107 protein-coding genes, 7 tRNA genes and 3 pseudogenes (2 of these 117 only partly in view) are annotated in these 115,343 nt (G+C 53.1%); 66 read left to right on the forward strand and 51 right to left on the reverse strand.

The annotated features are described in order from the left end of the window. Both nagD and asnB read left to right on the forward strand, forming a co-directional pair. On the forward strand, window positions 1–33 hold the 3' end of the coding sequence (gene nagD / locus AC6I4B_RS16235) for a ribonucleotide monophosphatase NagD (RefSeq protein ID WP_497766550.1). It extends 720 nt beyond the left edge of the window; only the last 33 of its 753 coding nucleotides appear in the window; the start codon falls outside the window, past its left edge; its stop codon occupies window positions 31–33. A gap of 278 nt (window positions 34–311) precedes the next feature. Continuing rightward, entirely contained in the window at window positions 312–1,973 is a 1,662-nt protein-coding gene (gene asnB, locus AC6I4B_RS16240; RefSeq protein ID WP_497766552.1) for an asparagine synthase B, read from the forward strand. Window positions 1,974–2,060: 87 nt separating this feature from the next. On the opposite strand, the gene AC6I4B_RS16245 is transcribed toward asnB, so the two are convergent. From AC6I4B_RS16245 to AC6I4B_RS16265, 5 genes are read right to left on the reverse strand one after another with little or no spacing between them, the layout of a single operon-like run. Beyond that, window positions 2,061–4,145 (reverse strand): heavy metal translocating P-type ATPase, encoded by a 2,085-nt coding sequence (locus AC6I4B_RS16245; protein WP_497766554.1) that lies wholly within the window; start codon window positions 4,143–4,145, stop codon window positions 2,061–2,063. Next, complete coding sequence (locus tag AC6I4B_RS16250; protein WP_497766556.1) at window positions 4,142–4,444, reverse strand: YtxH domain-containing protein; 303 nt, start codon at window positions 4,442–4,444, stop codon at window positions 4,142–4,144. Before AC6I4B_RS16250 ends, AC6I4B_RS16245 begins: the two co-directional genes overlap by 4 nt. Next, window positions 4,431–4,742, reverse strand: coding sequence for a magnetosome protein MamC family protein (locus AC6I4B_RS16255; RefSeq protein WP_497766558.1), 312 nt, complete (start codon window positions 4,740–4,742; stop codon window positions 4,431–4,433). Before AC6I4B_RS16255 ends, AC6I4B_RS16250 begins: the two co-directional genes overlap by 14 nt. Continuing rightward, entirely contained in the window at window positions 4,726–5,421 is a 696-nt protein-coding gene (locus tag AC6I4B_RS16260) for a hypothetical protein (RefSeq protein ID WP_497766559.1), read from the reverse strand. Before AC6I4B_RS16260 ends, AC6I4B_RS16255 begins: the two co-directional genes overlap by 17 nt. 18 nt (window positions 5,422–5,439) lie before the next feature. Beyond that, window positions 5,440–5,766, reverse strand: a complete 327-nt coding sequence (locus AC6I4B_RS16265; RefSeq protein ID WP_497766561.1) for an HMA2 domain-containing protein — start codon at window positions 5,764–5,766, stop codon at window positions 5,440–5,442. 207 nt (window positions 5,767–5,973) lie between these two features. On the opposite strand from AC6I4B_RS16265, the gene AC6I4B_RS16270 reads away from it, so the two are divergent. The 8 genes from AC6I4B_RS16270 to AC6I4B_RS16305 all read left to right on the forward strand — a co-directional run bounded on the left by AC6I4B_RS16270 (window position 5,974) and on the right by AC6I4B_RS16305 (window position 7,241). Then, the gene (locus AC6I4B_RS16270; protein ID WP_497766562.1) at window positions 5,974–6,339 is read left to right on the forward strand and encodes a hypothetical protein; all 366 of its coding nucleotides are present in this window, start codon (window positions 5,974–5,976) and stop codon (window positions 6,337–6,339) included. 200 nt (window positions 6,340–6,539) lie between these two features. Then, window positions 6,540–6,616 (forward strand) — tRNA-Met (locus tag AC6I4B_RS16275). A gap of 9 nt (window positions 6,617–6,625) precedes the next feature. Next, window positions 6,626–6,710: transfer RNA gene (locus AC6I4B_RS16280), tRNA-Leu, on the forward strand. 23 nt (window positions 6,711–6,733) lie between these two features. Beyond that, window positions 6,734–6,808: transfer RNA gene (locus AC6I4B_RS16285), tRNA-Gln, on the forward strand. 36 nt (window positions 6,809–6,844) lie between these two features. Further along, window positions 6,845–6,919, forward strand: a tRNA-Gln gene (locus tag AC6I4B_RS16290). 15 nt (window positions 6,920–6,934) lie between these two features. Next, window positions 6,935–7,011, forward strand: a tRNA-Met gene (locus AC6I4B_RS16295). 44 nt (window positions 7,012–7,055) lie between these two features. After that, window positions 7,056–7,130, forward strand: a tRNA-Gln gene (locus AC6I4B_RS16300). A gap of 36 nt (window positions 7,131–7,166) precedes the next feature. Beyond that, window positions 7,167–7,241, forward strand: a tRNA-Gln gene (locus AC6I4B_RS16305). Window positions 7,242–7,382: 141 nt separating this feature from the next. Here AC6I4B_RS16305 and ubiF read toward each other — a convergent pair. Beyond that, window positions 7,383–8,558, reverse strand: coding sequence for a 3-demethoxyubiquinol 3-hydroxylase (gene ubiF / locus AC6I4B_RS16310; protein ID WP_497772205.1), 1,176 nt, complete (start codon window positions 8,556–8,558; stop codon window positions 7,383–7,385). Between the two features lie 150 nt (window positions 8,559–8,708). On the opposite strand from ubiF, the gene miaB reads away from it, so the two are divergent. The 11 genes from miaB to AC6I4B_RS16365 all read left to right on the forward strand — a co-directional run bounded on the left by miaB (window position 8,709) and on the right by AC6I4B_RS16365 (window position 20,733). Continuing rightward, entirely contained in the window at window positions 8,709–10,133 is a 1,425-nt protein-coding gene (miaB, locus tag AC6I4B_RS16315; RefSeq protein ID WP_497766564.1) for a tRNA (N6-isopentenyl adenosine(37)-C2)-methylthiotransferase MiaB, read from the forward strand. 154 nt (window positions 10,134–10,287) lie between these two features. Further along, window positions 10,288–11,334, forward strand: a complete 1,047-nt coding sequence (locus tag AC6I4B_RS16320) for a PhoH family protein (RefSeq protein WP_497766565.1) — start codon at window positions 10,288–10,290, stop codon at window positions 11,332–11,334. Continuing rightward, entirely contained in the window at window positions 11,331–11,798 is a 468-nt protein-coding gene (ybeY, locus tag AC6I4B_RS16325; protein ID WP_497766566.1) for an rRNA maturation RNase YbeY, read from the forward strand. The genes AC6I4B_RS16320 and ybeY overlap by 4 nt, the downstream gene beginning before the upstream one ends. Before the next feature lie 98 nt (window positions 11,799–11,896). Continuing rightward, window positions 11,897–12,775 carry a CNNM family magnesium/cobalt transport protein CorC gene (corC, locus tag AC6I4B_RS16330; RefSeq protein WP_497772206.1) on the forward strand — a complete coding sequence of 293 codons (879 nt, stop codon included), beginning with the start codon at window positions 11,897–11,899 and terminating at the stop codon, window positions 12,773–12,775. Between the two features lie 5 nt (window positions 12,776–12,780). Continuing rightward, window positions 12,781–14,316: an apolipoprotein N-acyltransferase gene (gene lnt, locus AC6I4B_RS16335; protein WP_497766568.1), complete on the forward strand. Its 1,536-nt coding sequence runs from the start codon at window positions 12,781–12,783 to the stop codon at window positions 14,314–14,316. Window positions 14,317–14,679: 363 nt separating this feature from the next. After that, the gene (locus tag AC6I4B_RS16340; protein ID WP_497766569.1) at window positions 14,680–15,603 is read left to right on the forward strand and encodes an amino acid ABC transporter substrate-binding protein; all 924 of its coding nucleotides are present in this window, start codon (window positions 14,680–14,682) and stop codon (window positions 15,601–15,603) included. A gap of 168 nt (window positions 15,604–15,771) precedes the next feature. Next, window positions 15,772–16,512 (forward strand): amino acid ABC transporter permease, encoded by a 741-nt coding sequence (locus AC6I4B_RS16345; RefSeq protein ID WP_497766571.1) that lies wholly within the window; start codon window positions 15,772–15,774, stop codon window positions 16,510–16,512. Continuing rightward, window positions 16,512–17,186 carry a glutamate/aspartate ABC transporter permease GltK gene (gene gltK, locus AC6I4B_RS16350; protein ID WP_497766572.1) on the forward strand — a complete coding sequence of 225 codons (675 nt, stop codon included), beginning with the start codon at window positions 16,512–16,514 and terminating at the stop codon, window positions 17,184–17,186. Before AC6I4B_RS16345 ends, gltK begins: the two co-directional genes overlap by 1 nt. Then, window positions 17,186–17,911 (forward strand): amino acid ABC transporter ATP-binding protein, encoded by a 726-nt coding sequence (locus AC6I4B_RS16355; protein WP_497766574.1) that lies wholly within the window; start codon window positions 17,186–17,188, stop codon window positions 17,909–17,911. The genes gltK and AC6I4B_RS16355 overlap by 1 nt, the downstream gene beginning before the upstream one ends. 118 nt (window positions 17,912–18,029) lie before the next feature. Further along, window positions 18,030–18,965, forward strand: a complete 936-nt coding sequence (gene rihA, locus AC6I4B_RS16360; protein ID WP_497766575.1) for a pyrimidine-specific ribonucleoside hydrolase RihA — start codon at window positions 18,030–18,032, stop codon at window positions 18,963–18,965. Window positions 18,966–19,047: 82 nt separating this feature from the next. Continuing rightward, window positions 19,048–20,733, forward strand: a complete 1,686-nt coding sequence (locus AC6I4B_RS16365; protein ID WP_497766577.1) for an Hsp70 family protein — start codon at window positions 19,048–19,050, stop codon at window positions 20,731–20,733. Window positions 20,734–20,763: 30 nt separating this feature from the next. Here AC6I4B_RS16365 and AC6I4B_RS16370 read toward each other — a convergent pair whose 3' ends face one another. The 3 genes from AC6I4B_RS16370 to AC6I4B_RS16380 form a co-directional block, all read right to left on the reverse strand. Next, window positions 20,764–22,257, reverse strand: coding sequence for a J domain-containing protein (locus AC6I4B_RS16370; RefSeq protein WP_497766578.1), 1,494 nt, complete (start codon window positions 22,255–22,257; stop codon window positions 20,764–20,766). Next, window positions 22,254–22,961 (reverse strand): DUF1266 domain-containing protein, encoded by a 708-nt coding sequence (locus tag AC6I4B_RS16375; RefSeq protein WP_497766580.1) that lies wholly within the window; start codon window positions 22,959–22,961, stop codon window positions 22,254–22,256. The genes AC6I4B_RS16370 and AC6I4B_RS16375 overlap by 4 nt, the downstream gene beginning before the upstream one ends. A gap of 426 nt (window positions 22,962–23,387) precedes the next feature. After that, on the reverse strand, window positions 23,388–23,870 hold the full coding sequence (locus AC6I4B_RS16380) for a zinc ribbon-containing protein (protein ID WP_497766581.1): 483 nt from the start codon (window positions 23,868–23,870) through the stop codon (window positions 23,388–23,390). Window positions 23,871–24,095: 225 nt separating this feature from the next. Here AC6I4B_RS16380 and leuS point away from each other — a divergent pair, with 225 nt between their 5' ends. The 15 genes from leuS (at window position 24,096) to lipA (ending at window position 39,639) form a co-directional block, all read left to right on the forward strand. After that, entirely contained in the window at window positions 24,096–26,678 is a 2,583-nt protein-coding gene (gene leuS, locus AC6I4B_RS16385) for a leucine--tRNA ligase (protein WP_497766583.1), read from the forward strand. A 14-nt stretch (window positions 26,679–26,692) separates the two neighbouring features. Then, window positions 26,693–27,253 carry an LPS assembly lipoprotein LptE gene (lptE, locus tag AC6I4B_RS16390; protein WP_497766584.1) on the forward strand — a complete coding sequence of 187 codons (561 nt, stop codon included), beginning with the start codon at window positions 26,693–26,695 and terminating at the stop codon, window positions 27,251–27,253. Beyond that, on the forward strand, window positions 27,253–28,284 hold the full coding sequence (gene holA / locus AC6I4B_RS16395) for a DNA polymerase III subunit delta (protein WP_497766586.1): 1,032 nt from the start codon (window positions 27,253–27,255) through the stop codon (window positions 28,282–28,284). Before lptE ends, holA begins: the two co-directional genes overlap by 1 nt. After that, on the forward strand, window positions 28,277–28,936 hold the full coding sequence (nadD, locus tag AC6I4B_RS16400; protein ID WP_497766588.1) for a nicotinate-nucleotide adenylyltransferase: 660 nt from the start codon (window positions 28,277–28,279) through the stop codon (window positions 28,934–28,936). Before holA ends, nadD begins: the two co-directional genes overlap by 8 nt. 12 nt (window positions 28,937–28,948) lie before the next feature. Beyond that, window positions 28,949–29,560, forward strand: a complete 612-nt coding sequence (locus AC6I4B_RS16405; RefSeq protein WP_497766590.1) for an adenosylcobalamin/alpha-ribazole phosphatase — start codon at window positions 28,949–28,951, stop codon at window positions 29,558–29,560. Window positions 29,561–29,819: 259 nt separating this feature from the next. Continuing rightward, the gene (rsfS, locus tag AC6I4B_RS16410; RefSeq protein ID WP_497766591.1) at window positions 29,820–30,137 is read left to right on the forward strand and encodes a ribosome silencing factor; all 318 of its coding nucleotides are present in this window, start codon (window positions 29,820–29,822) and stop codon (window positions 30,135–30,137) included. Between the two features lie 3 nt (window positions 30,138–30,140). Continuing rightward, complete coding sequence (gene rlmH / locus AC6I4B_RS16415; protein WP_497766593.1) at window positions 30,141–30,608, forward strand: 23S rRNA (pseudouridine(1915)-N(3))-methyltransferase RlmH; 468 nt, start codon at window positions 30,141–30,143, stop codon at window positions 30,606–30,608. 27 nt (window positions 30,609–30,635) lie between these two features. Next, window positions 30,636–32,537: a peptidoglycan DD-transpeptidase MrdA gene (gene mrdA / locus AC6I4B_RS16420; protein WP_497766595.1), complete on the forward strand. Its 1,902-nt coding sequence runs from the start codon at window positions 30,636–30,638 to the stop codon at window positions 32,535–32,537. A gap of 2 nt (window positions 32,538–32,539) precedes the next feature. Beyond that, entirely contained in the window at window positions 32,540–33,652 is a 1,113-nt protein-coding gene (gene mrdB / locus AC6I4B_RS16425; RefSeq protein WP_497766597.1) for a peptidoglycan glycosyltransferase MrdB, read from the forward strand. Between the two features lie 10 nt (window positions 33,653–33,662). Further along, window positions 33,663–34,763 (forward strand): endolytic peptidoglycan transglycosylase RlpA, encoded by a 1,101-nt coding sequence (gene rlpA / locus AC6I4B_RS16430; RefSeq protein ID WP_497766599.1) that lies wholly within the window; start codon window positions 33,663–33,665, stop codon window positions 34,761–34,763. A 138-nt stretch (window positions 34,764–34,901) separates the two neighbouring features. Continuing rightward, entirely contained in the window at window positions 34,902–36,101 is a 1,200-nt protein-coding gene (gene dacA / locus AC6I4B_RS16435) for a D-alanyl-D-alanine carboxypeptidase DacA (RefSeq protein WP_497766601.1), read from the forward strand. A gap of 104 nt (window positions 36,102–36,205) precedes the next feature. After that, window positions 36,206–36,469 (forward strand): DUF493 family protein YbeD, encoded by a 264-nt coding sequence (gene ybeD, locus AC6I4B_RS16440; protein ID WP_035894333.1) that lies wholly within the window; start codon window positions 36,206–36,208, stop codon window positions 36,467–36,469. A gap of 69 nt (window positions 36,470–36,538) precedes the next feature. Further along, the gene (gene lipB, locus AC6I4B_RS16445; RefSeq protein ID WP_497766603.1) at window positions 36,539–37,210 is read left to right on the forward strand and encodes a lipoyl(octanoyl) transferase LipB; all 672 of its coding nucleotides are present in this window, start codon (window positions 36,539–36,541) and stop codon (window positions 37,208–37,210) included. Window positions 37,211–37,516: 306 nt separating this feature from the next. Continuing rightward, window positions 37,517–38,473, forward strand: coding sequence for a YbeF family transcriptional regulator (locus tag AC6I4B_RS16450; RefSeq protein WP_497772208.1), 957 nt, complete (start codon window positions 37,517–37,519; stop codon window positions 38,471–38,473). 200 nt (window positions 38,474–38,673) lie between these two features. Beyond that, entirely contained in the window at window positions 38,674–39,639 is a 966-nt protein-coding gene (gene lipA / locus AC6I4B_RS16455) for a lipoyl synthase (protein ID WP_497766604.1), read from the forward strand. A 213-nt stretch (window positions 39,640–39,852) separates the two neighbouring features. On the opposite strand, the gene tatE is transcribed toward lipA, so the two are convergent. Further along, window positions 39,853–40,053 carry a twin-arginine translocase subunit TatE gene (gene tatE, locus AC6I4B_RS16460; protein WP_234501853.1) on the reverse strand — a complete coding sequence of 67 codons (201 nt, stop codon included), beginning with the start codon at window positions 40,051–40,053 and terminating at the stop codon, window positions 39,853–39,855. Window positions 40,054–40,178: 125 nt separating this feature from the next. Continuing rightward, complete coding sequence (locus AC6I4B_RS16465) at window positions 40,179–40,967, reverse strand: deaminated glutathione amidase (protein WP_497766606.1); 789 nt, start codon at window positions 40,965–40,967, stop codon at window positions 40,179–40,181. Between the two features lie 213 nt (window positions 40,968–41,180). Here AC6I4B_RS16465 and crcB point away from each other — a divergent pair, with 213 nt between their 5' ends. Then, window positions 41,181–41,558, forward strand: a complete 378-nt coding sequence (gene crcB / locus AC6I4B_RS16470; RefSeq protein WP_497766607.1) for a fluoride efflux transporter CrcB — start codon at window positions 41,181–41,183, stop codon at window positions 41,556–41,558. Window positions 41,559–41,622: 64 nt separating this feature from the next. Here the strand turns inward: crcB and cspE are convergent, their stop codons facing one another. Beyond that, the gene (gene cspE / locus AC6I4B_RS16475) at window positions 41,623–41,832 is read right to left on the reverse strand and encodes a transcription antiterminator/RNA stability regulator CspE (RefSeq protein WP_000034825.1); all 210 of its coding nucleotides are present in this window, start codon (window positions 41,830–41,832) and stop codon (window positions 41,623–41,625) included. 163 nt (window positions 41,833–41,995) lie between these two features. Beyond that, complete coding sequence (pagP, locus tag AC6I4B_RS16480; RefSeq protein ID WP_497766701.1) at window positions 41,996–42,544, reverse strand: lipid IV(A) palmitoyltransferase PagP; 549 nt, start codon at window positions 42,542–42,544, stop codon at window positions 41,996–41,998. A gap of 700 nt (window positions 42,545–43,244) precedes the next feature. Here pagP and dcuC point away from each other — a divergent pair. Beyond that, window positions 43,245–44,615 (forward strand): anaerobic C4-dicarboxylate transporter DcuC, encoded by a 1,371-nt coding sequence (gene dcuC, locus AC6I4B_RS16485; RefSeq protein ID WP_497766703.1) that lies wholly within the window; start codon window positions 43,245–43,247, stop codon window positions 44,613–44,615. 95 nt (window positions 44,616–44,710) lie between these two features. Beyond that, entirely contained in the window at window positions 44,711–45,511 is an 801-nt protein-coding gene (rna, locus tag AC6I4B_RS16490) for a ribonuclease I (protein WP_497766705.1), read from the forward strand. Window positions 45,512–45,546: 35 nt separating this feature from the next. Here the strand turns inward: rna and AC6I4B_RS16495 are convergent, their stop codons facing one another. Beyond that, window positions 45,547–46,377 carry an alpha/beta fold hydrolase gene (locus AC6I4B_RS16495; RefSeq protein WP_497766707.1) on the reverse strand — a complete coding sequence of 277 codons (831 nt, stop codon included), beginning with the start codon at window positions 46,375–46,377 and terminating at the stop codon, window positions 45,547–45,549. Between the two features lie 233 nt (window positions 46,378–46,610). On the opposite strand from AC6I4B_RS16495, the gene rnk reads away from it, so the two are divergent. Further along, the gene (gene rnk / locus AC6I4B_RS16500) at window positions 46,611–47,021 is read left to right on the forward strand and encodes a nucleoside diphosphate kinase regulator (RefSeq protein WP_497766709.1); all 411 of its coding nucleotides are present in this window, start codon (window positions 46,611–46,613) and stop codon (window positions 47,019–47,021) included. Window positions 47,022–47,187: 166 nt separating this feature from the next. Beyond that, window positions 47,188–47,616 carry a universal stress protein UspG gene (gene uspG / locus AC6I4B_RS16505; RefSeq protein WP_497766710.1) on the forward strand — a complete coding sequence of 143 codons (429 nt, stop codon included), beginning with the start codon at window positions 47,188–47,190 and terminating at the stop codon, window positions 47,614–47,616. Window positions 47,617–47,687: 71 nt separating this feature from the next. Here the strand turns inward: uspG and ahpF are convergent, their stop codons facing one another. Together ahpF and ahpC are read right to left on the reverse strand one after the other, a co-directional pair. After that, window positions 47,688–49,253, reverse strand: coding sequence for an alkyl hydroperoxide reductase subunit F (gene ahpF / locus AC6I4B_RS16510; RefSeq protein ID WP_497766712.1), 1,566 nt, complete (start codon window positions 49,251–49,253; stop codon window positions 47,688–47,690). Window positions 49,254–49,464: 211 nt separating this feature from the next. Then, on the reverse strand, window positions 49,465–50,028 hold the full coding sequence (ahpC, locus tag AC6I4B_RS16515; protein ID WP_002894394.1) for an alkyl hydroperoxide reductase subunit C: 564 nt from the start codon (window positions 50,026–50,028) through the stop codon (window positions 49,465–49,467). Between the two features lie 669 nt (window positions 50,029–50,697). Between ahpC and citR the strand changes: the two genes are divergently transcribed. The 3 genes from citR (at window position 50,698) to AC6I4B_RS16530 (ending at window position 53,551) form a co-directional block, all read left to right on the forward strand. Next, window positions 50,698–51,588: a DNA-binding transcriptional repressor CitR gene (gene citR, locus AC6I4B_RS16520; RefSeq protein ID WP_497766714.1), complete on the forward strand. Its 891-nt coding sequence runs from the start codon at window positions 50,698–50,700 to the stop codon at window positions 51,586–51,588. 128 nt (window positions 51,589–51,716) lie between these two features. After that, window positions 51,717–52,940: a phosphoadenosine phosphosulfate reductase gene (locus AC6I4B_RS16525; RefSeq protein ID WP_497766716.1), complete on the forward strand. Its 1,224-nt coding sequence runs from the start codon at window positions 51,717–51,719 to the stop codon at window positions 52,938–52,940. Further along, window positions 52,925–53,551 carry an IbrB-like domain-containing protein gene (locus tag AC6I4B_RS16530; RefSeq protein ID WP_497766718.1) on the forward strand — a complete coding sequence of 209 codons (627 nt, stop codon included), beginning with the start codon at window positions 52,925–52,927 and terminating at the stop codon, window positions 53,549–53,551. The genes AC6I4B_RS16525 and AC6I4B_RS16530 overlap by 16 nt, the downstream gene beginning before the upstream one ends. Before the next feature lie 193 nt (window positions 53,552–53,744). Here the strand turns inward: AC6I4B_RS16530 and AC6I4B_RS16535 are convergent, their stop codons facing one another. The 7 genes from AC6I4B_RS16535 to entC form a co-directional block, all read right to left on the reverse strand. Beyond that, entirely contained in the window at window positions 53,745–53,942 is a 198-nt protein-coding gene (locus tag AC6I4B_RS16535) for a YbdD/YjiX family protein (protein ID WP_006809671.1), read from the reverse strand. Between the two features lie 51 nt (window positions 53,943–53,993). After that, a complete protein-coding gene (cstA, locus tag AC6I4B_RS16540) occupies window positions 53,994–56,099 on the reverse strand; it encodes a pyruvate/proton symporter CstA (RefSeq protein ID WP_497766724.1) in 2,106 nt (701 codons plus the stop codon). Between the two features lie 250 nt (window positions 56,100–56,349). Then, complete coding sequence (gene entH, locus AC6I4B_RS16545) at window positions 56,350–56,763, reverse strand: proofreading thioesterase EntH (RefSeq protein ID WP_497766726.1); 414 nt, start codon at window positions 56,761–56,763, stop codon at window positions 56,350–56,352. Between the two features lies 1 nt (window position 56,764). Next, window positions 56,765–57,520, reverse strand: coding sequence for a 2,3-dihydro-2,3-dihydroxybenzoate dehydrogenase EntA (gene entA / locus AC6I4B_RS16550; RefSeq protein WP_497766728.1), 756 nt, complete (start codon window positions 57,518–57,520; stop codon window positions 56,765–56,767). Continuing rightward, window positions 57,520–58,374: an isochorismatase gene (locus AC6I4B_RS16555; protein WP_497766730.1), complete on the reverse strand. Its 855-nt coding sequence runs from the start codon at window positions 58,372–58,374 to the stop codon at window positions 57,520–57,522. The genes entA and AC6I4B_RS16555 overlap by 1 nt, the downstream gene beginning before the upstream one ends. A gap of 12 nt (window positions 58,375–58,386) precedes the next feature. Beyond that, complete coding sequence (gene entE, locus AC6I4B_RS16560) at window positions 58,387–59,997, reverse strand: (2,3-dihydroxybenzoyl)adenylate synthase EntE (protein WP_497766732.1); 1,611 nt, start codon at window positions 59,995–59,997, stop codon at window positions 58,387–58,389. 9 nt (window positions 59,998–60,006) lie between these two features. Beyond that, on the reverse strand, window positions 60,007–61,182 hold the full coding sequence (gene entC / locus AC6I4B_RS16565) for an isochorismate synthase EntC (RefSeq protein ID WP_497766734.1): 1,176 nt from the start codon (window positions 61,180–61,182) through the stop codon (window positions 60,007–60,009). Between the two features lie 234 nt (window positions 61,183–61,416). Here entC and fepB point away from each other — a divergent pair, with 234 nt between their 5' ends. Then, window positions 61,417–62,376, forward strand: a complete 960-nt coding sequence (fepB, locus tag AC6I4B_RS16570) for a Fe2+-enterobactin ABC transporter substrate-binding protein (RefSeq protein WP_497766735.1) — start codon at window positions 61,417–61,419, stop codon at window positions 62,374–62,376. A 90-nt stretch (window positions 62,377–62,466) separates the two neighbouring features. On the opposite strand, the gene entS is transcribed toward fepB, so the two are convergent. Beyond that, window positions 62,467–63,705 carry an enterobactin transporter EntS gene (gene entS, locus AC6I4B_RS16575; RefSeq protein WP_497766737.1) on the reverse strand — a complete coding sequence of 413 codons (1,239 nt, stop codon included), beginning with the start codon at window positions 63,703–63,705 and terminating at the stop codon, window positions 62,467–62,469. 110 nt (window positions 63,706–63,815) lie between these two features. Between entS and fepD the strand changes: the two genes are divergently transcribed. The 4 genes and pseudogenes from fepD to AC6I4B_RS16595 form a co-directional block, all read left to right on the forward strand. Beyond that, a complete protein-coding gene (fepD, locus tag AC6I4B_RS16580; protein ID WP_497766739.1) occupies window positions 63,816–64,823 on the forward strand; it encodes a Fe(3+)-siderophore ABC transporter permease in 1,008 nt (335 codons plus the stop codon). Beyond that, window positions 64,820–65,812, forward strand: coding sequence for an iron-enterobactin ABC transporter permease (gene fepG / locus AC6I4B_RS16585; RefSeq protein WP_497766741.1), 993 nt, complete (start codon window positions 64,820–64,822; stop codon window positions 65,810–65,812). Before fepD ends, fepG begins: the two co-directional genes overlap by 4 nt. Continuing rightward, window positions 65,809–66,603: an iron-enterobactin ABC transporter ATP-binding protein gene (gene fepC, locus AC6I4B_RS16590; RefSeq protein ID WP_497766743.1), complete on the forward strand. Its 795-nt coding sequence runs from the start codon at window positions 65,809–65,811 to the stop codon at window positions 66,601–66,603. Before fepG ends, fepC begins: the two co-directional genes overlap by 4 nt. A gap of 40 nt (window positions 66,604–66,643) precedes the next feature. After that, a pseudogene (locus AC6I4B_RS16595) lies at window positions 66,644–66,751 on the forward strand (hypothetical protein); the annotation flags it as partial. On the opposite strand, the gene entF reads toward AC6I4B_RS16595, so the two are convergent. Genes entF through fes form a run of 3 tightly spaced genes read right to left on the reverse strand, consistent with a single transcriptional unit; the run spans window position 66,743 to window position 72,054 of the window. Continuing rightward, window positions 66,743–70,606, reverse strand: a complete 3,864-nt coding sequence (gene entF / locus AC6I4B_RS16600) for an enterobactin non-ribosomal peptide synthetase EntF (protein WP_497766745.1) — start codon at window positions 70,604–70,606, stop codon at window positions 66,743–66,745. The pseudogene AC6I4B_RS16595 and the gene entF overlap by 9 nt on opposite strands. Next, window positions 70,603–70,821: an MbtH family protein gene (locus AC6I4B_RS16605; protein ID WP_497766747.1), complete on the reverse strand. Its 219-nt coding sequence runs from the start codon at window positions 70,819–70,821 to the stop codon at window positions 70,603–70,605. Before AC6I4B_RS16605 ends, entF begins: the two co-directional genes overlap by 4 nt. Window positions 70,822–70,836: 15 nt before the next feature. Then, window positions 70,837–72,054, reverse strand: a complete 1,218-nt coding sequence (fes, locus tag AC6I4B_RS16610) for an enterochelin esterase (RefSeq protein WP_497766748.1) — start codon at window positions 72,052–72,054, stop codon at window positions 70,837–70,839. Between the two features lie 192 nt (window positions 72,055–72,246). Here fes and AC6I4B_RS16615 point away from each other — a divergent pair, with 192 nt between their 5' ends. The 8 genes from AC6I4B_RS16615 (at window position 72,247) to AC6I4B_RS16650 (ending at window position 80,840) form a co-directional block, all read left to right on the forward strand. Next, entirely contained in the window at window positions 72,247–74,538 is a 2,292-nt protein-coding gene (locus AC6I4B_RS16615; RefSeq protein ID WP_497766750.1) for a TonB-dependent siderophore receptor, read from the forward strand. A 53-nt stretch (window positions 74,539–74,591) separates the two neighbouring features. Next, a complete protein-coding gene (entD, locus tag AC6I4B_RS16620) occupies window positions 74,592–75,206 on the forward strand; it encodes an enterobactin synthase subunit EntD (RefSeq protein ID WP_497766752.1) in 615 nt (204 codons plus the stop codon). Window positions 75,207–75,389: 183 nt separating this feature from the next. Further along, on the forward strand, window positions 75,390–76,958 hold the full coding sequence (locus AC6I4B_RS16625) for an ABC transporter substrate-binding protein (RefSeq protein WP_497766753.1): 1,569 nt from the start codon (window positions 75,390–75,392) through the stop codon (window positions 76,956–76,958). Window positions 76,959–77,036: 78 nt separating this feature from the next. Continuing rightward, the gene (locus AC6I4B_RS16630) at window positions 77,037–78,086 is read left to right on the forward strand and encodes an ABC transporter permease (RefSeq protein WP_497766755.1); all 1,050 of its coding nucleotides are present in this window, start codon (window positions 77,037–77,039) and stop codon (window positions 78,084–78,086) included. Then, window positions 78,086–78,919 (forward strand): ABC transporter permease, encoded by an 834-nt coding sequence (locus AC6I4B_RS16635; RefSeq protein WP_497766756.1) that lies wholly within the window; start codon window positions 78,086–78,088, stop codon window positions 78,917–78,919. The genes AC6I4B_RS16630 and AC6I4B_RS16635 overlap by 1 nt, the downstream gene beginning before the upstream one ends. Further along, a complete protein-coding gene (locus tag AC6I4B_RS16640; protein ID WP_497766758.1) occupies window positions 78,912–79,748 on the forward strand; it encodes an ABC transporter ATP-binding protein in 837 nt (278 codons plus the stop codon). The genes AC6I4B_RS16635 and AC6I4B_RS16640 overlap by 8 nt, the downstream gene beginning before the upstream one ends. After that, window positions 79,735–80,448, forward strand: a complete 714-nt coding sequence (locus AC6I4B_RS16645) for an ABC transporter ATP-binding protein (protein ID WP_497766759.1) — start codon at window positions 79,735–79,737, stop codon at window positions 80,446–80,448. Before AC6I4B_RS16640 ends, AC6I4B_RS16645 begins: the two co-directional genes overlap by 14 nt. 143 nt (window positions 80,449–80,591) lie before the next feature. Next, window positions 80,592–80,840, forward strand: coding sequence for a DUF1158 domain-containing protein (locus AC6I4B_RS16650; RefSeq protein ID WP_497766761.1), 249 nt, complete (start codon window positions 80,592–80,594; stop codon window positions 80,838–80,840). Between the two features lie 73 nt (window positions 80,841–80,913). On the opposite strand, the gene AC6I4B_RS16655 is transcribed toward AC6I4B_RS16650, so the two are convergent. Together AC6I4B_RS16655 and AC6I4B_RS16660 are read right to left on the reverse strand one after the other, a co-directional pair. Then, a complete protein-coding gene (locus tag AC6I4B_RS16655; RefSeq protein ID WP_497766762.1) occupies window positions 80,914–81,261 on the reverse strand; it encodes a RamA family antibiotic efflux transcriptional regulator in 348 nt (115 codons plus the stop codon). A gap of 33 nt (window positions 81,262–81,294) precedes the next feature. Then, window positions 81,295–82,395, reverse strand: coding sequence for an MBL fold metallo-hydrolase (locus tag AC6I4B_RS16660; protein ID WP_497766764.1), 1,101 nt, complete (start codon window positions 82,393–82,395; stop codon window positions 81,295–81,297). Window positions 82,396–82,584: 189 nt separating this feature from the next. Here AC6I4B_RS16660 and AC6I4B_RS16665 point away from each other — a divergent pair, with 189 nt between their 5' ends. The 3 genes from AC6I4B_RS16665 (at window position 82,585) to nfsB (ending at window position 84,303) form a co-directional block, all read left to right on the forward strand. Further along, window positions 82,585–83,160, forward strand: coding sequence for a TetR/AcrR family transcriptional regulator (locus AC6I4B_RS16665; RefSeq protein WP_497766765.1), 576 nt, complete (start codon window positions 82,585–82,587; stop codon window positions 83,158–83,160). After that, window positions 83,160–83,528 carry an MmcQ/YjbR family DNA-binding protein gene (locus AC6I4B_RS16670; protein WP_497766767.1) on the forward strand — a complete coding sequence of 123 codons (369 nt, stop codon included), beginning with the start codon at window positions 83,160–83,162 and terminating at the stop codon, window positions 83,526–83,528. Before AC6I4B_RS16665 ends, AC6I4B_RS16670 begins: the two co-directional genes overlap by 1 nt. A gap of 121 nt (window positions 83,529–83,649) precedes the next feature. After that, the gene (nfsB, locus tag AC6I4B_RS16675; protein WP_497766768.1) at window positions 83,650–84,303 is read left to right on the forward strand and encodes an oxygen-insensitive NAD(P)H nitroreductase; all 654 of its coding nucleotides are present in this window, start codon (window positions 83,650–83,652) and stop codon (window positions 84,301–84,303) included. Between the two features lie 92 nt (window positions 84,304–84,395). Here the strand turns inward: nfsB and manZ are convergent, their stop codons facing one another. Genes manZ through AC6I4B_RS16705 form a run of 6 tightly spaced genes read right to left on the reverse strand, consistent with a single transcriptional unit; the run spans window position 84,396 to window position 88,201 of the window. Then, window positions 84,396–85,232, reverse strand: a complete 837-nt coding sequence (gene manZ, locus AC6I4B_RS16680) for a PTS mannose transporter subunit IID (RefSeq protein WP_497766770.1) — start codon at window positions 85,230–85,232, stop codon at window positions 84,396–84,398. Window positions 85,233–85,242: 10 nt separating this feature from the next. Then, the gene (locus tag AC6I4B_RS16685) at window positions 85,243–86,034 is read right to left on the reverse strand and encodes a PTS mannose/fructose/sorbose transporter subunit IIC (RefSeq protein WP_497766771.1); all 792 of its coding nucleotides are present in this window, start codon (window positions 86,032–86,034) and stop codon (window positions 85,243–85,245) included. A gap of 3 nt (window positions 86,035–86,037) precedes the next feature. Then, window positions 86,038–86,517 (reverse strand): PTS sugar transporter subunit IIB, encoded by a 480-nt coding sequence (locus tag AC6I4B_RS16690; RefSeq protein ID WP_497766773.1) that lies wholly within the window; start codon window positions 86,515–86,517, stop codon window positions 86,038–86,040. A gap of 1 nt (window position 86,518) precedes the next feature. Further along, complete coding sequence (locus AC6I4B_RS16695; RefSeq protein WP_497766774.1) at window positions 86,519–86,932, reverse strand: mannose/fructose/sorbose PTS transporter subunit IIA; 414 nt, start codon at window positions 86,930–86,932, stop codon at window positions 86,519–86,521. A 16-nt stretch (window positions 86,933–86,948) separates the two neighbouring features. Continuing rightward, the gene (hxlB, locus tag AC6I4B_RS16700) at window positions 86,949–87,506 is read right to left on the reverse strand and encodes a 6-phospho-3-hexuloisomerase (RefSeq protein ID WP_497766776.1); all 558 of its coding nucleotides are present in this window, start codon (window positions 87,504–87,506) and stop codon (window positions 86,949–86,951) included. Then, a complete protein-coding gene (locus AC6I4B_RS16705; RefSeq protein ID WP_497766777.1) occupies window positions 87,506–88,201 on the reverse strand; it encodes a ribulose-phosphate 3-epimerase in 696 nt (231 codons plus the stop codon). The genes hxlB and AC6I4B_RS16705 overlap by 1 nt, the downstream gene beginning before the upstream one ends. A 254-nt stretch (window positions 88,202–88,455) precedes the next feature. Here AC6I4B_RS16705 and AC6I4B_RS16710 point away from each other — a divergent pair, with 254 nt between their 5' ends. Beyond that, the gene (locus tag AC6I4B_RS16710) at window positions 88,456–89,226 is read left to right on the forward strand and encodes a DeoR/GlpR family DNA-binding transcription regulator (RefSeq protein ID WP_497766779.1); all 771 of its coding nucleotides are present in this window, start codon (window positions 88,456–88,458) and stop codon (window positions 89,224–89,226) included. A gap of 165 nt (window positions 89,227–89,391) precedes the next feature. Continuing rightward, window positions 89,392–90,639 carry a mechanosensitive ion channel family protein gene (locus AC6I4B_RS16715; RefSeq protein WP_497766780.1) on the forward strand — a complete coding sequence of 416 codons (1,248 nt, stop codon included), beginning with the start codon at window positions 89,392–89,394 and terminating at the stop codon, window positions 90,637–90,639. On the opposite strand, the gene AC6I4B_RS16720 is transcribed toward AC6I4B_RS16715, so the two are convergent. From AC6I4B_RS16720 to AC6I4B_RS16745, 6 genes and pseudogenes are all read right to left on the reverse strand, one after another. Further along, entirely contained in the window at window positions 90,640–91,620 is a 981-nt protein-coding gene (locus AC6I4B_RS16720) for a LacI family DNA-binding transcriptional regulator (RefSeq protein WP_497766782.1), read from the reverse strand. 113 nt (window positions 91,621–91,733) lie between these two features. Further along, on the reverse strand, window positions 91,734–93,125 hold the full coding sequence (pheP, locus tag AC6I4B_RS16725) for a phenylalanine transporter (RefSeq protein ID WP_497766783.1): 1,392 nt from the start codon (window positions 93,123–93,125) through the stop codon (window positions 91,734–91,736). A 145-nt stretch (window positions 93,126–93,270) separates the two neighbouring features. Next, window positions 93,271–95,422 (reverse strand): annotated as a pseudogene (locus tag AC6I4B_RS16730) (TonB-dependent receptor). Between the two features lie 362 nt (window positions 95,423–95,784). Further along, complete coding sequence (gene sbmC, locus AC6I4B_RS16735) at window positions 95,785–96,252, reverse strand: DNA gyrase inhibitor SbmC (protein ID WP_497766785.1); 468 nt, start codon at window positions 96,250–96,252, stop codon at window positions 95,785–95,787. 162 nt (window positions 96,253–96,414) lie between these two features. Further along, complete coding sequence (locus AC6I4B_RS16740) at window positions 96,415–103,467, reverse strand: Ig-like domain-containing protein (RefSeq protein ID WP_497766786.1); 7,053 nt, start codon at window positions 103,465–103,467, stop codon at window positions 96,415–96,417. Between the two features lie 264 nt (window positions 103,468–103,731). Next, window positions 103,732–104,478: an EAL domain-containing protein gene (locus AC6I4B_RS16745; protein WP_497766787.1), complete on the reverse strand. Its 747-nt coding sequence runs from the start codon at window positions 104,476–104,478 to the stop codon at window positions 103,732–103,734. A gap of 323 nt (window positions 104,479–104,801) precedes the next feature. Between AC6I4B_RS16745 and AC6I4B_RS16750 the strand changes: the two genes are divergently transcribed. Continuing rightward, entirely contained in the window at window positions 104,802–105,584 is a 783-nt protein-coding gene (locus tag AC6I4B_RS16750; protein WP_497766789.1) for a winged helix-turn-helix domain-containing protein, read from the forward strand. After that, the gene (locus AC6I4B_RS16755) at window positions 105,571–106,044 is read left to right on the forward strand and encodes a FidL-like protein (RefSeq protein WP_497766790.1); all 474 of its coding nucleotides are present in this window, start codon (window positions 105,571–105,573) and stop codon (window positions 106,042–106,044) included. The genes AC6I4B_RS16750 and AC6I4B_RS16755 overlap by 14 nt, the downstream gene beginning before the upstream one ends. A 451-nt stretch (window positions 106,045–106,495) precedes the next feature. On the opposite strand, the gene AC6I4B_RS16760 is transcribed toward AC6I4B_RS16755, so the two are convergent. From AC6I4B_RS16760 to AC6I4B_RS16790, 7 genes and pseudogenes are all read right to left on the reverse strand, one after another. Next, the gene (locus AC6I4B_RS16760; RefSeq protein ID WP_497766791.1) at window positions 106,496–106,741 is read right to left on the reverse strand and encodes a basic helix-loop-helix domain-containing protein; all 246 of its coding nucleotides are present in this window, start codon (window positions 106,739–106,741) and stop codon (window positions 106,496–106,498) included. A 23-nt stretch (window positions 106,742–106,764) separates the two neighbouring features. Next, window positions 106,765–107,814, reverse strand: a complete 1,050-nt coding sequence (locus AC6I4B_RS16765; protein ID WP_497766792.1) for a hypothetical protein — start codon at window positions 107,812–107,814, stop codon at window positions 106,765–106,767. Window positions 107,815–107,827: 13 nt separating this feature from the next. Then, window positions 107,828–108,792 (reverse strand): annotated as a pseudogene (locus AC6I4B_RS16770) (DUF6453 family protein). Window positions 108,793–108,796: 4 nt separating this feature from the next. After that, window positions 108,797–111,985 carry a TipJ family phage tail tip protein gene (locus tag AC6I4B_RS16775; RefSeq protein ID WP_497766794.1) on the reverse strand — a complete coding sequence of 1,063 codons (3,189 nt, stop codon included), beginning with the start codon at window positions 111,983–111,985 and terminating at the stop codon, window positions 108,797–108,799. Window positions 111,986–111,994: 9 nt separating this feature from the next. Further along, window positions 111,995–112,525, reverse strand: a complete 531-nt coding sequence (locus tag AC6I4B_RS16780; RefSeq protein ID WP_497766796.1) for a tail assembly protein — start codon at window positions 112,523–112,525, stop codon at window positions 111,995–111,997. Further along, window positions 112,468–113,187, reverse strand: coding sequence for a C40 family peptidase (locus AC6I4B_RS16785; protein WP_497766798.1), 720 nt, complete (start codon window positions 113,185–113,187; stop codon window positions 112,468–112,470). Before AC6I4B_RS16785 ends, AC6I4B_RS16780 begins: the two co-directional genes overlap by 58 nt. Next, window positions 113,187–113,891 (reverse strand): phage minor tail protein L, encoded by a 705-nt coding sequence (locus tag AC6I4B_RS16790; RefSeq protein ID WP_497766799.1) that lies wholly within the window; start codon window positions 113,889–113,891, stop codon window positions 113,187–113,189. Before AC6I4B_RS16790 ends, AC6I4B_RS16785 begins: the two co-directional genes overlap by 1 nt. Window positions 113,892–114,058: 167 nt before the next feature. Between AC6I4B_RS16790 and AC6I4B_RS16795 the strand changes: the two genes are divergently transcribed. Further along, window positions 114,059–114,271, forward strand: coding sequence for a hypothetical protein (locus AC6I4B_RS16795; RefSeq protein WP_497766801.1), 213 nt, complete (start codon window positions 114,059–114,061; stop codon window positions 114,269–114,271). Window positions 114,272–114,296: 25 nt separating this feature from the next. Here the strand turns inward: AC6I4B_RS16795 and AC6I4B_RS16800 are convergent, their stop codons facing one another. Then, window positions 114,297–114,608: a hypothetical protein gene (locus AC6I4B_RS16800; RefSeq protein WP_497766802.1), complete on the reverse strand. Its 312-nt coding sequence runs from the start codon at window positions 114,606–114,608 to the stop codon at window positions 114,297–114,299. Window positions 114,609–114,619: 11 nt separating this feature from the next. Continuing rightward, window positions 114,620–114,973 (reverse strand): phage tail protein, encoded by a 354-nt coding sequence (locus tag AC6I4B_RS16805; RefSeq protein WP_497772209.1) that lies wholly within the window; start codon window positions 114,971–114,973, stop codon window positions 114,620–114,622. Between the two features lie 44 nt (window positions 114,974–115,017). Between AC6I4B_RS16805 and AC6I4B_RS16810 the strand changes: the two genes are divergently transcribed. Then, the gene (locus AC6I4B_RS16810; protein ID WP_497766804.1) at window positions 115,018–115,230 is read left to right on the forward strand and encodes a hypothetical protein; all 213 of its coding nucleotides are present in this window, start codon (window positions 115,018–115,020) and stop codon (window positions 115,228–115,230) included. A gap of 21 nt (window positions 115,231–115,251) precedes the next feature. Here the strand turns inward: AC6I4B_RS16810 and AC6I4B_RS16815 are convergent, their stop codons facing one another. Further along, window positions 115,252–115,343: the final stretch of a tape measure protein gene (locus AC6I4B_RS16815; RefSeq protein WP_497766805.1), read on the reverse strand. It continues 2,323 nt past the right edge of the window; the window shows 92 of its 2,415 coding nt (coding positions 2,324–2,415); its start codon lies off the right edge, out of view — the gene reads right to left on this strand; it ends in the stop codon at window positions 115,252–115,254.

The following is a 115,343-nucleotide window of genomic DNA, read 5'->3' on the forward strand; positions in this document are numbered from 1 at the left end:
TACCCATCCGTTGCTGAAATCGACGTTATCTAACGGTCGGCTGTGCCTGATAGCACTTCGCTTATCAGGCACATTCTCAAAATGATATTCATCTAATAAAAACCCACTTTTATTGCACAATCCTCAAAATACATGCCATTGACCTAGCCATTTTTTATAATTCAACAACCCCCATTGCACTTTTTATTTTTACCCCGCTAAAACGCTTGCTCCCTCCCCGCCTTTACGGCATTTTTGATAACAACAACAAGGCAGCGCATGACGCATAGCCTGCATAATTTCACGACATAACAGGGTTAACGGAGAAGTCTATGTGTTCTATTTTCGGTGTACTGGATATTAAAACTGACGCGGGCGAGCTGCGTAAAAAGGCGCTTGAGCTTTCCCGCCTGATGCGCCACCGTGGCCCGGACTGGTCTGGTATCTACGCCTGTGATAAAGCGATTCTGGCGCATGAGCGCTTATCGATTGTCGATGTTAACGCCGGTGCGCAGCCGCTTTATAACGAAAAGAAAACGCATGTGCTGGCCGTTAACGGTGAAATCTACAACCATCAGGCTCTGCGCGCGGAATACGCTGGCCGTTACCCGTTCCAGACCGGTTCCGATTGCGAAGTGATCCTCGCGCTGTATCAGGAAAAAGGCCCAGAATTCCTCGACGATTTGCAGGGGATGTTTGCCTTCGCGCTGTACGACAGCGAACAAGATGCGTATCTGATTGGCCGTGACCCTATCGGCATTATTCCGCTGTATATGGGCTATGACGAATTCGGCAACTTCTACGTCGCCTCTGAAATGAAAGCGCTGACGCCGGTGTGCCGCACCATTAAAGAGTTCCCGGCGGGTAGCTATCTGTGGAGCAAAGACGGTGAAATTCGCCAATATTATCAGCGTGACTGGTTCGATTACGATGCCGTAAAAGACAACGTGACGGATAAAAATGCCCTGCGTCAGGCGTTGGAAGAGTCCGTAAAAAGCCATTTGATGTCTGATGTGCCGTACGGCGTGTTGTTGTCCGGTGGCCTGGATTCTTCCGTTATTTCCGCCATCACCAAAAAATTCGCCGCACGTCGCGTTGAAGATGATGAGCGTTCAGAAGCCTGGTGGCCACAACTGCACTCGTTTGCCGTTGGCCTGGAAGGCTCGCCAGATCTGAAAGCCGCGCAAGAAGTGGCAAACCATCTTGGCACGGTGCACCATGAAATCCACTTCACCGTGCAGGAAGGTTTAGATGCGATTCGCGACGTGATTTACCACATCGAAACCTACGATGTGACGACCATTCGCGCCTCGACGCCGATGTATTTGATGTCGCGTAAAATCAAAGCGATGGGCATTAAAATGGTTCTGTCCGGCGAAGGTTCTGATGAAGTGTTTGGCGGCTATCTTTACTTCCATAAAGCGCCGAATGCCAAAGAGTTACACGAAGAAACCGTGCGTAAATTGCAGGCGTTGCATATGTATGACTGCGCGCGCGCCAACAAAGCGATGTCAGCCTGGGGCGTGGAAGCTCGCGTGCCGTTCCTGGATAAAAAATTCCTCGATGTGGCGATGCGTATCAACCCGCAGGATAAAATGTGCGGCAACGGCAAAATGGAAAAACACGTGCTGCGCGAATGCTTTGAGTCTTATCTGCCCGCAAGCGTTGCATGGCGTCAGAAAGAGCAGTTCTCCGACGGCGTGGGCTATAGCTGGATTGATACCTTAAAAGAGGTGGCGGCAAAACAGGTTACCGACCAGCAACTGGAAACCGCGCACTTCCGCTTCCCGTACAACACGCCAACCTCGAAAGAAGGCTATCTGTACCGTGAAATTTTTGAAGAGCTGTTCCCGGTGCCAAGCGCTGCGGAATGCGTACCAGGCGGCCCGTCTGTCGCCTGTTCTTCAGCGAAGGCGATTGAGTGGGATGAAGCGTTCAAAACGATGGACGACCCGTCAGGCCGTGCGGTCGGCGTGCACCAGTCTGCATATTAATAAACGTGATGTTTAAATAGAAAAGCCCCCGATGGTGACGTCGGGGGCTTTTTTTGGCGCATTGTGCAGGTCAAGAAGAGAGAAAACTTACTCCCCGCGCCCTTTCTTCGCCGCTAGCGAACGCAGCAGCACCCCAAGCGTCGTGCCGTTATGCAGCATCGCGCTGGCGCCCGGAGAGAGCCAGCCCAGCGCTGCCGCCAGCATAATGGCGCTGTTGATCCACTCGGTGAGCTTGATATTGCTATTCACCAGTTTCATCGCCTCCGTAGACAATTGACGAGCGGTAATCACCCCGTACAGATTGTCCTGGAGCAGCACCGCGTCCGCCGCCTGTTGCGCCAGCTCGGTACTTTGGTTCATTGCCAGCCCGACGTCCGCCTGTGTGAGCACCGGCGCATCGTTGATGCCGTCACCGACAAACATCACTTTATGCCCCGCCGCCTGTAGCGCACGGACCACGTCCACTTTGCTCTCTGGCGTGGCCTGCGCCACATAACGGTCGATACCGACACGCTCCGCCAACTGATAGGCTTTTTCCGCACGATCGCCGGTCAGCAGTACCACCTGGCGAATACCGGCGTCTTTTAGCTGTTGAATAACCTCCGACGCCTCATCGCGCAGATGATCCTGTAAGCCAATCATCCCCACCAGTTGGTTGTCGAAGCCAATAAACAGCAAGTGCCGCCCCTGCGCCGCCAGTTCACTGATTTCATCCTCGTAAGGCGTGAAATCAATATCGTAGTGGCTTTCCAGGAAGTGACGGCTGCCAATCACCATTTGATGCTCGTCCAGCGCACAGAGCAAACCGTGGGCTATCACATACTCCACTTCACCGTGGGCGATATGCGGCAACTCATGGTGCTCTGCTGCGGCAACCACCGCATGGGCCAGCGGATGATTGCTGTGCTCCTCCACCGAGGCGGCAATAGCCAGCAGGCGTTTAGCCTGCACCAGTTGGTCATTGAAGCTGATGACGTCAGTCACCTGCATTTCATCATGGGTCAGCGTACCGGTTTTATCGAACACCACGGTGTCCACTTCCGCCAGCTTCTCGATGGCTCGCCCGCCTTTGAGCAGCAATCCGCTCTGCGCCGCGCGATACATGATGGATTTAAACGCAATCGGCGTGCTGAGTTTCAGCGCACAGGAGTAATCTACGAGGAATACCGATGCCAGACGCTCCCAGTTGCGCGTCATAGCAAATACCGCCGCCCCGACGCCCAGCGTGATGGCAACACGGCGATCGGCCATTTGCTGAGTCACTTGCTGCGTTTCACTGCGCTGGGTTAATGAGTCACGGATGAAGCGGCGAATATGCGCAGTCGAGGATGACTCGCCAACCTGCTCTGCCGTAATCGCCACGTTACCGTCCTGAATCTGCGTTCCGGCATACACCCAGGAACCCGGCTCGCGGCGTACCGGCACACTTTCACCGGTCATCGAGGACTGGTTAACCTGTGCCACCCCGCGCAGCACCGTGCCATCCGCCGGAATGTTATCTCCCGGCCCCAGCAGCATGACGTCGCCCGCCACCAGATCACTGCTGTTGATCTCAACGCTTTCGCCGTCACGCTCGACCCATACAGGGTGTTCACGCGGCTGCATTAAGTCTGCCAGCAGTGCATCCGAGTGGCGGCTGGTTTCCTGCTCCATGTACTCGCCCAGCGTCAGCAGTGATTGCGTCAGCATGGCGGTACGGTTGTCGCCGCGCAGCATGGAAAGGCTGAGCGCCAGCGCATCCAGCACTTCCACTTTGAGCTGCCCCTGGCTTAGGGTATGCGCCCCTTCCAGGATAGTCGGTGCCGTCAGTAAAGCCGCAGGCAGCCGCGCCCAGCGCGCTGGCAACACTTGCGTCAGCGCCAGCCCCGCAAGGTTAAGCAGGTTATCGCCGCCGCAGTATTCGGTTTCAAATTCGCTATCGTCCGCCGTTTGCCAGTCCAGCGCATCAACCGCCGCCACCAGCGCAGCAAGCGTGGTTCGTGCGCCGTCCCATTGGATAACCGCGCTACGAGCGGAAGGGCGGATCCGCACACCGCTCACGCCGGGTAGTGTGAGGATCTGCTGTTTCAGCCAACCAGCGGCATCGGGGTAATCCGCCAATGCGGCTACCCGCAAACGCACGCGCCCGGGGATCTGGTGAACGATAGCCACACGTTCGCCTGGCGCACTCACTCGATATCTTCCTTATTCTGGCTACGGTAGTAATCCACTTCAGCCTGTAAGTCAGCGATGCGCTCTTTAAGTTCTTCCATTTCACCACGCACCGTGCCCCATGCTTTGGTCGCGGTGTTGGAGATACCTTGCTGTACGTTGCAGTTAGTCAGCAGATAGGTGATAGCGGCTCCGGCTACCAATCCGGTAATCAGATGCGTGCGATTATTTGTGGGCGCTGGCATTTGTACCGGCATCGCCGCCGGGTTACGCTCCCACATGCCGGTATAAGGGTTATACAGGTACTCAGGCTGATTCATTATTTGCTCGCTTAGCTATCGCATCCATAAGATAAAGAGAAGCCGCGCCAACCCCGATAATCGTCAGCACAGACTCAAGCGGGCGGCTCTTATTGGCATCCGCTAGCGCCATTACCGTGCCGCTAATCAGGCTCGCTTTGGCGGTCTCTTTAATGACCGCGCAGGCAGCTTCATTCAGCGTTTGTTCACTTTGTTGGTAACGCTGCCATTCACGCAGGCAGGCAGCGCTGCCGCCGACAAGCGCGCCCGCAATCGCGGCGCGACCTACCGGATTATGCGGATTACGATTGCTGCTCATCCTCTACGCCCTCATTGTCAAGCTGCATGGCAGTTGGCTGGCGATGGCGTTCTACGGATTCCTGGAACCCTTCTTTCCCGGCCTTCATGGTGTCGCGAAAGATTGCCGCGCTGGAGGTGGCGGTATCTTTAATCGCTTCAGAACCGTTCTTCACGCCGTCTTTCACTTTGCTGGAACCCGTTTTCAGCATATCGCCCGCCCCTGCCAGCGTTTGCATCAACATGCCGCGTACGGAATCATTGGTCAGCAGCAATGTCACCGCCGCGCCAACCATAGCCCCTTTCCAGAACTCTTTATCATCCATACCCACGGTGCTGATGATATTTTTCAGCAGACCCGCCTGCTCGCCCATCGCGCCGTCAACGACGTGCTGAGCATGCTGGCTCCAGTCAACGCCCGGTGCTGCGGCGTGATGCTGATGGTGATGATGCGGATGCGCGAACTGTGGAGGAACACCCTGTGGCGCAGGCGGGAAGCCCATCGGTGGGAAACCCATCGCCATTTGCGGTGGCATTTGCATTTGTGGCTGCGGCGGCATTGCTGGCTGTGCAGGCATTTGCCCATTCTGTGGCCAGGCCATGCCCTGCGGCATTGGCGGGTACGGATACCACGGGTAGCCGTATGGTGGGTAGTAGCCTGCTGGTGGTACTTGCTGATTGTTGTTGTCATTGGTGCTCATGATGACAGTCCTTATTCATTAGTGAGAGGGATTAAGAATGGCCGCTAGCTGCTCCAGCGCGTGCTGGGCCTGCTCGCCGTCATGACCAAACAGTTGATTGAGGATCTGTGGACGAATTGCCGCCGCATCGTACTCAAGGACAATAGAGCCGCTGTCGCTATTGATCTGATAACGCCGGAGATACCCTTCAGGATGGCAATAAGCATCAAGTTGTTTAAGTTTGCCGTGGCTGAGGCTGGCTATCAGCTTGTTGGAAAAACGCAGGCGTAAGCGCCCAGGAATATGATGCGCCACTTCGACAAAGCGGCGTAGTGTCAATAAGTCGCCAAGGGATTCAACAGGCATATCATTTAATACCCTCATATTTATAGGTGGCATCAATACAATCACAGATGAAAAGCGCCAAAAAGCGCTAATCGCCCTTCTCTTGCGGTGTATCAAAATGAAATGAGCGATTCTTTTTTGCTCTGCGAACGGGGAAGGCTGGACATGGCGGTAATGCAAATATAAATTACTCTCATTACTACTACATAAGTAAAATATGAGGCGGCTATGACTCCTTACCTGCACCAGACTCCCAATCGCATTCGTATTCGCTCTAGCTGGATTCAGCGTCACCCTCAGGAAGTCTCGCGACTGATAGACACACTACGCAGCCGCGATGGAATTCACGAAATCGTGCACCGTTTATATGCCGGTTCGGTGGCTATCAATTTCGATTCTGCCAAAATTGCCGCAAATGACTTGCTGACGGAGCTGGAACAGGCGCAATGGCTGAGTAGCCAAAAAGATAAAAGCTATATTGAGAACACACTGCGTGTTGGCGCGGGTCATTTGCTCAAAACGCTGGCTTTTGGTGCCTTAAAGCGCACGGTGGGCGGCCCCGTCGTTTCTATTGTCAGTGTTTTAACCCGATAGACACGTATTGAGTCGGGTTATACTTATGGGCCTTTATAACGTTAAATAACCAATAATTGCCGAATAATGCGCCATGCTGTTCACAACCCAACCAAACAGTCACATTCCAGTGAATTTCATTGAAAAAGGGGTTGACGGTATTAGGCTCAATAAGCATAATGCGCCCCGCAACGCCGATAAGGTAGCGCGAAAAAAAAGATGGCTACGTAGCTCAGTTGGTTAGAGCACATCACTCATAATGATGGGGTCACAGGTTCGAATCCCGTCGTAGCCACCATCTTTTTTTGCGGGAGTGGCGAAATTGGTAGACGCACCAGATTTAGGTTCTGGCGCCGCAAGGTGTGCGAGTTCAAGTCTCGCCTCCCGCACCATTCACCCGTAAGCGTTGCACGGATGGGGTATCGCCAAGCGGTAAGGCACCGGTTTTTGATACCGGCATTCCCTGGTTCGAATCCAGGTACCCCAGCCATATTTCTTCGATATTTGCGGTTATCCGCGACGGTATTGGGGTATCGCCAAGCGGTAAGGCACCGGTTTTTGATACCGGCATTCCCTGGTTCGAATCCAGGTACCCCAGCCATCGAAGAAAAAATCTGGCTACGTAGCTCAGTTGGTTAGAGCACATCACTCATAATGATGGGGTCACAGGTTCGAATCCCGTCGTAGCCACCAAATTAGAAATTTATCGATTATTTCGGTAAACTAAAAAGAATTGTTGGGGTATCGCCAAGCGGTAAGGCTCTGGTTTCTGATACCAGCATTCCGAGGTTCGAATCCTCGTACCCCAGCCAATTTCAAAAAGTCGTTCACTGTGTGAATGCACCCGTTGGGGTATCGCCAAGCGGTAAGGCACTGGTTTCTGATACCAGCATTCCGAGGTTCGAATCCTCGTACCCCAGCCAAATTAAAAAAGCTCGCTTCGGCGGGCTTTTTTGTTTTTGTCGTTTAAGAAAATGCCTAGTGGCGCAATGCTTATCAGGCCTACGATTCTGCAACTATGTGTAGGCCGGGTAAGACATTGCCGCCACCCGGCACATCGCGCGCTACAGCCCTAAAGCATATTTCAACGCCTGACGTTTCAACACGCCAGCACGTTGCGCAGCCATCAAGCCAATATTTCGCAAAATCTTCAACGGTTTGAGATCGTTACTGAAACCGGCATAGAACAGATCCATGCCGGATTGCATCAGCAAATTGTCGCTACGGCGGCGGGTTTGATAACGTTTGAGCACTCGCTCACTGGCCCAGTCCTCACCATAGCTACGGGCGTTGGCTAATACATCGATCAGCGCATCCACATCGCGATAACCCAGGTTTACCCCCTGCCCCGCCAACGGATGGATAGTGTGCGCCGCATCGCCCACCAGCGCTAAACCCGGCTGGATATAATGCTGGGCGTGGCGTCGGGTTAGCGGAAATGCCCCAGCGGCAACCGGGGTCACATGGCCTAAACGCTGCGGGAAATGGGTGGCGATTTCACGCTGAAGCTGCGGCATCGGTAGCGACTGTAGCTGGCGAATACGCGCTGGCGTGTCGTACCACACCAGCGACGCCCAATGATCGAACAGCGGTAAAAATGCGCGCGGCCCCGTAGGTGAAAATTGTTGCCAGGTGCTGTCACCAGGTTCGTTTTCGCACTGTACCGTAATCAACATACATGACTGTGGATACTGCCAGCCATGAATGCCAATCCCCGCCAGTTGACGAACCTGAGAGAGCGCACCGTCAGCGCCCACCACCAAACGGGCCTCGATTTCCACATCATCCGACAAACCTAACCGATGGCGGTCGCCTTCAACCCGCATGGCGTGAAGTGAAGCGCCATGATGCAGCGTCACCTGCGGATGCGCCTCTAACGCCTGCCACAGCGCTAATTGCAGGACGTTATTCTCCACCATATAACCCAGATTCGGCAGCTTAAGCTCTTGGGCATCAAACACCACGTGCGCCGATTGCCACTCCCAGGTTTCCAGGCAGCGCCAGGGATGAGCGCGCATCGCCAGCACCGCGTCCCAAACGCCAAGGCTTCGCAACAGCGATACGGAGGAAGCACTAATAGCTGAAATCCGCACATCCGGCTGAGAAGCCGCATCAAACGCAGGCGGCGCGGCCTTTTCCAGCACGCTGACCATAAAGCCGTTCTGTGCCAGCGCTAATGCCAGCGCCCCGCCGACCATTCCACCGCCAACGACGGCAACATCTGTGTGTAGAATTGTCATCATTTATTATCCTTAAACCCGAATTCCCTCAGTTTACCGGACTTTTTCGGACTTTAGGCTAATAACCGTCACGCTGGTCACAACCGCGCCAAAGCATTACAATACGCGCCCTGCAATGTTGGCGATTCACAATTGAGCAAGAGCAAGTCGATGACAAAAAAACTCCACATTAAAACCTGGGGCTGTCAGATGAACGAGTACGATTCATCCAAGATGGCCGATCTGCTGGATGCCACACATGGGTATCAACTGACCGACGTGGCAGAAGAAGCGGATGTCCTGCTGCTGAATACCTGCTCAATTCGCGAGAAAGCGCAGGAAAAAGTGTTCCACCAATTAGGCCGCTGGAAATTACTCAAAGAAAAAAAACCAGGTCTGATTATTGGTGTCGGCGGTTGTGTGGCTTCTCAGGAAGGCAAACTCATCCGTCAGCGCGCGCACTACGTAGATATTATTTTTGGCCCACAAACACTGCACCGTCTGCCGGAGATGATCAACGCCGTGCGCGGTAACCATAAGCCGGTTATCGACGTCAGCTTCCCGGAAATCGAAAAATTTGACCGTTTGCCGGAACCTCGCGCCGACGGCCCAACTGCGTTTGTCTCCATCATGGAAGGCTGCAACAAATACTGCACTTACTGCGTAGTACCGTATACGCGCGGTGAAGAAGTGAGCCGCCCATGCGATGACATCCTGTTTGAAATCGCCCAGTTAGCGGCTCAAGGCGTGCGTGAAGTTAACCTGCTGGGGCAGAACGTTAACGCCTGGCGCGGTGAGAACTACGACGGCACTACCGGTTCGTTCGCAGAGTTGCTGCGTCTGGTGGCGGCTATCGACGGCATTGACCGCGTTCGCTTCACCACCAGCCATCCTATCGAATTTACCGACGACATCATCGAGGTGTATCGCGACACGCCGGAGCTGGTTAGCTTCCTGCATCTGCCGATTCAAAGCGGTTCCGACCGTGTATTAAACCTGATGGGCCGCACACACACCGCGCTGGAATATAAATCGATTATCCGCAAACTGCGCGCGGCGCGACCGGATATTCAGATTAGCTCAGACTTTATCGTCGGCTTCCCTGGCGAAACCACGCAAGACTTTGAACAGACCATGAAACTGATTGCTGAGGTTAACTTCGACGTCAGCTATAGCTTTGTGTTCTCTGCACGTCCTGGTACGCCAGCCGCCGATATGGTTGACGATGTACCAGAAGAGGAGAAAAAACAGCGCCTGTACATTCTCCAGGATCGCATCAACCAACAGGCGATGGCGTGGAGCCGCCGGATGTTGGGCACTGTTCAGCGTATCCTGGTCGAAGGCACTTCGCGTAAGAGCATTATGGAACTGACAGGCCGTACCGAGAATAACCGTGTGGTGAATTTCGAAGGCACGCCAGACATGATTGGTAAATTTGTCGATGTTGAAATCGTTGACGTCTACACCAACTCACTGCGCGGTAAACTTGTACGTACCGAGGAAGAAATGGGGCTGCGCGTCGTAGAATCGCCGGAGTCCGTTATTGCTCGTACCCGTAAAGAAAACGATTTGGGCGTGGGGATTTACCAGCCTTAATCGTGCTGGCCCGTCTGTCCTGGCGGGCCTTGTATTTCCTCTCGCCATCCCCATATTTATTGCAATGCTTGCGCCTTTTAACTGTGGCGTGAATAATTCCTTTACAGGCCGGTGAACGCTCGTCTTCCGGCTATACATAAATAAGAGGAACAGTTTGAACATAGATACTCGCGAAATTACCCTGGAGCCGGCAGACAATGCCCGTCTGCTGAGCCTGTGCGGCCCGTTTGATGACAATATCAAACAGCTAGAGCGACGACTGGGCATCGAAATAAACCGCCGCGATAACCATTTCAAACTGACGGGACGCGCGATTTGCGTGACCGCCGCTGCCGATATTCTGCGTAGCCTGTATGTCGATACCGCCCCGATGCGCGGTCAGACACAAGATATTGAGCCAGAACAGATTCATCTGGCGATTAAAGAAGCGCGAGTGCTGGAACAGAGCGCCGAGAGCGTGCCGGAATACGGCAAAGCTATCAATATCAAAACCAAGCGTGGGGTCATTAAGCCGCGCACGCCAAACCAGGCGCAGTACATTGCCCATATTCTTGACCACGACATCACCTTTGGCGTCGGCCCTGCGGGTACGGGTAAAACGTATCTGGCGGTTGCGGCAGCGGTTGATGCCCTGGAGCGCCAGGAAATTCGCCGTATTCTGCTGACCCGTCCGGCGGTAGAAGCCGGTGAAAAACTGGGCTTCCTGCCGGGTGACCTGAGCCAAAAAGTTGACCCGTATCTGCGCCCGCTGTATGACGCGCTGTTCGAGATGCTTGGCTTTGAGAAAGTCGAAAAGCTGATGGAGCGCAACGTGATTGAAGTCGCTCCGCTGGCCTACATGCGCGGTCGTACGCTGAACGATGCGTTTATTATTCTCGATGAGAGCCAGAACACCACCATCGAACAGATGAAAATGTTCCTGACGCGTATCGGCTTTAACTCTAAAGCAGTGATTACCGGCGACGTCACCCAGATTGACCTGCCGCGCAGCACCAAATCTGGCCTGCGTCACGCCATTGAAGTGCTGGCAGATGTCGATGAAATCAGCTTTAACTTCTTCCACAGCGAAGATGTCGTGCGCCACCCTGTGGTTGCCCGCATCGTTAACGCTTATGAAGCCTGGGAAGAAGCCGAACAAAAACGTAAAGCCGAGCTGGCAGCAGAGCGTAAACGCGAAGCTCAAGAGCAGGAGCAGAAATGAGTCAGGTGATCCTCGATCTCCAGTTGGCCTGTGAAGATAACACCGGTCTGCCAGACGAAAGTCAGTTTCAGACATGGCTGGATGCCGTTATCCCGCAATTTCAGGAAGAATCAGAAGTCACGGTTCGCCTGGTTGATGAAGCGGAAAGCCACGAGCTGAACCTCACCTACCGTGGCAAGGACAAATCCACTAACGTGCTCTCTTTCCCGTTTGAAGCACCGCCGGGAATTGAGCTACCGTTGCTGGGCGATTTAATCATCTGCCGCCAGGTGGTTGAGCGAGAAGCCAAAGAGCAGGAAGTGCCGCTGGATGCTCACTGGGCGCACATGGTAGTACACGGCAGCCTGCATTTGCTGGGCTACGACCATATCGAAGATGAAGAAGCAGAAGAAATGGAAGGCATCGAGACAGAGATAATGCTTGCTCTGGGCTATGAGGATCCGTACATTTCCGAGAAAGAATAAGATGTCGGGCTGCGGCCCGACGCTTTTACATGCCGTCCAGCGCTGAATATCCGCGTGACGCGCGACAGTTCAATCAACATGAGAACCCAAACGACGCCATGAGCGACGACAATTCACACAGTAGTGACACAGTAAACAGCAAAAAGGGATTTTTCTCCCTCTTACTCAGCCAGCTCTTTCACGGTGAACCCAAAAACCGTGACGACCTCCTGGCGCTGATCCGTGATTCCGGGCAGAACGAGCTTATCGATGAAGATACGCGCGACATGCTCGAAGGGGTAATGGATATCGCTGACCAACGCGTCCGCGACATCATGATCCCTCGCTCCCAGATGATTACCCTGAAACGCAACCAAACGTTGGACGAATGTCTTGATGTCATCATCGAGTCCGCCCACTCTCGTTTCCCGGTTATCAGCGAGGACAAAGATCACATTGAAGGGATTCTGATGGCTAAGGATTTGCTGCCGTTTATGCGCAGCGATGCCGAAGCATTCAGCATGGATAAAGTGTTACGCACCGCAGTTGTTGTCCCTGAAAGCAAGCGGGTTGACCGTATGCTGAAGGAGTTCCGCTCTCAGCGTTACCATATGGCCATCGTGATTGATGAGTTTGGTGGTGTCTCCGGTTTGGTCACCATCGAAGATATTCTTGAGCTTATCGTCGGCGAAATTGAAGATGAGTATGACGAAGAAGATGATATCGACTTCCGCCAGCTCAGCCGCCACACCTGGACCGTTCGTGCTCTGGCCTCAATAGAGGACTTCAACGACGCGTTCAGCACTCACTTCAGCGATGAAGAAGTGGACACCATCGGCGGCCTGGTCATGCAGGCGTTTGGCCACCTGCCAGCACGTGGCGAAACCATTGACATCGATGGTTACCAGTTCAAAGTGGCAATGGCCGATAGCCGTCGTATTATTCAGGTTCATGTTAAAATCCCGGACGATTCCCCTCAACCGAAAGTGGATGAATAATCTCCATGGCATTTGCCTCATTGCTTGAACGCCAGCGCATTCGTCTGCTGCTGGCGCTGTTACTCGGAGCCAGCGGAACGCTGGCTTTTTCTCCTTATGACTTCTGGCCGGCGGCGATTATCTCGCTGATGGGCCTGCAAGGATTGACGCTAAACCGTCGTCCGGTGCAAGCAGCGGCAATTGGTTATGCCTGGGGTTGTGGCCTGTTTGGCAGCGGTATTAACTGGGTCTACGTCAGTATCGCGCAATTTGGCGGTATGCCTGGCCCGGTCAACGTCTTCTTAGTGGTGCTGCTGGCAGCCTACCTCTCACTGTATACCGGCTTGTTCGCGGGAATTTTGTCACGCCTGTGGCCTAAAACCACCTGGCTGCGCGTGGCGATTGCCGCTCCGGTCGTCTGGCAGTTGACCGAGTTCCTGCGCGGCTGGGTGCTGACGGGCTTCCCGTGGCTACAGTTTGGCTATAGCCAGATTGACGGCCCGCTGAAAGGGCTGGCGCCGGTAATGGGCGTCGAGGCAATTAACTTCCTGCTGATGGTCGTTAGCGGTCTGCTGGTATTGGCGTTAGCCACCCGCAACTGGCGTCCACTGGTGGTCGCTATCGTGCTGTTCGCCCTGCCTTTCCCGCTGCGTTACATTCAGTGGTACTCGCTCCAGACGGATAAAACGACGCGCGTTTCCTTAGTGCAGGGCGACATTCCACAGGCGCTGAAGTGGGATGAAAATCAGTTACTGAACACGCTGAAAGTTTATCTCGATGCCACCGAGAAAGAGATGGGTAAATCGCAGCTCATTATCTGGCCGGAGTCGGCGATTCCCGATCTGGAAATCAATCAGCAGCGTTTTCTCAGCATGATGGATGATTTACTGCGGGCGAAAAACAGCACGCTGATTACCGGTATCGTCGATTCGCGCCTCAATAAGCAGAACCGCTACGACACCTACAACACCATCATCACGCTGGGCAAAGACAGCCCGTATAGCTATGAGTCAAGCAACCGCTATAACAAAAACCATCTGGTACCGTTTGGCGAGTTTGTCCCGCTGGAGGCGATTCTGCGCCCGCTCGCGCCGTTCTTCGACCTGCCGATGTCATCATTTAGCCGTGGGCCGTATATTCAGCCACAGCTCCAGGCACATAACCTGAAACTGACGGCGGCTATCTGCTACGAGATTATTCTTGGCGAGCAGGTGCGTGACAACTTCCGCCCGGACACCAACTTCCTGCTGACTATCTCTAACGATGCCTGGTTTGGTAAATCCATCGGCCCGTGGCAGCACTTCCAGATGGCCAGGATGCGGGCGCTGGAGCTGGCACGTCCACTGTTGCGTAGCACCAATAACGGGATTACCGCCGTCATTGGCCCACGTGGTGAAATTCAGGCGATGATCCCGCAGTTTACTCGCCAGGTCTTAACCACTGACGTGACGCCAACCACCGGCTTAACGCCTTATGCCCGCACCGGAAACTGGCCACTGTGGCTGATTACGGCGCTGTTTGGCTTTGGGGCGCTGGTGATGAGCTTGCGTCAGCGCCGTTGATAATTTTTCCCCCTCACCCTCACCCCTTTAGGGGTGAGGGAAGCATCCAGCCTCATCGCCAATCTGGCACACCAATTGCTTTATAAAATCAGGCAACTGCGAACAACGCATTAGCGCAACCCAGTTGCACCACAACGAATCATCGGTAGCACCATAATTGTGCAATCAGTGATTCTTGCTTCAGAGTGGTGCGGCGCGCTTCGCAAAAATAAACAATATCGCAGCAAAATCTTTACATTAAGCCAAACTAAATGCTAACAAACACACATAACGCTGCGCGGTAAAGTTGCAGACAATAACAACACAACATTCACAATGGGTATCACTGCATCTTTGCCGATGCAGAAGATAAAGGAGTGGGATATGCAATTACGTAAACTGGCTACGGCTATGTTGGTCATGGGAATGACTGCGGGTCTGGCTCATGCAGAAGACGCCAAACCGGCAACAGAAGCCGCGCCAGCAGGGCAAACCCTGGAAAAAATTGCCAAAAATGGCGTTATCGTCGTCGGTCACCGCGAATCTTCCGTGCCATTCTCCTATTACGATAACCAGCAAAAAGTGGTCGGTTACTCCCAGGACTACTCCAATGCCATCGTTGAAGCGATAAAGAAAAAGCTCAACAACCCGAAACTGGATGTGAAGCTGATTCCTATCACCTCTCAGAACCGTATCCCACTGCTGCAAAACGGCACTTTCGATTTTGAATGTGGTTCCACCACTAACAACGTTGAACGCCAGAAACAGGCCGCATTCTCTGACACCATTTTTGTCGTCGGCACGCGTCTGCTGGCGAAAAAAGGTGGTGATATTAAAGACTTCCCAGACTTAAAAGATAAAGCGGTTGTCGTGACCTCCGGTACAACCTCTGAAATTCTGCTGCATAAGCTGAACGACGAGCAAAAAATGAATATGCGCATCATCAGCGCGAAAGATCACGGTGACTCTTTCCGTACTCTGGAAAGCGGCCGCGCAGTGGCCTTTATGATGGATGACGCCCTGCTGGCAGGTGAGCGTGCAAAAGCTAAAAAACCGGATAACTGGGAGATTGTCGGCAAGCCACAGTCCCAGGAAGCCTACGGCTGTATGCTGCGTAAAAACGATCCTGAGTTTAAAAAGCTGATGGATGACACCATCGCACAGGCGCAGACTTCCGGCGAAGCGGCAAAATGGTTTGATAAGTGGTTCAAAAACCCAATTCCACCGAAAAACCTGAACATGAACTTTGAGCTGTCAGATGAAATGAAAGCCTTGTTCAAAACACCAAACGACAAAGCACTTAACTAATTAGAAAAATATGGGGCGGAATAATCTGCCCTCTCGATTGTGTTCAGCACGGACAGACTATAAGTCAGGTGGTCGTTCCCCACCTGGCCTGAATACCGCAAAACGCTGTTCAACAATCTTCGAGGGTAGCAGGGATCCTGCTACCCTTTTTTTTTCGGGAGTCCATTTATGTCAATAGACTGGAACTGGGGAATATTTTTACAACAGGCCCCTTTCGGCAACACCACCTATCTTGGCTGGCTCTGGAGCGGTTTCCAGGTCACCGTCGCGCTCTCCATTACCGCATGGATTATTGCCTTCTTCGTCGGCTCGCTGTTTGGCATTCTGCGTACCGTACCTAACCGTGGGTTATCCGCTATCGGGACTTGCTACGTTGAGCTGTTTCGTAACGTACCGCTGATTGTGCAGTTCTTTACCTGGTATCTCGTCGTGCCAGAGCTGCTGCCGGAAAACCTCGGTATGTGGTTTAAGTCTGAACTGGACCCAAATATTCAGTTCTTCCTTTCATCGATGATTTGCCTGGGCCTGTTCACCGCTGCCCGCGTGTGCGAACAGGTGCGAGCGGCAATTCAGTCACTGCCGCGCGGGCAGAAAAACGCCGCGCTGGCGATGGGGCTGACGCTACCGCAAACCTACCGCTACGTGCTGCTGCCGAACGCTTACCGCGTTATCGTGCCGCCAATGACCTCTGAGATGATGAACCTGGTGAAAAACTCAGCCATCGCCTCAACCATTGGCCTGGTCGATATGGCGGCACAGGCAGGTAAACTGCTGGACTACTCCGCGCACGCTTGGGAATCCTTTACGGCTATCACCCTCGCCTATGTATTTATTAATGCCGTGATCATGCTGGTGATGGCGCTGGTGGAACGAAAAATCCGCCTGCCGGGCAATTTGGGGGGTAAATAATGTACGAGTTTGACTGGAGTTCTATTGCCCCGTCGATGCCCTACCTGCTGTCAGGTTTGGTTATCACCCTCAAAATTACCGTCACCGCGATCGTTATCGGGATTGTGTGGGGCACATTGCTGGCGGTAATGCGTTTATCGGCATTCAAACCGGTCGCCTGGTTTGCCAAAGCCTACGTCAACGTCTTCCGCTCCGTTCCGCTGGTGATGGTGCTGCTGTGGTTCTACCTGATTGTGCCAGGCTTCCTGCAAAACGTGCTGGGGTTATCGCCGAAGAGCGATATCCGCCTGATTTCCGCAATGGTGGCATTTTCAATGTTTGAAGCGGCCTACTATTCGGAAATTATCCGCGCCGGTATTCAGAGCATTTCTCGTGGTCAATCCAGCGCGGCACTGGCACTGGGGATGACACACTGGCAGTCGATGAAACTGATAATCCTGCCGCAAGCCTTCCGCGCGATGGTTCCACTGCTGCTGACCCAGGGCATTGTCTTGTTCCAGGATACCTCTCTGGTATACGTCCTGAGTCTGGCCGACTTTTTCCGCACCGCCTCAACAATTGGCGAACGTGATGGTACGCAGGTCGAAATGGTCCTGTTTGCTGGTTTTGTCTATTTTATCATCAGCCTTAGCGCCTCGCTGCTGGTTAGCTACTTGAAGAAAAGGACCGTGTAATGATTACCCTGAAAAATGTTTCTAAATGGTATGGTCACTTTCAGGTGCTGACCGACTGCTCCACGGAAGTGAAAAAAGGCGAAGTAGTGGTGGTATGCGGGCCATCTGGCTCGGGTAAATCCACACTGATTAAAACCGTCAACGGCCTGGAGCCGGTGCAACAAGGGGAGATCCTCGTTAACGGCACTAAGGTAAATGACAAAAAAACGGATCTCGCCAGGCTGCGCTCGCACGTCGGTATGGTGTTTCAGCACTTCGAACTGTTCCCGCATTTGTCGATTATCGACAATCTAACGCTGGCACAGGTGAAAGTGTTGAAGCGTGATAAAGCCGCATCACGCGACAAAGGCTTAAAGCTGCTGGAGCGTGTGGGGCTTTCGGCACATGCCAATAAATTCCCGGCGCAGCTTTCTGGTGGCCAGCAGCAGCGTGTGGCCATTGCGCGCGCACTGTGTATGGATCCGGTAGCGATGCTGTTTGACGAACCCACTTCCGCGCTCGATCCTGAGATGATCAACGAAGTGCTGGACGTCATGGTTGAGCTGGCGCACGAAGGGATGACCATGATGGTCGTCACTCACGAAATGGGCTTTGCGCGCAAAGTAGCGAACCGCGTTATCTTTATGGATGAAGGGAAAATTGTTGAAGACTCGGAAAAAGAGGCCTTCTTCGCCAACCCGAAATCAGACCGCGCCAAAGACTTCCTCGCTAAAATTCTGCATTAATCCTCACAGCGCGCACTCAACAGAGTGCGCGCTGTATCACGCTTTAGAATTTTCATTCTCGTTCATTCCAGCCGTACGCCGTACCCTTGTCACAAAATCACGTAAACAAGGAATTGCTATGGCACTGCCGATCATTCTTGATTGCGATCCGGGTCATGACGACGCGATCGCCATTGTTCTCGCCCTCGCCTCCCCCGAACTGGATGTAAAAGCCATTACCTCCTCTGCTGGCAACCAGACGCCAGAAAAAACGCTGCGTAATGTATTGCGAATGCTTACCTTGCTAAAGCGCCCGGATATCCCAGTCGCAGGCGGCGCGGTTAAACCCCTGATGCGTGAGCTGATTATTGCCGACAACGTGCACGGCGAAAGCGGCCTCGACGGCCCCGCGCTGCCAGAGCCTTCGTTCGCACCACTGAATTGCACCGCCGTAGAGTTGATGGCTAAAACGCTGCGCGAAAGCCACGAGCCGGTGACGATTGTCTCCACCGGGCCGCAAACTAACGTTGCCCTGCTGCTTAACAGCCACCCAGAGCTGCATACAAAAATTGCACGCATCGTGATTATGGGCGGCGCCATGACACTCGGTAACTGGACGCCTGCCGCCGAGTTCAATATTTATGTTGACCCGGAAGCGGCGGAAATCGTCTTCCAGTCCGGTATACCAGTGGTGATGGCAGGCCTGGATGTGACGCACAAAGCGCAGATTCATCGCGAAGATACCGAGCGCTTCCGCGCTATCGGCAACCCGATTTCGACTATCGTCGCTGAATTGTTGGATTTCTTTCTCGAATACCATAAAGACGAGAAATGGGGCTTTGTCGGCGCACCGTTGCACGACCCTTGCACCATCGCCTGGCTGCTAAAACCAGAGCTGTTTACCACCATTGAGCGCTGGGTCGGCGTTGAAACGCAGGGGAAATACACTCAGGGTATGACGGTGGTGGATTATTATTTCCTGACCGGTAATAAACCGAATGCCACGGTAATGGTCGATATCGATCGCCAGGGATTTGTTGATTTACTGGCAGAACGGCTGAAGTTTTACGCTTAACGAAATACATTGATTAAGATCACCACCTATTTATTGTGGTGACCTTAATCTACCCGCTCATTCCCTATTAGATAGAAATGCAATGGATAATGCAGAGCTCGCGATCGGTATTGATCTTGGCACCACCAATAGTTTAATTGCAGTCTGGAGATCAGGTCAGGCTGAACTAATACCTAATAAATTTGGTGATTATTTAACGCCATCTATAATTAGTATTGATGAGAATAAACATATTTTGGTCGGCAAACCGGCCAAATCCCGGCGAATCTCCCACCCCGATAAAACCGCTGCCTTATTTAAACGTTCGATGGGCAGTAATATGAGCTGGACGCTCGGTGATGAGTCGTTTAATGCCCCAGAATTATCATCGTTAGTATTACGTTCATTAAAAGAGGATGCGGAAGAATATCTCCATTGCCAGATAAAAGATGTGGTTATTTCCGTTCCAGCCTATTTCAGCGATGAACAACGTAAACATACCCGTCTTGCCGCCGAGCTCGCGGGGCTGAACGCGGTGCGGTTAATCAATGAGCCAACGGCGGCAGCCATGGCTTATGGCCTGCACTCGCAGCAAAACACCCGCTCGCTGGTTTTCGATCTTGGTGGCGGAACCTTTGACGTGACGGTGCTGGAATATGCCACTCCCATTATCGAAGTCCACGCCTCGGCGGGTGACAACTATTTGGGCGGCGAAGACTTTACTCATATGCTAGTCGAGGAAGCGCTGAAGCAATGGAAACTCGACAAATCGACACTACCAGAGGCCGCACTGGCCGAATTATACGCTCTTGCTGAAACAGCAAAATGCAGCGGTGATATTCCTTTAACACTATCATGGTGTTCCATTTATGGTAGCAGCCCAACAACATGTGAATTTTATGAAGATGAGTTGGAAGCGCTATGGCTGCCTTTGCTCAATCGCCTGCGCGTACCGATTGAACAAGCGTTAAGAGATGCCCGTCTGAAACCCAGCCAAATCGACAGCCTGGTACTGGTAGGCGGCGCATCACAGATGCCATTAGTGCAGCGTATCGCCGTACGTCTGTTCGGTAAATTGCCATATAAAAGCTATGACCCAAGTACTATTGTCGCGCTTGGCGCCGCCATTCAGGGGGCCTGCCGATTACGCAGCAAAGATATTGAAGAAGTGATCCTGACAGATGTGTGCCCTTATTCTTTGGGAGTCGAAGTGTGCCAGCAAGGTGTACCTGGGATCTTCTCACCGATTATTGAGCGTAATACCACGGTTCCAGTATCGAAAGTGGAAACCTATTCCACGATGTATTCAGACCAGGATTCTATCTTCATCAAGGTGTATCAGGGTGAAAGCCACAAGGTGAAAAATAACGTACTGGTCGATTCTTTTCATATCGCCCTAAAACCTAACGGGCAACTCCAGTCGGTTGATATCCGTTTTAGCTACGACATTAACGGTCTGTTAGAGGTCGATGTTCTGCTGGAAGATGGCAAAATCGAATCGAGAGTTATCAATCACAATTCGACCGAACTAACACCACAGCAGCTTGAAACCAGCCGTGCACGGCTATTAGCGCTGAAAATTTATCCCCGTGACTTACTGGTTAACAGGACATTTAAGGCGCAACTGGAAGAGCTGTGGTCGCGAGCATTGGGGGATGAGCGTGAAATGCTTGGCAATATCATTACTGACTTCGATGCCGCGCTGTCCTCCAATGATCAAGAACGCGTTGATGAAGCTCGTCATTTCGCCCGTAAGTATCTTGGTATTGAAGAACCGGAAGCGCCATAACAGGCGCGACCGGTCATCGGGATATGGCCGTTAGAAGAAATGAAAAAACCGGTTGAATGCGCAGACAATTAATGCAATGAAAGCGATGATTTTCATTATCTTCATCGCTTTGCCCGTCGGGGCACGATTAGAAGATTCTTTCACTTTAGGCGGAGCGGTTTCAGCTTCTTTGAGTTCCTCCGCAAGCTCCTCTTTTTCTCGAATGTCACCCGGTTTAAGGGGGATTCGGGTTAATAATGTCTGGGTTATCAATGCTTCCAACGGGCAGCCATCGCCGGAGTCCAGGCGTAACAGCAAGCGATAGAACGCTTTTTGTTTTGGAAATGCTTCGAGTACGACTTGCTCTGCAGTTCGATAAAGATCGAGCAATGGTGTTTCCGGCTCGCCCTTCTCCTTCAGCCTTGTTGATGACCACGACATCGCTTTCCGTTTGTAGAACAACGACTCCACAAAAGATTGCCCCAGCGGTGATAGCCGACCACTTTGCAAAATCTCAGCCCACAGTAAACGCGTACGGGCGCTCTCCCCGGGGATATATTTCATCGCGTCGCCGTTGGTATCCACCAGACAGCGCGCTTCAATCACCATCACCAGTAATGGGAAAAAATCTGGCCGATGCTCTCGGCTCCAGCGCAGCAACAATTCATCCGCCTGCGTTGAAGGGTACTGCTGCCAGAAATCACAAAGCTCCGGTAACAGGCTCTCTCCTTCCCCACAAAAAACGCGCTGTGCGCAGAAATAATAGTACGCGTCCTCGCTATCAGGTTCCGCCTTCCGCCATTGGCGGGCAACGTCAACCCACTCCGCTATCCCCCAATGCAGCGAGCTATACCAGCGCAGTAATTTACGCTGTAACGGTGCATAATCTGGGATAAGCCAAGTCCCCTGCATCTGTAAAGCATCCATAAGATATTCGGGATGAAAATGCCAAAGACGCTCAAGCTCGAAAAAATAGAGAATGGTTTGCTCTTGAACAGCAACAGGCCATTTCGCCACGCACTGAAAATCGAAAACATCGCCACGTTTTATGGCATCCAGAAATCCTTCCAGCATTTCGACATCGACATCCTCACTGGTTTCCAGTGGCTGCCAACCTAGACGGCCAGCCAGCAATGACAAACAAGAAAGTGAAATGCTCCCTGCTGGCGCATCCATCGCTATCGCACAGAGCGGCCAGCGTAACTTATCGACCTCATCCACTGAACACAGATTCAATTGCTGGATAAATCTCTGCCAGCAAGAAGGCTGGAAACGCTCACTGTCCGACGCGAGCAGTGCTTTGAAAGCGGTCAAAATATCATGTTCGCTCTCCGACTCCCCTTTATCATCATTATTAATATTATCAGGAGATTCATCTGGCATTTTCGCCGCGCGCTGCGCCTGTTCATAGGCCTGGCGTAGCTGTTGAAAACCTTGCGGATCGCTTTCCGGGTGAAATGAAGGCAACAGAGCAAGATAAGCCTGACGGATAGCATCAAGGTTGAGGGTTTGCTCAATCCCCAGAATTTCCCAACAACTTTTCATAAATCGCTCACATCCTTAAGCGTTTCTGGGCACTCCGGCTGCACGGCAAGTGGCCGCCAGGGTAACTGTGCATAATAGCTCTCCGTGCTGGATGCTAATTCATTGAACATCCGCGCTCCTGAGCTATCGTATTTCAGCCTGGTGAAATATTCCTTCATTAAGGAGCCCCCCTCTTCTGCATCGAATTGCCAGTACAGACGCCCCAACGAATAAGCGGCAAAATATTGCATCCAGTCATTATAAAAATAGTGCGCCCGGATATAGACCCGTGACTGAAGCCACAGGCTCTCCTCTTCCGTCAACCATTGGTTAAGTACTCCCATCCGGCATAAAAACCCGACTCGCACGTAATCCCATGCTTTAATGCCCGCTTCACCGCAACACACTGCAGTTTCAGCGACAAACTGCGCGTAGATCTGTCCTCGCTCACTGATTGTTGCAATTGATGTACGCCATTCAGATGGCGTCAAACGAAACCAGGCGGAATATAAACTTTCAAGCCCTGTCGCATGTCCATCATCTGTCATTTGATAAATAGTTTGAATTAACCCCTCGCGATCCTCAATTCCCCATGACTCAGAGAGGTCAAAATGATCGATTCCGGTGTACATTACCGGCGAGGAATGCGAAGACTCATTACCGTTATTCAGCACCTCCATAGGGGTGGAGAGTGCAAAAAGTAAATGTTTTGACTCCATGTCCATTACAATTAACTCCTAATAATTCATTTTGTTTATATATAATCTACACTTCTTTATTAACACCTAAATATTTACAACGCGTAATAAATATAATCCGCCTCCATAAATAATATCCACCACGGAAATATAAATAAACCTTCACTCATTTGTTGTATATCGACTGCCGCTATCGAGATATTCATAAAGGTGATCGCAGAGATAATACTCAGCAAAGCCATCACCATTAGGTATCTGACATGGAAATAAAATCACGCCTACCTTTATAGGTACTCTGCATACGCAGCGCAATATAAATAAAGGGATACTTCTGGAGAATTTCATCCAACTGGCGGGTTTAGTTCGATAATGACTGCTAACCTGATAATGCCTTAAATCATTTTTTCTCACCGCAACGGCCCGAAATATCTCGGGCCGTTGGTTTTTGCTGTATTACGGCTCAAATGGCCTGCGCTGGAATTGATCGTGCCCACACTTCGGGCAACGCGGCAGTACGTCCGGCGTGTATACCGCCAGATGATAATGGCATTTCTCACACACCAGGTTCCCCAGCCCAACCACTTCACCGCTGTGATATACGCCGTGGTGGCTTAAATCCTGGAAGACTTCGCGCCATTCCAACTGGGTTTTATCAGTAATATCCACCAGCTCTTGCCAGATGCTCTCTTTAATCACCCGCAGGAAAACGCTGTCTGACTCATCTTCCTGACTTTCGCTATAGCTTATCGCAAACTCTTCCAGGTCACGCCGTACCGCGTGTAAAAGCTCATCAATTTCGTTGCGCGTTAACTCGCTGGTTTGCGCTACCTTCTCCCGCGCCTGCGCCACCAGCGCGTCGATATCACGTTCGCCGTTACGTAAACGCTCGGTCAGCGTGCTGACCAGTTCACGGTAAATTTGAGCAACCTTGTTCATCGTTTCCTCTCCCAGCCAGTTAACCTCTTCTAATAGTAGCCGTTATTTCCTTTTCGCTTTGCCAGCTTTCGCACAGAGTTCATAAATTACCCCCTGAGCTTTTCACCGCCTTAATGTGCGAAAGGCTGTTTTGACGTGGGCGTTTGGGCTATGCTATGCCGATCTCAATTATCACAACCATTGGCTACATTAGTAGCTGTATTGAAAACAGGACCACTGGCTGCCATGCAAGAGCAATACCGCCCGGAAGAGATAGAATCAAAAGTCCAGCAACACTGGGACGAGAAGCGCACATTTGAAGTAACCGAAGACGAGAGCAAAGAGAAGTATTACTGCCTGTCGATGCTTCCCTATCCTTCTGGTCGACTACACATGGGCCACGTGCGTAACTACACCATCGGCGACGTTATTGCCCGCTACCAGCGTATGCTGGGCAAAAACGTCCTGCAACCGATCGGTTGGGATGCGTTCGGTCTGCCGGCTGAAGGCGCTGCGGTAAAAAACAACACCGCGCCCGCTCCGTGGACGTACGACAACATCGAATACATGAAAAACCAGCTCAAAATGCTGGGCTTTGGCTATGACTGGAGCCGCGAGCTGGCGACCTGCACCCCAGAATACTACCGCTGGGAACAGAAATTCTTCACCGAGCTGTATAAAAAAGGCCTGGTGTATAAGAAAACGTCTGCGGTCAACTGGTGCCCGAATGACCAAACCGTTCTGGCGAACGAACAGGTTATCGACGGTTGCTGCTGGCGCTGCGATACCAAAGTTGAGCGTAAAGAGATCCCACAGTGGTTTATTAAAATCACCGCTTACGCTGACGAACTGCTGAATGATCTGGATAACCTCGATCACTGGCCTGACACCGTCAAAACCATGCAGCGCAACTGGATTGGGCGTTCTGAAGGTGTAGAAATTTCCTTCGACGTTAACGACTACGCTGACAAGCTGACCGTTTACACCACGCGTCCAGATACCTTCATGGGTTGTACCTATCTTGCCGTTGCTGCCGGTCATCCGCTGGCGCAGCAGGCTGCGGCGAACAACCCAGCGTTGGCCGATTTCCTCGACGAATGCCGTAACACCAAAGTTGCCGAAGCCGATATGGCAACTATGGAGAAAAAAGGCGTCGATACCGGCTTTAAAGCCATTCACCCACTGACTGGCGAAGCGATTCCAGTCTGGGCGGCGAACTTCGTACTGATGGAATACGGTACTGGCGCGGTAATGGCCGTTCCTGGTCACGATCAGCGCGACTATGAGTTTGCCTCTAAATACGGTCTGAACATCAAACCAGTAATCCTGGCGGCTGATGGTTCTGAACCGGATCTCTCTGCACAGGCACTGACCGAAAAAGGCACTCTGTTCAACTCTGGCGAGTTCGACGGTCTGGACTTTGAAGCCGGCTTCAACGCCGTTGCCGACAAACTGGTCGCTATGGGCGTCGGCCAGCGTAAAGTCAACTATCGTCTGCGCGACTGGGGCGTTTCCCGTCAGCGTTACTGGGGCGCACCAATTCCAATGGTGACTCTGGAAGATGGTACGGTTATGCCAACCCCTGAAGATCAACTGCCGGTTATCCTGCCGGAAGATGTGGTCATGGACGGCATCACCAGCCCGATCAAAGCGGATCCAGAGTGGGCAAAAACCACCGTTAACGGGATGCCTGCACTGCGTGAAACCGACACCTTCGACACCTTTATGGAGTCCTCCTGGTACTATGCGCGCTACACTTGCCCACAGTATCAAGAAGGTATGCTGGATTCAGATGCGGCGAACTACTGGCTGCCGGTAGATATCTACATTGGTGGTATCGAACACGCCATCATGCACCTGCTCTACTTCCGCTTCTTCCACAAACTGATGCGCGATGCAGGCCTGGTGAATTCTGATGAGCCAGCAAAACAGCTGCTGTGCCAGGGCATGGTATTGGCAGACGCCTTCTACTATGTTGGCGCAAACGGCGAGCGTAACTGGGTTTCTCCGGTAGATGCTATCGTTGAGCGTGACGAGAAAGGCCGTATCGTGAAAGCGAAGGACGCGGCTGGCCATGAGCTGGTGTATACCGGCATGAGCAAAATGTCCAAGTCCAAAAACAACGGTATCGACCCGCAGGTGATGGTTGAACGTTACGGCGCCGACACCGTGCGTCTGTTCATGATGTTTGCCTCCCCAGCGGATATGACTCTGGAGTGGCAGGAATCCGGCGTTGAAGGGGCTAACCGCTTCCTGAAACGTGTCTGGAAACTGGTTTACGAACACACGTCTAAAGGCCCGGTTGCTGCACTGAACGTCGAAAGCTTAAGTGAAGATCAACAAGCGCTGCGTCGTGATGTCCACAAAACTATCGCGAAAGTGACCGATGATATCGGTCGTCGTCAGACCTTCAACACCGCTATCGCAGCCGTGATGGAGCTGATGAACAAGCTGACAAAAGCACCGATGGAAAGCGAGCAGGACAGAGCGTTAATGCAAGAAGCGCTGCTGGCTGTTGTTCGTATGCTCAACCCGTTCACCCCACACGCCTGTTTCACACTGTGGCAGGAGCTGGGCGGCGAAGGCGACATCGATAACGCACCGTGGCCAGTTGCCGACGAAAAAGCGATGGTGGAAAACACCACGCTGGTCGTTGTGCAGGTCAATGGTAAAGTTCGTGGTAAAATCACCGTTGCGGTTGATGCTACCGAAGAACAGGTGCGTGAACGCGCAGGCCAGGAACATCTGGTTGCGAAATACCTTGAAGGCGTAACCGTGCGTAAAGTGATTTACGTACCGGGCAAGCTGCTTAACCTGGTCGTTGGCTAAGCGCGGGAGGAAGCGTGCGATATCTGACAACATTGTTGTTATCTTTGGCGGTGCTGGTCACCGCCGGATGCGGTTGGCATCTGCGTAGTACCACGCAAGTGCCGGACGAAATGAAAACATTGATCCTTCAGTCTGGCGATCCGAACGGCCCGTTAAGCCGCGCGGTGCGTGAGCAACTGAGAAGTAATGACATTACGGTGCTGGATCAGAGCACGCTGCGCCAGGATGTTCCGTCCCTGCGTCTCGGTGCGATCGGCATTCAAAAGGATACGGCCTCCGTATTCCAGAACGGCCAGACCGCAGAATACCAGATGGTGATGACGGTAGATGCGACAGTACTGATCCCGGGTCAGGATATCTTCCCGATCAGCACCAAAGTGTATCGTTCGTTCTTTGACAACCCGCAAAAGGCGCTGGCAAAAGATAACGAAGAAGGCATGATCATCCTGGAAATGTACCAGAAAGCGGCTGAACAGTTGATTCGTAAGCTGCCAAGCGTACATGTTGCGGATGTTAAAGAGAACGCGGCAACCCCAGCCAAAAGTTCTCGTGTATCAACGACTCTGGGCAACTGATGATTCGGTTGTACCCAGAACAACTCCGCGCGCAGCTCTCTGAAGGGCTGCGCGCGGCGTATCTCCTGCTCGGTAATGACCCCCTCTTTCTTCAGGAAAGCCAGGACGCTATACGGCACGCTGCCGTAGGTGAAGGCTTTATCGAGCACCATACTTTTACGCTTGATGCCAGCACTGACTGGAGCGAGCTTTTTTCACTGTGTCAGGCCATGAGCCTATTCGCCAGCCGTCAGACCTTGCTGCTGTTACTACCCGAAAACGGCCCTAACGCCGCTATCAACGAACAGTTAGCAACGCTGGTCAGCCTGTTGCATGACGATCTCTTGCTGATAGTGCGTGGCAATAAGCTCACCAAAGCGCAGGAAAATGCGCCGTGGTTAACTGCGCTGGCTGCATGTGCCGTGCAAATTAGCTGCCAAACGCCAGAACCGGCACAGCTGCCGCGCTGGCTGGCAAACCGCGCCAAACAGCACAACCTTCAGCTTGATGATGCCGCCAGCCAACTGCTGTGTTACTGCTATGAAGGTAATCTGCTGGCATTGGCACAGGCATTAGAACGCCTGTCGCTGCTGTGGCCGGACGGCAAGCTAACGCTGCCTCGCGTTGAACAGGCGGTTAACGATGCCGCGCACTTTACCCCATACCACTGGGTTGATGCCCTGCTGGCAGGGAAAAGCAAACGCGCGCTGCATATTCTGCAACAGCTACGGCTGGAAGGCAGCGAGCCGGTCATTTTGCTGCGTACGCTGCAACGTGAACTGCTGCTATTGGTGACGCTGAAACGCCAGAGCGCGCATACACCGCTACGTTCACTGTTTGACAAGCACCGCGTCTGGCAAAACCGCCGGGCGATGGTTGGTGAAGCCGTGAATCGTCTCAGCGGCCCGCAGTTGCGCCAGGCGGTGACGCTACTTTGCAACGCGGAACTCACCCTGAAACAAGATTACGGCCAGTCTATCTGGGCTGAGCTGGAAAGTTTGTCGCTGCTGCTTTGTCATAAAGCGCTAGCCGACGTATTTATTGATGGATGATATGGCAAAACTACAGGCGCTTTTCGGCGGGACGTTCGATCCCATCCATTATGGTCATCTGAAGCCGGTAGAAATTCTGGCGAATCAAATTGGCCTGTCGCGGGTCATTATTATGCCCAACAACGTGCCGCCGCATCGTCCGCAGCCGGAAGCCAGCAGTGAACAGCGTAAGCTGATGGTGGAACTGGCGATTGCCGACAAACCGCTGTTTGTGCTCGACGAACGCGAACTGCGCCGCGATACGCCCTCTTTTACGGCAGACACCTTACAAGAATGGCGTCAGGAAGAAGGCCCGGAGAAACCGCTGGCCTTTATTATCGGCCAGGACTCATTGCTGACCTTCCCAAGCTGGCACCGTTACGAAACTATCCTCAATAATGCCCACTTGCTGGTCACTCGCCGCCCGGGTTATCCGCTGACGATGGTGCAAGAAGAGCACCAGCACTGGCTGGATCGCCACCTTACCAGCGACATCGAAGAGTTGCATAACCAGCCTGCGGGGAAAATTTATCTCGCAGAAACACCGTGGTTTGATGTCTCTGCTACGCTCATTCGCGAACGCTTAGAGCGGGGTGAATCCTGCGAGGAGATGATGCCGGAGGCGGTGCTCTCATACATCATGCAGCAAGGGCTGTACCACCACGGCGCATAAGGGAAGCACAGCATGAAAATCTGGCTAGTGCGCCACGGTGAAACCGAAGCCAATGTGGCAGGGCTGTACAGCGGCCACACGCCGACACCGCTGACGGAAAAAGGCCAGCGTCAGGCGCTGAGCCTGGGTGAGATGCTGCGTCAGGTTCCCTTCGACCACGTATTATGCAGTGAACTTGAGCGCACCGAACGCACGGCGCGCCTGCTGCTTGGTGAACGCGATATCCCGCTAACTCCCCATCCGTTACTTAATGAGATGTTTTTTGGCGATTGGGAAATGCGCCATCACCGCGAGCTAGAGGTCGAAGACAAAGACAATTACGCCGCCTGGTGTGCCGACTGGCAACATGCCGCGCCGACCAACGGTGAAAGTTTCCCCGCATTTTCACAGCGCGTCGCCGATTTTGCCACCGAGCTTGCCCGCTACCGCTATCAGAATTTGCTGATCGTCAGCCACCAGGGCGTACTCAGCCTGCTTACCGCCCTGCTGTTAGGAATGCCCACCGCCAGCATGTGGCATTTTCGCATCGACCACGGCGCATGGAGCGTGATTGATTTCACACCGCAGTTTGTCACCCTACGAGTGCTCAATAGTCGAGCTATCTGGCAGCCAAACCAGGGATAAAACGGATTTCTACGCCTCTGAAAGGCCAGGCCATTGACACCAGTTAATAGACTGTTATTCTCCGCTGCCTGAATCATCCCCCTTTATCCTTTGTAAACAGAAATTGTTTTACAAAAATGGCGATGCAATCGACATGAAGGAATGGGATGATAGCCCGCCAGAACGCCTGTTAGGTGTTTTTTGTCCCGACAATACTTTCAGTTCGGGTATACTGTCAGGCTGTTTCATATCGTTTATCTTTACACCCCAGGGGGAAAACTTGCAGGGTAAAGCACTCCAGGATTTTGTTGTCGACAAAATTGATGATTTAAAAGGTCAGGATATCGTCACTATTGATGTTCAGGGTAAATCCAGCATCACTGATTGCATGATTATCTGCACCGGTACTTCTAGCCGCCACGTTATGTCTATCGCCGATCACGTCGTTCAGGAATCTCGCGCTGCCGGTTTACTGCCGATGGGCGTTGAAGGCGAAAACATTGGTGACTGGATCGTCGTCGATTTAGGCGATGTCATTGTCCACGTCATGCAGGAAGATAGCCGTCGCCTGTATGAACTGGAAAAACTCTGGGGTTAAGTTGTGAAGTTGCAGTTGGTCGCCGTCGGCACCAAAATGCCGGATTGGGTACAAACCGGATTTACCGAATACCTTCGCCGTTTTCCGAAAGATATGCCGTTTGAGCTGGTGGAAATTCCCGCCGGTAAACGCGGTAAAAATGCGGACATCAAGCGTATTCTGGATAAAGAAGGCGAGATGATGCTCGCCGCCGCAGGAAAAAACCGTATCGTGACGCTGGATATCCCTGGCAAACCCTGGGATACGCCTCAGCTTGCACGTGAGCTGGAACGCTGGAAGCAAGACGGGCGCGATGTCAGCTTGCTGATCGGCGGCCCCGAAGGTCTTTCTCCGACATGCAAAGCCGCAGCAGAACAAAGTTGGTCGCTCTCCACATTGACGCTCCCTCACCCGCTTGTGCGTGTGCTGGTGGCTGAAAGCCTGTATCGGGCGTGGAGCATTACCACCAACCACCCTTACCACCGCGAGTAATGATGACCAGGGTAGATTAAGCAGCGAATGAAACTACAGAATTCTTTTCGCGACTATACGGCAGAGTCCGCGCTCTTTGTGCGCCGGGCAGTGGTCGCTTTTTTGGGGATTTTGCTGCTTACCGGTGTGCTGATCGCCAATCTCTATAATTTGCAGATCGTTCGTTTTACCGACTATCAAACGCGTTCTAATGAAAACCGCATCAAGCTGGTGCCTATCGCGCCAAGTCGCGGCATTATTTACGATCGCAACGGTACACCGCTGGCGCTTAACCGCACCATCTACCAGCTGGAAATCATGCCGGAAAAAGTTGACAGCGTGCAGCAGACCATCGACGGTCTGCGCGGCGTTGTTGACTTAACCGACGACGACGTCGCCGCCTTTAAAAAAGAGCGCGCGCGTTCACACCGCTTTACTTCTATTCCGCTTAAAACCAACCTCACGGAAGTGCAGGTGGCGCGCTTTGCCGTCAACCAGTACCGCTTCCCTGGCGTTGAGGTTAAAGGCTATAAGCGCCGCTTCTACCCGTATGGCTCCGCGCTGACCCACGTTATCGGCTACGTCTCAAAAATTAACGATAAAGATGTCGAGAGGCTGGACAAAGACGGCAAGCTGGCTAACTACGCGGCAACGCATGATATCGGCAAGCTGGGTATCGAGCGCTACTACGAAGATATGCTGCACGGGCAGACCGGCTACGAAGAAGTTGAAGTTAACAACCGTGGCCGCGTCATTCGTCAACTGAAAGAAGTGCCGCCACAGGCTGGGCATGATATTTATCTGACGCTCGACCTGAAGCTGCAACAGTACATTGAAACGCTGCTCGCGGGCAGCCGTGCCGCCGTGGTGGTTACCGACCCACGCACTGGCAGTATTTTGGCGCTGGTTTCAACGCCAAGCTATGACCCGAACCTGTTTGTTGATGGCATCTCCAGTAAAGATTACAGCGGCCTGTTGAACGACCCGAACACGCCGCTGGTTAACCGCGCGACCCAGGGGCTTTACCCACCAGCATCAACGGTGAAACCGTATGTTTCTGTCTCTGCACTGAGCGCGGGCGTCATCACCCGCAACACCAGCCTGTTTGACCCAGGTTGGTGGCAGTTACCGGGTTCTGAAAAACGCTATCGTGACTGGAAAAAATGGGGCCACGGCCACCTTAATGTCACCAAAGCGCTGGAAGAATCCGCAGATACCTTCTTCTACCAAGTCGCTTACGACATGGGTATCGACCGTCTTTCCGAATGGATGAGCAAGTTTGGCTACGGTGATTACACCGGTATCGACCTTGCGGAAGAGCGCTCCGGTAATATGCCAACCCGCGAATGGAAGCAAAAACGCTTTAAAAAACCGTGGTATCAGGGTGACACCATTCCGGTCGGGATCGGCCAAGGGTACTGGACAGCGACCCCCATTCAGATGAACAAAGCGCTGATGATTCTGATTAACGACGGGGTTATTAAGATTCCGCATCTGTTAGCCAGCACCGTGGAAGACGGCAAAAAAGTGCCGTGGGTACAGCCGCAAGAACCACCAATTGGCGATATTCATTCCGGCTATTGGGAAATAGCTAAAGACGGGATGTACGGCGTCGCCAACCGTGCAAACGGGACTGCGCATAAATACTTTGCTGGTGCACCGTATAAAATTGCCGCGAAATCCGGTACTGCGCAGGTCTTTGGTCTGAAAGCCAACGAGACGTATAACGCGCATCGCATCGCCGAGCGCCTGCGTGACCACAAATTAATGACCGCTTTCGCTCCGTATAACGACCCACAGGTTGCTGTCGCGATCATTTTAGAGAACGGCGGTGCTGGCCCTGCGGTCGGTACTATCATGCGCCAGATTCTTGACCACATCATGCTGGGCGACAACAACACCACGCTCCCGGCAGAGAACCCCGCGGCATCCGCGTCGGAGGACCAGTAATCATGACGGATAATCCGAACAAAAAATCGTTCTGGGATAAAATCCACATCGACCCAGCCATGCTGCTGATTCTACTGGCGTTGCTGACCTACAGCGCGCTGGTTATCTGGAGCGCCAGCGGCCAGGATATGGGGATGACGGAACGTAAAATCGGCCAAATCGCCATGGGCCTGGTTATCATGGTGGTGATGGCGCAAATCCCGCCTCGCGTCTACGAAGGCTGGGCTCCCTGGCTGTATATCATCTGTATTATTTTGCTGGTGGCGGTTGACGCCTTCGGGGCGATATCAAAAGGCGCGCAGCGCTGGCTGGATCTTGGCGTTGTTCGTTTTCAGCCGTCGGAGATAGCGAAAATTGCCGTGCCACTGATGGTCGCGCGCTTTATTAACCGCGATGTGTGCCCACCGACGCTTAAAAACACCGCTATCGCGCTGGTGCTGATTTTCATGCCCACCCTGCTGGTTGCCGCACAGCCTGACCTCGGCACATCCATTCTGGTCGCCCTTTCCGGCCTGTTTGTACTGTTCCTTGCCGGTTTGAGCTGGCGCTTGATTCTGGTCGCTGTGTTGCTGGTCGCTTGCTTCATCCCGATTCTATGGTTCTTCTTGATGCATGATTATCAGCGCCAGCGTGTGATGATGCTGATGGATCCAGAATCCGACCCACTCGGCGCGGGTTACCATATTATTCAGTCGAAAATCGCTATCGGCTCCGGTGGGCTGCGCGGTAAAGGCTGGCTACACGGCACTCAGTCGCAGCTAGAATTTTTACCTGAACGCCATACTGACTTTATCTTCGCGGTACTCGCCGAGGAGTTGGGCTTAATCGGCATTCTGGTGCTGCTGGCGCTCTATGTCCTACTAATTATGCGCGGCCTCTGGATTGCCGCCCAGGCGCAAACCACCTTTGGCCGTGTCATGGCGGGCGGTTTGATGCTGATTTTATTCGTTTATGTGTTCGTAAATATTGGTATGGTAAGTGGCATCTTGCCGGTGGTGGGCGTTCCGCTGCCGCTGGTCAGCTACGGGGGGTCTGCCCTGATCGTACTGATGGCCGGGTTTGGTATCGTAATGTCGATACATACTCACAGAAAAATGTTGTCAAAAAGCGTCTAAGGGGTGCTCAATGCGTAAGCAATGGCTTGGGATCTGCATAGCGGCAGGGCTGCTGGCGGCTTGTTCGAGTGATGATGTTCAGCAACAGACCGTGACCGCCCCACAACCGGCGGTATGTAATGGCCCAACGGTAGAAATCAGTGGCGCCGATCCGCGCTTCGAACCACTGAATGCCACTGCTAATCAGGACTACGAACGCGACGGTAAGAAGTACAAAATCGTCCAGAACCCGGCAAACTTCAGCCAGGCTGGGCTCGCCGCTATTTATGATGCCGAACCAGGTAGCAACCTGACGGCAAGCGGTGAAGCGTTTGATCCAAACCAACTGACCGCCGCGCACCCCACGCTGCCTATTCCAAGCTACGCCCGTATTACCAACCTCGCCAATGGTCGGATGATCGTGGTGCGCATTAACGATCGCGGCCCGTATGGCAACGATCGTGTGATTTCACTCTCCCGCGCCTCGGCAGACCGTTTGAACACCTCGAACAATACCAAAGTGCGTATTGACCCGATTATTGTCGCTCAGGACGGTACACTCTCCGGCCCAGGTATGGCGTGTACTACCGTCGCCAAACAGACTTATGCGCTGCCAAGCCGCCCAGACCTCAGCGGCGGTATGGGCAGCGCCTCGTCTGCGCCACAGCCCGTTGCCCCGCAAGGTGACGTGCGCGCTATCAGCAATGACACGCTGACCGCGACCGGCAGCAGCGAAGGTGCGCCAGTCAAAAGCGGCGGGTTCCTCGGCGCACCAACGCCGTTGAATAGCGGCGTGTTAGAAGAGCCAACGCAGCCAGCGCCAGCACAAACCGCTGCCCCAGCCGCAGCCACCACTGCTCCAGCAGCCGTCGCAGCGCCAGCGACGGCAAGCACCACTGCTGCCAGTGGTGATTATGTGGTTCAGGTCGGCGCAGTTAGCGACCAATCACGCGCACAGCAGTATCAACAACGCCTGAGCCAACAGTTCTCCGTTCCGGGCCGCGTTACGCAAAACGGCGCGGTCTGGCGTATTCAGCTTGGCCCATTCAGCAATAAAGGCGAAGCTAGCGCCATACAGCAACGCTTGCAGAGCGAAGCACAGCTGCAATCATTTATCACACACGCCAACTAAAACACTCCGGGGCGTCCGAATTTTTGTATATGTAAAAATCATTAACAAAGTCATATACGATGTCGGATGCCTGTCTGTGGGGCATTTGTTATAGTAAGGTACTTTTTTAACTCCATCACGGATGTCGTTGTTCTGACCATGAAGACCTCTTTTCTCGCTCGCTTACTCATTCCGGCGCTTTCTGTCGCAGCACTGACCTCCGCTGCCCACGCCGATGACCTGAATATTAAAACGATGATTCCAGGCGTTCCGCAGATTGATGCTGAAGCCTATATTCTTATCGATTACAACTCCGGCAAGGTGCTGGCAGAGCAAAACGCTGATGTCCGCCGCGACCCGGCAAGCCTCACCAAAATGATGACCAGTTACGTCATCGGCCAGGCAATGAAAGCGGGTAAATTCAAAGAATCTGACCTGGTCACCATCGGTAATGACGCATGGGCAACCGGCAACCCAGTGTTCAAAGGTTCTTCCCTGATGTTCCTGAAACCAGGGATGCAAGTTCCGGTATCGCAACTGATTCGCGGGATTAACCTGCAATCTGGTAACGATGCGTGTGTGGCGATGGCAGACTATGTTGCCGGAAGCCAGGATGCATTCGTTGGCCTGATGAACAGTTACGTTAACGCCCTGGGCCTGAAAAACACCCACTTCCAGACCGTTCACGGCCTCGATGCCGACGGCCAGTACAGCTCCGCACGTGACATGGCGCTGATTGGTCAGTCACTGATTCGCGACGTCCCGAACGAATACTCTATCTATCGGGAAAAAGAGTTCACCTTCAACGGTATTCGTCAGTTAAACCGTAACGGCCTGCTGTGGGACAACAGCCTGAACGTTGACGGTATCAAAACCGGTCATACCGACAAAGCGGGCTACAACCTGGTCGCTTCCGCAACTGAAGGCCAGATGCGCCTGATTTCCGCCGTGATGGGCGGTCGCACCTACAAAGGCCGCGAAACCGAAAGTAAAAAATTGCTGACCTGGGGCTTCCGTTTCTTTGAAACCGTTAACCCAATCAAAGCCGGGAAAGAGTTTGCTTCTGAGCCAGCCTGGTTCGGTAATACCGACCGCGCATCGCTGGGCGTTGATAAAGATGTGTATCTGACCATCCCACGTGGCCGCATGAAAGATCTGAAAGCCAGCTACGTGCTGACCACCACTGAGCTGCACGCGCCGCTTCAGAAAAACCAGGTGGTTGGGACAATTAACTTCCAACTGGACGGCAAAATCATCGACCAACGTCCATTGGTCGTGCTGCAAGAAATTCCTGAAGGCAACTTCTTCGGCAAAATCATTGATTACATTAAATTAATGTTCCATCACTGGTTTGGTTAAAAATCATCCACTTGAAAGTGTGATTTTGATCCCCATATACTATGTAACGTTAAACAACTCCCGCCCTCATGCGGGAGTTGTTCTTTTTTACCACTGGAGCTGACATGAAAACCAAACTGAACGAACTGCTTGAATTCCCTACACCGTTTACTTACAAAGTAATGGGTCTGGCGAAACCTGAGCTGGTTGACCTGGTGGTTGAAGTGGTACAGCGCCATGCGCCAGGTGACTACTCTCCGCAGATAAAACCGAGCAGCAAAGGCAATTACCACTCGGTGTCCATTACCATCAATGCAACCCACATTGAGCAGGTTGAAACGCTGTATGAAGAGCTGGGCAATATCGAAATTGTCCGTATGGTGCTGTAATCGCATCTCCGTTACCCGGCAGTGCCGGGTAACGCCTCTGCCCTCCCCGCTGTGATATACTCTCCGTCCATGATTTCCCTTCTCCGTGGAGACGTTGTTTTGGACTTAAATACCCTCCTCATCCGTCAACTAGGTCTGCAACCCTACGAGCCAGTCTCACAAGCGATGCACGATTTCACTGATACTCGAGATGAAAATACGCTGGATGAAATTTGGCTGGTTGAGCATCAGCCCGTCTTTACTCAGGGTCAGGCGGGTAAAGCTGAGCACGTGCTAGTACCCGGTGATATCCCTGTGATTCAAAGCGACCGTGGCGGCCAGGTGACTTATCACGGCCCCGGACAACAGGTCATGTATGTGCTGTTGAACCTGAAACGTCGCAAGCTGGGCGTACGCGAATTGGTTACGCTGCTGGAGCAAACGGTCGTCAATACGTTGGCGGATTTAGGCATTGAAGCGCACCCACGCGCCGATGCGCCGGGCGTGTATGTTGGCGAGAAAAAAATCTGTTCGTTGGGGCTGCGCATCCGTAAAGGCTGCTCGTTCCACGGCCTGGCGCTGAATATCGCCATGGACTTATCCCCCTTCTTACGCATCAACCCTTGTGGTTATGCGGGCATGGAGATGGCGCAGGTTTCACAGTGGGTTGCTAGCGCAAAACCGGAAAATATATCCCCACAACTTGTACACCATTTTTTAGCGCTGCTAAACAATCCACCACATAAATATATTTCTGAATAATATATTATACATTCTGGCCTAATATTTTTTTAGGCCATTGTCTTTATTTCCCTGATAACCTTTACAACCGCAAAAAATTCTCCTATTTTTTATACGTATTTATCTTAAAAATGCCCATCAGCTCTCATTTTCGTAGAAAATCGCCTGAATTGATAACGCTTGAATGAATACATCAGCTTCACTAATACATTGACCAGTAAAGTAAATCCCCCGATTTTACCTTGCAGAATTCCGTTCACAGGAATAATAATAAGAATGAAATCATCAACTATCATTCATGGAACGAATGAATATGGAGTGAGTAGTGTGGATTATAACGAGAAGTCAGATAATAAAATAAACCTCAATGTCGATAACGATACACCACAAATTTTTCGTACCCTGCGTAATATAGACCTCAATTTATTAACCATCTTCGAAGCAGTATATGTACATAAAGGTATCGTCAATGCGGCCAAGATCCTCAATTTGACGCCTTCCGCTATCAGCCAATCGATCCAGAAACTACGCCTTCTATTCCCCGACCCGCTGTTTATTCGTAAAGGCCAGGGCGTGACGCCGACAGCTTATGCCACGCATCTGCATGAATATATCAGCCAGGGCCTGGAGTCGATTCTTGGCGCGTTAGACCTCAACGGTAATTACGACAAACAGCGCGTCATTACTATCGGCACTGCCGCCTCAGTGGGCGCGATTGTGATGCCGGTTATCTATCAGATTGTGAAAAAAACCTACCCACAGGTGCTGCTACGTAATGTTGTCGTGACCGACGCCAACACCCAACTGAGCCAATTCCAGACCGATTTAATCATCGATAACCACGAGCACAATAATCCTCGCACATTGGGCAAGCACTCGTTGTTCAGCGATAATCTGGTGCTGGTATGCCGGAATGACCACCCCGCGCTGGACGCGGAGCCATCCGTCGATACCCTAATGCAATATGAACATACGCTATTAACCATGGATGGCGCGGGACAAAACGACCAGTACAAGCGTATTCGAGACATGCTGCCCGATCGCCAGGTCAGCGTCAGCAGTTACAACCTATTTACCATCGCGTCACTGATCGCCTCCAGCAACCTGATAGGCATTATGCCGCTGCGCTTTTACCACATTTTCAAACAGTGCTGGCCGCTGCGAACGCTGGACTTTGCTCCGCTTCAGCAAGAACGTATCGATTTTTCATTGCATTACAACAAACTGAGTCTGCGTGACCCCGTAATGCAAAACATTATCAACGTGATTCATCAGGCTTTCTGAGCCTCATACCTTCGTCTTACGACTGCCGGCAAAAAAGCATTTTTCAACAAATATTTCACAATTTGCCGGCCTGTTAGGCTGCTTTATACCCCGTTTCAATGATATACTGCGTGGCATTAATTCAAAAATAGTTGATAAATACAACATTCCCTTGAATTGAAACGCTTTCCCTCGATACTCGGAACTGGAACACGTACGCTATGAGTAAACCCATTGTGATGGAACGTGGTGTTAAATACCGCGACGCCGATAAAATGGCCCTTATCCCGGTTAAAAACGTGGCAACAGAGCGCGAAGCGCTGCTGCGAAAACCGGAGTGGATGAAAATTAAACTTCCGGCAGACTCTTCCCGTATCCAGGGTATCAAAGCAGCCATGCGCAAAAATGGTCTGCACTCGGTGTGTGAAGAAGCGTCCTGCCCTAACCTGGCCGAATGCTTCAACCACGGCACGGCGACCTTTATGATTCTGGGCGCTATTTGCACCCGTCGCTGCCCGTTCTGCGATGTGGCGCATGGTCGCCCAGTCGCGCCGGATGCTAACGAGCCGCTGAAACTGGCACAAACGATTGCCGATATGGCGCTGCGCTATGTGGTTATCACCTCGGTGGATCGCGACGATCTGCGTGATGGCGGTGCTCAGCACTTTGCTGACTGTATCTCTGCTATTCGCGAGAAAAGCCCGACCATTAAGATTGAAACGCTAGTGCCGGACTTCCGTGGCCGTATGGATCGCGCCTTAGAGATCCTTACCGAAACGCCGCCGGACGTCTTTAACCACAACCTGGAAAACGTACCGCGTATTTATCGCCAGGTGCGCCCAGGTGCAGATTACAACTGGTCGCTAAAACTGCTGGAGCGCTTTAAAGAAGCGCACCCGGAAATTCCAACCAAATCTGGCCTGATGGTTGGCTTGGGTGAAACTAACGCGGAAATCATCGAAGTAATGCGTGACCTGCGCCGCCACGGCGTCACCATGCTGACGCTGGGACAATACCTCCAGCCAAGCCGTCACCACTTACCGGTACAGCGTTACGTCAGCCCGGATGAGTTTGAAGAGATGAAAGCCGAAGCGCTGGCAATGGGCTTTACCCATGCTGCCTGCGGCCCGTTCGTCCGCTCGTCCTACCATGCGGATCTCCAGGCAAAAGGCATGGAAGTGAAATAAAGTCTGCCTTCAGGTACAAAAAAGCCGCTCTCTTTTGACAGCGGCTTTTTTATCGCGCGAACAAGATACAAATTGTTTCAATTAGATAACCTCTGCAATCTTATTTGCATGAAAAAGGGCCACGGCGCATTGCACTGTGGCCCTTTTCGCTGGCAATTAAGCCTGCGTATGATGCGCCTGACTGCTGGCGCGTCATCTTAAACGCTGTCCTGCTTACTCTTTATGAGAGAGCTTTTCTGCTGGAGTTTCATCGGCGCTTTTTTGCGCACTGGTTTCATCGTCATTCATGGCTTTCTTGAAGCCTTTGATCGCTGAACCCAGATCTCCACCCAGAGTCCGTAATTTTTTGGTACCAAACACCAGAACAATCAGTGCTGCCACTACCAGCAGTTTGGTAATACTAATCTCACCCATAGATACCTTCTTCTTAAAAACAGGCTGCAAAATGCGCCACATCATTGTGGTTATTAACGATGATTTGGCGCGCCGACACAATAGCAATCTGTAACAAGGTGAATCAAGCGTTGTTTAAAAAAACGTCATGTTAATTGCGGTAGCGCAAAACGTCGGTTTTTTAATACCGGAAGCTGTTGGCGAACGTTGAGTAAGTGCTCACGTCGCACATCCGCAATAATCAACTGCGGCTGATAGGTCGCTCCGGCAAGCGTCACCCCCAGCGGATCGACAATTCGGCTTTGCCCTATGTTACGGCTTCCGCACTCCCCGCTCGCTACCAGATAACAGGTAGTATCCAACGCACGAGCCGCCAGCAGCATCGACCAATGCTGCTCTTTCAACGGCCCACGCACCCACGCGGCAGGCAACGCCAATATTTCCGCCCCTTGCAACGCCAGGGCTAGCGCCAGCTCAGGAAAGCGCAAATCGTAGCAGGTCATTAAGCCAACCTGAAAATCCTCAACGTCAATCAACGGTGGTAACGCTTGCCCCGCATCAACACGTTTAGACTCCTGAATAGCAAACGCGTCATACAGATGCAGCTTATGATAGTGGGCAATCACCTCACCCGCGCGGATCGCCACCAGCGTATTCATCGCCCGGCCTGGCGCAGAAGGCGTGTGGATGGTCAGAATGGTGGTCAACGTATCACTGCGGCTTTGTATCAGCAGGCGCTGCATAAAGCCACCGTCGAGCGGCTGCGCCGATTTAACGGACAGATCCGGGTCACAGTCATCGCGCGCTAAGAGCGCTTCTGGCAGCACCAGCAGCGCCGCCCCTTGCTCTGCGGCAGACTGCATCAGCGTCACACACGTTTGCGCGTTCCCCTGCCACTCTGGCGTCACAATAAACTGCCCTGCTGCAACCCGCATAGCGTCTCTCCGGCTGAAATAGTCGCGACCTGTATGTATCAACGATATGAATAACTATAAGTATACACACGCAGAATCATTCACACGGTGGTAAGCGCTTTTGCTAAACGAGCGATTACCACGCAAAAACCGCTTGAGGGATAAGGCGTATAGGCAGATTCCCCCTCGCCGCGTTAAACTAGGGGCATCATCCAAAAATGACAGGAAACACGCTTGATGCAACTCTTATTGGCGGTTTTTATTGGCGGTGGTACTGGTAGCGTCGCCCGCTGGCTGCTAAGCCTGAAATTTAACCCGATGCACCACACTATTCCGCTAGGAACGCTCGCCGCAAACCTCACTGGCGCATTTATTATTGGCGCAGGGCTGGCATGGTTTAACCGCTTGCCACAGGTTGACCCGATGTGGAAGCTACTGATCACTACCGGCTTTTGTGGTGGGCTAACCACGTTCTCAACCTTTTCATCCGAAGTGGTGTTTTTGCTACAGGCGGGAAAATTCAGTTGGGCGCTACTCAATGTGGCAGTCAACCTGCTGGGGTCATTCGCGATGACGGCCATCGCATTCTGGCTGTTCAGCAGTAGCCGTTAAGGCAAAAAAAGGATAAAAAAAACCCGCACTTAAGCGGGTTTTGAATTCTGACTACTAATTTCGCTTACAGAGCGATTACGTTAGCAGCAGAAGGGCCTTTGGCACCGTTAGTGATTTCGAACTCTACACGCTGACCTTCAGCCAGAGTTTTGAAACCGTTGGTCTGGATTGCAGAGAAGTGTACGAATACGTCTTTGCTGCCATCTTCCGGAGTAATGAAACCGAATCCTTTGGATTCATTAAACCACTTAACGTTACCTTTAATCTTAGACATCAAAATTACCTTTATATGAAAAAACGACACAAATGCTGTGTCAGTTAACAGTACAACAATTGTGGTGCGTTTTGTCCAGCCCAAGTTAGCCAAAAAGTGATAAATGTCGCTAACTTTTATTCGTAGGTTGACTTTATCGTTAGCTTACTTCCTATGCCTTGTTTTAGAACTGGAATCGTAGCCAGGCGAAGTAGACATTACCGTTATTGTAAGTCCCTGGAATATAAGTCATCTGGAAGGTCGCAGGGCCATAGCCGACAGAGGCCAACGGCAGCAATACCGGAATCGGGATGTACTTCCAGTTATCACGCGCAGTCACCCCCACGGTATACCCCAACCCCATATGGAAGTTGTCATCCGCCAGCGGTCGCCAGGTTTTTTCCCAGCCATAACCCCCAATCGGCTCCCATTTATTAAAGGAGTCTTTGAACGCCATCAGATACAGGCCGTGCCAGTTCCCTTTGTCATCCCAGCGCGACACACCAAAACCAGCCCCCCAGGGGCGCTCGTTATACTCGTCGGTTTTATCTTTATCGTAGGCAAAACGCGCGTGCCAGGTAATCGCTGGCACATACAGGTCGTAACTCTGCGGCGCATCCCAGGTCTGCACCACGTTATTGCTCAGCGTGTCATAGCCATCTTTTATCGTCTGCGTAAAAGAGGCATAAGCTGGAAGAGCGGCACCAGACAGCCCAACCAGAACGATCAACATTGAAATAATTCTATGTATTTTTAACACGATACTCTCGCAGAAATAACTTCTCATAAGAATAGTCTATCAATGCTAATCTTAATCAAAACTTAACAACACTGCGGCTTCTCTTTTTTTCTGTCTCCTGCATTAAAAATTAGAATATTCCTAATCGATTCGTCAAGTCAGCCAGATGGCGGGGGAATGAATAATTTTTCACTATCCTGTCAAATAGCTTACAGGATAATTATGCATCAAAATAAATGGCGTGCAGACCTCAAGGTTTATTATTTTTTAAATTAACCCCCTCATGATTATTAAATTACATCTGCACAAGTGAATTATTAATATTTAAATATCATTTTGCCCAGCTCAATTTATAAGCAATATCCAGTTCAATCTAATACAGAGAAAAGAGACACACACATGTAGAGGATAGCGCCTCCCACGCCTTGCGACATCAGCGCGTAGCAAGCGATTTTTTAGCGCTACCACGTTTTATTTACCGCTGCGGTTTATTCATCCACCACCATGCGATGTTTCCGATACCACAATGTGCTGCTTTGTGAGTACGTCTAGCAAATTACAATATCATTCTCTTTAATTCGGCTGTTTTTTGATTTCCATCAGCTAAATCTGCCGCTTTTTTCGGCACATTTCACCACTGACTTTTTGATGCAGCACTGCGTCAATTTTTACAACTGGGCGATAGGTGTTAATAATGTTAACGTTCTTTGAACTCCTGATTGGTGTTGTGGTTATTGTGGGCGTAGCCCGCTACATCATCAAAGGATATTCCGCGACGGGGGTCCTTTTCGTCGGCGGTCTACTGTTACTGATTGCCAGCGCATTGATGGGGCACAAGGTTTTACCTGGTAGCGAAAGCAGTACCGGTTATTCTGCTACCGACATCATTGAATACATCAAAATCTTGCTGATGAGCCGTGGTGGCGACCTCGGTATGATGATCATGATGCTGTGCGGTTTTGCCGCTTATATGACACATATCGGCGCAAACGATATGGTCGTTAAGCTGGCCTCCAAGCCGTTACGCTTTATCAACTCGCCTTATTTACTGATGATTGCCGCCTATTTCGTGGCATGTCTGATGTCACTGGCGGTGTCTTCGGCTACCGGCCTTGGCGTACTGTTAATGGCAACGTTATTCCCGGTTATGGTTAACGTCGGAATTAGCCGTGGTGCTGCCGCCGCTATTTGCGCCTCACCTGCGGCCATTATTCTGTCGCCAACTTCCGGTGACGTGGTATTAGCGGCTAAAGCGGCTGAAATGCCATTAATTGATTTTGCCTTCAAAACAACACTGCCTATTTCTATCGTCGCGATTATCGCGATGGCTATCGCCCATTTCTTCTGGCAGCGTTACCTGGACAAAAAAGAGAATATTTCTCACGAAATGCTGGATGTGAATGAAATTACCACTACCGCACCCAGCTTCTACGCCATTCTGCCGTTTACGCCAATTATTGGTGTGCTGATCTTCGACGGTAAATGGGGCCCAGAACTGCATATTATTTCAATTCTGGTTATCTGCATGTTGCTGTCGGCAGTGCTGGAATTCCTACGCGGCTTTAATACCCAAAACGTCTTTGCGGGCCTGGAAGTGGCCTATCGCGGAATGGCAGATGCCTTTGCGGGCGTGGTCATGCTGCTGGTCGCGGCGGGCGTGTTCGCACAGGGTCTTAGCACCATCGGCTTTATCAATAGCCTAATCTCTATCGCCACCTCGTTTGGTTCAGCAAGCATTATTCTGATGCTGGTTTTGGTCGTGCTGACCATGTTGGCGGCAATGACTACCGGCTCAGGTAACGCGCCGTTCTACGCCTTTGTGGAGATGATCCCGAAACTGGCGCACTCCTCTGGCATCAACCCAGCGTATCTTTCCATTCCGATGCTGCAAGCCTCTAACCTTGGCCGTACGATTTCCCCGGTTTCCGGCGTGGTCGTCGCCGTGGCGGGGATGGCAAAAATTTCACCGTTCGAAGTGGTAAAACGCACCTCCGTGCCGGTTATCGTTGGCCTGATTGTCGTCATCATCGCGACAGAAATTCTGGTTCCTGGCGCAACTGCGTAACTAAATTCATTTAATGAATAAATAAGGCACCTTAGGGTGCCTTATTTTATGATTTAATAACGCTGTTAAACCATTAAAAATGTGGAGTCAGGAATATGCTCAGGAAGAATATTGTGTTTGGATGCGCACTGCTGCTCTGCGCTGGCAGCCTTCATGCCGCCCCGCTTGCACCGACACAATATGGCGACTTTGACCGCTATGTTCTGGCGCTGTCATGGCAAACTGGTTTTTGCCAAAGCCAGCACGACAGAAATCGTAAACAGCCGCTGGAATGCAAGCCGCAAAAAGAGATGGCGAATAAAGCCGACTATTTAACCGTTCACGGATTATGGCCAAGCCTACCCGGTTCTATCGCCTCGCGCGGCGTAGATAATAACCGCTGGATGCGTTTCGGTTGCGCTACACGTCCGATTCCGAATATGCCGGAAGCAAAAGCCAGCCGCAAATGTGCCGCTGAAGAAACCGCCTTATCGCTGGAAGTGGCCAATAAACTCAATCAGGTGATGCCTGGAAGCGGCGGTAAAACCTGCCTTGAACGCTATGAATACGCCAAGCATGGCGTGTGTTTCGGCTTTGACCCAGACGCCTATTTCGACACCATGGTACGGCTAAATACCGAAGTGAAACAGAGCGCTCTGGGCGAATTCCTTGCCGCTAACTACGGTAAAACCGTCACCCGCGCCAGCTTTGATAACGCCGTTGCTCGCGCTTTTGGCAAACAAAACGTCAAAGCCGTTAAGCTCACCTGCGACGGCAATCCAGCATATTTAACCGAAATGCAAATTGCCATTAAATCCAGCAGCATTAACGACCCGCTATCCGCCACGTCTTTGCTTCCACAGCCGCATCCCGGCAACTGTGGCAAACAGTTCATACTCGACAAAATCGGTTATTAATCCCCTCCTCCGCCCACCGTGGGGGCAGAACGCCACTAGCGCTGAATAAACGCCAGCAGATCGTCATTGATCTGCTGTTTGTGTGTGGTACAGATCCCGTGCGATCCACCGTGGTACACCTTCAACTCCGCATCCGGCAAGATTGCCGCCGCCGCTTTACCGCAGGTTTCAAACGGTACAATCTGGTCATCATCACCATGAATCACCAACGTTGGGATAGTCATCTTACGCAAATCTTCACGCAAGTCCGTTTGGGAAAAGGCTTTAACGCAGTCATACAGCGCCTTAATTGAACCCTGTAATCCCTGGGCGACAAAGCTCTCTCGCACCGCTTTCGACTCTTTCGCCCCTGCGCGGTTATAACCATAAAAGGCCGCCGTCAGCTCATAGAAAAAAGCCGCGCGATCGTTCACCACACCGTCACGGATATCGTCAAACACCGACATCGGCACGCCGTTAGGATTGAAGTCCGTTTTCAACATAATCGGCGTTACCGCGCCAATCAGCACCGCTTTTGCCACTCGGCTTGTACCGTGACGGCCAATATAGCGCGCTACCTCGCCCCCACCGGTAGAGTGCCCAACGTGCACCGCCTCTTTTAAATTAAGATGCGCGGTCAGCTCGGCTAAATCATCGGCATACTGATCCATCGTGTGCCCCTCCCACGGCTGGGCCGAGCGCCCGTGCCCACGTCGGTCATGGGCGATAACGCGGTAACCTTTTGAGCCCAGATATAACATCTGATCTTCAAACGCATCAGACGTTAATGGCCAGCCGTGGCTGAAAACTATCGGTTGACCGCTCCCCCAATCTTTAAACCACAGATAGCTGCCATCTTTCAGGGTCAGTTTATCAAAACCGCTCATACGCTCTCCTGTGCTGGAAGGACGCTGCCAGGCGCAGCCTAAAAAGGATAATCCAGATTTATCGGTTGCGACGGCATTCGCACAAAATTCACACGATGAATAAATTGCCATCAACGAATGTGCGCTGCATCACTTCAAACCTGGCCTCGGGATCAGTATGATGGAATCAGATGAACCCTTGCCGCTGGCGGTGAGGGTTTTCTTTTGGATAAATGAAAGACATGGAGTAAATCATGACCAGACCTGCCATCATTATTAATGAGTTCGATGCCGAGCGTATCGACCGCCTGCTTGAGCAACCTGCTTATGCAAATTCACCGGTGGCGAACGCGCTAAACGACGAACTGGATCGTGCGCAGATGTGTGCCCCAGAGGCCATGCCACACGATGTAGTGAGTATGAATAGCCAGGTCAGATTCCGCGACCTCACCACCGGCGAGGAACGCGTGCGTACGCTCGTTTTCCCAACGCAGATGACCGACAGCAACAGCCAACTTTCGGTACTAGCACCGGTTGGCGCGGCGCTGCTCGGCCTGCGCGCCGGTAGCACTATCCACTGGGAATTACCGGGCGGTGCGTCTACCCATCTGGAAGTGCTTGAGCTGTTATATCAACCGGAAGCCGCTGGCGATTTCCGCCGCTAATCCCCGCTGTTATTGCTTAAGAGGATGCCAGGCATCCTCTTTCTGCCTCCCTGCTTAACGAAACTTTACAACTTCCTTGCCCGCGTTAAACTGTTTTGCGAACTAAATGACATATTAAAAACGCATAATATGTTTTGATAGTTCTAACATGACAAGGAGGATCCATATGTACAAAACAATCATTATGCCAGTTGATGTTTTTGAGATGGAATTAAGTGATAAAGCGGTGCGTCACGCAGAGTTTCAGGCACAACAGGATGGTATTATTCACCTGCTGCATGTCCTGCCCGCCTCGGCCAGTTACACCATGAGCCGTTTTGCTGCCGACTTACGTCGTTTTGAAGAACACCTTGAACACGAAGCTGAAAGCCGCCTGCAAACCATGGTGAGCCATTTCAGCATCGACCCATCGCGCATTAAGACTCACGTTCGTTTAGGTAGCGTTCGCGATGCCGTGAATGATCTGGCGGAGGAACTAAACGCCGACATGATAGTCATTGGCTCTCGCAACCCGTCAATCAGCACCCACCTTCTGGGTTCCAACGCCTCTAGCGTGATTCGCCATGCACATATTCCGGTGCTGGTTGTCCGCTAAAATAGCAGGGTAAAAAAAGGCCACCTTATCGGTGGCCTTTTACATTGCAGGTTTTGTCTGGCTTCTTTTTTTTATGCGGTTTTGGTGCGAATCAGATAATCGAATGCGCTCAGAGAGGCTTTCGCACCTTCGCCCGCAGCGATAATAATTTGTTTGTATGGCACAGTGGTGCAGTCGCCTGCGGCGAATACGCCCTTGACGTTAGTCTCGCATTTGGCATCGATGATAATCTCACCCATACGGTTACGTTCAATCGCGCCTTCCAGCCAGTTAGTATTCGGCAACAGACCAATCTGTACAAAAATACCCGCCAGCTCAACGTGATGCTCGTCGCCGCTGACACGGTCACGATATTGCAGGCCAGTCACTTTACTGCCGTCGCCCTTCACTTCCGTGGTCTGCGCGTTGAGAATAATATCAACGTTCTTCAGGCTGCGTACTTTATCCTGCAATACCTGATCGGCTTTCATTTCTGGGGCAAATTCCAGCAGCGTAACGTGCTCAACCACACCGGCCAGATCGATTGCCGCTTCTACGCCGGAGTTACCGCCGCCGATAACAGCCACGCGCTTGCCTTTAAACAGTGGGCCATCGCAGTGTGGGCAATAGGTTACGCCTTTGGTGCGATATTGATCTTCACCCGGCACGTTCATATTGCGCCACTTAGCACCGGTCGCGATGATAATGCTACGCGCTTTCAGCACCGCGCCAGACGCGGTTTCAATCTGATGCAGGCCACCTTCAACGGAGGCAGGCACGAGCTTAGACGCGCTCTGGGAGTCAATCACGTCCACTGCGTACTCGCTCACGTGTGCTTTTAAAGCCCCGGCCAGTTTCTGACCTTCGGTTTTCGGCACAGAGATGTAGTTTTCGATATCCACGGTATCCAGCACCTGGCCGCCAAAACGTTCGCCCATCAGGCCAGTGCGAATCCCTTTACGCGCCGAGTAAACCGCCGCTGCCGCACCGGACGGGCCGGAACCGACAATCAGCACATCGTACGCGTCACGTTTGTTCAGCTCTTCCGCCGCGCGTTTTTCCGCACCGGTGTCCACTTTGGCAACAATCTCCGCCAGCGTCATACGACCCTGACCAAATTCCTGACCGTTGACGAACACCGCCGGAACGCCCATCACGTTACGATCGGTAATTTCATTCTGGAACGTACCACCGTCGATTGCCGTATGTTTGATGCGTGGGTTCAGCACCGTCATCAGGTTCAACGCCTGCACCACGTCCGGGCAGTTGTGGCAAGAGAGCGAATAATAGGTTTCGAACTCAAAATCACCGTCGATATCACGAATCTGCTCCAGCAGAGACTGCGCTTCTTTTGACGGATGACCACCTGTCCACAGCAGTGCCAGTACCAGCGAGGTGAACTCGTGGCCCAGCGGGGAACCTGCAAAACGCGGGCCCTGGTGGGAACCTGGGTTAGTGATCAGGAATGACGGCTTACGAACCGCCAGCGAGTTATCGACTTTGAAGGTGACGTTCTCTGACAGTTCAGCAATTTCAGCCAGCAGTTCCTTGATTTCTGCCGATTTGGCGCTGTCATCCAGCGTGGCAATCAGCTCAACAGGTTTGGTCAGCTTTTCAAGATACGCTTTGAGCTGGGTTTTCATGTTGGTGTCGAGCATGTTTATCTCCTGGGCTTAAATACATCATCATGCAAGCTGCCTCATTCGGGCGGCCTGGATGCAACTTGCATCATAGTGCGGGGAAGAAAAACGGGTGCTATGCACCCGTTGATAGCCGGGTGGCACTTCGCTTACCCAGCCTACGTTTTAGCAAGCTTGGATTATAGGCCGGATAAGCGTAGCGCCATCCGGCTTTGAAGCGCCTAAAGGCTTAGATTTTGCCGACCAGATCCAGAGATGGAGCCAGAGTGGCTTCGCCTTCTTTCCATTTAGCCGGGCAAACTTCACCTGGGTGAGAAGCGACATACTGAGCGGCTTTGATTTTACGCAGCAGGTCAGACGCGTCACGGCCGATACCTTCAGCGGTAACTTCGATAGCCTGGATGATGCCCTGTGGGTCAACAACGAAGGTTGCACGGTCAGCCAGACCTTCATCTTCACGCATGTTGTCGAAGTTACGGGTCAGCGCGCCAGTTGGGTCGCCGATCATCGCGTATTTGATTTTCGCGATGGTTTCAGAGCTGCTGTGCCACGCTTTGTGGGTAAAGTGGGTGTCGGTAGAAACGGAGTACACGTCTACGCCCAGCTTTTGCAGTTCTTCATAATGGTCTGCAACATCACCCAGTTCGGTCGGGCATACAAAGGTGAAGTCAGCTGGGTAGAAGAAGAACACACTCCAGCGACCTTCGGTATCTTTCTCGGTGACTTCGATGAACTCACCATTTTTGAACGCCTGGTTTTTGAAAGGTTTGATTTTGGTATTAATTAAGGACATCTGTACTTCCTCCGTGTTTTCGTTGAGGTCTACATTAACCAACTATTCCTGATTCGACCAATGCGTTTACATTATCAAATCAATAAGCGATATCTAACAACCACAACGAGACAACTTTGTGAACCGATGAACGAGGACAGGCTAAAGCGCACATCCCCAGACGTAAAAAGGCCGCAACAAAGGCGGCCCGATTACCTGAATCTCCCGCAGGCGAATTCAGCGCCAGCCAGGCTGGCAAATTGTTGCGCTCCACAGACCTTTAACAAAGGCTGTTACAGCACGCGGATTACATCACCCCCTATCCTGCAGGGCAATCCGCTGGGCGTTGGTCTTACCGATGATTGTGATAGGCTATACCGTCAACACCATACTACCTACTGATTTTACAGAGATTTTCTATGCTACACCCTTCTTTACCTCGTAAAGAATTTTTCAAGACGGAAATTAACGACATCAATAAAGAGAAATTAATGATAATTAATACGTTAATTATTTATAATTTGAATTACATTTATTTCACGCATGTGCTGTCCTATTTTCCTACCAGTATAGATAATCGTGAACTTCTGATATATATTTAGAGAATATTCAAAGATAATTAAGTTTTTCGAACACATGGAATGTGGCGAAGAAAAGGCATCTCTATGCCCTCTTTAAAAAGGATAGGTTATGGCAAATCTTTATGATCTTAAGCGTTTCGATCTCAATCTACTCGTCATTTTTGAATGCATATATCAGCATCTTAGCATCAGCAAAGCCGCAGAAACCTTGTTTATCACCCCCTCGGCGGTCAGTCAGTCTCTGCAACGTTTACGAGTACAATTAAACGATCCTTTATTTATTCGTGCAGGGAAAGGCATCTCCCCGACGACAGCTGCCGTTAACCTGCATACACACCTGGCGGAAAACCTTAATCAGCTAGAGCAAACCATCAACATCATGGGCAATACGGATTTAGACAAAAAATTCATAGTCTATGGTTTACAGCTCAACTTCCTGGATGAAATCGTCCGTTTAATGAACATGTTATTAGCGGAACCTAACCTACAGGTGGAATATAACGATTATCTCAGTACGGCAGACAGCGTTGAAGAGTTGATGCACTACCGCAAGGCAGACATCGTTTTTTCCGCCACGCCAGTCAACAACCGGGCGCTGATTTGCGAGCCTTTTCTTGTCGTTCCCACACTGCTGGTATGCCGGAAAACGCATCCGCGCCTGGGCGAAAGCGCAACGGACGAACAGCTTGCGCAAGAACGCTTCACCCGCTACGAAACCACCGAACCCAGCATTAAACAATATCAGGCCGAAAACGAAAAACGGTTCCCATGGCAAAAATTTGCTTACCATTCGTCATCAATTTTCGCCATCGTTAACACAATTCACGATACGGATTTAATCGGCTTTATACCTAAACCTCTTTTCGACCGATTCAAAGAACCCCTGGCGTTGAGAGAAATAAAAACAAATCACCCGACGAGTAGCATCACTATTTACATGATATATAACCGCTCATCGTTAAATAATAAAATATTCACTAAAGTTATAAACGAAATGTAAATTATAAATATAATAAATCCCCATCGAGGGATTTAAAAAAATATCTAATTATTATCGTAACCGAATGAAACATTACTGTATGCTATTACGTATTCTAAGCAGAATATATGATTAAGGATAGCCGGTAGATGTCTGTGGTCAAACTCCCTCTCGACCAATCGGTGCAGGAAGCCGCCCAGGAGCGTATCACCTGGACATTAGAAACATTTCCCCGAGTCTGCGTCTCTTTTTCTGGCGGCAAAGACTCGACGGTAATGTTGCATTTAACTGCGAAAATTGCCCGCTCGCTGGGTAAAAAATTCAGTGTCCTGTTTATCGACTGGGAAGCACAGTTTTCTTATACCATTACCCATTGTGAAAAGTTACGCGACTTATATCAGGACGTCATTGAACAGTTTTATTGGGTTGCACTACCGCTTACCACGCAAAATTCGCTAACACAATTTAATCCAGAATGGCAATGCTGGGAGCCGGGTGCTCAATGGGTTAGACAACCGCCGGAAGGGGCTATTACCGACCCCGCGTATTTCTCTTTTTATCATATCGGTATCACCTTCGAGCTATTCGTCCAGAAATTTGCTGAATGGTTTTCCCAGCAGCGCCCTGCGGCGGTAATGATTGGCATACGCGCCGACGAGTCTTACAACCGCTTTCTGACCATCTCCTCGCAGCGTAAACGTCGTTTTGCCGACGACAAACCCTGGACAACGATCGCCCCCGGTAATCACGCCTGGTATGTCTACCCTATCTACGACTGGAAAACCGCCGACATCTGGACTTGGTTTGCTAAAACGCAGTTGCCCTATAACCCACTTTACAACCTGATGTATCAGGCGGGCGTACCGCTGCGCTATATGCGCATTTGCGAACCCTTCGGCCCGGAACAACGTCAGGGATTATGGCTATATCACGTACTGGAGCCTGATCGCTGGGCCGACATGTGCCAACGCGTAAGCGGTGTGCACAGCGGCGGCGTTTATGCCGGACAGGACAATCAATTTTACGGCCACCGAAAAATAGAAAAACCAGCGAGTTATACCTGGCGCAGCTATGCCCACTTCTTATTGCAAAGTATGCCCGAAAGCACCGCCGATCATTACCGCAATAAAATTGCCGTCTATATTCACTGGTACCAAAAACAGGGCTGGGAGGATATCCCCGACTGCCAGGAAAAAGATCTGGGTGCAAAGGATATTCCGTCATGGCGGAGAATCTGCAAGGTATTGTTAAACAACGACTATTGGTGCCGAATGCTCTCTTTTAGCCCCACTAAGTCGAAGCACTATCAACGTTACCGCTCACGCATGGAGCAAAAGCGCCAGCAATGGGGGATTTTATGCGACAAAAACTAATCGAGCAGTTGCATGAGTACCTGCAAACACTCAGCCTTGAAGACAAAATCGACACCATTAATCAGTTTCGACAGGCTCTCCACGAGGACAGCCCGTTTAAAGATCAACCTATCGACTGTGTTTTGTGGGTCAAAGAGGCGCAGGTATCGCCTAACGATTACAACCCGAACAATATGGCGCCACAGGAAAAACGGCTACTCACCAGGTCGCTGGAGGCCGATGGTTTCACGCAGCCTATCGTCGTCATCGAGAAAAAAGACCATCTTTACGAAATCGTCGATGGCTTTCACCGCCACCTGTTGGCCCATACGAAAACGACGCTCAAAAAACAGTTTCGCGGTTATCTACCGGTTACCCAACTCACCAATCACGACGATTCTCTGTCGGCAAGAATGGCGGCAACCATCCGCCACAACCGCGCGCGCGGTCGTCACCAGATTAGCGCCATGTCCGATATTGTGCGCGAACTGAGCCTGCTTGGCTGGAGTGATGAAAAAATGGGGCAAGAGTTGGGTATGGACACCGACGAAGTGCTGCGTCTGAAGCAGATTAACGGCCTGTGCGAAATGTTTGGTCATCGCCAATTCTCACAGGCCTGGACGGTAAAATAACGACATCGGGGCGTATTGAATAGCCTGTCATCTGCGTGAATAGGGTTGTGCCGAGCCGAGGTTGGGTGCTGACGTTGAGGGATGAGTCGCATCGTTGTCATTCTGCGTCTGCCGTTCGTGAAGCTAACTTTCACATCGCCGTAACACGGCAAAGCCGTTTGGCAATTAAGACGTTTGGATATCTAAACAAACCTTAGCAGCACTTCGCACCGCCCTTGCCGCCGTAACGCGCGTCCTGACGATCGCGGAAAAACTCTTCGTAGGTCATCGGTGTTTGATCCGGGTGATTGACGCGCATATGCTCAACATAATTGTCGTAATCCGGCACGCCAATCATCATTTTTGCCGCCTGGCCTAAGTATTTCCCGGCTTTCGATAAAGTATCAAACATCGTCTTGTCCTTTCGTTAAGCCCGACGTCGCAACGCCGGGCTACGGTAAGATTAATGCGCGCGTTTAGCCTGCGTCACCAGGTTATCAACATCCGCTGGCATTGGTTCATACGGCGTTTCCTTCGCCGTTGGGCGGCTCTCTTTCAGCGCCGCCAGCGCAGTTTTGAGAGAGAACAGCGCCAGCACCACAACCACCACCATAAAGAAGATGGTTAGTCCCGCATCCAGGCGGTTGTTGAACACCAGTTGCGCCAACTGCGATTGCGTATACTGCGCAGGAATCGCCCCACTATCAATCATCGCCTGGAACTTATTGGCAATCGCCAGGAAGCCCACTTTAGTATCCGGGCTAAAGGCTTTCTGCCAACCCGCCACCAGGGTACAAACCAGCAGCCACGCCGTCGGTAACAGTGCCACCCACGCATAGCGCTGGCGTTTCATCTTGAACAGTACCACCGCACACAGCATCAGCGCCATACCGGCCAGCATCTGGTTGGCGATACCAAACAGCGGCCACAGGGTATTGATACCGCCAAGCGGGTCAACCACCCCTTGATGCAGGAAGTAACCCCACGCCAGCACACATAACGCGGTCGCCAGCAGGTTAGCGGGCAGAGAGTCAGTGCGTTTCAGCCCAGGGCTTACCACCCCCAACAAATCTTGCAGCATAAAGCGCGCCGCGCGCGTCCCGGCATCAACCGCCGTCAGGATAAACAGTGCCTCAAACAGAATGGCAAAGTGATACCAAAACGCCACATCCATCAGGCCGCCAAGCGCCCCGTGGAGAATATAAGCCATCCCTACCGCCAGCGTTGGCGCACCACCAGCGCGTGAAATGATCGACTGCTCGCCCACTTCATTAGCAATTTGGTGCAGCAGATCCGGCGTGACCGTAAAGCCCCAGCCGCTCACCACCTGCGCCGCCGACGCCACCACATCCACCGTGCCCGCAGGCGCCAGCACCGCCATTGGGCTGTTCATTGCGAAGTAAACGCCCGGGTCAATAATACAGGCGGAAACCAGCGCCATAATTGCCACGAAGGATTCCATCAGCATCCCGCCGTAGCCGATAAAACAAGCCTGGCCTTCGTTCGCCAACATTTTCGGCGTCGTCCCCGAAGCAATCAGCGCATGGAAACCAGACACCGCGCCACAGGCGATGGTAATAAACAGGAACGGGAACAGGTTACCCGTCCACACCGGCCCCGTACCATCGACAAATTTCGTCAACGCGGGCATGGTCAGCGTCGGGCGCATAATCAGAATGCCGACCGCCAGCCCAACAATAGTGCCGATTTTAAGGAACGTAGACAGGTAATCACGCGGGGCCAGCAGCAGCCACACCGGCAGCACCGAGGCCACAAAACCATAGCCCACCAGCATCCAGGTAAGCTGTACGCCGGTAAAATCAAACCACGGTGCCCACGTTTCGCTAGCGGCAACCCAGCCACCGGAAACAATCGCAAACACCAGCAGCACAAGGCCAATCACCGACACTTCACCAATGCGCCCGGGGCGGATATAGCGGATATAAATCCCCATAAACAGCGCCAGCGGAATGGTAAAGGCCACGGTGTAGGTTCCCCACGGGCTATGCGTCAGCGCTTTCACCACAATCATCGCCAGCACCGCGAGGATAATCACCATAATCATAAAGGTGGCGATAAGCGCGATAACCCCAGCGGTTGCGCCCATCTCCTCTTTGACCAGTTCGCCCAGCGAGCGCCCGTCGCGGCGCGTGGAGACAAACAGCACCATGAAGTCCTGCACGGCCCCCGCCAGCACCACCCCAGCAAGGATCCAAATCATCCCCGGCAGATAGCCCATCTGCGCCGCCAGCACCGGGCCGACCAATGGGCCTGCGCCCGCAATCGCCGCAAAGTGGTGACCGAACAGCACTTTTTTATCCGTCGGAACATAGTCCAGGCCATCGTTATGCCGCACCGCAGGCGTCATACGCGTCGGGTCAACCTGCAACACCTTTTTCGCGATATACAGGCCGTAAAAACGATAAGCAATCAAATAAATACAGACCGCCGCGACCACAATCCACAGCGCGTTGATCTGTTCACCCCGATTGAGGGCGATATAGCCCAGAGCAAACGCGCCGACAACGGAGAGTAATGCCCATATAAGGTATTTCCCTGAATTATTCATAGTTATTGTCCGTATCAGTGGCAGAAAATGTTACATTTTATGTCCGTAGCAATCCCTTTTGATTTAACATCTTTGAAACCAATATGAACAGGAACAAAACATGACATTTACATCACATTGCTAGCGAGATCACTTAACGCAGGGAAATGGTTGGGGCGAGGGAGTGAAAAATGGCAGGTCTTTGCCGAATGGAAATGGTTTGTCGGCCCGATGGGCGCAGCGCCATCGGGCAATACCACACAATATTACATTAACCGAGTACCGCCGTGCTCAGACGGCAGGTGCAGCAGCGCCGCCCTTGCTCATCGAACACCACAATTTCCCAGCTCTGACTTTGCCGCCCTAAATGTAGCGGCTGACACACCGCGCGCACCTGCCCCTGCGACACCGGGCGATGGTGCGACGCATTCAGCTCCGTTCCCACCACGCACTGTCCTTCACGGGTCATCAGAAAACCGGCCATCGAACCGAGCGTTTCTGCCAGCGCCGCCGACGCGCCACCGTGCAGCAGGCCAAACGGCTGATGCGTCCGGTTATCCACCGGCATCACCGCTTCCAGGCTGTCGTCACCAATGTGGCTATACACAATGCCCAAATGCGCCACCATCGTGTTGGCGCTGGTGGCGTTGAGTTCCTCAAGGCTTAAATGACGTTTCCAAATCATCTTACGCTCCCAGCGTGGAGCCGCCGTCCACCACGATATCCTGCAACGTTATGTGGCTGGCGCAACTGGATGCCAGGAACAGGATAGTGTTGGCAATCTCCTGCGGGCGGGCGATTTTGCCCAGCGGGATCCCCAGCTTAAACTGCTCGGCAAAGCCGCGAATACGCTGTTGCTCGGCGTCATCGTTCAGCCACAGCACACGCTGCATATCGGTATCGGTTGAACCCGGCGACACAATATTACAGCGCACACCGGCGCTCGAAAGCTCCAGCCCGACGGTCAGCGCCAGGCTTTTCAGCGCGGCTTTCGATGCGCCATAAGCGCTCATGCCAATGCGCGGCGTGTGTGCGGCGTCTGATGCCACCGTCACAATCGCCCCGCCCTGCTGGCGACGAAATTGCGCCATCGTGTGCTGGAACAGGTTAAACGCACCGCCCACGTTGACCGCAAAAGTCTGCTGCCAGTCGGCCTGACTAAGCGCATCCGTCGCCCCCATGCGTAAAATGCCCGCCGCATTAACCAGCACGTCCAGACGATCGGTGTTGTCTAACAGGCGCTCACACGTCTGCGCCACCTGACCGGCGTTAGCAACGTCCAGCACTTCGGTGGCAAACGGATAATCGCCACCATCAAAGGCTAAATCAAAACCCGTGACACGCGCCCCCGCTTCGGCAAAGGCCAGCGCGGTGGCGTAACCAATGCCTTTTCCCGCGCCAGTCACCCAGACGTTTTGTCCGCTAAAATCCCATCCGGCCATTATTTCACCTCGCGGGAAAGCAGCGCCCACCAGGCGTCAATGCTAGGGTTTTTCGCCAACATCACGAAATCAATATCGCCATGCACTTTCCGCCAACGCGCCGCCAGCGCCATCATCTGTACCGAATCCAGGCCGTAATCAATCAGATTTTCGTCGTCTAAAGGCTCGTCAGACTCATCCAACAACGGCAGCACCAGCGCACGCAGCGCCGCTTTACTGTGAGGTACGCCAGGCAACAGCTCATCCGTCATGACCACGCGCCCGCTACGTCCGGCAACATATTTCAGCGACATTAAATGCTCGTCACGGCTGAAATCCGCCAGCGCATCGGCGACAAAGAACGGCTGAATATCGCGCATAAATGCGTCGGTTGCGGTCGTCATACAACCGATGTGTGCATACACACCGGTGATAATCAGTTGGTCACGCCCGCTCTCTTTGAGCATCGTTTCCAGCGGCGAACGGTGGAATGCGCTGTAGCGCCATTTCACCAGCACGGTGTCGTTTTCATCCGGCGCCAGCGCGGCAATCACCTGCTGTTGCTCTGGCGAACGGGTCAGCCCAGGCCCCCACATATCGTTAAGCAGCGCGCGGTCTTCATCGCTCTGCTCTTTGGGCTGCGCGGTGTAATACACCGGAATACCGCTCTTTTTGCAGAAGTCGCGCAGGGCGGCGATGTTCGCCACCACGGTCGCCATCATCTCGCTGTTTTCGCCCCAAAAATTGAGGAAATACTCCTGCATATCGTGAATCAGCAGCGCCGCGCGCTTCGGTTCAAACGCCCAGTTAACTTTATTCTCAGGCAGATCCAGCGCCGTCGGCAGCGCATAAGCCTGTAATTTTGGAATCGCCATTTATTCTCTCCTTCAGGCCAGCGAGCGGGTAGCCAGCCACTGACGTAATTGTTTTTTATCGACTTTACCAACGTGAGTCAGCGGCAATTGCTCTACGCATTCGACGCGATCCGGCAGCTTAAACTCCGCCACGCCCTGTTCACGCAGGAAACGGCGCACCTGCACGGCACGCAATGGCTCTTTCACTACCAGATAGGCGCAACTTTTCTCGCCCAGCAGGCTGTCTTCCATGCTGACCAACGCCGCATGAACCACCGCCTCGTGGCGCAACAGCAGGTTTTCAATCTCTTCGGCGGCGATTTTTTCACCCCCACGGTTAATCTGATCTTTCTCGCGCCCCTGCACGGTGATATAGCCTTCGGCATCGATAGCAATCAGATCGCCGGAACAATAAAAACCGTTTTGATCAAAGGCGCTGGCATTGTGCTGCGGGCTTTTGTAGTAACCACGGAAGGTGTACGGGCCACGCGTCATCAAACGCCCAACCTCGCCGCGCGGCAGTGGATTACCGTTTTCATCCGCGACCCACACTTCATCGTCCGGGCACATGGGGTAGCCCTGGGTATTGAGAATTTTCTCCAGCGGATCATCAAGGCGGGTGTAGTTCACCAGCCCTTCAGCCATGCCAAACACCTGCTGCAACTGGCAGCCAATTTCCGCCGGAATTCGCGCCGCCAGCGTCGCCGAAAGCCGCGCGCCGCCCACTTGCAGTAGCGTCAAAGACTGTAACTGCGCATTGCTGCCCCACTCCTGAATCGCCTGAAGCCACAGGCTCACCGCCGGTGGCACGAGCGCCGCCACGTTGACCTGATGCTTTTCGATTAACGGGAAACAGAGCGTCGCGCTAGGGTCAGCCGCCAACACGACCGTACCTTGCGCCAGAAAAACGCCCAGCGCCCCCGGTGAACTCATGGCGTAGTTATGCGCCGACGGAATCGCACACAGGTAGCGCGTGTGACTATCAAAACGGCAAATCTCATTACTGCGGCGAATGCTGTAGTAATAATCATTGTGGGTTCGTGGGATCAGTTTCGGCGTGCCGGTACTGCCGCCAGAAAGCTGAAAAAAGGCCACTTCATCTGCCGCCGTTGGCGTCGCCACAAACCCTTCTGCCGGGCGAGCGATAGCCGCCTCCAGCGCGTGGTCGCCCTCGCCTTTGCGCAGTAACACCACCCGCAGCGAGCGGTACTGATCGCAAAACGTATTGAGGAAAGCGTCGTCGCCAAACAGCGCATGGCTACGGTCGGCAATCAGTGCGGCGGGAGCAATTTGGTCAGCATAGGCATTAAGCTCGCTACGCTGATGGCTGAACAACGCATTCACCGGCGCAACGCCGATTTTCAGCAGCGCAAACAGGGTAATATAAAATTCAACAACATTGCCCAACTGCACCAGCGCCGTTTCGCCGGGCTTTAGCCCCTGGCGTTGCAGCACAGCGGCGAGGTTATCGACGGACTGGTTCAACTGGCGATAGCTCACCTGCTGTTCGCCATCAATCACGGCAATCGCCTCGCTCTGCGCGTGGCGAGTTAGCATGTCAGTGAGCGGCAAATCCTGCCAGTAGCCCTTTTCTCGATAGCGAGCCGCCAGCGCATCCGGCCAGCGGGTAAATTCCACGGTCATGATGATTCCTTAATGCAGGCCGAATACATTCAGCATGGTGGAGAGTTTGACGCCGGTTTCACGCCATTCAGACTCCGGCGACGACGCAGGCACAATGCCCGCTCCGGCAAACAGGCGAACGCGGTTAGCGTTCACCCGCGCACAGCGAATCGTCACCACCCACTCACCGTTACCTTCCGCATCACACCAGCCGACAATACCGCCGAACAGGTCACGCTCGAACGGTTCCAGCTCCGCAATCAACTGCTTTGCCACCTGATGCGGGAAACCGCTCAGCGCAGGGGTTGGGTGCAGCAAACAGGCCAGCGTCAGCGCGTTTTCAGTCGCTTTCGCCTGCCCTTCGATTGGGGTCGCCAGATGCCATAACGTTGGCGTCGTAATTAATTGCGGGGTTTCCGGCAGCGACAGCGAAAGGCTTCGCGGCGCTAACGTACGCTGCATCGATTGGGTGACCAGTTCATGTTCGTGGCGGTCTTTTTCCGAGGCCAGCAGACGGTTGCCCGCTTCTCTGTCCAGCACATCGTCAGGCTGACGGCGCGCAGAACCGGCAAGCGGCAGCGAGCTAAAATGCTCGCCCTCTTTGCGCAACAGCAGCTCCGGGCTTGCGCCAAGCAGCACACTGCCATCGGGCAGCGGAACGTGGAAGTTAAAGCTTGCCGGGTTTTGCGCCACCAGACGCTCCAGCAATGCGCCGCTGTCCAGCGGGCGGTCGGCATCGATATCAACCAGCCGGGACAGCACGACTTTATCGACCTCCGGCGTTGCCGTCAGCGCCGCCGCACGGGCAACCATATCGAGGAACACCGGATATTCAGGGATCTCCTGACGTGCGGTCACCGCCAGCGGCTCACGCGAGGCGTGATAGCGCGATGACTGTTGTTTGGCGGTGCGAGAAAACGTTTCACAGCGCTCAGGGATAAATAGCGCCGAAGGCTGCTGGGTGTCGAATGGGATAGCCCCCACCATCACCGGATTAGCAATGCCTGCCGCTTTCGCCGCAGCAAAAGCCGCCGCCAACTGCTGTTGAAAAGCGCTGTCTGCGGCCTCTCCCCCTTCAGCGGGACAGGTGAAGCGTTGGAAGCAGCCCGAAGTAGTAAAGCTGCGGAACGGCGACATAAAGAAAAAGCTGTCTGCCGAGAGCGTAGCCTGATGCTGATGTGCATCTGCGGCCAGTGACGTTTCCATATCATCCTCCACAAAAACAATAAAGGTATTACGAATAATTATCATTTATATTTTGGTTCGGTAAGCTAAAAGCAAATGCGGTGCATGTCAACCGCGCAAAGCAGCATCTTGTGCTTAATAGAAACGCCATCGCCCTGAGGTTGTTTTGCCGCGCGCCCGTTGGGGGCTTGCATCGATCGCAAACAATAGCTGAAAATGAGAAGCATTAACCAACCATAACCAGGACACTTATCTGTGAATCTCTCCACCTTGTGGCGCACTGCGGCACTGATCGCCGGCTTCAGCGTTTTAGGATTATCCTCAGCCCAGGCCGCCGAATGGCCGCGCCAGATAACCGACAGCCACGGCGTACACACGCTGGAGCACAAACCTACCCGCATCGTCTCCACCAGCGTGACGCTAACCGGTTCCCTGCTAGCGATTGACGCGCCGGTTATCGCCAGCGGCGCCACCACGCCCAACAACCGTGTCGCCGACGCGCAGGGCTTTTTGCGCCAATGGGGCGACGTTGCCAAAGCGCGCAAACTGGCTCGCCTGTATATCGGTGAACCCAGCGCCGAGGCCGTTGCCGCACAAATGCCAGACCTGATTTTGATAAGCGCAACCGGCGGCGATTCAGCGCTGGCGCTGTACGACCAGCTCTCAACTATCGCCCCGACGCTTATCATCAACTACGACGATAAAAGCTGGCAGGCACTGCTGACTCAGTTGGGCGAAATCACCGGTCAGGAAGCGCAGGCGAGCGCGCGTATTGCCGAGTTTGATAAGCAACTGGCGGCGGTGAAACAGCAGATTAAACTGCCACCACAGCCGGTAAGCGCGCTGGTGTACACCGCTGCCGCGCACAGCGCCAACCTGTGGACGAACGAGTCTGCCCAGGGGCAATTTCTTGAGCAGTTAGGCTTTGTGCTAGCCACGCTACCAGCCAACCTTCAGGCCAGCCAAAGCCAGGGTAAACGCCACGACATCATCCAGCTTGGTGGTGAAAACCTGGCGACCGGCCTCAACGGCGAGAGCCTGTTCCTGTTTGCCGGTGACCAAAAAGATGTCGATGCGATTTACGCCAACCCACTGCTGGCGCATCTTCCGGCGGTAAAAAATCGCCATGTCTATGCGCTGGGTACGGAAACCTTCCGTCTTGACTACTACAGCGCGACCCGCGTATTACAACGCCTCGCCGAGCTTTTTGGTTAAATCCGCGTATTGCCGGATGGCGGCTAACGCCTTATCCGGCCTACGGGGTTTGGGTAGGCCGGATAAGACGCTTTGCGTCGCCATCCGGCATCAGGCCGCATCGGGTGGCGTCTGACGAAAACGGCGTAACGTCACCAACAACATCAGCAGCAGCAAACCGATAATCACCAACCCCAACCCACTCACGCTCGCCGAAGCCACCGGCGTCAACATCGCCCCAAGCCCACCTAACAGCGCCGCGCCAATGGCATCGCCGGTGACGTTCTGCGCCGTCCACAGGCCATTGATTCGCCCCAACATCGCCTCTGGCGTCTGGGTTTGAATCAAGGTGTACTGCAACAGCGAACTCACCGCACTCAACCAACCGAACAGCGCCAGACACACCATCCCCAGCGCCCAATGTGGCATTAACGCAAACAGACCAATGGCGACAAACGCTCCCACCGTCGCCAGCAGCATCAACAAACCAGGCCGCTCGTGGTGCGCCAGACGCCCGCTGGTTAGCGCCCCCAACGCCGCGCCGAGCGGAATAGCCGCATACAGCAGGCCGATTTGCGCCGCCGACATCTGCCAGTTTTGCGCCAGCGCCGGATACAACACGCGCACTGCGCTGGCCATCGTCACCAGCCCGCCCAATAGCGCAATGCCGCCAATCAACGGACTACTAAGCAGAAAACGGAACCCCGCCACCAGCGATGTAAACGGATGCTCGCGCGGTTGTGGCGGCGGTGGCAGTTGCGGCAAACGCAACAGTGTCAGGGTCGTAATAAACGTCCCCGCCGCCGCCAGCAGGTAGTTCCACGACACTCCACCGGAAGCCAGCAACAGCCCGCCGACCATCGGCGAAATCACCGAGCCTAAACGCACCGTTAACATGGTGATCGCCCCGGCTTGCATCAGGTTTTCACGCCCGACGAGCGCCGGAGTAGCCGCCAGCAGCGCCGTCACGCCCAGCGAGGCAAAAAAGCCGTCCCATAATCCCAGCAGATAAATCGCTAACAACGACGGCTCCGGCAGCAGCGCGTTCAGCCACAGCCCGACAAAACCGATGCCGCAAGTACCACGTGCCAGCAAAATCAATTTGCGCCGTTCGTAGCGATCAGCCAGCACACCGCCGACCATTAACCCGACAAACATCGCCCCGCCGGTCAAAGTAACCGACAGCCCGACTTGCCAGGTGGAGTGCGTCATCATCTGGATTTGTACCGGCACGGCAACGCCGAGCAGGCCAAGCGAAAGAATGGAGATAAAACGGGCGATAAAGACGGCGCGGAAGGCCGGATGCGTTTTTAGCAGGCTCAGATTTAGCAGCCAGGATTGTCGGTTCATTACAAGACCTTGTGACTTTTTTCATACCCTTTCCGAGGGCGCTCATGCTAACATAAACGAATAAGATAGATAACGATAATCACTATCATTATCACATCAGGGATGTCACCATGTCGTTTTCCACCTCCGCGCTGCGCGCCGTTGCGCTGCCCGGTTTACTGATACTGCTGTCTCTCGCCGTCACACTCAGCTTATTGATTGGCGCAAAACCGCTGCCGATATCCGTCGTCGTTGATGCCCTCAGCGGTACTTGCCGCAGTGCGGATTGCACTATCGTGCTCGACGCGCGGCTCCCCCGAACGCTCGCTGGCCTACTGGCGGGTGGCGCACTCGGCCTTGCCGGAGCGCTGATGCAAACCCTCACCCGCAACCCACTGGCTGATCCCGGTATCTTGGGCGTTAACGCCGGAGCCAGCTTCGCCATTGTGCTTGGCGCGGCGCTGTTGGGTATCTCTTCTCCTGAAGAGCAACTGGCGATGGCTTTTTGCGGCGCGCTGGTGGCCTCATTAGTGGTGGCGTTTACCGGCAGCCAGGGCGGCGGTCAACTCAGTCCGGTGCGTTTAACGCTGGCGGGCGTGGCGCTCGCCGCCGTGCTGGAAGGGTTGTCGAACGGCATCGCCCTGCTCAACCCCGACGTATACGACCAACTGCGCTTCTGGCAAGCCGGTTCGTTGGATATTCGTACTCTGCAAACCCTCAAAACGGTGCTGATACCGGTGCTGATTGCCGCCGTCGTCGCCCTGATGATGAGCCGCTCGCTCAACAGTCTGAGCCTCGGCACCGATACCGCCACCGCGCTGGGCAGCAAAGTGGCGCGCACGCAAATAACCGGGCTGTTGGTCATCACCATTTTGTGCGCCAGCGCCACGTCGGTGGTCGGGCCAATTGCATTTATCGGCCTGATGATGCCGCATATTGCCCGCTGGCTGGTGGGGGCGGATCATCGCTGGTCGCTGCCGGTGACACTGCTCGCCACGCCGTCGCTGCTGCTGTTTGCCGATATTATTGGCCGTCTGTTAGTGCCGGGCGAGCTGCGCGTTTCGGTGGTCAGCGCCTTTATTGGCGCGCCGGTGCTGATTTTCCTCGTTCGCCGCCAGCGTAGCGGAGGTGGCCGATGACCACGCCTTCTCGCCGTTTAATCGCCAGTTGTCTGCTGCTGATCACCGCTTGCCTGTTGCTGGCGTTGTGGAGCCTGCGCAGCGGCGCGGTCACGCTGGAACTTTCTCAGGTGGTTGCCGCCCTGTTCGGCGACGCCCCGCGCGCTATCTCCATGATAGTCACCGAATGGCGCTTGCCACGCGTGCTGATGGCGTTGCTGATTGGCGCGGCGCTTGGCGTCAGCGGCGCTATTTTCCAGTCATTAATGCGTAACCCGCTCGGCAGCCCGGATGTCATGGGCTTTAACACCGGCGCGTGGAGCGGCGTGTTAGTGGCAATGGTGTTCTTCGGCCAGCATTTAACCGCGATCACCCTGGCGTCGATGGCGGGCGGCATTCTTACCTCGCTATTGGTCTGGGCACTGGCGTGGCGCAACGGTATCGACACCTTCCGGCTGATCATTATCGGCATTGGCATCCGCGCGATGCTGATGGCGTTTAACACCTGGCTGCTGCTGCGCGCCTCGCTGGAAACCGCTGTCTCTGCCGGGCTGTGGTTTGCCGGTTCACTCAATGGCCTGACGTGGGCCAAAATCTGGCCCGCCGCCCCGTTGATGGGCGTTGCGCTGGTTTGTTCCGCGCTGCTGGTGCGTCGTCTGCGCCTGCTGGAAATGGGCGATGACAGCGCCTGCGCGCTGGGCGTGCGTGTCGAGTTTTCCCGCCTGCTGCTGATGCTGATTGCGGTGGTATTAACCGCTGCCGCCACCGCGCTGGCGGGGCCGATTTCGTTTATCGCGCTGGTCGCGCCGCACATCGCCCGTCGCCTCAGCGGCACTGCGCGCTGGGGTCTGACGCAAGCCGCACTGTGCGGCGCGCTATTGCTCAGCGCCGCCGATTTCTGCGCCCAGCAGTTATTCTTACCGTATCAACTCCCGGTGGGTGTGGTGACCGTCAGTCTCGGCGGTATCTACCTCATCGTGTTGCTTATTCAGGAGTCTCGCAAAAAATGACCGACACCGTAGCCCGTTTGCGCGGCGACCAGTTAACCCTTGCCTACGGTAAAAAAACCATTGCCGAGTCGCTGAATGTCACCATCCCGGATGGCCATTTCACCGCGATCATCGGCCCCAACGGCTGTGGTAAATCGACACTTTTGCGCACTCTAAGCCGTTTGATGACGCCGGTTCACGGTCATGTGTATCTCGATGGCGAAGAAATTCAGCAGTACGCCAGTAAAGAGGTGGCGCGGCGCATTGGTCTGTTGGCGCAAAACGCCACCACACCGGGCGATATTTCGGTGCAAGAGCTTGTCGCGCGCGGGCGTTACCCACACCAACCGCTGTTTAGCCGCTGGCGGCAGGAAGATGAAGACGCGGTGCAGGGCTCCATGCAGGCGACCGGTATTGTGAATCTGGCTAACCAGAGCGTGGATACCCTTTCCGGCGGTCAACGCCAGCGGGCATGGATTGCGATGGTGCTGGCGCAAGACACTTCGATTATGTTGCTCGACGAGCCGACGACCTGGCTGGATATCAGCCATCAGATAGACTTGCTGGAATTGTTGAGCGAGCTAAACCGCGAGCGCGGTTTTACACTCGCCGCAGTGCTGCATGATTTAAACCAGGCCTGCCGCTACGCAACACATCTGATTGCGCTGCGCGATGGCAAAATTGTTGCGGAAGGTGCGCCAAAAGAGATTGTCACCCCGGAATTGATTGAAGCGGTTTATGGTTTGCGCTGCATGATTATTGATGATCCTGTCGCCCATACCCCGCTCGTTGTGCCGCTTGGGCGGCGTTAAGCATTAAGCACCGTAACATGCCATCCGGCACGGTTGCCTCTTATTGCCGGATGGCGCTGCGCTTATCCGGCCTACACGGGTTTCACCATTTTGTAGGCCGGATAAGGCGTTTACGCCGCCATCCGGCAATCCGCCTCTATTACCCTAATATCTCCCGAATCACCGGCCCGATGGCTTCAAACGCCGACGGGGTGATGATATCGATGTGCGCGCAATCCTGGCTGTACACCTCAAGCTCACCCACCCACGGCTCCCACGCCTGGTGCGGGTCGGCCTGGCGGGTTTTCTCAGCGACAAACAGCGTCGCTTTGCCGTCAAAACTAGAGCTGCGGGAGGTGCTTAACAGACGCACCGCGTCGGCATAGTTGCCTTCGATAGCGTTAAACAACGCGCTGGATGCCTGCCCTTGCTGTGCGGCAAGAAACGCTTCACGCTCTCGGCTAATCTCTACTAATACCGCAGGATCAAGCCCGTTAGCCCTTTTTTTCACCCAGTTTTGTGTTTCCGGCGGCCAGGTATCCAATAGGCCGAGGAACGCCACCTCTTCCCCACGTTGACGCAAACGCGCGGCAACGCCCTGCGCCAGCGTGCCTCCGAGCGAATAACCTAACAGGTAATAAGGCCCCTGCGGCTGCTGTGCGAGCAGGGTAGCCAGATGGTGATCGCACACCTCGTCCAGCGTTCGCGCCATCTGCATTGGCCCATCCGGGCGTGGAGACTGAATGCCCGTAATCGACCAACGCGGTGATAAATACCGCGACAGCACGCTGAACTGCCAGGCAAAACCAGACGCCGGATGGAAGCAATACAGCGTCGGCCCGCTCCCCGTACGCAGCGGTAACAGCGGTTCATAACCTAAACGCTGTGCCTGTTCGTCATCGGTGGACGCCAGCAGTGCGCTCAGGCTGCCGACGGTAGAAGAAACCATCACCTGCCCCGGCGTCACCTGACGGCCAGTACACTGGCTAAGCAGCGCGGCAAGGCGCATCGCCAGCAGCGAGTGGCCGCCGAGAGCGAAGAAATCGGCATCGACATCATTAATCTCGCAGCCCAGCAGTTGGCTGAAAGCCTCAGCCACCTGCATTTCAATGGCGCTCTGTGGCGCTCGACCCGCCGTTTTTTGCTCCAGCGATGGCAGCGGCAGCGCTTTGCGATCAAGTTTGCCATTCGCGCTCAGCGGCAACGCGTCTAGCTGAAGCAGCACCACCGGAACCATGTGCGGCGGTAACTGTTCGCGCAGCCGTGACAACAGCGCATCCAACGCCAGCGGTAGCCCGGAGGTTGACACCACATAGCCCACTAATTGCCGCGCGTCGCCGCCGGTCGCCGCCGCCTGGTTGATCACACAAGCATGAGCCACCGCCTGTTCGACGTCCGGCAGCGTTTGCATCACGCGGTCGATTTCCCCCAGCTCAATGCGCTGGCCGCGAATTTTCAGCTGATCGTCGCTGCGCCCGAGGTATTCCACGGCGCCATTTTCCAGCCACCGCGCCACATCACCGGTGCGGTACATCCGTTCGCCTGGCGCAAATGGGTCGGCGATAAAGCGGCTGGCGGTGAGATCCGGGCGACCTAAATAGCCCTGCGCCAACTGAATGCCGGTGAGGTATAAATCCCCCGCGACACCGAATGGTACTGGGCGCATCATCGCATCGAGGATCCGCAGGCCGGTATTCCACACCGGATAGCCAATAGGCACGCTGTTGCCGCTCACTGCCGCCAGCGCTACGCCATAGGCCGGATACCAACTGACATCCACCGCCGCTTCCGTTGGGCCATACAGGTTGTGTAACGGCACGTGGGTCAGCACTTCCCATTCGCGACACAGCGCGGTTGGCAACGCTTCACCACTGCAAAATACCTGGCGTAACGAGCAGCAGTTCGCTGCCGTTTCTGGCGTGAGCGAGGCGACAAACGCCGCCAGCATTGAGGGCACAAAGTGGGTGGTCGTCACGCCATATTCCGCGAAGAAACGCTGCATGGCTAACGGGTCGCGATGCGCTTCAGGCTCCGCCATCACCAGGCTTGCTCCGGTGATAAACGGCCACCAAAATTCCCACACCGACACGTCAAAACTGCACGGCGTTTTTTGCGCCACCACGTCCCGCTCGCTTAGCGGATAGCGATCCTGCATCCACAGCAGGCGGTTAACGATCGCTTCATGACCCACCATCACCCCTTTTGGCCTGCCGGTCGAGCCGGAGGTAAAGATGATGTATGCCGTCTGCTCTGGCAGCATTAACCCCAGCGGCTGAGCGTCTCCCGCCGCGAGCGGGGCGTTCAGACACAGGCTTTCGCACTGTGGGAAACGGTGCTGTTGGTCGTCGGAGGTTATCAGCAGCGACGGGCGCGCGTCCTCCAGCATCATGTGCAGACGGTCGTCCGGGTAGCCGGTATCCAGCGGCAGCCAGGCGGCTCCCGCTTCGACAATCGCATGGAGCGCCAGCGTCAGAAATACCGAGCGCGGCAACGCAACGGCGACGCTATCGCCGGGCTGTACGCCACGCTGGCGTAACAATTGCGCCAGCGCGACGACCTGCTGGCGCATTTCGCGGTAGGTAAAGCGGTACTGCGCGTCCACCAGCGCGATGGCATTGGGGGTTTTCGCCGCCTGCTCGGCCACCAGTGAGCTTAACGTCGCGTGCGGTAATTCGTGCTGGGTGGCATTGATTTGCGCCAAACGCTGATATTCATCGGCAGACAATAGCTCGGCATCGGCACAGCTTAGCGCCGGATTATCGGCGAACTGCTGCAATAATGCGGTTAAACGGGCGATATGCTGGCGTAAGGACACTTCATCGTAACGTTGCTGATTCGCCAGAATTTCCAGCGACAGGCCGCCGTCTTCATCCGGGAATAGCGCCAGTTCAAGGTCGTTCACCGGCCCGGTCGCCAGCGTGTGCGTTACCGCAACAACGTCGTCGAACGCGAGGCGATAATCAAACATTTTGACGTTAAATACGGGGCCAAACAGCGCTTCATCACCCGCCGCTTTCCCCGCATCACGCACGATTTGTTCGGCATCGTAACGCTGATGGCGGCGCATTTTTTTCAACTGCCCCGACAACCGTAACGCCAGCTCAGCCAGCGTTTCCTGGCCGTTAAGCGTCACCGCCAGCGGCAACACGTTCAACACCGGCCCAGTGGCGGTCAGCGCCGCAGAACCCATTCGGCGCATAAAAATAAAGCCAGCGGCATAATCACTGCGTCCACACAAACGCCCCAGCCATAGCGCGGCGAGCGCCAGCGCTAAATCCGCAGGCTGGCATTGCGGCGCTGCCGCCGTGATGCGCGCGAACGTCCGACGGTCGGCGCTCAGTTTCAGCCGCCAAATGGCAGTGCTTGTCGCCCGCCCCGGTAACGGCGCGGATGATAACGAGGCCGGAGACGGCAAGGCCTTGCGCTGCTCGGCCCAGAAGGTTTTATCGCGCTGGCAGGTTTCGCTTTCGCGATAACGCAGATACTCCTCCACAACGTCGGCAAACGGCGTAAAGGCCGATTCCGGCGTCGCTTCACCGCGCTGCCAGGCCTGGTAAATCAGGCTTATCTGGCGGGTAATCGCCGGGAAGCTAAAGCCGTCCACCAGCAGGTGGTGATAGCGCTGATACCAGAACCAATGGTTATCGCCCACCTGGAAAAGTTGATGACAAAACAGCGGGTTGCCGCTATCAACGCGCGAGTTTTTCGCCAGGTCGGCATTCATTAAGGCTAACGCGGCCTGCTGCGGGTCTGCCTCAGTGCGCAGGTCATGGCAGGCTGGCGGCGCAATCACCATGCTCTCGTCCACCCACTGCCACACTTCGCCATGCTCTTCGCTAAAGCGCATTCGCAGCGTGTCGGCTTGCATCATGCCGGTGGCGATGGCGCGCGCCAGCAGTGCGCCGTCGATGTTGCCTTTCAGTTCAACATAGTGCGCCACGCTCCAGGCGTTCGGCAGGGTTGAGAGCGTCTCCGCCATCCAGATCCCCGGTTGAGCGGCTATCAGCGGTAAACGGTTGCTCATGCGCGGCCTCCCGTGGCGACAAACGCGCTGGGAGTCAGCGTCGTCCAGTGGGCAGACAGCCAGGCGTTACACGCCTCCAGCGGCTGTGGCTCGCAGACGACCGTCCAGCCCGCAGGCAGCGAACAGTGCTGAGGCCAGAGGCTAAATTGGTGTTGAGGATTTTGCAGAAGATAAAACAGCCCTTGCGCCGCATCGAAGGGGTTACTGACTTGCATACCAAACTCCTGTCATTAGTCGCGCGTTGCCGCCTGGGAACCCCAAAGCGTGATAAGCCCGGCGGTCAAGCCGCCGCGCCAGCAAAGCGCATCGTGTCCGCCGTCAACCTGACGCCAGAAAACCGGCTGCTGTGTGGCAGATAACTGGGCAAAAAGCGCCTGATTGGCGCGAAATATAATCGGCTCGCGCAGGCCAGCTTCCAGCACAATGCGCAGCCCGTTGGCGGTCAGTTCACCGCGCTGTAGTTGTTCTTGCAGTACACCCGTTTGCCGCCCGCCGCGATGCGGCCACCAGTACGATCCCGACTGGCTCAGCACACAACCAAAACGCGTCGGCCAGTGCAGCCCCGCGTACAGCGCGGAAAGGCCACCAAAGCTCTGCCCTGCCACCACGGTGCGATCGCCGCGCGGGCTGAATGGCGCAACGGCCTGTACCTGCGGCAACAACTCTTGCTGCACCGCCAGCCAGAAATCAGGGTTGCAGGGCAGCTCAACGCTGCGATGGACGTTGTCGATAACGTCAATCAGCAGGTACACCGCAGGAGGGAGTTTCCCCGCGTCGGTCAGCGCGGTGAGCGCAGGCCACACCGGCATACTTTGCGCCCAGAACTGGCCGTCCAGCAGCACCGCTAACGGGCGCTCATCCTCGCTCTCACGACCGGTAGTGAAAACCCAAACGCGCCGCGTATTCCCCAGCCGTTGGCTGTGCCAGGTGAGGCGCTGCGGCGTATTCCAGGTTTCGGCAGGCGCAGACCAACCGGGTTGTTCGGGGGCCTGGGGCATTTCCAGCGCCGAAACAGCATGACCGCGCCCGCCCATCCAGCTTTGTGGGTTGAGTGGGTCGGCAATGGCCTGTGGCAGTAGCTTGCGCCAGCCTTCGCGCAGCAACATTCGGTCGGGGTGGTCAGCGGTAAAAATCTCAGGGGCGAAATCATCTTCCCGCGTTGAAGGGGCAAAACAGTAGCTGCCGCGCCATGTCGCCGGAAGCGTGGTAGTCCAGTACCAGGCGTCCGTATTTGGCAGGCGTCGCAGGGTTTGCGGCGCTGAGTTGTGGTGGTGATCGGTCACGCCGGTAATGTAAATCCACACCCGACGAATCGCCGAAGTACGCTCCGTTCCCGCCGGGTCACGCCACCAAAAAGTGACCTGATAACCGTCGTTAACCTGTTCATATTGTGGGCCTTTTAGGGCTGCCCACCATGCGTCACTTCCTGTCGCTAACTGCTCCGCCACGTTAACCCCATGTTTATTGTGGAATTTGTTCTTACACTTTAAAAAATATTGATAATATTATTGATAACTATTTGCATTTGCAATAGCGTATTGGCGCGCAACTTTCCCATGCTTATGCATATAACCTGCCGACTCTTTTCCCATTGGGAATGGAACTACCTCAGAGCGCGGCGATGAAAAGCAGGACTCACAATGAATAATAAAATCAAATCCCTAGCCTTATTGGTCAACCTGGGTATTTATGGCGTCGCATCTTCAGCCTTCGCCGCAGAGACTACCAACACCAACGATAGCAACGGCGAAACTATGGTCGTTACCGCCGCCGAGCAGAACCTGCAAGCACCCGGCGTGTCAACCATCACCGCTGATGAAATTCGTAAGAATCCTCCCGCTCGCGATGTGTCGGAAATCATCCGTACCATGCCGGGCGTTAACCTGACCGGTAACTCCACCAGCGGCCAGCGCGGTAACAATCGCCAGATTGATATTCGTGGTATGGGCCCGGAAAACACCCTGATTTTGATTGACGGTAAACCGGTAACCAGCCGTAACGCCGTGCGTCAGGGCTGGCGCGGCGAGCGTGATACGCGTGGCGATACCGGTTGGGTTCCGCCTGAAATGATTGAACGCATTGAAGTGCTGCGTGGCCCTGCGGCGGCACGCTACGGCAACGGCGCAGCGGGCGGCGTGGTGAACATTATCACCAAAAAAGGCGGCGACGAGTGGCACGGTTCCTGGAACACCTACTTCAACGCACCAGAGCATAAAGAAGAAGGCTCTACCAAGCGGACGAACTTCAGCCTGAATGGCCCAATGGGCGGCGATTTCAGCTTCCGTCTGTACGGCAACCTCGATAAAACCCAGGCCGATGCGTGGGACATCAACCAGGGGCATCAGTCCGAGCGTACCGGTGCGTATGCCGACACCATGCCAGCCGGTCGTGAAGGTGTTATCAATAAAGACATTAATGGCCAGGTGCGCTGGGACTTCGCGCCAATGCAATCACTGGAGTTAGAAGCGGGCTATAGCCGTCAGGGCAACCTGTACGCTGGGGACACCCAGAACACGAACAACGACAATAAAACCAATGGGCTGGTGAAAAAATACTACGGCAAAGAAACTAACCGTATGTATCGCCAGAACTATGCGCTGACCTGGAACGGCGGTTGGGATAACGGGATCACCACCAGCAACTGGGTGCAGTACGAACATACCCGCAACTCCCGTCTGGGCGAAGGGTTAGCGGGCGGCCTCGAAGGGCTGTTTAGCAGCAATCAGTTTAACGATACCGACCTGTCTGACGTGATGCTGCACAGTGAAATCAGCGTTCCGTTTGAGCTGTGGGTGAATCAGAACCTGACGCTCGGAACCGAATGGAATCAGCAGCGGATGAAAGATTCCTCATCCAATACCCAAACCTTTATGGGCGGTAACATTCCGGGCCAAAACAGCACTGGCCGTAGCCCTTACTCTCAGGCCGAAATCTTCTCGTTGTTCGCTGAAAACAACATGGAGATTACCGACAGCACCATGCTGACCCCGGCGCTGCGCTTCGATCACCACAGCATCGTTGGTGATAACTGGAGCCCATCTCTGAACCTGTCACAAGGCCTGGGCGATGACTTCACCCTGAAAATGGGCATCGCCCGCGCCTATAAAGCGCCAAGCCTGTACCAGACCAACCCGAACTATATTCTGTACAGTAAAGGCCAGGGCTGCTACGCCACCGGCGCGGCGACCGGTATCGGCTGCTACATGATGGGTAACGAAGATCTGAAAGCAGAAACCAGCATCAACAAAGAGATTGGTCTGGAGTTCAAACGCGACGGCTGGTTGGCTGGCGTTACGTGGTTCCGTAACGATTATCGTAACAAGATTGAAGCGGGCATGACGCCGCTGGATCGCACGTCAATTACCCAGAAAAACCCAACTACGGGCAAAACTGCCACTACCTACACCGATATTTACCAGTGGGAAAACATTCCTAAAGCGGTGGTCGAAGGGCTGGAAGGGACGTTGAATATTCCGGTAAGCGAAACCGTTAACTGGACTAACAACATCACCTACATGCTGCAAAGTAAGAATAAAGAGACCGGCGAACGTCTGTCGATTATTCCAGAGTACACGCTGAACTCAACGCTGAGCTGGCAGGTACAGCAGGACGTTTCTGTACAATCGACCTTCACATGGTACGGTAAACAGCAGCCGAAGAAATACGATTATCAGGGTAAACCGGTCACCGGGACATCCACTAAGGAAATCAGCCCGTACAGCATTCTCGGCCTGAGCGCGACCTGGGACGTGAACAAAAACGTCAGCCTGACCGGCGGCGTGGATAACGTCTTTGATAAGCGTCTGTGGCGTGAAGGTAATGCCCAAACGGTTAGCGATACCAAAACCGGTGATTATATGGCGGGCGCTGGCGCGTACACCTATAACGAACCAGGCCGCACCTGGTATATGAGCATTAACACTCACTTCTGATTGTTCACTGTTCGCCCCTCTCCCGCCAGGGAGAGGGGGTTCTCAGGAGCCTTATGCTTATTCATCACCACCGGTTTCACGGCCTCCAGCGTATCGATTTCCAACCCGAGACATTTACCACCAGCGATTTACTGTGGTTGCCCCATCATGCCCAGCTTGCGCCATGCGTGAAAAAGCGCCAGACCGAGCATCTGGCCGGACGTATTGCCGCCGTTTACGCGCTGCGCGAATGGGGTGAGAAAACCGTGCCGGGCATAGGTGAAAACCGCCAACCGCTGTGGCCTGCGGGTCTTTACGGTAGCATCAGCCATAGCGGGCATTCGGCGGTGGCGATCGTTGCCCGTACGCCAGTAGGCGTTGATATTGAAGCCATATTCAGCGCAGCGCTGGCAGAAGAACTCGCCGAGTCTATTACCACGGCGCAAGAGTGCGCGCGGCTTCGCCATACTTCCCTGCCCTTCCCGCTGGCGTTAACGCTGGCTTTTTCAGCCAAAGAGAGCCTGTATAAAGCGTTTTCTGCACGCTACCCGCAGCTACAAAACTTTCATGACGCCGAGGTTTGCGCCATCGATGCTCAGCAGATAACGCTCCAGATCCCAACGCTTGCCTTAACCGTTTCGGTGCAATGGTTCGCCGTGGAGCCGCAGAGCGTCATCACGCGGGTATGAATGATGCCGCCGCCTTCTTTGCGGGTGTGCTGACGCTGGGCGTCGCGCACGCCCCTTTTTTCGCCCTGCCTTTATTACGTCATATTTTTATAAGATAAGTGAAATTATGACTTTACGACCCTTCTCGCCTGGCGCTAACGTAACGACACAAAAACAAATAACCAGCGAAACAGGGATAAAATCATGATCAAAAAACTGCTGCCATTACTGGTGGTTAGCGCATTAACGGCCACAGCTCACGCCGCCACGCCGCCCAATACACTGGTGGTGGCGCAAGGGTTAGATGACATTGTCAGCCTTGATCCTGCCGAAGCCAACGAACTCTCCAGTATTCAAACCGTTCCCAGCCTTTACCAACGCCTTGTCCAACCAGACCGCGATAATCCTGAAAAAATCGTCCCTGTTCTCGCCGAAAGCTGGCAGGCCGACCCCGCCGCCAAAACGCTGACCGTGAAGCTCAAAAGCGACGCCAAATTTGCCTCCGGCAACCCCGTTCGCCCGGAAGACATTATTTTCTCCTACACCCGCGCGGTGACGCTGAACAAATCACCGGCATTTATTCTCAACGTGCTGGGCTGGCAGGCAGACAACGTGGCCAGCTTGCTGAAAAAAGTGGATGACCACACGCTGCAACTGCACTGGACGGCGGATGTCAGCCCGTCGGTGGCACTGAACATTCTCTCGACGCCAATTGCCTCTATCGTCGATGAAAAACAGGTGACGCCAAACATCAAAGGCGATGATCTCGGCAACGCCTGGCTGAAAATGCACTCTGCGGGCAGCGGCGCGTTTAAAATGCGCGTCTACCAGCCACATCAAGCGATTGTGCTGGAGGCCAACGCCAACTCACCGACCGGTGCGCCAAAACTGGCGAGCATTATTATTAAAAACGTGCCAGATCCGGCGTCTCGCCGCCTGCTGATTCAACAAGGCGATGCGGATTTAGTCCGTGACCTCGGCGCTGACAACATCAACGCCTTGCAGGGTAAACCGGGGATTACGGTGTTAAGTATCCCGTCTGCCGAGCAAAATTATCTGGCCTTCAACGCCGGTAATAGCGCCAACCCACTGTTGAGCAACCCCGCATTCTGGGAAGCCTCGCGCTGGCTGGTGGATTACAACGGCATCACCAAAGACCTGCTGAAAGGGCAGTATTTCGTCCATCAAAGTTTTATTCCGGTTGGAATGCCAGGCGCGCTGGAAAATAACCCGTTCACCTTCGACCCGGCAAAAGCAAAAGCGATTCTGGCGAAAGCGGGGATCAAAGACGCGCACTTCACGCTGGATGTAGAAAACAAACCGCCGTTTATCACCATTGCCCAGTCAATGCAGGCGAGCTTTGCCCAGGGCGGCGTGAAGATTGATCTTCTGCCTGCGGCAGGTAGCCAGGTGTACGCCCGCGTTCGCGCCAGACAGCACCAGGCGGCGATTCGCATGTGGCTGCCGGATTACTTCGACGCCCATTCCAACGCCAGCTCTTTTGCCTTTAACGATGGTAAGTCCAGCACGGTTGCGGGGCTGAACGGCTGGAAAATTCCAGAGCTGAACAAAGAGACGCTGGCGGCCGTCGCTGAGCCAAATCCGGCAAAACGCCTCGACATGTATAAGAAAATGCAAGAGGAGTTGCAGCACAACGCGCCTTACGTCTTTGTTGACCAGGGCAAAACGCAAATCGTGGTGCGCGACAACGTTAAGGGGTATCAGCAAGGGCTGAACGCCGATATGGTCTGGTACGATCGCATCACCAAATAATCGCTGCCGCTATTTGTTCCCGGCAGCGCAGGCTGCCGGGTGTGTAGCCCGTTGGGTTCTCTGATATTCGGAATCAGCATGTCTGTTATTGCCCCTCTCAAAGTTGAACGGCACGCAAAACGCCCGCTGTTCGCCCTGCTTCAAGGGCTGTTCACGCTCGCCCTGACGCTGCTTGGCTTGCTCGTTGTCACCTTTGCCCTGTCGGCGCTTTCTCCGGTCGATCGGGTATTACAAATCGTTGGCGACCACGCCAGCCAATCCACTTACGATCAGGTTCGCCATCAGCTTGGCCTTGACCGCTCTTTGCCGGTGCAGTTCTGGCACTATCTGCAAAACCTGGCGCACGGTGATTTAGGCATCGCCAGTTCAACCGGCCAGCCGGTGCTTTCTGACCTGCTTGCCGTCTTCCCCGCCACCCTCGAACTGGCGACACTGGCCTTAATCATCGGCGCGGTTATCGGGGTTATCGCCGGCGTGCTCTGCGCCCGCTATGCCGGTTCACCCGGAGATCTCGCGGTGCGTACCTTTACCCTGCTGGGCAATTCCGTACCTATTTTCTGGCTGGGTTTACTGATGTTGGCGCTATTTTACGCCCGCTTGCAGTGGAGCGCGGGGCCTGGGCGATTGGATGATATTTACCAGTACACGGTAGAACCGCGAACCGGTTTTGCACTGATCGATACTGCGTTATCCGGTGATTTTTTGGCGTTTAAAAATGCGCTAAGTCACCTGGTATTACCCGTGCTGCTGCTGGCCTACTATGCGCTGGCAAGCATTACCCGCCTGACCCGCTCCGCCTGCCTGAGCGAAATGAATAAAGAGTACATCCTGCTGGCGCGCGCCAAAGGGACTAGCGAGATGGCGATTCTGTGGCGACACGTGCTGCCAAATATTCGCGGCACGCTGCTCACCGTTATCGCGCTGGCCTATACCGGAATGCTGGAAGGCGCGGTGCTGACCGAAACCGTGTTCTCCTGGCCTGGCATTGGTCGTTATCTGACGACCGCTCTGTTCGCAGGGGATGCCACGGCGATTATGGGCGGTACGCTCTTGATTGGCGTCTGTTTTGTGCTTATCAACAATCTTACCGACCTGCTGGTGCGGTTGACTGACCCGAGGGTTCACTGATGCCGTCCTCTGTTTTCTTACGTCGCCTGCGCCGCTCGCCCGCCGCATTTTGTGGTCTGTTCATCATTACGCTGTTGCTGCTGGTCGCGTTGTTTGCGCCCTGGCTGGCGCCGCTCGACCCAAACTGGCAGGATGCCGCTTCACGCCTGCAAGCGCCGTCCTGGCAGCACTGGCTGGGAACCGACAGCTACGGTCGCGACCTGCTTTCCCGATTGATTTACGGCAGCCGTCCGGCGCTGGGGCTGGTCGCGCTGGTGACGCTCATCACGCTGCCGCTAGGCCTGCTGATAGGGATTTTGTCCGGCTACTACGGCGGCTGGCTGGAGCGCGTCTTAATGCGCTTTACCGATGTGGTGATGTCGATGCCACGGCTGATTCTGGCGTTTGCTTTCGTCGCCATGTTAGGCCCGGGGCTGGTGAATGGCGCATTAGCGCTGGCGCTTACTACCTGGCCGGCCTATGCCCGCCAGGCGCGCAGTGAAATTCAACGCCTGCGTCATAGCGACTATCTCGCTGCCGCTGAAATGATGGGGATTCGCGGCGGGCGTTTGCTGTTTGGTCATATTCTGCCGCTATGTCTGCCGTCAGCCATTGTGCGGCTGGCGCTGGATCTCGCGGGCATTATTCTCGCCGCCGCAGGGCTGGGTTTTCTTGGGTTGGGCGCTCGCCCGCCGATGTCCGAATGGGGGGCGATGATTGCCGACGGGATGCAGGTCATTTTCGATCAATGGTGGGTCGCCGCCGCGCCGGGTGCGGCTATTTTGCTGGCAAGCCTGGCGTTTAACCTGTTAGGCGATGGCCTGCGCGATGTTCTGGAGCCACAACATGACTGATCAACGTCTTTGCGTCAAAGGTTTATCTATTGATTACCCCAGCGCGCGAGTGGTGAATAACGTCAGTTTTTCACTGGGCAATGAACGGCTCGCGCTGGTCGGGGAGTCAGGTTCTGGAAAATCGATGACCGCCCGTGCGCTGATGGGGCTGGTGCGCCGCCCCGGCCGCGTTAGCGCCGATACGCTCAACGTTTTGGGGCACGACGTATTAAACCTTAACGCGCGTGGCTGGCGACAACTGCGCGGTAACGATATCGCGATGGTGTTACAAGACCCGCGCTATGCGCTGAATCCGGTGAAAAACGTCTACGCCCAGCTTGAAGAAGCGCTCACGTTGCATCAGTCGCTAAGCCGTAAAATGCGTGCGGAGAAAATCCGCGAAGCCGTCAATACCGTGGGGCTAGAGGCAAGCGTGCTGGCGCGTTATCCCGGTGAGCTTTCCGGCGGTATGGGGCAGCGCGTGATGATTGCGCTGGCGCTAATTAACGACCCGCGCGTGTTGATTGCCGATGAACCCACTTCCGCGCTGGATGCCCGTCTGCGCCATCAAATTCTCCACCTGTTGGTGGAACAGTGCGAACAGCGACAAATGGCAATGCTGCTGATTAGCCACGATTTACCGTTGGTTGCCGAGCATTGTCATCGGGTGCTGGTGATGTATCAGGGGGAAAATATTGATGAGATGGCGGCGTGTGATCTGCCGAACGCCACGCATCCGTACACCCGCACTTTGTGGACCTGCCGCCCGAACGCTGGGACTTACGGGCAGGATCTCCCGACCCTGGATCGCAGCCGTTTAGCACAGGAGAAAAATCATGGCGGTCGTTGATATTCGTGACCTGCAAGTGCAGTTCGCCGCGAAAACGGCGGTATCTGCCGCCACTTTTGCCGTGGAGGCCGGAGAAACATTCAGCCTGATCGGTGAGTCCGGTTGTGGTAAGTCAACGTTGTTGCGGGTGTTAGCCGGTTTGCAGCGTGAATGGCGCGGTCATGTGGCGCTTTTTGATCAGCCGATCGCCTCGGGAAGGCGGTTTCAGGGGGCGTTGCGGCGCAATGTGCAGATGGTTTTTCAAGACCCTTACGCCTCGTTGCATCCGAATCATACGCTTTACCGCACGCTGGCGGAGCCATTGAAAATCCACGGCGAAACGCAGATTACAGAGCGTGTGGCGACGGCGTTAGAACAGGTAGGGTTAGCCGCTGATGCCGCGCAACGCTATCCACATCAGCTTTCCGGCGGGCAACGTCAGCGTGTCGCCATCGCGCGGGCGCTGCTGTTGCGCCCGCAGTTGTTGTTGCTGGATGAACCCACTTCGGCGCTGGATATGTCGGTGCAGGCGGAGATTCTTAACTTGCTTAACCGCCTGAAGCACGAGCACGGTATGACCTATCTGTTGGTCAGCCATGATGCCGATGTGGTGGCTCATATGTCCGATCGCGCGGCGTTTATGGCGCAGGGCGTTATTCAGCGTTTTTACGACCGCCCCGCGCTGGAAAACGGCGAGCACCGAATGTCACCTCTCGCCTGATGGCGCTACCCCGTTTGTAGGCCGGGTAAGGCGTTTACGCCGCCATCCGGCAAAACACCGCACAGCCCGTCCATCGGGCTATTTCTTTGCGTTTCGTGAAAAATTACCGGACAATAAAATCTTTAACCAAAGATTAACATCATATGAAACATCCGCTTGAATCACTGATGGCCGCCGCTGGCATTTTATTGATGGCGTTCCTCTCCTGCCTGCTGCTCCCTGCGCCGTCGTTGGGGTTAACTCTGGCACAAAAATTAGTCAACATTTTTCATTTGATGGATCTCAGCCAGTTGTATACGTTGCTGTTCTGTCTGTGGTTTTTGCTGCTGGGAACGCTGGAGTATTTGCTGCTGCGCTTTGTCTGGCGACGCTGGTTTTCACCAGCGGATTAACCTACACCGATTGCCAAATGTTGGCGTACAAACCCATGTAGGCCGGATAAGCGCAGCGCCATCAGGCAATTAATCAGTGCGTCCTTGGGCGGTGATGCACTTTGCGGTACGCGCCCGGCGACTGGTTAAACGTGCGGGTAAAAATGCGGGTAAACGTCTGCTGCGAATCAAAACCGTACTTCAGGCAAATGTCATAAACCTTTTGGTCGGTCGTGCACAGCTCATCCGCCGCTAAATTTAGCTTCCGCTGGCGGATGTAGCGCCCCAGACTCTCGCCTTTATGTTGTAAAAACAGACGCTGTAAATGCCATTTCGAGTACCCCGCCCGACGGGCGATTTCATCAATACGCAATGGTTGATGCAGATTGTCGTCAATCCATTCGACCAACGTGTCAATTACCTGAGTGGCTAATTCGGTCATACACTCCTCCCCTCGTTTGCCCTCAACCGGTGGTTATTCCCACCAGGCATGAAATGTTTGCGTTGGATCAGCCAACTTCACCGGCTCGCCCAGCATCGGCGTTAACAGCCGATACGCTTTGTCTTTACTGGCCTGCGCCAGCCGCTTGTACGGATCATCCCAGGTGTGTTTTGCCAGCACAAACCGCCCTGCATGCCCCGGCAACACCGCCTTAGCGTTGAGATCAACCGCCGCCTGCGCGGTTTGTTCCGGCATCATGTGGATGTAACGCCAGTCCATGTCATATTGCCCGTCCTCCAGAATGGCGACATCAACACCGCCAAACTGCTTACCAATGTCTTTAAAGTGCGGCCCATAGCCAGTGTCGCCGCTGTAGAACACTTTTTGCTCCGGCGTCACAAACATAAAGCTGGCCCACAGCGTCTGGTTACGTTTAAGACCACGGCCTGAGAAGTGGCGCGCGGGCAACACATGTACGCTCAGCTTATCGCTAATCGCCACGCGTTCTTGCCAGTCGGCTTCGCTAATAATGTCGTCTGCCATGCCCCAATAACGCAGATGCGAGCCTACGCCCAGTGGGACAACGGCACGTTTAATCTTCGGCATTAAGCCTTTGATAGTCGCGTAGTCCAGGTGATCGTAATGGTCATGCGAGATAATCAACAGGTCGATAGCGGGCAGGTTTTCTGCGCGCCACGGGTAGCTGCCGTCAAACGCCTTGTTCAAAAATGAGAACGGTGCGGCGTAGTTGCTAAATACCGGGTCAATCAAGATGCGCTTGCCTGCCAGTTGCAGATACCACGATGAATGGCCCAGCCAAATCATGGTGTCCTGCTCCAGCGGCAGGCTGGCGAGATCGGTCGAAACCAACGGCAGCGGCTGCTTTGGGCGCGCATTCTCACGCTTCGCGGTTAAAAACTCCCACCACGCCATAAGCATGTTTTTATCGCCAGTAAACCCAGGCGTCGGCAGGGTGTTTTGAAACTCCCCGTCGCGGTAGTTCGGCGAACGCTCAATCCGGCTCTTTTCCGCGCCCTGCGGAACCTGACCAAAACCGGCGTTCAGAACAAAAGATAAACTTGCAGCACTGGCAATAAGCATGACGACAACCACACTGATGATGAAAGGTTTCATATCCTGACCTAAGACCGGCTTCATCCAGGAAGCCACACTAAAAAGATTGATTATGAGTGAGTAGGCACTCATTATAGAAAGGAGAGGAAAAAATCGTCAAGCAATTTTCAAATTTTGACCGCCGCCGTTGAAGTCTCAGGGGTCGGCATGTTTCAATCACCGCTTTTACAGTCAGAGAGGTAAAGTGTAGTGGCTCGTCCGAAGAGTGAAGATAAAAAACAAGCGTTACTGGAAGCCGCAACCTGCGCGATTGCACAGTCCGGCATTGCTGCATCGACTGCGCTGATTGCGCGCAGTGCAGGCGTAGCAGAAGGCACCCTGTTTCGCTATTTCGCCACTAAAGACGATCTGCTCAATGCGCTTTATCTGCATTTGAAAAGTGACCTGTGCCAGGCGATGCAAACAGGGCTTATCAAAACCGACTCACCAAAAGAGTTTACCCATAGCATCTGGAACAGCTATATCGACTGGGGCGTGCGTAACCCAACCGGCCATCACGCGATTCGCCGTATGGCGGTGAGTGAAAAAATTACCGCCGAGACAACCGAACAGGCCAGAGCCATGTTCCCGGAGCTGCAAAAACTTTGCCACCGTTCGGTGCGCGCGGTGTTTATGTCTGATGATTTCCGCGCCTTTGGCGACGCGCTGTTCTTATCGCTTGCCGAAACCACCATTGAGTTTGCCAGCCGCGAGCCACAGCGCGCCGATGCGCTAAAAGCGCTGGGGTTTGAAGCGATGTGGAAAGCGCTCGCCGAGGAAGAGTAATGGACGGTAAAACGTTGCATGAGCAGGCGCATGAGTTTGCACTAACGCTGCCTTTTTCCGAACTCTGCTGGCCGTTTGGCCCGCAGTACGATGTCTTCACCGTGGAAGGGAAGATCTTTATGATCAAGACCTTCCTGCGCGGTGAGCCGATCGTCAACCTCAAGGTTGATCCTGAGCAGTCGCTGCTGCATCAGGCGATTTATCCTCACATTAAACCTGGCTATCACATGAATAAAAAGCACTGGATCTCGGTTTATCCTGGCGATGAAATTGACACCGGTTTGCTCAATAGCCTGATCGATGATTCTTGGAATCTGGTGGTGAATAAGCTGCCCAAACGCGTCCAGCAACGAGTACGCCCGCGCTGATTTTGCGTTAAATGCGATAAGTGTTATCGCATTTCTACCCTTCTCATTTGTTAAACCGCGCGTTACCCTGCTGTGATTCAACGCACCGATAGGCGGTGCGTTTCATCATTCAGGAGTGTTTATGGATATCGTTTCCGTTGCCTTAGCGCGTTATTCCACCAAAGCCTTTGACGCCAGCAAAAAACTGACCGCTGAGCAGGCTGCCAATCTGAAAACGCTGCTGCGCTATAGCCCGTCGAGCACCAACTCGCAGCCCTGGCACTTTATCGTCGCCAGCACCGACGAAGGTAAAGCGCGCGTTGCTAAATCAGCATCAGGCAACTACGTGTTCAACGAACGCAAAATACTGGATGCTTCTCACGTGGTGGTGTTCTGCGCTAAAACGGCAATCGACGATGCCTGGCTGGAAAAAGTGGTCGATCAGGAAGATGCCGATGGCCGTTTCGCCACCCCAGAAGCCAAAGCCGCTAACCATAAAGGCCGTACTTTCTTCGCTGACCTGCACCGTAAAGGCAGCCACGACGACGATCAGTGGGCCGCGCGTCAGGTGTATCTGAACGTGGGTAACTTCCTGCTGGGCGTAGCCGCAATGGGCCTTGACGCCGTGCCGATTGAAGGTTTCGATGCTGAGATTCTCGACGCTGAATTTGGCCTGAAAGAGAAAGGTTTCACCAGCCTGGTGGTGGTTCCTGTGGGCCATCACAGCGTGGAAGATTTCAACAAAGCGCTGCCAAAATCCCGCCTGCCGGAAGAAACGGTAATCACGGAAATCTAGCAGAAACATCATATCCGTTGATGATAAAAACGGTGCCGCAACATGGCGAACCCGACCGGTTAAAAGGTTCACCACGGCGGCACCTAAACGCATTATCCTAAAATCCCCGCCGCATATCCGCCGATACCCAACACAAAAATTGCCAAAATCATCAGCAGTGCGTTCACCTTTTTACGCAGTAACGAGGCGACAAACAGCGTCAGAATCAGCGGCAACACGCCGGGAAGCAGTTGGTCGAAGATATTTTGTAGCGTTGTAGTCACCACATTGCCGTCGGCATTGGTAATGGTCGATACCACAATGGGCACGTTAATCGTCGTCCATTTACACACCAGCGCGCCCATAACAAACAGCCCCAAAATCGACGCGCCTTCGGTCAGTTTTTGCAGGCGGTTGCCCCCCAACTCACTGAGGATTTCTCGCCCCTTCAGGTAGCCATAATTCAGGCCGTAGTATTTCAGCGAAAGGCGAATCAGGTTAAAGAGGACGAAGAACAGAATCGGCCCCAGCACGTTTCCGGTAAGGGCAATTGATGCCCCAAGCGCCGCCAGCACCGGGCGTACGGTTCCCCAGAAAATGGGGTCGCCAACGCCTGCAAATGGCCCCATCAGGCCAATTTTCACCCCACTAATGCCAGGGCCGGTAATCGCAGCACCCCGCGATTTTTCTTCTTCCATCGCCGCCGTGACGCCAAGAATAGGCGAGGCAACATACGGCTGAGTGTTAAACCACTCCAGATGACGTTTTAGCGCCTCGGCACGTTCAGGGCCAGGGCCATACAGACGTTTAATGGCGGGAATCATGATAAAGCAGATCCCCAGCGCCTGGGCGCGCTCAAAGTTAAACGATCCCAACAGGATGTTGGAACGCCAGAACATACTGCGCAGGTCGCCACGGGTCAGCGTTTTTTGGCTTTCTTCAGTTTGCATTTTTTTCACCTCAGGCATCGAGATCGTCTTCGTCGAGCGTCGCGGCTGGCCCTGACGGTGCGGCCGTTTTGCTCTGGTATTTCGGATGAATTTGCATCCACAACAGGGCAATCACTAACCCCATGCCGCCAAATCCGACGAGGTTAAAATTCGTGAACGCCGCCAGCAGGAAGCCGCCGAAAAAGAAAGGCATCAGGTATTTCACATTCATCATATTGATGACCATGGCATAACCGACCACCACCACAATCCCGCCGCCAATTTGCAAGCCACGCGTTACCACGTGCGGTATATTAGCCAGGATCGCCTGCACGCTCTCCACGCTCATCATCAGCACGGCAAGGGTTGGTAACGCTACGCGTAGCCCTTGCAGCAGCAGCGCGCTGACATGCATTAGCTCAATGCCTCGGGTACTGCCCTGCTCCGCATATTTGTCGGCTCGATGAATAAAAAAGACGGTAATGGTGCGAATAAAGATGGTCAGCACCTGCCCTGCGGCGGCTAAAGCTACCGCTATGGCGATCCCTTCCCCAACGCCTTGCCCGGTAGTAATCACCAGAATCGTGGCAATCACCGAGGCAATGGCGGTATCCGGTGCCATCGCCAGGCCAACGTTCATCCAGCCCAGCGCCATCATTTCCAGCGTACCGCCGAGAATCACGCCGGTGGTCATATCGCCTAATACCAGGCCCACCAATGAGCAGGCGATGAGCGGACGGTGAGTCTGTCCTTCATCCAACACGCTGCCCATTCCCGCAACGGCGGCAATCAGCACCAGCGCAATAATTTGCATTGTATCCATAACTCACCCCTCTATTTTTTCCATAAAGTTGACGGGCGTATCCGAAGGAAGCTGGCGTAATTCAAGCGCAACACCGCGAGTGTTCAGTTCACGAAAGGCAGAAATATCCTCCGCCGATGCACTGACCGACCGCGTAATCTGCTGCCTGCCGTCCTCAAATATCATGCCGCCGACGTTTACGCTGTCGATGTTGACTCCCCCCTCCACTAAACGCAGCACATCCCCTGGCCGAGCGAACAGTAAAATAGCCGTAACACCGCGATATTTATCGCTATGCCATGCGCGAATCATTTTATCGACCGTTACCACGCTGGCTTTCATTTCTGGCGGCGCAACGGAAATTAATAACCCTTTGCGCATTTCATCAGCGGCAACGCTATCGGAAACCACAATAATGCGCTCTGCCGGAAACGATTTAACCCAGCGAGTAACCACCTGGCCGTGAATAAAACGGTCGTCAATTCTTGCCAACACAATATCCATTTTAAAGTTCCTCTTCGGCTGCCAACGTTATATCGAGACTCAAACAACTGATGCCTTCGCAACCCGATTGTTTTGCTAGCAGCGCAAGCTGTGAAATGTCGCTGACTTCGTCCCTTTCCATTAATACATTCAATAGCATTGGTATATTGACGCCGCTCACCACATCACCGCTTGCGGTGCGCTGGCAATATAATGCTGCGGCGTTAAATGGGCTGCCGCCGAGAAAATCCACCAGCATCAACCCTGGTTTTTCGAGTGATAGCGCATTTATTTTATGGAGAATGGATTCCACGTTTTCGCCCGGTAAAAAATCCAGCGAGAATAATTTCTGCTGCTCGCCAATAATCATTTGTACGGTGTCGCACAATGCCGCACCGCTGCAACCATGGGTAATAACAATGACCGGAATACTCATATTGCCCCCATATGGGTTATTCAAGATTGGCATGAAATTGCCACAGGCTCGGCATATCGAGCTGCTTGTGGTCAATCATCATTAGGGCGATGGTATCGCCCAGTAGCAGTAGCGACTGTTCAAAAAGGCTGGTCATCGGTTGTTGAGAGGCGATAGCGTCAGGCAGCGACTGTTTGCCGGACACCGGCAGGCGAATAAACAGGTCACTGTATTCACGCATCGAACTGTCAGGATTCGCGCCAATATGAATCACTTTCGCTGAATACTGTTTCGCTTTTTTGGCAATCCCTAATGGGTAAAGCGTTTCACCACTGCCGGAACCAACAATTAAAAGGTCATTAGCGGTGATCGCAGGTTCCGTAATTTGCCCCACCACGACAGTATTAATGCCAAGATGTGCTAATCGTTTTGCCACCGATTGCAACGAAAGCAACACTCGCCCAACGCCGACAAAAAATACTTTATCGGCAGCATTAATAGCCGAAATAAGCTGCGCAATTTTTTCTTGATCGACGTTATCAAGCGTTTGGCTAACTTCATTGATAATCATGCGTTCTGCGGATAAATAATTCATTATTCTGCTCCCACCGCATGGAAAATAATATCAGTCAATGCCTGGCGGTTTTCCGCCAGCGTATATCCCTCGCGGAATAAACTGGTGCTGCCGAGCACAAGATCATTCGCCCCGGCATTAACCAATTGTGCAATGGTGGCAAAAGAGACTCGTCCATCAACCTGAATCGTGGGTTTATGTTCCAGTGGACTAATAAGCGCCGCCAGTTGCCGAACTTTATCGACGGCATAACTCACCTGCTGTTCATGCTTATTATCGGCATAACCTGGGTTAATCAGCATTAATAAGACATTATCCAACTGCGGTAACACGTATTCGAGAACCGACAACGGCGTAGCCGGATTAAGCGCCAGCCCAGCCTTGACGCCACGACTTTGAATCAGGCTGACTAATCGCTCTATATGGCGGCTGGATTCGCAGTGAAAAGAGATTTGCTGCACCCCAATATCGAGAATTTTCTGTACAAAAAACTCGTTATTTAACGCCATGATATGAACATCAAAATCTAACGTCGTCACTTCTCGCAGTCGTTTAACAGTATCTAGCCCCAGCGGCATGGCAGGGCTGAACGCGCCATCAATAATATCAATGTGCAGCGCATCAACCTGCGCAGACTCCAGCTCACGGACGGATGCCTTCAGATCGACCAGGTCCGCACACATTATCGAAGGTGAAAGCCGTACTTTTTGTTTCATGACTCATCTCTCCATGTTAAATTCGCAATTCAACGCAACCAATCACAAGATTTAATCGCAATATCATCGCAAACAAACGCAACATCAAGCGCGAAGATCGCAAAACAAACGGTCGATCACAATTTAAAAATTGCGATCCATTGTGAATATGACCGTGAAAACGTACAACCGCAGCCATTCGCAGATTGTCGTGGTAAGATGGCGGTACAGCGTTGGGTTTCATTGGGCTTTAACAGCAGAGTCAAAGGGATGAAATGGCAAGTTCATTAACCATCGAGCGACGAAATAAACTGGCACAGATCCTGATCGCAGAAGGCAGCGTGAAGGTCGGCAAGATTGCAGAAATGTTTGGGGTTTCGACAGAGACTATCCGCAAGGATCTGATTTACCTCGATAAGAAAGGCATTGCGACCAAAGGGCACGGCGGGGCTATCGCCTCTGGTAATATTCTGGCCATTGAGCAGCCTTTAGCACAAAAAAACACCGAGCATTTGCAGATTAAAGATCAGATTGCACAGCTCGCGATTCAGCTAATTCCTGAGCGTGGCGTAGTGATCCTTGATACCGGTAGCACCGTGCAGTGCATCGCGAAAGCGCTGACGGCGAAAAGCAAGCTGACTATTATTTCCAATGCTATCAACATTATCCAGCCACTCAGCGGCACAGATAACGATGTGTTTTTAGTGGGGGGAAAAGTGCGAGCCAACAGCCTGGCGTTGGTCGGCATGTGGGGGATTCATGCTTATCAGTCAATTAATGCGGATATCGTTTTTCTTGGCACTGATGGTTTGAAAAATCGCGGCGGCCCGTGCACGGCATCCTATGAGGAAGCCGAAGTGAAGGCCACGATGGTCAAAAGCGCGCGGCTTAAAGTTGTCGTAAGCGACAGCACAAAGTTCACCAGCTCCGGGCTTTTCCAGTTCTGCGACTGGTCGGAAATTGATTATTTTATTACCGATGCAGGGATCCCTGAAGACGAGTTGAGCCATCTGTCAAAACTGACCGAAGTGATTGTGCTGGATTAACCGTTTATCGGCGGTAACAAAACGAAGCCCCGGCGCTGACTCACGTCAGTGACCAGGGTGAGTGGAGGCAGCCAACCCCCAGGCAACTGAAGTACGACAGGTAAAGCCGTTTGCATAATATAGCTAAGCCAGCCATTATTAACGGCTGGCTATATAGGAGACGTTATGCAGGAACTGATATCGCAGATAGAAGAGATGGGCATTGAAATAAATCATACCAATTCACTAGTGATCATCTTTGGTATTATTTTTCTCACTGCCATCATTGTCCATCTGATTTTACATCGGCTGGTATTGCGCACTTTTGAAAAACGCGCACAGGCAAGCAGTCATTTATGGCTGCAAATTATCACGCAGAATAAACTGTTTCATCGGCTGGCGTTTACCCTCCAGGGGATTATCGTCAATGTGCAGGCGGTGCTGTGGCTGCAAAAAGGCAGTGATGCGGCGCAAATATTAACCACAGTGGCACAACTGTGGGTCATGCTGTATGCCCTGCTGTCGTTTTTCTCCCTGCTGGACGTTATTTTTAATCTGTCGCAGAAACTCTCTTTTTCCTCACACTTACCGTTAAAAGGGATATTCCAGGGCGTTAAATTGGTCAGTGCCATTCTGGTTGGCATTCTGATGATTTCGCTGCTGCTGGGGCAGTCGCCGGCCATTTTAATCAGCGGTCTTGGCGCAATGGCCGCCGTATTAATGTTGGTGTTTAAAGACCCGATTCTCGGCCTGGTGGCAGGGATTCAGCTTTCTGCCAACGATATGCTCAAGCTGGGCGACTGGCTGGAGATGCCGAAATATGGCGCAGACGGCGCGGTAACCGATATTGGGTTAACCACCGTTAAAGTCCGTAACTGGGATAATACCATCACCACCATTCCAACCTGGTCGCTGGTTTCCGACTCCTTTAAAAACTGGAGCGGAATGTCAGCCTCCGGTGGCCGACGGATTAAGCGCAGCATTAATATCGATACGACGAGCGTCCATTTTTTGGATGATCATGAGCAGCAGCGGTTAATTCAGGCGCGATTGCTGAAACCTTATATGGACTCCCGCTATCAGGAAATTAACCAGTGGAACCAGCAGCACGGCAGCGGAGAGTCGGTGCTTAACCAGCGGCGGATGACCAATGTGGGGACTTTCCGCGCATATCTTAATGAATATCTGCGTAATCATCCGCAGATTCGCAAAGATATGACATTAATGGTTCGCCAGCTTGCGCCGGATAATAACGGTCTGCCGATTGAGATATACGCCTTTACCAACACCGTGGTATGGGCAGAATATGAAAGTATTCAGGCCGATATTTTTGACCATATATTTGCGGTGGTTGATGAGTTTGGTTTGCGTATTCATCAGTCGCCAACCGGTAATGATATTCGCGCCCTTGCAGGCGCTATTCAGCCGCAATAATCAAGCACTGGCGCGTGAAATAAAGCGCCAGTCCAACATCACCCGCTCTGGCGGAACATCGGGATTATCGATTTTATTCAGCAGTAGTTGTACCGCTTTAGCGCCAATTTCTCGCGACGGTTGCTGTACGGTGGTGAGCTGCGGCGAAACCATTTCCGCCAGTTCCGTGCCATCAAAACCAACCACGGCGATATCCTGCGGCACGCGCAGCCCAGCCTGTTCAATGGCGCGCATCGCTCCCGCCGCCAGCGAGTCCGACACCGCAAACACCGCATCCGGTCGCGGGGTCATCGCCAGCAAATTTTTCATCGCCACTTTCCCCGCCGCCGCGCTCAGGTCACAGGCATACTCCACCGCCTGAAAACCCAAAGCCTGCTGTTGCAACACGGCTTTATAACCTTGCTCACGCAGCCGCGCATATTTGTAGCTTAGATCGTGGTTAATCAGCGCGATACGCTGCCGCCCCAGTGCAGACAGGTAACCCACCGCATGTTCAGCGGCGTCAATATCGTTGATTCCCACACAAGAAATCGCCCCGGCATCGGCATATTCGGCACACTGTACCCACGGCGCATCGCCAATAATGGTGGTCAGTTCCGGTAATGTGGTGAAAGCGTCCATGGTGATAATACCATCGACCATTTTGCCGGTGAGCAGGCGTAGACCCGATTTGGAACGCTCGATATCCGAGCCAGAGTGGCACAACAGGATCCGGTAGCCATTTTTCTCGGCGGCCTCTTCAATGCCCTTGACCACTTCGGCGCAAAACGGGTTGGCAATATTCGACACCATCACCAGTATCATGGAGCTACGCGCCGTTCGAAGCTGGCGAGCCAGCAAATTAGGCTGATAGTTGCTCTCTTTGATGGCTTTAAGCACCCGCTCGCGATTTTTCGCTTTTACCGTTTCGCTGTTATTCAACACCCGCGAGACAGTCGCCACTGAGACACCCGCCAACTGGGCGATTTTCTGAATTGACATAGCTACGCTATTCCCTGCAATTAACGCTTTGCGTGCAGGCTACCATAAACATCAGCGGGGAAAATAATAAAGGAGCCAAATGGGCTCCTTTATTGGTTTACGACTCGACGCGATTACGCTTTGCGGCGCAGCACTTTGAAGGCGGCGAACAGGAACAGCACCCACACTGGCAGCAAAATCGCCGACAGACGCATCCCGTCCATTGTGCACATCAGCACCAGAACCATCAGCAGGAACGCAATGCACAGATAGTTACTGGCCGGCGACAGCAGCGCTTTGAATTTCGGCTCACGCCCTTTGTGGCGCATCGCTTTGCGGAACTTGAGGTGCGCCATGCAGATCATCACCCAGTTCAGCAGCAGCGTTGCCACCACCAGCGCCATCAACAGGCCAAAGGCTTTTTGCGGCAGCAGGTAGTTCACCAGTACCACCAGCGAGGTGATGGCGCCGGAAAGTATCAGTGAATTAACCGGTACGCCGCGACGGCTGACTTTGGTCAGGAAGCGCGGCGCGTTACCCTGCACCGACAGGCCAAACAGCATACGGCTATTGGAATAAACGCCGCTGTTATAGACCGACAGCGAAGCCACCAGAATCACGAAGTTCAGCGCAGAAGCGACGACATTGCTATCCAGATTATGGAAGATCATCACAAATGGGCTGCTGTCTGACTTAATGCCCTGCCACGGATAGAGCGCCAGCAGAACAATCAGAGAACCGATGTAAAACAGCAGGATACGATAAACCACTTGGTTTACCGCTTTCGGGATTGAGGTTTCCGGGTTGCGCGCCTCGGCGGCGGTAATACCGATAAGTTCGAGGCCGCCGAAGGAGAACATGATAACCGCCAGCGACAGAATCAGCCCTTTCCAGCCGGTAGCCAGGAAGCCGTCGAAACGCCAGAGGTTGTCGATGCTGGCGTTTTCACCGCCGTGACCGGAGACTAGCATCCAGATGCCGAAGCCAATCATGCCGATAATCGCCAGGACTTTGATCAGCGCAAACCAGAATTCGGTTTCGCCATACAGGCGCACGTTGACCAGGTTGACGGCGTTAATCAGCACGAAGAAACCGGCAGCCCATACCCAGGTTGGGACATCTGGCAGCCAATACTGCATGTAGATCCCGGCGGCGGTCAGTTCCGCCATGCCGACCAGAACGAACATCACCCAGTAGTTCCAGCCGGAGAGGAAACCAGCGAATGGCCCCCAGTATTTATAGGCAAAGTGGGCAAAGGAGCCAGATACCGGCTCCTCGACCACCATTTCACCCAGTTGGCGCATGATCAGAAAGGCAATAACCCCAGCAATGGCGTAGCCCAAAACGACCGCCGGGCCTGCCATTTGAATGGCTGGGCCGATACCAAGAAACAGGCCAGTGCCGATAGCACCGCCGAGCGCGATTAATTGAATATGGCGGTTTTGTAACCCGCGATGAAGCGTCGGGATATTTTCCGACGAAGCATCCTGTGAATTCTGGCTGGATGCTGAGGACGCGTTGCTCACGTCTAACCCCTGTTGCTTTTTTATGAAGGGGCATCTTTTAACACTTAGCGCCGCTTGCCGCAAGGCTATCAGTACCCGTTATCCGTAGCGCAAAAGCCCCAAGCAGCACACGCTGTCGGGGCAATAGCCTTATTTTAACAAGGATTTAGAAGTCGTAGCTGACGGAGACTTTCAGCGTGCGCGGTTCCCCCTGGAACAGGTAAACACCGGAGTCATCAACGCCAGACCAAATCGTTTTGTTCCTGATTAAGGTGCATACGGTAGCGCATCCCTAAATCCAGAGTGGTGTAGCTGTCAATTTTCTTGGTGTTGGCAGAGTCTGCATATTGTGAACCGGTGTGGTTCACTTTCGCCGTCGCCGTCAGGCCGTCGATAGGTTTGATGTCATACTCCGCGCCCAACGTCATATAGAAGCGCGAAACGCCGATAGCCTCTTTGCCATCGTACACGCCGCCGTTGGTTTTGGTCATTTCCGGGTCAATCCACATCGTGCTGCCGTTCAGGCGCAGACCCAACGTCGGTTCACCGAAGACGTTAAGTTCTACGCCACGGTTGCGCTGCTCGCCGTCCAGGCCATAGTAGCCGTTGCTGTTCAGCACACCGGTGGGTTTCTTAATCTGGAATAACGCCAGCGAGCCGCCAACGCGCTGGTAGTCAATCTTCACGCCCACTTCATCCTGTTTAGAATGGGCGATCCCAATACTCTCACCGTAGTTTTTTGTATCCTTAGGCGCATTGCCGCCCGGCTGTAGCGCTTCGGTATGGTTGGCGTACAGCGCCAGCGTTTGCCACGGTTTATAGACCACGCCAAAAGTTGGCATCCAGCGGCTTTCGCTAAAGCTTGAAGTGGTGTTTTCCAGCCCGGTGGTGTTGCTGTAGTTACGGATCACAACCTTCTGGTTACGCGCCGCAGCGGTGAACAGCAGGCTGTCGTCAAAGAAGCCCAGCGTGTCGCTGAACAGCCAGCCCTGAGTGCGAGTGCGCGCGGTGGTGAGCGGGTCAAAATAGTCACCGCCAAACGAGGTGTTAGCGGGCTTGTTGACTTCGTGGTTATCATAAATATTGACCACGGGGTTGGTCTTGCTGTTCGACATGCGCCAGGCGGTTGCGTCACGGTGGATCTGCGCGGAATAACCGATATTGACGTTGTGAGACACTACGCCGGTATCAAAGTTACCGCGAATGCCGCCCATGCCGCTGAACGCGTCAATAATACGGTTAGTATCCAGACGCCCCACTTTAGCGTCACCGTTGATGTTGGTGAGCTTCGGTGCGCTGTAAGTGCCGATTTCATGCGCGTGCTGTGCGCCCAGCGCGGCGTAGGTTGTCCAGTTGTCGGTCAGGTCATACTCAGCCTTCGCCATGCCAAATTCGTTTTCAATATCGCTGTAGCCCCACTTCTGGCTGTAGCTTTTGGTGGAATCAGGTACGGCAGGCAACGCCGGAATAGATTTGATATCACCGATACCAATGCCCAACCGGCTACCGTGGAAGGTCTTTTTCTGATAACCGAAATCCAGCGAGGAGCGGAAGCGATCGCCACGGTAATCAAGGCCGATGGAGGCCATTGTGGTGCGGCGTTTGTCGTCATCGACACTCCCTTCCCCTTCGCGGTGCAGCAGGTTAACGCGCGCACCAAACTGGTTGTCATCGCCAAAGCGACGCCCAACGTCCAGCGAGCCACCAACCTGTGAGTCGCTGGTGTAATCCACGCCCACGCGGGTCGTCGGGATATCTTCGGCGCGTTTGGGTTCCAGGTTGATCATCCCGCCAACGCCGGAGCTGGCAGCACCGTTGACCAGCGCATTCGCACCTTTAAAAACTTCAATGCGTTCGAGCATTTGGGTGTCCATCACCTGACGCGGGACGACGCCAGAAAGACCGCCCATGGTCATGTCGTCCCCATCGAGTTTAAAGCCACGAATGCGGTAAGTTTCCGCGAAGTTCCCGTACCCCTGCACGGCCTGCACACCGGCATCGTTGCTGACAACATCGGCAATCGTTTTTGCCTGTTGGTCCTGCACCAGTTTAGAGGTGTAGCCGATAACGTTGAACGGAACGTCCATCGCGTTTTGCTCGCCGAGCATCCCCATCCGCCCACCGTGGGCAATCTGCCCATCCAGGTAAGCAGGCACGAGCTGTTCGCCACCGGGTTTAAAGTCGCTGCCGTCAACGCCCTGCACCACCATCGTTTCAGTTTGATTTTTTTTGGGGGCGGTATTGAGGGTCGTTGCCGCATAGGCGGCAGGCACGGCGGCGCTAATCGCCAGTGCCAGCACGGAGAGCTTCAGATTCATAACAGGAGTCCTTGGTCGCAAAATAAATTCACCGTCGGTGCAGCGGTTTAGCGCGATTCGCCACCCAGCATCCCCCTGTGAAATATCCTCACCGATGACTGAGCCTGCCGTACCATACCAATGAATAAAAAAGAGAGTGAGAACTATACTCATTATCTTTACGCAATCAAGCGTAAATCCATGACCGTGGCTCTAAAAGCCATTCTTTTTACATGGAATTATTGTCTGAGGGACGCCTGCCGTTGACCGGTATCTATATTGACGCTGTATCAGGGGCTACACAGGGGATTGCCGTGAATAACGGCGCCAGGGAAGTGAGTTCTGATGCCTCGCCGGGCTGGCGAGGCTCAGTGTTCAAGGGATTATTTCGGCGCGACGGCCACAAACATTTCGATATCCCAGTAGCCATCTACCATCCCGTTGTTATGGTAGATTTCGAAGCATGGTTTCTCCGTGAGCTGGTGCGTTTCATCCTGTAGTACGCTTTCAAAAAACTGATACCAGGGCGTTGAGAAGTCGTGATTTTCTACGCGCGCACGCGCCACGGCATACAGCCCGCCCGCCACCTCGGCCACCATCACCCCGCGACTATTTTCCGGCAGTGCAAAATCGTCAGCGACCGACACCACCGTATCGCAGCGCAGCTTTTCTGCGGGCACTTCGTCGGGGTTATCGTAATAAACCGCCAGCCACTCCCGCGCGGGAATTTGCTGGCCATCCACCCACTGGGCGAGTTGCTCAAAGCCCTGCTTTACCGTGTGCTCCCACGGCCCAACCATATGAAAACCGGCGATCTTACGTTGCTCAACCTGCTTGATTTCGTAGTTCATATTGCCCTCGTCACAACACTGTAATTACAGGAGGATTCCCTTAGTTATAGTGGCTGAGGTGATAATAAGAGGAGAAATAAGCTGACATCACGAATTTTTAGCCTTCAGCCAAAATAAAACCGCCCAGAATGTTAACTGGGCGGTTTTCGTTAGCCGATTCGATTAATGAATCGTGAGATTAACGTTTGACTGATTAGACGATCCTGAATCACCCGACCAGCTCATATCTTCGCTTGAGGTCAGCGTAAATTTCTTGCCGCCATACTCGATATCAACAATAACGCCAACGATGCCTTTGTCATCCATACCGCCCACATGGTTACCCCAGCAGTCTGAAACCAGCTTGGTTTGATCATGCATACCGCTGCCGCTGCTGGCGAAGCGAACTGTGCCGCTGTTGCCAGCGCTGGCGACTTCATGAGTCCAGGTGTAACTGCCGCCCCCATTGGTGCGCGTATAGTTATCAATATTCAGACGAATGTTATGCCCGAAAATGGTGGTTTCCGCTGGATACAGCGGCACGATATTGACGTTGAAATCCAGATACACGTCACGCTGCGTCCTGAGATAGGACGTGCGGCAGGTGTTATCATTATCTTTAACACCATCGGCAGCGATATAAACATCGTGCTTTAATACCGCCGTCGCCGACGCAATCACGTTTTTAATATCGACCACGCTGGTCTGCACCGTTTTTTCAGGCGTTGCCGCCGTGATACCACCATAGCCATAGCCATTTACGCTGATGGTTAACTTCTTACCCACCCAGCCGGACTTCGCTTTTAACGTCGTCTTACCCGAAGCGGTTTCTCCTTTCTGATATTCCTGCTGCATCAAGACAAAAGTGCCATCGGTAATTCTTACCGTCACTTTTTCAGGCAAGTAGTAAGGATCAACGTTCGAACTCCAGTCAATTTGCAGCTCATCGCTGGCAAAGTAAGGCTGCCAGTCACGGCTTGTCACATCAAACATTTTCCCTAATGACGATCCCTGGAGGCTGTTCACTTTCACCGCCGGAGCGCCATAGATATTCAGATCATAATCACCTTCCGATGATTCATAACGATCGTCACCCACGACCGCCAGCTTGATGCGCGCCGCACCCGGCGAGTACAGCTTAACGCTGCCATCGCGGTCAATTTTCAGTACCGCATCATCACTGGAGGTCAGTTGCACCTGTACGTCAGCCGGTAGTGGGACGATCGGCTGCTGTTGATAGGCCTGACGATCGTTTGCCATCTGATCCATATTGACCTTTTTCAAGGTATCGGCAAACGCGATGTCCAGCTTCGCTTTAGCAATCACCAGCACGTACTCGGCGCTAGAGGCGTTGTACTGGTCACTTTCCGGCGACTGCGCAATAAACTTAATGCTGCCCGACTTCAGAATGGCCACTTTGCCACTGCTGTTGATAGTTGCCACGCTGGCGTCTGAACTGCTGTACTGCACCGCCAACTCGTTGATATCAATATTGCTATTGCCGGATGACAGCGCCGGTAAGGTAAACCCGCCACCGTAAACGGTCTGGTGACTCCCCTGGCCAAACTGTAGCTGAGGCTGCGCCTTATCAACGACCAGGCGGTAGGTTGCCATCGCTGGGTTATATTGCGCATTGCCCGGCGTGTAGACCGTAATGCGGGTTTCACCCGATTTCAGCAACGTCACCACCCCTTTGTTATCAACCGATGCCACCGCAGAGTCGGCGCTTGACCATTGCTGCGACACCCCGCCAGGCATCCCTTTCACACTTTGCGAACCGGTGTAGTTTTTGGTGTACACCACGGTTTGCTCGGCGTTATCAAATCGCAGGTCTGGCGTCATCGCCCCCACGGTAATCTGCACCGTGGACCCCACTTTCTGCTTGTCTACCGTCGCGGTCAGGGTTACCTGCCCTTTGTCGGTTGAGGTTGCCGTGGCATGGTATGAGCCGTCTTTGTTGTCCACCATTGTCGAGACTTTAAAGCCCGGCAGCGCGGCTGCCCCGTCAATACTGATGCGTTTGCCGACAATCGCGTTGTCATAACGGTCTTTGAGCTGAACCGTCAGGGTCGCCGCTTCTTTACCATCCGCGCCAATCAGATGCTTATCCGCGCTAAACGATGATTTCGCGGGATCAACGGCTGCCGCCACCACAGTGACCGGCGCTGCCTGGGCATGATTTTTATCATCCAGATAGGCGGTCATCACCAGCGTCCCTGCGGTTTCGCTCAGAAGCGTGGTGGTGGCAACGCCGTGAGCGTCAGTGCGTGAAGTTGGCTCAAAGCTTTGCGCCACGCCGTTTAACTGCCACGAAACAACCGCGCCAGACAGTGGGTTGCCGTAGCTGTCGGCAACGGTCGCGGAGTAAACCACACCACTGCTGTCGCCTGCGGTCAGAGTACTTTTGTTGGCTTTAATCTCGGTGATATGCCAGCTATCGGCATCACCTTTAATGGTTAACGTTTTGGTATTCGTGAACGCAGTGCCATTCACCTGCACCGACAACACCGTGGTCACAACCTTATTGCCGCTAATTTTCATGCGGTAATAGCCCGGTTTTGCGCTGTCTTCAACGCTATTACCGGTCATTACAGAGGCGTCATCGCTGTGCGCACTCACGCTCTGTCCGGTCAGTAAGTTGCCGTTTTTATCCCGCAGGATTAGCGTCAACGTCGCGTCTTCTTTTCCGGCGACAATCACCGATGGCGACAATAGCAGCGTAGAGCGGCTTTCATCGGCGTTACCGGCACTGAACATGACATCCGGTGCGGCTACCGTGCCCGATGGCAAAATAGCATTCACTTTCGCCACGCCCACTTGCTGGCGAGTTAATGCGACCTGCGTCAAGCCAGTGCTGTCCGTATGGCTAACCTGCGAGGCCAGTTCGCTGCCCGCATTGGCGCTCCAGGTCACCGGAATGCCAGCCCCCAGAGGGTTGCCGTTTTTGTCCACCAGTTGCGCGGTATAGGTTACCGAGTCCCCGACGGTCGCCGTGGTCGGTGAGGCGACAATCTGCCCCAACACGCTGGCGGTATTGTTGTCAGCCGTAATCGCCAGGCTCGCAAACACCCTCACGTCAGAGCCTTTAACCCACACGCCGACCTGTGTAGAACCGGCTTTTTTGCCACTCAACTGCGTGGTGTAAACACCGCTCGAACTTTCCTGGAACGCGCTGTAGGTGATGGACAAGTCAGTATCAAATTGCAGTTTAATCTCACCGGCGAGACCCGACAGCAGGTTACCTTCGCCATCGCGCAGCGTGACTTGCGCCGTGGCGTGTTCGGCTTCTGCCACAATACTGCCCGGCGTAACCCGTATAGAGGATTTCGCCGATGAAATTGCCCCAGTGGTAAAGGTGGCGCTTTTATCGGCTTTCACCGGTTGCCCGCCGCCCAGAACGGCAGAGATATCCGCCCGGCCTGCCTGAGTACTGCTGAGCTTAATTTCTGCCATCCCGTTTTCATCCGTTTTACTCAACGGTGAAGACAGGGTTCCCAGCGTCGTCTGCCAGCCAACGGCTACGCCTTTCATCTGGCTGTTGCCATTTTTATCCTTCACCCTGGCGCGGATCGTGATTTCATCAATGCCATTGGCCTCCACCGTGTCTGTGCCATAAATCGACACGCTGTCGATCAACGCCGAGGTGTCGTTCGCGAGGAAGCCAAGCGCAACCTGTTTGTTAACCGAACCACTGGTCGCCTGGATATTCCACGTACCCTCTTTCGTCCCGCTGATCTGCGCCTGATAAAGGCCGCTGCCTTTTTCCGATGCCGTTAGCTGAATAGTGCTTTCGTTTGCGCTCCAGTTCACCGCCTGTGCGGATACGGGGTTGTTCCAGCGGTCGAGCAATTGTAATGACGCCACAGCCATCGCGACGCCATCGGCGGTGATCGACTGCGGGGCAATGGTTAAAACACTGTGCTGGTCGTCCGGTTGACCGGCGGTAAAGGTCACTTTTTTGCTATCGCTGTTGCCGTTGAACAACTGCGCAGTCACCGTGGTTTCCAGCGCTTGTGTGCTGGTCAGCGTGGTTTGCGCCTCGCCTTGAGCATTGGTGACAGACACCGTCGAGCCAACGGTATTGATGTCGCTACTCCACGCGATGCTGGTTCCATTCACCGGATTACCCTGGCCATCGCTCACGCGCGCCGTTACGGTTATGCCCGCGCTGCCCACTTCCGCCGTCGCCGCCGAGGTGCTCAGGCTAACGTTCGCACTCTGGCTATCGGCAACCGCTTTCAGCGGCAACGTTTGTTCCTGACCATTTTTCAAGCGCGCATGAACGGAGATATCCCCCGCGCGGCGGCTGGTTAGGATGGCCTGGAGATACCCCTGGCTGTCGGTGGACTGTTGTGCAGCGGTGATGGTGGTGTCGTTACCGGCACTGAACGCCACTTCGACATCTTTCAGCGGGTTGCCGTACTGATCCTGCACTTTGACATTGAGCATCGCGGCATCAGTGTCGTTGGCGGTGATCGTTTGGCGATCGCTGTAAAACTCGCTGATAACCCCTTTGGTGCTGTCGGCGACAAACGTTATCGGCGCGGCCTCTTTCGAGGAGCCGTGAGTAGAAGCCGTCGCAACGACCGCATAGGCGCGGGTACTGGTCATGCCGACATCAGCCTGCCCGGCATCGTTAGTGATGCTTTGTGCGTGGGTAAACTTCACTTCGCCACTGTCGCGGTCAGATTTCCAGTCCACCGCTATACCCGGTAATGGGTTGCCGTTCTGGTCGGTAACCAGCGCTTTATAAGCCACGACGCTTGCCCCATCGGCGAGGTATGGGCCAGAAGCCGCCGTCACAGACGTGACCTGAGCCGTTGAGGTGTTGCCGGTAAAGGTGGTTTCGCGTGTAGCGCTAGACGTATTCACCCTGGCGGTCACTTTCGACACGCCGGCCACAGTGCTAGTCAGAGTGGTGATGGCAAAACCTTGTTGGTCTGTTTTCACCGTTGATACCGCCACGGTTGCGCTGTTACCCGCAGAAATGCCCACATCAATGTTCGGAACCGGATTGTTGCTGGCATCGGTGACTAACACTTTCACCGTTTTTTGCGTGTGGCCATCAGCAACAGATTTTTCAGGCAAAACAGAGAGATTGCTGTCGGTTACCTGTGCGGTGTTGCCATCTGGCAAAAAGGTGACGGTGACATTTTTGCTGCTGTTACCGTTCACAGAGGCGGTGATCACTGCATCCCCAGCGGTCTGGCTGGTCAGCGGGATAATCGCCTCACCGTTCTCGTTCGTCGTTGCCGTTTGGTCAATCGTCGCCTGATTCGTTGCCGTCAGAGCGATACTCTGGTTAGGGACGCGGTTATTTTGCGCATCAATCACAACCACTTTGACGTTGTTATTTTTTTTGCCATCGGCAAGGGCGTTGTTGTCCACCACCTCAAAAGTATCAATCATCGATGTGGCGGTATTCGCCGTAATCTCAACCGTTGCCGACGACAACGGCATATTACGCGCGGAGGCAGTCACGGTGAACGATTCTGGCAATGTGCCTGCGGTCAGCGTCGCGATATATTCCCCCGGCGCGCGGCGGCTAAACGGAGCCAGCGTTGCCGCACCGACTCCACGGGTTTTAACCTGCTTTTGAATGCTGATTTCATCTTCCGCGATATCCACCGGTTTGCCGTTCTTATCAAGTACCTTCAGCACAAACGGCTGCTGCGATTGCCCATCGGCAGGCAGCGCGGCGCTTGCAGGGCTAATAGTGCTGCTGCCAGCACCAATCGCCGCCTGAGTCACCGTAATCTGGGTGGCGGTTTTTTGCGAGGTGTTGCCTTTCTTATCCACTGCGACGCCGCTTAGCGTATAAGTGTTGTTGCTACCCGGTTCAGTTTGCAAATCTGGAAGCACCACACTGTAGCTCGATGGGCTTTCCTGGACGATTTTGCCGCCCGCCGTCAGAAATGCTGGGGCAGACCAGTCGATACGATCGAGGCCATATTTGCTGTTGACCGAGACATCAAGTGATTTTTTCTCACCGGCATAACCCGCGATAAGCCCAGCGGCACGAAGGCGGATAACCTCCTTCTTACGGTATTCGAGAACGATATTATTGTTTCGATCCACCAGGTCATAACGGCTGCCCATCAAGCTGCGCATTGCAGCGACGCTGGCAGGGTTCAGTTGATCTTGCAACGACGTGCCCGGCTGGTAGTTAAATTGCAGACCAAAACGGGTATCGTGCTCGCCCGCTTTACCCTGGCGCTGCTCGGCGCTGAGCGTCATCAGCGGGAATGGCGTGTAGGTGACGCCTGCGGTGATCGCGTGCGGGTTGCTCTGGCGATTGTCTTTACCGAATAGCCCCACTTCGCGGCCATAATACTGCTCGTAGGTCAGTTTGCCGCCCAGTTGAGGCAAGCTCGGCAGCCATCCTTCGGCGCGAATATCCCAACCGTTAGCAGGCCGTTCTTCGTAATCTTCAACATCCGGCGAGTCTTTCCAGTTGGTTAACCGCAGATAGCTGTTAACACCCAGCTTTAAAAAATCTCGCCAGTATTCAATGCCGGTCCCCATTCGCGCATGATCGCGCGACAGGTCGTAATCCATAAACAGGTTGCCACCCAGCATCCAGTCATCGCTAAAGTGGCGCAACCCCAGCCCCAGGTTGGCCTGTGTACGATCATCAGTACGATGAATACTTCCCTGGGTAAAGAGCAGTTGCTCTTTTTGGTCATACAGCGGGACGAGCAAATCGAGCTGCGAGTTTTTAAGCGATAAATGTTCGTTCGCATCAATCTGCACTCGCGCAGTACCAAACTGGCTCAGCCAGCGCTGAATTTGCCCACTGGCTTCGCCGGTGGCAATGCCGCGCGCGGCGGAAGAAAACGCATCGCCGTTAGGGTTGTTATTAAAAAAAGATCCGGTGCGGTTCGCCAGGCTTGCGAGCTTACTCTCCTCGCTATTGTTTTCATCTGGGACGCTCTTTTTCGCTGACTTTTCCCAAACGACGGCGGGAAATGGCGACAGTGGGATATCTATCTCATCGCCAGACGTCAGGTTTTCAAACCCTTTGGCGAAGGTGCGAAACTGATTCAACTTCTTTAACGCGTTGACCGTCATATTATTGCGTTTAGCAACCGATGCGACCGTCTCCCCCTGCAATAACACGTAGGGTTTCGTTTTGATGAAGGGCGACTCTGAGTTTTTCTGCAAGAAGCGGGATTCACTGCCCGCGCCTGCCACAGAGGGGGTGAAAGCAACAGAAAGAGGGAATGCGAATTGCACGCCGATATTTATCCAGGCAAGCAATTTTAAACGCAAAGGAAAAGACCTCTTCGTTATAGTCATTGAAAAAGAACTCCGTTATATTGCGCCACAAAAACAGAGCAACCGCCGTGTTAACGGTGAGTTGGTATGTGTTTGATGATTGCTCTGCAGGGCAGATAGAGACTGATATTTGTCTGTAATTTATATTGATGCTTACGACATTATTATTTATATACTCTTGTATTAATTTGCTAGCTATATAGGCCAGACTTAATAAGGCTTTTAGTTAACCCCCTCCTTTTCGGTAAAATACTCTTTGATGTGGCATGGTCTGGCATAAAAGAAGCCCTGAAAGTTTTGTACGCCACAGCGTTGTAGCAGCGTTAACTGCCTCTGTGTTTCAACCCCCTCAACGACTAACTTAACGCCCAGTTTATTCGTGATGGTAACCATCGATTTTATGGCTTTTTCAAAATCGAGTTTCCCCTGGCTCATCGCGGCTAAAGATTTATCCAGCTTTAATAAGGAGAACTGCGGTTGTTTTATGTAGCGCAACGCTAGCGATTTATTGCCAAAATCATCGATAGCGAAAAAGACATTATGCTCTGAGAGCCGGTTCATGGATCTGCGGATGTTAACGTCCAAATGCACGCCATAGCCTTCAATCACCTCAAGAATGAGGTTTACGCCCGATGGCATCAACTGCTTAAACATCGCAACCTCGTTAACGAAATCATCGCAGACCAGTTGCTGTGGAATGATATTAAAGGTAAGAAACGATATACTACTATTTTTGATAGCTTGCATATGGGGGATAACCAATCTAAACAAACAAATGGTCACAGAATTGAACTCTTTTACCGTATTTAATTCCTTCAGAGCAGAAACGGGAGAGACATAGTGACACTGGTCATTATTTTCGCACCGATAGCGTAAAAGAACTTCCAACCCAATAGTCTGCTCCGAATAGGTATTCACAATCGGCTGAACAAATGCTGACAGACTTTTCTTTTTGTTTGCGTAATCCATGCTATCGCCATTAATTAGAGTGTTTATCGCAAAAATCGCCACTATCTCGATTTCTCAATAATCCCGTCCGAAATCAAAAAAATGAACAATAAAATCACCCTACATCATTATTATAAAATAAAATCCTGCCAGTTATTGTCTTTTCATTTTTTTATGCTGATATTCAATGTTGCACTCATGTTGTTAATTAACAAATAAATAACCATCATCAAAGTACGCTAAAAAATACTTTCCTATTCTTTGAATATGTGAGATTAAATATTTACAAGCCCGCTGATATATGATTTAAATCTAAATGAATACATCTTTGCTGCTTTTAAACCATGAAATACATAATTAATGATGAAGTGGTGTATGAGAGTGATGGACGAATTCTGTCACGCTTATCCCCACCCCATGAGAGTCTTTTTATATCGGAAACAACTGGGAGGCTGTTAATGCGTTTGCTTGAGGAGTCTCCCGGAAACGTACTTCAACGAGATGTTATTATCCATGACGTTTGGGATCGCTATGGATATACAGGAACGGGAAATAGCTTAAATCAGTACATTTCTTTACTCAGAAAGAACTTCGCTGCTTTAGGATTAAGCAATGTCATTGAAACCATTCCTAAAAAGGGTTTTGCGTTACATAACAGTTTGATCGTCAGCGCGCCTACCGATAATACTCAAACGCAGCCTGAAATCGACACTCAAAGTGTCCCATTAACCCTATTTTATGGGCACAAGAAAAACAGCTTGATTAAGTTGGCGCTGTATATTATCACCCCCGCAATGATTGTTGGCTGCTTTTCAATTTTTGTGTATTTGAAATTCACATCAAGCAATATGGATAGCGTAAAGCTGTATTACATCGGCAATATCAACAATTGTCGGCTGTATACCGTAACGCCCTTTTCGAGTGAATTTCAAAACAAAAGAATAGAAATTGCCAACGCCCTCAGCAGCCAAAAATCGCCCTGCATTGGTAATTCATTTTACATACTGGACATTGAAGACTTATACCTCTTCAGTGCCCAAGGTCGGGTATTCATCACTCGCTGCACCTTTGAGAAATACTCCACCGAAAAAATATCAGGATGTAAAGATGTGTATGTTAAGAAGTAACAAGTACAAAATTCTGCTTTTGATTGTCGGCCTCACTTTCGGTATCAGCATTCTCTATTTTAACTATTTCAGGAATCAGTACCTGAGAGTCAACTGTACCGCCAGCCAATACCGTATGGATTTAGTCGATGGTCAAGAGTTCAGAACCACCATCGTGATGATCCTGCACCCTGAAGGTGAAGGGGAAATAAACTACCTCGGCGCGTTTAACGACGCTGAAAAGCGCGAGTTCGCCGTTTCAAGAACCGTTCACTTCAACTATACGTTGCGCAATGACAACGAGCTGTTGATGAACTCCATGAGGGTGGTGAAAACCATCACCGATAACACCCCAGATGAGATGTTCAACCGTAAGGTGATGGATCTCTCGGCAAGCGAGCACCGGTTATTCGTAAGGAAAATATATAACGCTTATATGATTAGCACTCCCTACTCAGCCGTCGGCATCTGCGTAGAGTGAGGAAAGGGAAAATCGATGTAAAACCAGGGAATTATCATTTAACGATGGGGTTGAGCGGTGAACTTATCACCAGGCACCTGAAACAGTGATGGATATCATAACGCGGGATGCGGAGAGTAAATGGTGCGCCCTGCAGGATTCGAACCTGCGGCCCACGACTTAGAAGTTCCTAGAACTACTATCAAGTACAGCAACTTACCGCATCATCACTGCGCTCACACGTCACATGATGATAAAAGTTAGCAACCCATGATAATCAGTAGAAATGCCTGATTGTCCCGTATTGGTCCCAATCACCACAAAGCATTAGCGCAAGACGAATCACCACCTTCACCGGTTTTGAGTTGTTTTGCGCTAATTTTTTGCCCCATGGATGCCCCGTCAACTTCCCCTTACGTCAGATCCGGCCAGCAGCCTGCGCTTGCATACGACAGACCGCTGCCATCTCACATTAACTACCAGATGCCACCTTATTCCCCACCAGTGTTTCCAGGTCTGTGACTTTCTTCTGTAGCTCCTGAATGACGATAATCATATCCGCCATCACAGCACGGTCATTGACATTCAGAATGTTGAATGCGTTACCGTCCGCGTCTTTCGCGGTAGAGACAGATGATTCGAACACATACATCTCATCAACTTCACCCATCTGTTGCGCCAGAAAACCGCGCTGCGGGATGGTGCTTCCGTTATACATATATTCGCAGATGCCGATTGCTTCTACGCGTTTCCATGCGCCGATTTTGGCGGGGTGAAATTATATTTGATACGAACGTCAGACCCCTGAACCGCGAGAGCCCAAGGGGGAGAAGGTTTCCCCGTAGAAGCATTCATACTCCAGAATTTGTTATCAGAAAAAGCGCTAATATTGAATGTTAAAGCAACATAAGTACCTACTTTCTCCTGGATGAATATATCGCCAACTTCGCCCAGGGCATCACCATTAGCACCGCGTCCGTTAACACGCATTCTCAACACAGAGCTATTAATAAGCTGCCCTGATACCGGGCTGGCGGGTCCATCGGCAGCGACCACCATTGGCGATTTTATAGTTTGAGTCGCGCCCCATGTATTCGCTGTATTCAGAAGCGGAAGTTTTGCACCACTGGTCCCTATTTCAGTTGTGGCCGCTGATGTCAGCTTTAAGGCTTCCCTCGCCCCCGCTTCTGTCGTCGCCCCGGTTCCTCCGTGCGCAATATCTATTTTCTTATTATCAACATATCCCTTTGTCGCCGCGTCACCCTCACTCACAGGAGCCGCCGCCAGCGGTGTCGGGCCTGTAGGGCGAACATTCATCCAGGCTTTATCGCGGTCTTCCAGGTCGGACAGGTTTTTGCTTTTCGCCAGCGCCCAGGTCGGATTGTTCATGGCATCAATCATCTTGAGCCAGGATGGCCCTGTGTAGGTCGAGCCGTCTGCCATCTTAATGGTTACGTCACCGTTGACTTCCAGCAGTTGATACCAGTTATCGATTTCCAGAACTCGCTGGCGGATAGCGTAGGACGTATCCGCTGCCATTTGTCCGCTGATGCGGTTTAGCGTATCACGCGGCATCGCTGTCCATGCGCCGTCTGTTACCGACGGGCCGTTGTAGTTTCGGGCTAGAGTCAGTGCGGTATCGCTCTCGATAGATTTCACCGGAAGCGTATAGGTAACCCCGCCAGTGGTAATAACAATAAAATCACCTGCGGAGAGTTCAGTGGTGAATGCCGTTCCATCACCGGCCACCGCCGCTGTATTATTTTGAATGGAAATAGTTCCAGCAGACATTGCCTACTCCTGATTAATAAAAGTTCGGTATGACGGGGAGTTTTACGCCCGACACGCCCTCAGACTGAATATCGAAATTTTGGCGTGAAACTTGCCTGACAATCCTGCCAAATCCGGCCCTGACATTACCGCCGCTCATCATCAACCCTTTCATCCTGACGATGTTCCAGCTTGCTGAATTGGTGGCAGGTCGCACCGACCAGCCACAAGTGCCGAGCGGAACCATGCCGCCAGTGCCCTGCCAGCTGGTCGATGGGTAGAAAAAGCTCTGAATCACAAATGGTTTGCGGGTGGTTGAGAAAGTACACTGCCCTGCGGCGTTGAAATAATTAAGCCCGGTGCCAGGATATGGGGCAACATTCGCAAATATCGCGATACGCACCCAGATATTCCCGCTGGTTTCTTCGTAAATATTCTGGTCGAGAGTGCAATAAATGGTATTCCCCATTCTCGACAGCACTGCGTCGGGATTATCCCAGTATGCGAATACCATGCCGTCAACAGGTATATCCCATGCGCCGTTTATATTAACGTCGCCATACCACACACAGCTTCCAAGATTGGCATTTGTGGGTATTGCGGTGAAGTCAGTTGAATTTTCAATGAGCAGGCCTGAGTTGCCAGATTGATAGGCCGGGTGATAAACCAGACCTGACCGCCCCACAGATTGCGCCTGCGCGGGCGTCCACTGGTTGAACCGGAGGTAAGGCGTAAGCGCCCTGACTCCTGCGTTACACTGGTCAGGTAGGCAACCGTTGGGTACAAGTCCTGTCCGACTTCATAGGCGGCGACCGTTTCTACGGGGATATAGACCGATTCATAACCATTTCCCCATCCAGGTGTATCAACATATGAAACCTCATCGCCATCACCATAAAAGCCACCAGAAACCCCCGTACTAAATACCGGGGCACGAAGCCCCGCAGTAATAGCCATCGGTCGGCCATCATTTAAATCAATCAATAATCCTCTTGGCATCCCATTACCATTCCCCGAGCACAATACGCCCGCCGTTTGAAAGATTTACGGTCACACCATTACCATTCAGCACAACGGTATTATTCACACCGTTAAAACTGAATGCGCCGGATGATGCATAAAGAGCACCACGAAATGTGCCATTGTTAAATTCAGGTGAGCCGTCTTTTGGAATATTCCATCCTGTAGCGCCAGCAACATAATTATTCGAGCGAATGTAATTACCAATTTTTGCATTGGTAATTGAACCATCCTGAATGAAAGCACTATTGATGAAAACTTGCCCATTAAATACCAAAAATGCCGCCTGATAATTTCCGGGGTCACTACCAGAATAAATACCGAACTGGTCAGCAGCAAACACTGCCGTAGATTTATAACCGCCACTGCCATCTGGCTCAATGGACATCCCAAAGCCGGTGTTGTATTTAACATTATCTCTTATAATGCCGAGATTCAGGGTATACGAAGCTTTCGCTGTGCCGTCGCTATTCACTTCTGCCGTTAATTTCTCATTAACGGCTGCGGTCAATTCACCATCAGGCCCGATTTGCGCCTGTACGTAAGTAGACAGGTCTGCAAGTCCTTTCTCAGCCGTTGCCACCGTGGTTTTCACAACTATGATGTCTGCTTTAACCTCGCCGTATTGAGCCCACTGATGGTCAATCACTGCATTATTGGTCAATGCATTTTGCAGAATACCCTCAACGTTGGTGTCAACACCCTCTTGCAGATTTTTGAATGCATCAGAATCGCGAATGCCTTCATCAATCAGATCAATCATTCCCGGAATATCTGCCGAGGCCTGGCCGGAAGCCTCAACAAAATCGGATGTACCAAACGCATTGCGAGTACGAACATAGACATAATAGGTTTTATCAGCCTGCAATCCGTGCAGTGTCCATTGCGTTGACCTCCCAAGGAATTGAGCCTGGTCTTCAACATTCGATGGATTGGGGATTTGAGTCTCACCGGAATACCAAAACTCAAACGATGTGTCTGATGTGGCGGTTATCTTCATGACCGGGACAAGGTCTGCGGAGAACAGCCCCGGCGTCCAGACGACACTGGACGGCGCTGGCGGAGCACCAATTACCATACTGATTTGGGTCTCTGCACCCTTCATGCCGTTTTCGTTACGCCCACGGACACCAAGCGTGTAACTGCCAGCATTCATACCGTAAAACTCATACCTGAACTGATCCGTTTCGTATTGAGCGACAACCTTCCCATCATCCGTATAGACGTACAGTTCAAACGCCAGCTTTTTGGTCGTGGTTGCGGTTTCCCAGGTAGCAGTGGCCTGGACCGTCTCTGAGTTCGTGTTGATGATTCGCAGGTTTTCAATGTTCGGGACTCGATATCCGTTCAGCGTATCGTTCGGGACTTCGAATACGGCGCCCTCATCAACGACTGCCTGTTTGTTCGGGTCGTGTTGGGAAGCTGTGATACTGTAAGTAGAATTATTATCTGTTTCCGCAATGCTCAGAATGCGGAAAAGGCGCACAGACAGATTGCTGGTAGAGATCGCAAAAACGGTCCCGTCACGCACCCAAACTGGCGCACTCTTCAGTGTCACCACGCTCCCACTTACCCGGGATATTTCGTGCTTAATAAACTTACCATCGCTGCCCATTATCGACATTGTGTCGCCGTCAGAGATAAGGGTCGAGTCAACGGCATCAACGGTAATATCTGCCCCTGAATGCGACATGATACGCCCACCCATTCGTGCGCCAGCGTAATCATTGTCCATAATTTCGACAATATCACCCGGCGTGAAATGGATGGCATCACGCGCCATCTGAAATGATAAACGGCTACTTTCTCGTTTTGCTGTCTCCAGCAACCATTTACCTGCTCGCCAGGCCTGCCCACGAGACGTGCAACCGAACGCTTCAAGCGTGGTTTCGTTGTAGTTCCCGCGTGCGATCATTTCATCGTCAGATACGTACTCTTTAACCTGCTCCCAGCCGTTATCCGGGTCCGTCCACGAGACCACAACAGCGTTATATTTCTCTGAGCGTTTCACCGAACTGCGGCTGAATTTGCCATCAACTACACTGGCGTTGGTAATAGTCGCTATCGGATCTTGCGGTGCATCAAGCATGACTGTCAGGCGCATGCCATCCCAAAGCGCTACCCCACGAAACATTCCGGCGATCTTGTCCAGAATATCACGCGCGGTTTCCTGCCCTGTGATATAGGCATTCAGCGTCATGCGGGGTTCTTTACCACCATAACCATCATCCACAAGCTGGTCGCAATACTGGGACAGAACGTAGAGCGCACCGTCATCAACATCGATATACCCAGCCCTGCGAGCCAGTCCGAAGCGTTCATTCTTTGCCATTTCACGAAACAGCCAGGCCGGGTTGTTAGTCCAGGCCTTCTTGAATCCCCCCGTCCACAATCCACTGTATGTGCGCATAATTGGATCGTAGTTATCTGGCACATTCACGATTAATCCGCGCAGATGATAGGTACGGCTTGGCGTGTCGGTGTACTGGTCACGGTCTATGACCGCGCCGGCAATCGCTGAGAACGGATAGCTGAGATTGTCGTCGGTGATCTCGGTGTAGCTGTTCCATACCGTACCGTTAGTCAGCAAGTCACTGGTGCTGTCCGGAGTAATGCGGCGAACACGAATATCAAATGGTTTGGTATCAGGAGCATCGATAACATGCGCCTCGAGATACTCACCAGAGATCTTCCCGCTAATCGTGACCGTTTTGGCAATGGCCCACCCTGAGGCGCTGGTGCGTGTTTCCAGCACCATTGTTACGGATGTATTATTCTGGTTGCCTTTCGAGTCCTGAGAAACAAGGCTAGAAACCCCCACGTTAAAACGTACTCGCGTAACATCCTGGTCAGTTACAGTCCGCACCAGCGGGGTGTCAAAAGTGACTTCCGTATTAACGATCGCCGTTGCTTCTACCGCCGAAAAACCATTAATCGGAGCCTGTGTTTCGGAGCCTGGTCGCCACGCAACACTCACACCGTTAACACTCACATTGCCAACAGAATCCGTTACCGGCGTTTTGTTCAACATGAAAGAGGACAGATGAGCCTGGTCAACTGGCCCGTAGATTGGGCCTTCGCTGATGAGGTCTAGAACACGGTAAAACTGTTTTGATTTGAGGTTATCATCGAGGAGTTTTGGTGTTGATGCTTTACCACCGCCAGAAGACATAGTTGCCCCTTAACTAATTGATTCTGTCCAGTCCATGTTGTTGGACGTGTCGATACCAAGACTGATTACGTTGCTACCCACCTGCATTTCACCCAACAGAATTGGCACAGGGTTTCCCTGCCCAACACGGTTTTCCGCACTGGTGAACGAGTTATTCGTGATGGAGTTCGTTTCCGCAGCCTCAGCCGATGTTTTCATTTTCATGTTTCTGGCTGAATAGACTGAGTACGCCACGGACGCAGCGGCAAGACCGATAGCTATCCACCCGGCGATGCCAATCTCAATACCAGCACCTTCAACCACAGGAATAAAGGTCACTGTGGAGCCACTATTAAGGTGTCGGTCCATATGCCAGCACATGGCGTCGCCATCAATGTCATCGCCGCCAATGCGCAATTTCACCCTGGAATTGAGGAAAGTCTTTTTGAACTCATGATTCTGAGCAAGCAGCAGGCGCAGCCCCTGCGCAGGAGTGTCGACATTTAATTCGACTTTGCTGAAATATCTGCGTAGATGCCCTGCAAATTTAAAGATGAGCACTGTTCATGCCTCCATATTGAATGCATCTGTTTAACGTATGCGGGGCGCATGGGCTCTCTCCGGCTCAGATGTCCCGCGTGGTCATGATGAAGCACCATATTGTTATCAAGCAGAAGCATTGCGTGGCATGGGTCAGCGCCGGGGAATGGCTGCCTGATAATGACATCGCCCGGTTGTGCTTTGTCTGGTGATATCTGATGAAAGCCATTTACAGGCATATTCTTCAGGTACAGGTTCTCGCCGCGCAGCCACCATCCGCTAGTTCGTTCGAAATCAGGCAGATCAACACCGCACAGGTGATACGCATCCCGGAAAACGGTGTAGCAGTCCATGACGCCATGCTCATACTTTCGGCCCAGCAGGAAAGGAACCGGCCTGAATTTCAGTATTTCCCCGCCACATGCCAGCCACCACGGCAATCCGGAAACCACCTGAGCACGGCGGTCTGCGCCCGATAAAGCGGGGAAGTCCATCGGGTGAGAGTGGAAAACCGCCGTCACCTCGCCCTGCTCCTCTGCTTTCAACCAGTCGCTATCACTGATGCGAAAGTGTTTGTCAGGCTCAGGGTGAGCATTAGAACATCGGTACACGCGCTCATCATCGATAATCAACGCACACACTTCATCCTGCGACGAGGCCGCATAGTCGAGTAATTCTTGCATCAGGAAACCTTCTGAGAGCCGGGGAAGCTGCTGATTGGCATGGGTTCTGGACGTGGATAACGGAAGCGGCAACCACTGCGTCGGTGAGAGCATTTATCTTTCGATAAATCCGTTGTCGGATTGTCGCGCTCATCAGCAACAGCCGGGCCATCGTACCCGCACCCGACGCCGCGATACTGCCACTGGCACACATCGGCAAGGATAGTTCGTGCCGGAATGATGGCGTTATCACAATCTATGGGCGTCGCCAGGGTGTAGGAAACCTGCTCAGACGTTTCCTCTGTCAACTCCTCTACAACGTAACGTGAAACAGCCTCTTGCGTCGGATCCGCATCTGCATTTCCATTTGGGAAGTTAATCTCGTCCAGGTATTTCACTGGAACCTGGCGCCGGGTGATCACCACTCCAAGCATGTCATCGTAATCGTGGTTAATGCCAGTAAGTAACCCTGTGACATTCGCGACGGTCATAGTCGGCCGCGCATAGGTTCCTTCGTTCTTCATCTCGAAGCCTTCGACAGCTATCGGATAAGCCTGGTACTGATTGCCTTTCCAGATAACGTTGCCGTAGTAGCCGTTGGTACCGGAGTGAAAACGGATGAGGTCCCCGCCGTATGGCTGCAGGTCAGCCTCGAACAGATCAATAAATGCACCAACACCAGCATCGGTGCTTTCGATAATCAGTGCTGCTGGTATATCGCGCACGGAAAACTCCCATAAAAAAAGCCACCCAATGGTGGCTACTGTTTGAATATCAGGATGTTGCTAACAGATAACCCTGGTTAATGTGTGAGTTCAGCCCGTCAGTGGTGGGACACTGGCGCATATGGCAAAGGAGGGATGGCTGATTACCTCTATAAAAAGGATGAATTATGTCTAATCACAATATTGATATTAAGATTAAAACAGATGCTAATAATTTAGAGGAAGTTAATCAGGAATTAACTCGGTTAAAGTTCGTTGTCGGAGTTCTGCTTGCAAAATTCCCACCGCTCCAGCGTGATGAATTTATCAAAGACTTGGAACGGTTTGGACTGACAGATGAAGCGGCAATTTATTCAAATTTCAACCCAAAATCTGAATAAACCATTCAAATGTAAACTTAAGGATTCAAGTCACATTGACGACACCCTTGAAACATTTCGCGGTCTGATTCTGGGCCGCTTTAACAATCCGCGAGACAACATTTTCAGCGTGTTTTTTCGCTCGCTGACTATACCCTTCCAGCGTAAATTCCGGCGCTAATTCCTCACTGTATGGAATATTAGCCAAAACTTCTGAACCAGTTTCCACGGACACATTGCTGCCAATGCGCTGTATGAATTTCATGGCTAAGTCTTTATTCATAGTAAAACCTGATCCATTCTTTTCTGGAAATTCCACCTTGAACTCCAGCGCTTCTACTCGTTGTTCTAAAGTCATAATCGTTCCCCTTATCGTGGCACTTGTTCAAACGTGGCCGTGAGTTCATGCAGCGGCCCGGTCTTCGTTAAACTCCAGGAGCGGCAGACAAATAGCGCCTGCACTCCGGTATCAGATGGCGTCCAGTAGAACGCCTCAACAGCCATTCTTGCTGTGAGAAAGGTGTTTGCCTCCTTCGCTGCATTCGGCTTGCTACAGGCGCTGTCCTCTGCCCCCTTGAACGTCAGCGAGTACTTGGCCATCAGTGGGTTGATACCCTTCGTTTGGCGCTGCTCATAACCATCACCGAGCTTAACGACGGCGACATTAGGCGTGCGCTCTACCGAGTAGCCCTTTTGTGGTGTCCATGTGAATGTTTCTGGCATATGATGTTTCTCGCCATTAAATTTTAAGATAAGGATTTTCTTCAATGCCAAAAATGACTTATGAACAAAAACAGATTGTTGCCTTAAGAACAGCGGTACAAATGATCGCCTCTGTTCTAAATGATACTCAGAAAAAATCTCTGAGAATCATGCTGGACGCTCCTAAAGAGACTATGGATGGCGTCGTGCTGGATGAATTTATTGAGGACGCTCAAGAGGTCATGGCTATCGCACGTGACATCGTAAAACTGGACTAACTCCGAGGCGGCAATGCCGCCTTACTTTCTATTCAAAATCCCATTAGGCCTTCTTTGGTCAATCATCATTTTCAGCATGTCGTTGTTCCACACCTTCCGAAGTCGAGCTATTT

The organism is Kluyvera fluvialis (assembly GCF_059725275.1).

Bases quoted from the DNA above. Each gene is read 5' to 3' on its own strand.
- asnB (WP_497766552.1), top strand. From the start codon at position 312: ATGTGTTCTATTTTCGGTGTACTGGATATTAAAACTGACGCGGGCGAG.
- AC6I4B_RS16250 (WP_497766556.1), bottom strand. From the start codon at position 4,444: ATGAATCAGCCTGAGTACCTGTATAACCCTTATACCGGCATGTGGGAG.
- AC6I4B_RS16255 (WP_497766558.1), bottom strand. From the start codon at position 4,742: ATGAGCAGCAATCGTAATCCGCATAATCCGGTAGGTCGCGCCGCGATT.
- AC6I4B_RS16260 (WP_497766559.1), bottom strand. From the start codon at position 5,421: ATGAGCACCAATGACAACAACAATCAGCAAGTACCACCAGCAGGCTAC.
- AC6I4B_RS16265 (WP_497766561.1), bottom strand. From the start codon at position 5,766: ATGCCTGTTGAATCCCTTGGCGACTTATTGACACTACGCCGCTTTGTC.
- AC6I4B_RS16270 (WP_497766562.1), top strand. From the start codon at position 5,974: ATGACTCCTTACCTGCACCAGACTCCCAATCGCATTCGTATTCGCTCT.
- ubiF (WP_497772205.1), bottom strand. From the start codon at position 8,558: ATGACAATTCTACACACAGATGTTGCCGTCGTTGGCGGTGGAATGGTC.
- miaB (WP_497766564.1), top strand. From the start codon at position 8,709: ATGACAAAAAAACTCCACATTAAAACCTGGGGCTGTCAGATGAACGAG.
- ybeY (WP_497766566.1), top strand. From the start codon at position 11,331: ATGAGTCAGGTGATCCTCGATCTCCAGTTGGCCTGTGAAGATAACACC.
- corC (WP_497772206.1), top strand. From the start codon at position 11,897: ATGAGCGACGACAATTCACACAGTAGTGACACAGTAAACAGCAAAAAG.
- lnt (WP_497766568.1), top strand. From the start codon at position 12,781: ATGGCATTTGCCTCATTGCTTGAACGCCAGCGCATTCGTCTGCTGCTG.
- AC6I4B_RS16340 (WP_497766569.1), top strand. From the start codon at position 14,680: ATGCAATTACGTAAACTGGCTACGGCTATGTTGGTCATGGGAATGACT.
- AC6I4B_RS16345 (WP_497766571.1), top strand. From the start codon at position 15,772: ATGTCAATAGACTGGAACTGGGGAATATTTTTACAACAGGCCCCTTTC.
- gltK (WP_497766572.1), top strand. From the start codon at position 16,512: ATGTACGAGTTTGACTGGAGTTCTATTGCCCCGTCGATGCCCTACCTG.
- AC6I4B_RS16355 (WP_497766574.1), top strand. From the start codon at position 17,186: ATGATTACCCTGAAAAATGTTTCTAAATGGTATGGTCACTTTCAGGTG.
- rihA (WP_497766575.1), top strand. From the start codon at position 18,030: ATGGCACTGCCGATCATTCTTGATTGCGATCCGGGTCATGACGACGCG.
- AC6I4B_RS16365 (WP_497766577.1), top strand. From the start codon at position 19,048: ATGGATAATGCAGAGCTCGCGATCGGTATTGATCTTGGCACCACCAAT.
- AC6I4B_RS16370 (WP_497766578.1), bottom strand. From the start codon at position 22,257: ATGAAAAGTTGTTGGGAAATTCTGGGGATTGAGCAAACCCTCAACCTT.
- AC6I4B_RS16375 (WP_497766580.1), bottom strand. From the start codon at position 22,961: ATGGACATGGAGTCAAAACATTTACTTTTTGCACTCTCCACCCCTATG.
- AC6I4B_RS16380 (WP_497766581.1), bottom strand. From the start codon at position 23,870: ATGAACAAGGTTGCTCAAATTTACCGTGAACTGGTCAGCACGCTGACC.
- leuS (WP_497766583.1), top strand. From the start codon at position 24,096: ATGCAAGAGCAATACCGCCCGGAAGAGATAGAATCAAAAGTCCAGCAA.
- holA (WP_497766586.1), top strand. From the start codon at position 27,253: ATGATTCGGTTGTACCCAGAACAACTCCGCGCGCAGCTCTCTGAAGGG.
- nadD (WP_497766588.1), top strand. From the start codon at position 28,277: ATGGATGATATGGCAAAACTACAGGCGCTTTTCGGCGGGACGTTCGAT.
- AC6I4B_RS16405 (WP_497766590.1), top strand. From the start codon at position 28,949: ATGAAAATCTGGCTAGTGCGCCACGGTGAAACCGAAGCCAATGTGGCA.
- mrdA (WP_497766595.1), top strand. From the start codon at position 30,636: ATGAAACTACAGAATTCTTTTCGCGACTATACGGCAGAGTCCGCGCTC.
- mrdB (WP_497766597.1), top strand. From the start codon at position 32,540: ATGACGGATAATCCGAACAAAAAATCGTTCTGGGATAAAATCCACATC.
- rlpA (WP_497766599.1), top strand. From the start codon at position 33,663: ATGCGTAAGCAATGGCTTGGGATCTGCATAGCGGCAGGGCTGCTGGCG.
- dacA (WP_497766601.1), top strand. From the start codon at position 34,902: ATGAAGACCTCTTTTCTCGCTCGCTTACTCATTCCGGCGCTTTCTGTC.
- ybeD (WP_035894333.1), top strand. From the start codon at position 36,206: ATGAAAACCAAACTGAACGAACTGCTTGAATTCCCTACACCGTTTACT.
- lipB (WP_497766603.1), top strand. From the start codon at position 36,539: ATGATTTCCCTTCTCCGTGGAGACGTTGTTTTGGACTTAAATACCCTC.
- lipA (WP_497766604.1), top strand. From the start codon at position 38,674: ATGAGTAAACCCATTGTGATGGAACGTGGTGTTAAATACCGCGACGCC.
- tatE (WP_234501853.1), bottom strand. From the start codon at position 40,053: ATGGGTGAGATTAGTATTACCAAACTGCTGGTAGTGGCAGCACTGATT.
- AC6I4B_RS16465 (WP_497766606.1), bottom strand. From the start codon at position 40,967: ATGCGGGTTGCAGCAGGGCAGTTTATTGTGACGCCAGAGTGGCAGGGG.
- cspE (WP_000034825.1), bottom strand. From the start codon at position 41,832: ATGTCTAAGATTAAAGGTAACGTTAAGTGGTTTAATGAATCCAAAGGA.
- pagP (WP_497766701.1), bottom strand. From the start codon at position 42,544: ATGTTGATCGTTCTGGTTGGGCTGTCTGGTGCCGCTCTTCCAGCTTAT.
- dcuC (WP_497766703.1), top strand. From the start codon at position 43,245: ATGTTAACGTTCTTTGAACTCCTGATTGGTGTTGTGGTTATTGTGGGC.
- rna (WP_497766705.1), top strand. From the start codon at position 44,711: ATGCTCAGGAAGAATATTGTGTTTGGATGCGCACTGCTGCTCTGCGCT.
- AC6I4B_RS16495 (WP_497766707.1), bottom strand. From the start codon at position 46,377: ATGAGCGGTTTTGATAAACTGACCCTGAAAGATGGCAGCTATCTGTGG.
- rnk (WP_497766709.1), top strand. From the start codon at position 46,611: ATGACCAGACCTGCCATCATTATTAATGAGTTCGATGCCGAGCGTATC.
- uspG (WP_497766710.1), top strand. From the start codon at position 47,188: ATGTACAAAACAATCATTATGCCAGTTGATGTTTTTGAGATGGAATTA.
- ahpF (WP_497766712.1), bottom strand. From the start codon at position 49,253: ATGCTCGACACCAACATGAAAACCCAGCTCAAAGCGTATCTTGAAAAG.
- ahpC (WP_002894394.1), bottom strand. From the start codon at position 50,028: ATGTCCTTAATTAATACCAAAATCAAACCTTTCAAAAACCAGGCGTTC.
- citR (WP_497766714.1), top strand. From the start codon at position 50,698: ATGGCAAATCTTTATGATCTTAAGCGTTTCGATCTCAATCTACTCGTC.
- AC6I4B_RS16525 (WP_497766716.1), top strand. From the start codon at position 51,717: ATGTCTGTGGTCAAACTCCCTCTCGACCAATCGGTGCAGGAAGCCGCC.
- AC6I4B_RS16530 (WP_497766718.1), top strand. From the start codon at position 52,925: ATGCGACAAAAACTAATCGAGCAGTTGCATGAGTACCTGCAAACACTC.
- AC6I4B_RS16535 (WP_006809671.1), bottom strand. From the start codon at position 53,942: ATGTTTGATACTTTATCGAAAGCCGGGAAATACTTAGGCCAGGCGGCA.
- cstA (WP_497766724.1), bottom strand. From the start codon at position 56,099: ATGAATAATTCAGGGAAATACCTTATATGGGCATTACTCTCCGTTGTC.
- entH (WP_497766726.1), bottom strand. From the start codon at position 56,763: ATGATTTGGAAACGTCATTTAAGCCTTGAGGAACTCAACGCCACCAGC.
- entA (WP_497766728.1), bottom strand. From the start codon at position 57,520: ATGGCCGGATGGGATTTTAGCGGACAAAACGTCTGGGTGACTGGCGCG.
- AC6I4B_RS16555 (WP_497766730.1), bottom strand. From the start codon at position 58,374: ATGGCGATTCCAAAATTACAGGCTTATGCGCTGCCGACGGCGCTGGAT.
- entE (WP_497766732.1), bottom strand. From the start codon at position 59,997: ATGACCGTGGAATTTACCCGCTGGCCGGATGCGCTGGCGGCTCGCTAT.
- entC (WP_497766734.1), bottom strand. From the start codon at position 61,182: ATGGAAACGTCACTGGCCGCAGATGCACATCAGCATCAGGCTACGCTC.
- entS (WP_497766737.1), bottom strand. From the start codon at position 63,705: ATGAACCGACAATCCTGGCTGCTAAATCTGAGCCTGCTAAAAACGCAT.
- fepD (WP_497766739.1), top strand. From the start codon at position 63,816: ATGTCGTTTTCCACCTCCGCGCTGCGCGCCGTTGCGCTGCCCGGTTTA.
- fepG (WP_497766741.1), top strand. From the start codon at position 64,820: ATGACCACGCCTTCTCGCCGTTTAATCGCCAGTTGTCTGCTGCTGATC.
- fepC (WP_497766743.1), top strand. From the start codon at position 65,809: ATGACCGACACCGTAGCCCGTTTGCGCGGCGACCAGTTAACCCTTGCC.
- entF (WP_497766745.1), bottom strand. From the start codon at position 70,606: ATGAGCAACCGTTTACCGCTGATAGCCGCTCAACCGGGGATCTGGATG.
- AC6I4B_RS16605 (WP_497766747.1), bottom strand. From the start codon at position 70,821: ATGCAAGTCAGTAACCCCTTCGATGCGGCGCAAGGGCTGTTTTATCTT.
- AC6I4B_RS16615 (WP_497766750.1), top strand. From the start codon at position 72,247: ATGAATAATAAAATCAAATCCCTAGCCTTATTGGTCAACCTGGGTATT.
- entD (WP_497766752.1), top strand. From the start codon at position 74,592: ATGCTTATTCATCACCACCGGTTTCACGGCCTCCAGCGTATCGATTTC.
- AC6I4B_RS16625 (WP_497766753.1), top strand. From the start codon at position 75,390: ATGATCAAAAAACTGCTGCCATTACTGGTGGTTAGCGCATTAACGGCC.
- AC6I4B_RS16630 (WP_497766755.1), top strand. From the start codon at position 77,037: ATGTCTGTTATTGCCCCTCTCAAAGTTGAACGGCACGCAAAACGCCCG.
- AC6I4B_RS16635 (WP_497766756.1), top strand. From the start codon at position 78,086: ATGCCGTCCTCTGTTTTCTTACGTCGCCTGCGCCGCTCGCCCGCCGCA.
- AC6I4B_RS16640 (WP_497766758.1), top strand. From the start codon at position 78,912: ATGACTGATCAACGTCTTTGCGTCAAAGGTTTATCTATTGATTACCCC.
- AC6I4B_RS16645 (WP_497766759.1), top strand. From the start codon at position 79,735: ATGGCGGTCGTTGATATTCGTGACCTGCAAGTGCAGTTCGCCGCGAAA.
- AC6I4B_RS16650 (WP_497766761.1), top strand. From the start codon at position 80,592: ATGAAACATCCGCTTGAATCACTGATGGCCGCCGCTGGCATTTTATTG.
- AC6I4B_RS16655 (WP_497766762.1), bottom strand. From the start codon at position 81,261: ATGACCGAATTAGCCACTCAGGTAATTGACACGTTGGTCGAATGGATT.
- AC6I4B_RS16660 (WP_497766764.1), bottom strand. From the start codon at position 82,395: ATGAAACCTTTCATCATCAGTGTGGTTGTCGTCATGCTTATTGCCAGT.
- AC6I4B_RS16670 (WP_497766767.1), top strand. From the start codon at position 83,160: ATGGACGGTAAAACGTTGCATGAGCAGGCGCATGAGTTTGCACTAACG.
- nfsB (WP_497766768.1), top strand. From the start codon at position 83,650: ATGGATATCGTTTCCGTTGCCTTAGCGCGTTATTCCACCAAAGCCTTT.
- manZ (WP_497766770.1), bottom strand. From the start codon at position 85,232: ATGCAAACTGAAGAAAGCCAAAAAACGCTGACCCGTGGCGACCTGCGC.
- AC6I4B_RS16685 (WP_497766771.1), bottom strand. From the start codon at position 86,034: ATGGATACAATGCAAATTATTGCGCTGGTGCTGATTGCCGCCGTTGCG.
- AC6I4B_RS16690 (WP_497766773.1), bottom strand. From the start codon at position 86,517: ATGGATATTGTGTTGGCAAGAATTGACGACCGTTTTATTCACGGCCAG.
- AC6I4B_RS16695 (WP_497766774.1), bottom strand. From the start codon at position 86,932: ATGAGTATTCCGGTCATTGTTATTACCCATGGTTGCAGCGGTGCGGCA.
- hxlB (WP_497766776.1), bottom strand. From the start codon at position 87,506: ATGAATTATTTATCCGCAGAACGCATGATTATCAATGAAGTTAGCCAA.
- AC6I4B_RS16705 (WP_497766777.1), bottom strand. From the start codon at position 88,201: ATGAAACAAAAAGTACGGCTTTCACCTTCGATAATGTGTGCGGACCTG.
- AC6I4B_RS16710 (WP_497766779.1), top strand. From the start codon at position 88,456: ATGGCAAGTTCATTAACCATCGAGCGACGAAATAAACTGGCACAGATC.
- AC6I4B_RS16715 (WP_497766780.1), top strand. From the start codon at position 89,392: ATGCAGGAACTGATATCGCAGATAGAAGAGATGGGCATTGAAATAAAT.
- AC6I4B_RS16720 (WP_497766782.1), bottom strand. From the start codon at position 91,620: ATGTCAATTCAGAAAATCGCCCAGTTGGCGGGTGTCTCAGTGGCGACT.
- sbmC (WP_497766785.1), bottom strand. From the start codon at position 96,252: ATGAACTACGAAATCAAGCAGGTTGAGCAACGTAAGATCGCCGGTTTT.
- AC6I4B_RS16745 (WP_497766787.1), bottom strand. From the start codon at position 104,478: ATGGATTACGCAAACAAAAAGAAAAGTCTGTCAGCATTTGTTCAGCCG.
- AC6I4B_RS16750 (WP_497766789.1), top strand. From the start codon at position 104,802: ATGAAATACATAATTAATGATGAAGTGGTGTATGAGAGTGATGGACGA.
- AC6I4B_RS16755 (WP_497766790.1), top strand. From the start codon at position 105,571: ATGTTAAGAAGTAACAAGTACAAAATTCTGCTTTTGATTGTCGGCCTC.
- AC6I4B_RS16760 (WP_497766791.1), bottom strand. From the start codon at position 106,741: ATGTATAACGGAAGCACCATCCCGCAGCGCGGTTTTCTGGCGCAACAG.
- AC6I4B_RS16765 (WP_497766792.1), bottom strand. From the start codon at position 107,814: ATGTCTGCTGGAACTATTTCCATTCAAAATAATACAGCGGCGGTGGCC.
- AC6I4B_RS16775 (WP_497766794.1), bottom strand. From the start codon at position 111,985: ATGTCTTCTGGCGGTGGTAAAGCATCAACACCAAAACTCCTCGATGAT.
- AC6I4B_RS16785 (WP_497766798.1), bottom strand. From the start codon at position 113,187: ATGCAAGAATTACTCGACTATGCGGCCTCGTCGCAGGATGAAGTGTGT.
- AC6I4B_RS16795 (WP_497766801.1), top strand. From the start codon at position 114,059: ATGTCTAATCACAATATTGATATTAAGATTAAAACAGATGCTAATAAT.
- AC6I4B_RS16800 (WP_497766802.1), bottom strand. From the start codon at position 114,608: ATGACTTTAGAACAACGAGTAGAAGCGCTGGAGTTCAAGGTGGAATTT.
- AC6I4B_RS16805 (WP_497772209.1), bottom strand. From the start codon at position 114,973: ATGCCAGAAACATTCACATGGACACCACAAAAGGGCTACTCGGTAGAG.
- AC6I4B_RS16810 (WP_497766804.1), top strand. From the start codon at position 115,018: ATGCCAAAAATGACTTATGAACAAAAACAGATTGTTGCCTTAAGAACA.